Source organism: Marinobacter sp. S6332, from assembly GCF_023016045.1.
In the GTDB taxonomy this organism is placed as follows: domain Bacteria; phylum Pseudomonadota; class Gammaproteobacteria; order Pseudomonadales; family Oleiphilaceae; genus Marinobacter.
Genome location: NZ_JALKAP010000003.1, coordinates 341,034 through 427,307, shown reverse-complemented (window position 1 = coordinate 427,307; position 86,274 = coordinate 341,034). Strand labels below are relative to the sequence as shown.

At 53.4% G+C, this 86,274-nt stretch carries 79 protein-coding genes (1 of these 79 cut by a window edge); 41 read left to right on the top strand and 38 right to left on the bottom strand.

Annotated features, from left to right (window positions below; genetic code table 11):
* Positions 1-16 precede the first annotated feature (16 nt).
* The 6 genes from MWU62_RS06705 to MWU62_RS06680 all read right to left on the bottom strand — a co-directional run bounded on the left by MWU62_RS06705 (position 17) and on the right by MWU62_RS06680 (position 4,232).
* Positions 17-1,645: an IS66 family transposase gene (locus MWU62_RS06705; RefSeq protein ID WP_247113784.1), complete on the bottom strand. Its 1,629-nt coding sequence runs from the start codon at positions 1,643-1,645 to the stop codon at positions 17-19.
* 42 nt (positions 1,646-1,687) lie between these two features.
* Positions 1,688-2,044 carry an IS66 family insertion sequence element accessory protein TnpB gene (gene tnpB / locus MWU62_RS06700; protein WP_247113783.1) on the bottom strand — a complete coding sequence of 119 codons (357 nt, stop codon included), beginning with the start codon at positions 2,042-2,044 and terminating at the stop codon, positions 1,688-1,690.
* On the bottom strand, positions 2,041-2,253 hold the full coding sequence (locus MWU62_RS06695) for a hypothetical protein (protein ID WP_247114117.1): 213 nt from the start codon (positions 2,251-2,253) through the stop codon (positions 2,041-2,043). Before MWU62_RS06695 ends, tnpB begins: the two co-directional genes overlap by 4 nt.
* A 44-nt stretch (positions 2,254-2,297) precedes the next feature.
* Positions 2,298-2,777, bottom strand: coding sequence for a hypothetical protein (locus tag MWU62_RS06690; protein ID WP_247114116.1), 480 nt, complete (start codon positions 2,775-2,777; stop codon positions 2,298-2,300).
* An 85-nt stretch (positions 2,778-2,862) separates the two neighbouring features.
* On the bottom strand, positions 2,863-3,354 hold the full coding sequence (locus MWU62_RS06685) for a hypothetical protein (RefSeq protein WP_247114115.1): 492 nt from the start codon (positions 3,352-3,354) through the stop codon (positions 2,863-2,865).
* 2 nt (positions 3,355-3,356) lie between these two features.
* A complete protein-coding gene (locus tag MWU62_RS06680; RefSeq protein ID WP_247114114.1) occupies positions 3,357-4,232 on the bottom strand; it encodes a M15 family metallopeptidase in 876 nt (291 codons plus the stop codon).
* 414 nt (positions 4,233-4,646) lie between these two features.
* Here MWU62_RS06680 and MWU62_RS06675 point away from each other — a divergent pair, with 414 nt between their 5' ends.
* The 4 genes from MWU62_RS06675 (at position 4,647) to MWU62_RS06660 (ending at position 7,266) form a co-directional block, all read left to right on the top strand.
* On the top strand, positions 4,647-5,147 hold the full coding sequence (locus tag MWU62_RS06675; RefSeq protein ID WP_247114113.1) for a DUF4198 domain-containing protein: 501 nt from the start codon (positions 4,647-4,649) through the stop codon (positions 5,145-5,147).
* A gap of 26 nt (positions 5,148-5,173) precedes the next feature.
* Positions 5,174-6,343: a lipase family protein gene (locus MWU62_RS06670; protein ID WP_247114112.1), complete on the top strand. Its 1,170-nt coding sequence runs from the start codon at positions 5,174-5,176 to the stop codon at positions 6,341-6,343.
* A 55-nt stretch (positions 6,344-6,398) separates the two neighbouring features.
* Positions 6,399-6,857: a DUF6795 domain-containing protein gene (locus MWU62_RS06665; RefSeq protein ID WP_247114111.1), complete on the top strand. Its 459-nt coding sequence runs from the start codon at positions 6,399-6,401 to the stop codon at positions 6,855-6,857.
* Between the two features lie 103 nt (positions 6,858-6,960).
* A complete protein-coding gene (locus MWU62_RS06660; protein ID WP_247114110.1) occupies positions 6,961-7,266 on the top strand; it encodes a hypothetical protein in 306 nt (101 codons plus the stop codon).
* Positions 7,267-7,341: 75 nt separating this feature from the next.
* On the opposite strand, the gene MWU62_RS06655 is transcribed toward MWU62_RS06660, so the two are convergent.
* From MWU62_RS06655 to mutM, 6 genes are all read right to left on the bottom strand, one after another.
* On the bottom strand, positions 7,342-8,877 hold the full coding sequence (locus MWU62_RS06655) for a phosphoenolpyruvate carboxykinase (RefSeq protein ID WP_247114109.1): 1,536 nt from the start codon (positions 8,875-8,877) through the stop codon (positions 7,342-7,344).
* Positions 8,878-9,051: 174 nt separating this feature from the next.
* Positions 9,052-9,906 (bottom strand): Hsp33 family molecular chaperone HslO, encoded by an 855-nt coding sequence (hslO, locus tag MWU62_RS06650; RefSeq protein ID WP_247114108.1) that lies wholly within the window; start codon positions 9,904-9,906, stop codon positions 9,052-9,054.
* Positions 9,907-9,964: 58 nt separating this feature from the next.
* The gene (hslR, locus tag MWU62_RS06645) at positions 9,965-10,372 is read right to left on the bottom strand and encodes a ribosome-associated heat shock protein Hsp15 (protein WP_200362482.1); all 408 of its coding nucleotides are present in this window, start codon (positions 10,370-10,372) and stop codon (positions 9,965-9,967) included.
* A gap of 41 nt (positions 10,373-10,413) precedes the next feature.
* A complete protein-coding gene (gene yrfG / locus MWU62_RS06640) occupies positions 10,414-11,103 on the bottom strand; it encodes a GMP/IMP nucleotidase (protein ID WP_247114107.1) in 690 nt (229 codons plus the stop codon).
* Between the two features lie 67 nt (positions 11,104-11,170).
* Complete coding sequence (locus MWU62_RS06635) at positions 11,171-11,503, bottom strand: hypothetical protein (RefSeq protein ID WP_247114106.1); 333 nt, start codon at positions 11,501-11,503, stop codon at positions 11,171-11,173.
* A 120-nt stretch (positions 11,504-11,623) separates the two neighbouring features.
* Positions 11,624-12,436, bottom strand: a complete 813-nt coding sequence (mutM, locus tag MWU62_RS06630; RefSeq protein ID WP_247114105.1) for a bifunctional DNA-formamidopyrimidine glycosylase/DNA-(apurinic or apyrimidinic site) lyase — start codon at positions 12,434-12,436, stop codon at positions 11,624-11,626.
* 164 nt (positions 12,437-12,600) lie between these two features.
* Between mutM and MWU62_RS06625 the strand changes: the two genes are divergently transcribed.
* Positions 12,601-13,779, top strand: a complete 1,179-nt coding sequence (locus MWU62_RS06625) for a fatty acid desaturase (RefSeq protein ID WP_247114104.1) — start codon at positions 12,601-12,603, stop codon at positions 13,777-13,779.
* Here the strand turns inward: MWU62_RS06625 and rsmD are convergent.
* Entirely contained in the window at positions 13,755-14,402 is a 648-nt protein-coding gene (gene rsmD / locus MWU62_RS06620) for a 16S rRNA (guanine(966)-N(2))-methyltransferase RsmD (RefSeq protein WP_247114103.1), read from the bottom strand. The two genes, MWU62_RS06625 and rsmD, sit on opposite strands and share 25 nt — an antisense overlap.
* A 159-nt stretch (positions 14,403-14,561) precedes the next feature.
* On the opposite strand from rsmD, the gene ftsY reads away from it, so the two are divergent.
* The 8 genes from ftsY to MWU62_RS06580 all read left to right on the top strand — a co-directional run bounded on the left by ftsY (position 14,562) and on the right by MWU62_RS06580 (position 22,758).
* A complete protein-coding gene (ftsY, locus tag MWU62_RS06615) occupies positions 14,562-15,779 on the top strand; it encodes a signal recognition particle-docking protein FtsY (RefSeq protein ID WP_247114102.1) in 1,218 nt (405 codons plus the stop codon).
* A gap of 39 nt (positions 15,780-15,818) precedes the next feature.
* Positions 15,819-16,508, top strand: a complete 690-nt coding sequence (ftsE, locus tag MWU62_RS06610; protein ID WP_247114101.1) for a cell division ATP-binding protein FtsE — start codon at positions 15,819-15,821, stop codon at positions 16,506-16,508.
* Complete coding sequence (gene ftsX, locus MWU62_RS06605) at positions 16,498-17,511, top strand: permease-like cell division protein FtsX (protein ID WP_247114100.1); 1,014 nt, start codon at positions 16,498-16,500, stop codon at positions 17,509-17,511. The genes ftsE and ftsX overlap by 11 nt, the downstream gene beginning before the upstream one ends.
* Before the next feature lie 195 nt (positions 17,512-17,706).
* Complete coding sequence (rpoH, locus tag MWU62_RS06600) at positions 17,707-18,567, top strand: RNA polymerase sigma factor RpoH (protein WP_200362462.1); 861 nt, start codon at positions 17,707-17,709, stop codon at positions 18,565-18,567.
* Between the two features lie 237 nt (positions 18,568-18,804).
* Positions 18,805-19,716 (top strand): NAD(P)-dependent oxidoreductase, encoded by a 912-nt coding sequence (locus MWU62_RS06595; protein ID WP_247114099.1) that lies wholly within the window; start codon positions 18,805-18,807, stop codon positions 19,714-19,716.
* Positions 19,717-19,721: 5 nt separating this feature from the next.
* Positions 19,722-20,495 carry a hydroxypyruvate isomerase gene (hyi, locus tag MWU62_RS06590; protein ID WP_247114098.1) on the top strand — a complete coding sequence of 258 codons (774 nt, stop codon included), beginning with the start codon at positions 19,722-19,724 and terminating at the stop codon, positions 20,493-20,495.
* A 108-nt stretch (positions 20,496-20,603) separates the two neighbouring features.
* Positions 20,604-21,284: a response regulator transcription factor gene (locus MWU62_RS06585; RefSeq protein ID WP_113816488.1), complete on the top strand. Its 681-nt coding sequence runs from the start codon at positions 20,604-20,606 to the stop codon at positions 21,282-21,284.
* Positions 21,271-22,758: a HAMP domain-containing sensor histidine kinase gene (locus MWU62_RS06580; protein WP_247114097.1), complete on the top strand. Its 1,488-nt coding sequence runs from the start codon at positions 21,271-21,273 to the stop codon at positions 22,756-22,758. The genes MWU62_RS06585 and MWU62_RS06580 overlap by 14 nt, the downstream gene beginning before the upstream one ends.
* Here MWU62_RS06580 and MWU62_RS06575 read toward each other — a convergent pair.
* Positions 22,755-23,036: a hypothetical protein gene (locus MWU62_RS06575; RefSeq protein WP_247114096.1), complete on the bottom strand. Its 282-nt coding sequence runs from the start codon at positions 23,034-23,036 to the stop codon at positions 22,755-22,757. The genes MWU62_RS06580 and MWU62_RS06575 overlap by 4 nt on opposite strands.
* A gap of 283 nt (positions 23,037-23,319) precedes the next feature.
* Positions 23,320-23,793 (bottom strand): transcription elongation factor GreB, encoded by a 474-nt coding sequence (greB, locus tag MWU62_RS06570; protein ID WP_216007006.1) that lies wholly within the window; start codon positions 23,791-23,793, stop codon positions 23,320-23,322.
* 189 nt (positions 23,794-23,982) lie between these two features.
* Here greB and MWU62_RS06565 point away from each other — a divergent pair, with 189 nt between their 5' ends.
* Positions 23,983-24,441, top strand: a complete 459-nt coding sequence (locus MWU62_RS06565) for a hypothetical protein (RefSeq protein WP_247114095.1) — start codon at positions 23,983-23,985, stop codon at positions 24,439-24,441.
* Positions 24,442-24,524: 83 nt separating this feature from the next.
* Here the strand turns inward: MWU62_RS06565 and MWU62_RS06560 are convergent, their stop codons facing one another.
* The gene (locus MWU62_RS06560; RefSeq protein WP_247114094.1) at positions 24,525-24,785 is read right to left on the bottom strand and encodes an acyl-CoA-binding protein; all 261 of its coding nucleotides are present in this window, start codon (positions 24,783-24,785) and stop codon (positions 24,525-24,527) included.
* A 277-nt stretch (positions 24,786-25,062) separates the two neighbouring features.
* On the opposite strand from MWU62_RS06560, the gene MWU62_RS06555 reads away from it, so the two are divergent.
* Positions 25,063-25,917, top strand: coding sequence for a DNA ligase (locus tag MWU62_RS06555; RefSeq protein ID WP_247114093.1), 855 nt, complete (start codon positions 25,063-25,065; stop codon positions 25,915-25,917).
* A 30-nt stretch (positions 25,918-25,947) separates the two neighbouring features.
* On the opposite strand, the gene MWU62_RS06550 is transcribed toward MWU62_RS06555, so the two are convergent.
* Positions 25,948-26,730 carry a transporter substrate-binding domain-containing protein gene (locus MWU62_RS06550; protein ID WP_247114092.1) on the bottom strand — a complete coding sequence of 261 codons (783 nt, stop codon included), beginning with the start codon at positions 26,728-26,730 and terminating at the stop codon, positions 25,948-25,950.
* Between the two features lie 271 nt (positions 26,731-27,001).
* Here MWU62_RS06550 and MWU62_RS06545 point away from each other — a divergent pair, with 271 nt between their 5' ends.
* The 4 genes from MWU62_RS06545 (at position 27,002) to MWU62_RS06530 (ending at position 29,646) form a co-directional block, all read left to right on the top strand.
* Positions 27,002-27,325, top strand: coding sequence for a hypothetical protein (locus MWU62_RS06545; RefSeq protein WP_247114091.1), 324 nt, complete (start codon positions 27,002-27,004; stop codon positions 27,323-27,325).
* Positions 27,325-27,825 (top strand): hypothetical protein, encoded by a 501-nt coding sequence (locus MWU62_RS06540; RefSeq protein WP_247114090.1) that lies wholly within the window; start codon positions 27,325-27,327, stop codon positions 27,823-27,825. Before MWU62_RS06545 ends, MWU62_RS06540 begins: the two co-directional genes overlap by 1 nt.
* 288 nt (positions 27,826-28,113) lie before the next feature.
* The gene (locus MWU62_RS06535; protein WP_247114089.1) at positions 28,114-28,692 is read left to right on the top strand and encodes a porin family protein; all 579 of its coding nucleotides are present in this window, start codon (positions 28,114-28,116) and stop codon (positions 28,690-28,692) included.
* Between the two features lie 171 nt (positions 28,693-28,863).
* The gene (locus MWU62_RS06530) at positions 28,864-29,646 is read left to right on the top strand and encodes an ATP-binding protein (RefSeq protein WP_247114088.1); all 783 of its coding nucleotides are present in this window, start codon (positions 28,864-28,866) and stop codon (positions 29,644-29,646) included.
* A 10-nt stretch (positions 29,647-29,656) separates the two neighbouring features.
* Here the strand turns inward: MWU62_RS06530 and MWU62_RS06525 are convergent, their stop codons facing one another.
* Genes MWU62_RS06525 through pdsR form a run of 3 tightly spaced genes read right to left on the bottom strand, consistent with a single transcriptional unit; the run spans position 29,657 to position 33,750 of the window.
* Complete coding sequence (locus MWU62_RS06525; protein WP_247114087.1) at positions 29,657-30,964, bottom strand: DUF3422 domain-containing protein; 1,308 nt, start codon at positions 30,962-30,964, stop codon at positions 29,657-29,659.
* Entirely contained in the window at positions 30,961-33,045 is a 2,085-nt protein-coding gene (locus MWU62_RS06520) for an ATP-binding protein (RefSeq protein WP_247114086.1), read from the bottom strand. The genes MWU62_RS06525 and MWU62_RS06520 overlap by 4 nt, the downstream gene beginning before the upstream one ends.
* Before the next feature lie 3 nt (positions 33,046-33,048).
* A complete protein-coding gene (gene pdsR / locus MWU62_RS06515; RefSeq protein WP_247114085.1) occupies positions 33,049-33,750 on the bottom strand; it encodes a proteobacterial dedicated sortase system response regulator in 702 nt (233 codons plus the stop codon).
* Between the two features lie 457 nt (positions 33,751-34,207).
* Between pdsR and MWU62_RS06510 the strand changes: the two genes are divergently transcribed.
* The 4 genes from MWU62_RS06510 to MWU62_RS06495 are packed head-to-tail and all read left to right on the top strand — an operon-like array spanning position 34,208 to position 38,169.
* Positions 34,208-36,313, top strand: coding sequence for a marine proteobacterial sortase target protein (locus MWU62_RS06510; protein WP_348645628.1), 2,106 nt, complete (start codon positions 34,208-34,210; stop codon positions 36,311-36,313).
* Complete coding sequence (locus MWU62_RS06505) at positions 36,310-36,963, top strand: class GN sortase (RefSeq protein WP_247114084.1); 654 nt, start codon at positions 36,310-36,312, stop codon at positions 36,961-36,963. The genes MWU62_RS06510 and MWU62_RS06505 overlap by 4 nt, the downstream gene beginning before the upstream one ends.
* Before the next feature lie 47 nt (positions 36,964-37,010).
* Positions 37,011-37,709, top strand: a complete 699-nt coding sequence (locus MWU62_RS06500; RefSeq protein WP_247114083.1) for a 1-acylglycerol-3-phosphate O-acyltransferase — start codon at positions 37,011-37,013, stop codon at positions 37,707-37,709.
* Positions 37,710-37,767: 58 nt separating this feature from the next.
* Positions 37,768-38,169 (top strand): MAPEG family protein, encoded by a 402-nt coding sequence (locus MWU62_RS06495; RefSeq protein ID WP_247114082.1) that lies wholly within the window; start codon positions 37,768-37,770, stop codon positions 38,167-38,169.
* 71 nt (positions 38,170-38,240) lie between these two features.
* Here MWU62_RS06495 and MWU62_RS06490 read toward each other — a convergent pair whose 3' ends face one another.
* A complete protein-coding gene (locus tag MWU62_RS06490; RefSeq protein WP_247114081.1) occupies positions 38,241-38,681 on the bottom strand; it encodes an OmpA family protein in 441 nt (146 codons plus the stop codon).
* 199 nt (positions 38,682-38,880) lie between these two features.
* Here MWU62_RS06490 and MWU62_RS06485 point away from each other — a divergent pair, with 199 nt between their 5' ends.
* Positions 38,881-40,329, top strand: a complete 1,449-nt coding sequence (locus tag MWU62_RS06485) for a rhomboid family intramembrane serine protease (protein WP_247114080.1) — start codon at positions 38,881-38,883, stop codon at positions 40,327-40,329.
* 120 nt (positions 40,330-40,449) lie between these two features.
* On the opposite strand, the gene MWU62_RS06480 is transcribed toward MWU62_RS06485, so the two are convergent.
* Positions 40,450-41,904 carry a hypothetical protein gene (locus MWU62_RS06480; protein WP_247114079.1) on the bottom strand — a complete coding sequence of 485 codons (1,455 nt, stop codon included), beginning with the start codon at positions 41,902-41,904 and terminating at the stop codon, positions 40,450-40,452.
* Between the two features lie 147 nt (positions 41,905-42,051).
* Between MWU62_RS06480 and MWU62_RS06475 the strand changes: the two genes are divergently transcribed.
* Positions 42,052-42,630, top strand: a complete 579-nt coding sequence (locus MWU62_RS06475) for an SCO family protein (RefSeq protein WP_247114078.1) — start codon at positions 42,052-42,054, stop codon at positions 42,628-42,630.
* A 71-nt stretch (positions 42,631-42,701) separates the two neighbouring features.
* Positions 42,702-44,225, top strand: a complete 1,524-nt coding sequence (locus tag MWU62_RS06470) for a methyl-accepting chemotaxis protein (RefSeq protein WP_247114077.1) — start codon at positions 42,702-42,704, stop codon at positions 44,223-44,225.
* A gap of 28 nt (positions 44,226-44,253) precedes the next feature.
* Here the strand turns inward: MWU62_RS06470 and MWU62_RS06465 are convergent, their stop codons facing one another.
* Both MWU62_RS06465 and MWU62_RS06460 read right to left on the bottom strand, forming a co-directional pair.
* On the bottom strand, positions 44,254-45,240 hold the full coding sequence (locus MWU62_RS06465; protein ID WP_247114076.1) for a two-component system response regulator: 987 nt from the start codon (positions 45,238-45,240) through the stop codon (positions 44,254-44,256).
* A complete protein-coding gene (locus MWU62_RS06460) occupies positions 45,240-48,152 on the bottom strand; it encodes an MHYT domain-containing protein (RefSeq protein ID WP_247114075.1) in 2,913 nt (970 codons plus the stop codon). Before MWU62_RS06460 ends, MWU62_RS06465 begins: the two co-directional genes overlap by 1 nt.
* Positions 48,153-48,422: 270 nt before the next feature.
* Here MWU62_RS06460 and acnA point away from each other — a divergent pair, with 270 nt between their 5' ends.
* The gene (acnA, locus tag MWU62_RS06455) at positions 48,423-51,191 is read left to right on the top strand and encodes an aconitate hydratase AcnA (RefSeq protein WP_247114074.1); all 2,769 of its coding nucleotides are present in this window, start codon (positions 48,423-48,425) and stop codon (positions 51,189-51,191) included.
* Positions 51,192-51,260: 69 nt separating this feature from the next.
* Here acnA and MWU62_RS06450 read toward each other — a convergent pair whose 3' ends face one another.
* Complete coding sequence (locus MWU62_RS06450) at positions 51,261-53,255, bottom strand: ATP-binding protein (RefSeq protein ID WP_247114073.1); 1,995 nt, start codon at positions 53,253-53,255, stop codon at positions 51,261-51,263.
* Positions 53,252-55,039 (bottom strand): ATP-binding protein, encoded by a 1,788-nt coding sequence (locus MWU62_RS06445; protein ID WP_247114072.1) that lies wholly within the window; start codon positions 55,037-55,039, stop codon positions 53,252-53,254. The genes MWU62_RS06450 and MWU62_RS06445 overlap by 4 nt, the downstream gene beginning before the upstream one ends.
* A 105-nt stretch (positions 55,040-55,144) precedes the next feature.
* On the opposite strand from MWU62_RS06445, the gene MWU62_RS06440 reads away from it, so the two are divergent.
* From MWU62_RS06440 to MWU62_RS06420, 5 genes are read left to right on the top strand one after another with little or no spacing between them, the layout of a single operon-like run.
* A complete protein-coding gene (locus MWU62_RS06440) occupies positions 55,145-56,803 on the top strand; it encodes a diguanylate cyclase (protein ID WP_247114071.1) in 1,659 nt (552 codons plus the stop codon).
* Entirely contained in the window at positions 56,769-57,995 is a 1,227-nt protein-coding gene (locus tag MWU62_RS06435) for an HDOD domain-containing protein (protein WP_247114070.1), read from the top strand. Before MWU62_RS06440 ends, MWU62_RS06435 begins: the two co-directional genes overlap by 35 nt.
* Entirely contained in the window at positions 57,985-58,383 is a 399-nt protein-coding gene (locus tag MWU62_RS06430) for a response regulator (RefSeq protein ID WP_247114069.1), read from the top strand. Before MWU62_RS06435 ends, MWU62_RS06430 begins: the two co-directional genes overlap by 11 nt.
* 40 nt (positions 58,384-58,423) lie before the next feature.
* Positions 58,424-58,780 (top strand): DUF2288 domain-containing protein, encoded by a 357-nt coding sequence (locus MWU62_RS06425; protein ID WP_200362848.1) that lies wholly within the window; start codon positions 58,424-58,426, stop codon positions 58,778-58,780.
* Entirely contained in the window at positions 58,780-59,691 is a 912-nt protein-coding gene (locus MWU62_RS06420) for a LysO family transporter (RefSeq protein ID WP_200362408.1), read from the top strand. The genes MWU62_RS06425 and MWU62_RS06420 overlap by 1 nt, the downstream gene beginning before the upstream one ends.
* Before the next feature lie 19 nt (positions 59,692-59,710).
* Here the strand turns inward: MWU62_RS06420 and MWU62_RS06415 are convergent, their stop codons facing one another.
* Entirely contained in the window at positions 59,711-60,919 is a 1,209-nt protein-coding gene (locus MWU62_RS06415; RefSeq protein WP_247114068.1) for an HD-GYP domain-containing protein, read from the bottom strand.
* Positions 60,916-61,725, bottom strand: a complete 810-nt coding sequence (locus MWU62_RS06410) for a TatD family hydrolase (RefSeq protein WP_200362404.1) — start codon at positions 61,723-61,725, stop codon at positions 60,916-60,918. The genes MWU62_RS06415 and MWU62_RS06410 overlap by 4 nt, the downstream gene beginning before the upstream one ends.
* A 162-nt stretch (positions 61,726-61,887) precedes the next feature.
* Between MWU62_RS06410 and MWU62_RS06405 the strand changes: the two genes are divergently transcribed.
* Together MWU62_RS06405 and MWU62_RS06400 are read left to right on the top strand one after the other, a co-directional pair.
* The gene (locus MWU62_RS06405) at positions 61,888-63,159 is read left to right on the top strand and encodes a D-amino acid dehydrogenase (protein ID WP_247114067.1); all 1,272 of its coding nucleotides are present in this window, start codon (positions 61,888-61,890) and stop codon (positions 63,157-63,159) included.
* On the top strand, positions 63,156-64,403 hold the full coding sequence (locus MWU62_RS06400; RefSeq protein ID WP_247114066.1) for a methyltransferase: 1,248 nt from the start codon (positions 63,156-63,158) through the stop codon (positions 64,401-64,403). Before MWU62_RS06405 ends, MWU62_RS06400 begins: the two co-directional genes overlap by 4 nt.
* Positions 64,404-64,435: 32 nt before the next feature.
* Here the strand turns inward: MWU62_RS06400 and MWU62_RS06395 are convergent, their stop codons facing one another.
* Both MWU62_RS06395 and MWU62_RS06390 read right to left on the bottom strand, forming a co-directional pair.
* Positions 64,436-65,635, bottom strand: coding sequence for an OmpA family protein (locus tag MWU62_RS06395; RefSeq protein WP_247114065.1), 1,200 nt, complete (start codon positions 65,633-65,635; stop codon positions 64,436-64,438).
* Positions 65,636-65,803: 168 nt separating this feature from the next.
* On the bottom strand, positions 65,804-68,131 hold the full coding sequence (locus MWU62_RS06390; protein ID WP_247114134.1) for an ATP-dependent helicase: 2,328 nt from the start codon (positions 68,129-68,131) through the stop codon (positions 65,804-65,806).
* A 192-nt stretch (positions 68,132-68,323) separates the two neighbouring features.
* Here MWU62_RS06390 and MWU62_RS06385 point away from each other — a divergent pair, with 192 nt between their 5' ends.
* The 3 genes from MWU62_RS06385 (at position 68,324) to MWU62_RS06375 (ending at position 71,638) form a co-directional block, all read left to right on the top strand.
* Positions 68,324-68,701, top strand: coding sequence for a DUF2237 domain-containing protein (locus tag MWU62_RS06385; RefSeq protein ID WP_247114064.1), 378 nt, complete (start codon positions 68,324-68,326; stop codon positions 68,699-68,701).
* Entirely contained in the window at positions 68,701-70,860 is a 2,160-nt protein-coding gene (locus MWU62_RS06380) for a GNAT family N-acetyltransferase (RefSeq protein WP_247114063.1), read from the top strand. Before MWU62_RS06385 ends, MWU62_RS06380 begins: the two co-directional genes overlap by 1 nt.
* Positions 70,861-70,930: 70 nt before the next feature.
* Positions 70,931-71,638 (top strand): ankyrin repeat domain-containing protein, encoded by a 708-nt coding sequence (locus MWU62_RS06375; RefSeq protein ID WP_200362394.1) that lies wholly within the window; start codon positions 70,931-70,933, stop codon positions 71,636-71,638.
* Between the two features lie 17 nt (positions 71,639-71,655).
* On the opposite strand, the gene MWU62_RS06370 is transcribed toward MWU62_RS06375, so the two are convergent.
* Positions 71,656-72,762, bottom strand: a complete 1,107-nt coding sequence (locus tag MWU62_RS06370; protein WP_247114062.1) for an enoyl-CoA hydratase/isomerase family protein — start codon at positions 72,760-72,762, stop codon at positions 71,656-71,658.
* A 233-nt stretch (positions 72,763-72,995) separates the two neighbouring features.
* Between MWU62_RS06370 and MWU62_RS06365 the strand changes: the two genes are divergently transcribed.
* Complete coding sequence (locus tag MWU62_RS06365) at positions 72,996-73,334, top strand: c-type cytochrome (RefSeq protein ID WP_247114061.1); 339 nt, start codon at positions 72,996-72,998, stop codon at positions 73,332-73,334.
* 22 nt (positions 73,335-73,356) lie between these two features.
* Here the strand turns inward: MWU62_RS06365 and ppnN are convergent, their stop codons facing one another.
* The gene (ppnN, locus tag MWU62_RS06360) at positions 73,357-74,739 is read right to left on the bottom strand and encodes a nucleotide 5'-monophosphate nucleosidase PpnN (RefSeq protein ID WP_247114060.1); all 1,383 of its coding nucleotides are present in this window, start codon (positions 74,737-74,739) and stop codon (positions 73,357-73,359) included.
* Positions 74,740-74,849: 110 nt separating this feature from the next.
* Between ppnN and thiI the strand changes: the two genes are divergently transcribed.
* Positions 74,850-76,304 (top strand): tRNA uracil 4-sulfurtransferase ThiI, encoded by a 1,455-nt coding sequence (gene thiI / locus MWU62_RS06355; protein ID WP_247114059.1) that lies wholly within the window; start codon positions 74,850-74,852, stop codon positions 76,302-76,304.
* A 5-nt stretch (positions 76,305-76,309) separates the two neighbouring features.
* Here thiI and MWU62_RS06350 read toward each other — a convergent pair whose 3' ends face one another.
* Complete coding sequence (locus MWU62_RS06350) at positions 76,310-77,323, bottom strand: histone deacetylase family protein (protein WP_247114058.1); 1,014 nt, start codon at positions 77,321-77,323, stop codon at positions 76,310-76,312.
* A gap of 247 nt (positions 77,324-77,570) precedes the next feature.
* On the opposite strand from MWU62_RS06350, the gene MWU62_RS06345 reads away from it, so the two are divergent.
* Positions 77,571-79,025, top strand: a complete 1,455-nt coding sequence (locus MWU62_RS06345) for an NAD-dependent succinate-semialdehyde dehydrogenase (RefSeq protein ID WP_247114057.1) — start codon at positions 77,571-77,573, stop codon at positions 79,023-79,025.
* Between the two features lie 66 nt (positions 79,026-79,091).
* Here MWU62_RS06345 and MWU62_RS06340 read toward each other — a convergent pair whose 3' ends face one another.
* The 3 genes from MWU62_RS06340 to MWU62_RS06330 are packed head-to-tail and all read right to left on the bottom strand — an operon-like array spanning position 79,092 to position 82,356.
* Positions 79,092-79,505, bottom strand: coding sequence for a substrate-binding domain-containing protein (locus MWU62_RS06340; protein WP_247114056.1), 414 nt, complete (start codon positions 79,503-79,505; stop codon positions 79,092-79,094).
* An 11-nt stretch (positions 79,506-79,516) separates the two neighbouring features.
* Complete coding sequence (locus tag MWU62_RS06335) at positions 79,517-80,710, bottom strand: hypothetical protein (protein ID WP_247114055.1); 1,194 nt, start codon at positions 80,708-80,710, stop codon at positions 79,517-79,519.
* Between the two features lie 32 nt (positions 80,711-80,742).
* Entirely contained in the window at positions 80,743-82,356 is a 1,614-nt protein-coding gene (locus MWU62_RS06330) for a methyl-accepting chemotaxis protein (RefSeq protein ID WP_247114054.1), read from the bottom strand.
* 218 nt (positions 82,357-82,574) lie between these two features.
* Between MWU62_RS06330 and uvrD the strand changes: the two genes are divergently transcribed.
* Complete coding sequence (gene uvrD / locus MWU62_RS06325) at positions 82,575-84,740, top strand: DNA helicase II (protein WP_247114053.1); 2,166 nt, start codon at positions 82,575-82,577, stop codon at positions 84,738-84,740.
* A 153-nt stretch (positions 84,741-84,893) separates the two neighbouring features.
* Here the strand turns inward: uvrD and MWU62_RS06320 are convergent, their stop codons facing one another.
* Both MWU62_RS06320 and arsB read right to left on the bottom strand, forming a co-directional pair.
* On the bottom strand, positions 84,894-85,691 hold the full coding sequence (locus MWU62_RS06320) for an undecaprenyl-diphosphate phosphatase (protein WP_247114052.1): 798 nt from the start codon (positions 85,689-85,691) through the stop codon (positions 84,894-84,896).
* Positions 85,692-85,835: 144 nt separating this feature from the next.
* On the bottom strand, positions 85,836-86,274 hold the end of the coding sequence (arsB, locus tag MWU62_RS06315) for an ACR3 family arsenite efflux transporter (protein WP_247114051.1). Its footprint extends 626 nt past the window's final position; only the last 439 of its 1,065 coding nucleotides appear in the window; its start codon lies beyond the right edge, outside the window; it ends in the stop codon at positions 85,836-85,838.

Below are 86,274 nucleotides of genomic sequence, written 5' to 3'. Positions count from 1 at the left end.
GTAAGCGCTCCACGAACTACACCGGAATGGTTTCCCCCTGATTCCAAGGCAGTAACCGGTCGAGTTCATCGTCGGTCGTCAATGATGGCAGTTTGGTAAGCACTTCTACCATATAAGTATAGGGCTCAATGCCATTGGCTCGGGCGGTTTCGATCAGGCTGTAGAGTCTGGCGCTGGCATGCGCACCCTTTGGTGTCTGGCTGAAGAGCCAGTTTTTTCGACCAATGACGAACGGGCGTATGGCATTTTCCGCCGGGTTATTATCCAGCGGGATCCGACCATCCGTCAGGAAGACGGTTAGCTTGGGCCACTGTCGGTTCAGGTAGATCAGCGCTTTGCCAATGGCCGTTTTCGGCGGCACTTGATTCAAGGATTTCGTTAGCCAGACTTCCAGTTTTTCGATGAGTGCACGGCTTTGAGTGTCTCGCAAGGCCAGCCTTTCCTCCGCGCTCATCGTTTTGGCCTTTTGCTCTACGGCATACAGGCTGCGGATCAGACTCAAGGCCTGATCGGCACGGCCGACCTTGCCTTTAGGTTGTACTTTCTGGGCCTCCACGAACTTGCGGCGGGCATGCGCCCAGCAACCCACATGGGTCAGCTGATTGATCCGAACCACTTGGGCGTACCCTTCATAACCATCGGTCACCAGAATGCCCTGATAGTTTTCCAGCAGTCGCGTTGGTACCTGACCGGAACGGCTGGCGTCGTAATCGTAGAGCACTACTTGTTGCCCGGGCGGCCCACCTCGTTGTACCCACATGTACGAAGGACTGCTGGCCTTGCGATCCGGTTCGGTATTCACTTGCAGCGTAGTTTCATCCATGTGGATGACTGCACTCGCGTGCAGATGCTGTCGGCACTGTTCAATGAGGGGCTCGATCAATTCACTGGTCTGGATCATCCAGCGAGCCAAGGTATTTCTGGGCAGATCAATGCCCAACCGCTTGAACGCCCGTTCCTGCCGGTAAAGCGGCAAGGCGTCCACGTATTTGGCGATGACAGAATAAGCCAAGAGGTTGGGGCTGGCATTGCTCTTGGGTAAGGGTTGCGACGGCATGGGTGCGGTGACGACACCGTCTTCGCAGGTCTTGCAGGCATACTTGCGTCGAATGTGACGGATCACTTGGATCTTGGCGGGAATGATGTCGAGCTGCTCGCTGATCTCTTCACCGATGCAGACCAATTCGGTTCCGTCGTTATGGCAGTGCTTCTGACCGTCCGTCACGTCGTGGACAATATCCACTCGCGGCAGTTCCGGTGGCAGCGCCAGACGGCCACCGCGAGTGCGGGACTTGGCAGAGTCTGGCTTGGTCGGTGTGTCCGCGATGTCTTCTGGAACGTCGTCACTGTCTGACGCCGGTTCGCTCTCTACCAGCGCTTCGGCTTCGTCGAAGAACAAGTCTTCCTGAGGGATGTTGTACTTCTCGGTGGAAGGCCCAAAGCGGTTTTCAATCAGCAGGCGCAGTTGTTCGAACAGTTCCCGCTTCGCGGCTTCCAGAGATTGAGCCTTGCGTTCCAGAGACTCATTCTCGCGTTCCAGCGACCGGCTTTGTTTTTTTAGGCGAGTAATATCCGCCGCTTGAACACGGAGCTTTTGCTCCAGTTCAGCGATGATTTTCTGTGAGTCGGAAGCGGCGCTTGGCATGAAACTATTGTATCAAAACGCCTACAAATCAGCACCTTGAAATCAACCAGCGGCGTCAAAAAATAAGGGTTTATGAGGCTGCATCTGGGCAATGTCGTAACCGTCCAGAAGCCAGTTCAGTTGTTGGCCTGACAGGGTCATAACATCGTCACCCACTGTGTCGGGCCACTTAAATCGTTCCCGTTCCAGACGCTTATACCAGAGTACAAAGCCATTCCGCTCCCAAGCCAGAATCTTGACCTTGTCGCGTTGGCGATTGCAGAATACGAAGACCGCTTCATCGAAGGGATTCAGTTCCATCGCCTCCTGAACCAGCAGCGATAGCCCGTCGATGGATTTACGCATGTCGACCGGCTCCCGGCATAGGTAAACCGACATCGTCAGTTCTGGACGCATCATGAGACCACCGCCACACTGACAAAGCGATTGGGGCGGTGCATGTCGGGAACAACAATCTTCTGGATCATCAGTCGCTGCCGCCAGACCATCAGATCGGCGAAGCTCAATCCTTGTTCATGAGCATAACGACTCAGTGACTGGCCCAATGAAAACGCGTGGTGCAGGTGCCCCAGCCAAAATGCCTGAGTGGATGTGAGTTGGTGATTCATCGTCAGCCTCCTTATTGAGAGGCTTTGATTCTGGCGAATTCCGGTCAGGTGGTTAAGATGGGGTTCGTGGAGCGCTTACTTTCATACACATCATAAATTTCAGGTGATGTGCCTAAAATGGAAAGGTCTATGTCGAGGACGTAGCGCTCTTCCAAAGAGTCAGGAATGCTGGGGTGCTTAGTTGCCATGATCAGTTTATGGACAAGGTTACGATTCTCTTCAGAGATATTCAGTTTTGCGAGTGTCTCAAAGGCATAGTTCGCGCTTTGTGCTTCATTATCGATTTTGTGGGTGTCGTAGATGACGTCGTGATACCAGATGGCCATCTCGATAGCGTGAAAATTTGTCAGTTGATCTCTGACGCTATCCAAGTGGCGGAGGCACGCGTCAATATGCTGAAAATTATGGTAGGTACGGTGGGGTTCTGCGTAATGCGCGCGTAAACGTTTATAAGCGGTCGCCGCTAGGTCTTTTGGGGCTTCTGGGAACAGTGCTAGCCACCGTTCATAGTGCAGGTCTAACATACCTACTCCCCTCGCTCTGCCAGCTTTTCTGAGGCTGTGAAAATGGAGCTAAACTGCTCCCGCATGGCGTGCAAATCCCGGCGGGTTATGTTTTTGCATCAACTCTGAGTAGTCCATTCTCCTTTTCAAAGTCTACCAGCACCTCATCCGGACTGAACTGATGGAGGTAATCTGGAATGTCCCGTCCTTCAAATCGTCGTTGAACAAAGTCGTACACCTGAGGCTCCAGAATAGGGCCGGGGTAGAGGTAACCTTGAGCTTCATTCTGTTTAATGAAAACGACAGAGTAGTGGGTGAGGGTAAAACCAAACTCGATCGGGAGTTTGGGGGTCGTTGCCTGCGGGTCTAGTACAAAAAAAGCCCAGTGATCACCAGCAGAAGCGGCAAAGTTGTTGAGATAGTACGCGAAGTCGCCATAAGTCTCGTCGGTGTTGTCAGGATTGGGGCTGGTAGTGATGACGATGGCTTTGCCTGCATGCCAGGCCTCCACCAGTGGATGGGTGGCGGTATCGGCCGACGCGCAGGCGGATATCAATAGCGCCAGCCCTAGAGTAATTGATGAACGTAGTAGCTTCATGGTCAATTTAGGTTCTTGAGAGGTATCGGGTGATTATTGGCGATGGTGCGCTGGTTGAAGAAGAACTTGAATTCATAGGCATCGCCATAGGGGTTCAGCCGTTTGTCGAAGTGGGGCGTATCGGGATTGGAAAAATTTCCGCCCCAGCGGTAACCAGCGTTTTTCATATCGTCGATAAAGTTGGTTGCCCCTTCGGTCTGTCGACCGGCGGCAAAAGTGCGGCTGTTGTTCCAGTTGCTGCCATCAACAATGTTGCAGTCGATAGCGTGGCCAATCAAATGTTGAGAGCGGGTTGCCGGGGTTACCACGGCACCGGAAACCGGTACGCCATTTACCCGAAACGCCTGATTTAGCACTAGCTTCACACAGCGTTCACCGGCTTTTTTGTTGGCAGTGCTGAGCAGGTCAGCGGCAGCTGCGGAAAGCACTACGTCGCCCTCACAAACCGACACGTGGCTCAGTACTCGGAAACCAACGCCGACTTCGACGTGGTCCAGTTGTTTGCTGTCTAACCGTATAAGGTCGCCTGTACTGACATAGCCTTGGGCGGTCCATCGGTTAAGCTCACTGGCTGTCTGGGTGTCCAGTCGCCCGCTTAAGGCCTGAGTGACCTTGCAGGTGTCGGTTACTAAAGACTGATTGAATCGCCTGTAGGGATGCGCTGTGAGGCACCACTGGAACATTTTGAGCGCCTGCTCGGTGCCGGGCCCGAATTGACCATCCACAATGGCTAAGGGAATGTCTACCGCTCGCAGAGCCTCCTGCAATGCGGTGACATAGCTTGCAGCGTTCGGGCGCCGATGGCCGCCAAAAATTTGTTTTTTGTCACTGTCACCACTCTTGAGCTCGAACGGGCCGAAACATGAAGACCTTGCCATTGGATATCCTTATCTCTTTTGGTTCAGAAGCAGAGCCCAGCAATGAGCGAGCTGTAGAATTTTTACGGATACCTACACTTTGACTGGCAGGGAAGAGATTGGCGCGTGCGATCCTTCCATGTGATCTGGGCCGGCATCCTGAGGTGGACAATAGGCGGCACTCTTAAGACTGTCAATGACGCCTTCGGTTGCACATGGCTCGTTAATATAAAAATAACGCCTCCAACAATTGACACCCAATACAGCCTACATTAATGTTGATTTTCAAATTAGCCAGGAAGGCGTTACGTTCAGGGATTTAGAACATGTAGTTACTTTCAGCACATCGTTAATTGATTTGAAAGTACCCTGCCTCAAAACACCAATGTTCTTCATCTACTGACTCTGTGCCTTCTGTTCCGGGACGGTGTTGTCTTGTTTAAGCGCTTCTGGATTTTTTCTGTTATTGCATTGGCCGTTTTAATGGCGACTGGGGTTTACGCAGGTATGTTTGGGTTTACGAAAAAAACAACTGTTCATCTTTCTCCACCGGTTGAGGGCGTTGTAACCCTAAATGGGCAGCCTTTGGTGGGAATTGAGGTGTATAGAACTCTTGATTACGACCAAGAGTACAAGGATAAGGCTCTTACCGATGCGGGAGGGCGCTTTGCCTTCCCAGAGAAAAATCTAGAGTCACGAAGACCAAATCAATTGGGAGACGAGACGCGAGTCCGTCAGGTGATTGGTTTGGATTATGAGGGAAAAAACTACCTGCTTTGGTACGCAGTCCCTGGCGGAATCACTCCCCGGGAAGCTCTATCTCAGCGTTTAGCTGGTATGAAATGTGAACTTACAACTCCGGAAAAAGAGCAGGTTTTTGAGAATGTCGAGCGACCGGAGTTTCCCCATAGCGTTTTCAGTATTTGTCGCTGGTAACTTAAAACAAGCAAAGGATTATGCAGATGAAAGCTATATCTCCAAGGATGGCGTCAGAGTTCGCGGAACTTGTTTATCAGATTCGAGCGCCCAATACCGAGGGTAATTATCGCGTTCCAGTGGCGCACCTTTCACTATCGCGCGCTTTCGATCTGGAGCTATCAGGTGGCCCTGTAACCGGTCGCACGGGTGGGGTATTTGGGTTGTTTCGAAAGACATCCGGATTTGCTTTCCTCGCGAACGGAAAACAGAGTTTTGAGGGGCACCATGTGATCGCTGTGCGTGGCACGGCGACTAGTCATGACTGGCTGACCAATGGGAACGTTGGGATATCGACGTCGGTTAATGGTAGCTCTGTTCATGCGGGCTTTAACGCTACGTTTGAGAGTATGAAGCCGGCACTTGACCGCCTGCTAACGCCAGCAATAGCTCAGGGGCCGGTGCGAGGTATTCATTGCGTCGGCCATAGTCTGGGGGGGGCGCTGGCTTCGCTCACTGCGGATTGGGTTAGAAGTCGCTACCGGCAACCGGTAAATCTTTACACCTTTGGCGCGCCCAGAGTTGGAATGATTGGTTATTCTCGATCCGCGTCGGAAGGTGTTCATGCCCTTCATCGTTGTACCCACGGTGCCGACCCTGTTCCGAATGTACCGCTTTGGCCTTTTGTTCATGCGCCAACCAGTGGGGCTGAGTATCGTTTGGACGGTGGCACAGGAATTAGTGTCACCGCGCACGGAATGAGTGAAGACGATGTTCCCGGCTATCGCAATACCGCAAACGTTGAAGACTGGTCTCAGCTACATCGGCGCTCCGAAAGTAACTTGAATCGGCCGGTTCGTCTTGAGTATGAGCGCCGCAATGAAGCATTCTTTTCCAGCCAGTGGGCCGATAAACTGTCGGCAGCCCTAATCACACTGCTTCGAGACTCGGGCTACTACGCTGCCGTGGTGGCGCAAGCTGCAATAAGCCCGACGCTGACTTTTTACGACCTATTGGCAAGAACGTTAGAGCAGATTGCTGCCGCATCCAGTCGTTTTGCGAATCAGGCAAGGGGGCTTTTGGGGCATATGCTGGCCTTTGCTAGGGTTGCCGTTACCACAGTAACCGACCTGACTTTTCGCTTCATTCGTTGGGTTTTTGATCAGACAGCTGGGGCGCTATATCGGGCCGTTCGTCAGGCTATAGAGCGCACTTGATATAAGCTTGCTCAAGTACCTGTGCATTTTGTCTGTCGTTGTATCGAGCGTTTCAATGGCGACAGAGGCCTATGCAGAAATGTTTGGTTTCCTCAAAAAATATGATGTTGAGCTTTTCCCTATAGTCGAAGGCCAGCTTTTTCAGAATGGGGAGCCTCTGGAAGGCGTGGAGATCATAAGAGAAGCGACCTATGACGACGTGGAAACCGAAACGACTGTGACAGGTGTAAGTGGGCACTTTGCTTTTCCCAGATGGAGAGCTCGATCGAATACTCCCGGTAAACCTCTGGTAGAGGCTCGGCTTCGGCAGGTGGTGGCTGCATGGTATCAGGGTGAGTTTTATATTCTGTGGCAGTACACAACAGATCAGATTACGCCGGAACCTATGATTGCTGATCTTCTGGGGCGTCTTGATTGCGATATTGCGAATGAGCAAGCTGACTACTATTTCCCTATTTCAGATAGTCCGGGTTTTGAGCACATCATTGGTAGTATCTGTAAATTGAAACCCTAACCATAAGGATATGTAGGCAGGTACAGGGTCGCTAAGGCTGGCTGAATGGCCACTTTTATCGAGCTGTCCAAACTGCCTTACAAAGGACTTAGGAATAATCGCTATGTCGCTAGATGATTCGTTCTATTTGCGCAATGAGTTGAATCAGCCGGTCGTTTTTACGGCCACGCCGAGGCTTGATGAGTCCGGGGCGCCAGAAAGCGAGGCGTTTTTGCCCCACGCCACCTATGCTAAGGAAGCGTTGCGTGCGATCGTTGATGCGCAGCAGGATCCCTTTGCCAATCTGCTTACGGAGTTGTGGCTTTACGCCTATCAAAAGCCGTGGGCTGTGCCTGATACCGTGGACAAGTTAATTGTGGATATCGCAGACAAAATTGAAGGCAGAGAGCTGTTCGTCTATCTGGATTGATCTGCGTTTTCGTACGGGGACGTCGTAAGGTGCGGGCACAAAAAACTCAATCAGAGTCTTTTGTGCCCGATAGTTTTACTGCAGTTTTGGACCGGCTGCGACAATTGAGTCGGAAACATCAAACTTCTTGAAGTTTTCCACGAACTGGTTGATCAGCTCTTCTGCTTTTTTGTCGTAGGCGTCTTTGCTAGCCCAAGTGTTGCGTGGGTTCAGTAGGGCGGTATCAACACCCGGTACTTGCTTTGGAACGCTCACATTGAGGGTGGGCAAGTGTTCGGTTTCAACGTCATCCAAGTCGCCGTTTTGAATTCCGCTAATAATCGCACGGGTCGTCGGTATGCTGAAGCGTGTGCCTTCGCCGTAGGAACCGCCAGTCCAGCCGGTGTTTACTAGGAAGACCTTACTGCCGTATTCGTCGATGCGCTTCATCAGCAGCTCTGCGTAAACGCCAGCCGGGCGCGGGAAGAATGGAGCGCCGAAACATGTAGAGAAGGTGGATTTGAGCTTGGACGATGACCCCATTTCCGTAGAGCCAACCAAGGCGGTGTAGCCGCTTAGGAAGTGGTAGGCCGCGCCTTCACGGCTCAGGATAGACACTGGGGGCAGAACACCGGTCATGTCGCAAGTCAGGAATACAATGTGCGAGGGCTCACCTGCACGGTTTTCCAGCACGCGTTTTTCGACGTGCTCAAGCGGGTAGGCACAACGGGAGTTTTCGGTTAGTGAAACGTCGTTGTAATCCGGCTCACGGGTTTCCTGGTCAATAGTGACGTTTTCAACAATGGCACCGAAGCGGATAGCGTCCCAGATGATGGGCTCGTTCTTCTTGCTTAGGTCGATGCATTTGGCGTAGCAGCCGCCTTCGATGTTGAACACGGTACCCGGGCCCCAGCCGTGTTCATCATCACCGATCAGGAAACGGTGCGGGTCGGCAGACAGGGTGGTTTTACCGGTGCCGGAGAGGCCGAAGAACAGGCAGGTTTCGCCGTCTTCACCTACGTTGGCAGAACAGTGCATCGGGAGTACGTCTTTTTCCGGAAGCAGAAAGTTCTGCACGGAGAACATGGCTTTTTTCATCTCGCCTGCGTAATGCATGCCGGCTAGAAGCACTTTGCGACGGGCGAAGTTAATGATCACGCAGCCATCGCTGTTGGTGCCGTCACGTTCTGGTACGCATTCAAAGTTGGCAGCGTTCAGAATCTGCCACTCTTGCTTATCAGCCTGGTTGTAGCTTTCCGGGCGAATGAACAGATTGCGACCAAACAAGTTTTGCCAAGCGGTCTCGGTGGTCATCTTCACGGGCAAATAGTGCTCAGGGTCTGAGCCTACGTGCACTAAGGAAACAAAGCTGTCTTTTTCAGCAATGTAGGCCTCTACACGATCCCAAAGAGCATCGAATTTATCCGCATCGAACGGGCGGTTGATCGGCCCCCAGTGGATGCTGTCAGAGGTGCTTGGTTCTTCGACAATATAGCGATCCATAGGGGATCTGCCGGTGCGTTCGCCGGTCTTAACGACTAGTGAACCGTTGGAAGCCAGCTGGCCTTCGTTGCGCGCCAGTGCTTGCTCTACCAGCTGTGCTGTACTCAGATCATTATAAGTGTTGCTCACTTCGACCTCGCCCTCGGGATGTCTTAGTGACTGCTCAGGCCGCCTGCCCAAAATTGACGGAAATCTGAACAATCGGGTCAATTCAGGCGCGCTATTATGCCAGAGGCGCCGGTAAAAAACGACTGCTCCAGAAGCCGCATGATTGCTGGCTTCCGGGCGAATTCGTAACCAAGCTTAGTGTAGCGTGTGGCCAGCGAAAAGGTGATCTATATCGTTTCTATCGAAGCGATAGTGTGCGTGGCAGAACTGGCAATCCATATCGATGGCGCCTTGCTCCTCCAGTATGCTGTAACACTCGTCTTTGCCTATGGCTTCTAGCGCGACGAGGGTTCTGTCTCTGGAGCAGCTGCACTGAAACGCTACCGGCTCGGCGTCGAAAAGCCGAACGGTTTCTTCGTTAAACAAGCGGTGTAGTAGGGTTTCGCTATCTAATTCAAGCAACTCGGCAGCTTCAACAGTGCGCGCAAGGTGATTGACCCGCTCCCAAAGCTCGTTGTCCTCCTCGGTAGCACCGGGTAGACGTTGGAGCATTAAGCCAGCAGCGCCGTTTTCATTGGAAAATAGAAACAGGCTTGTGGGGATTTGCTCCGAGCGCTCAAAATACTCTTCAAGACAACCGGCGAGGGTTTCGCGCTCCCGGGGCACAACACCCTGATAGCGGTTGCCCTGTCTAGGGGTAATAGTAATGGCCATGCGACCATCGCCCAGCAGGTTGTGGAAACTGTCTTCGCTTATGGCCTGCTCATCAAATCGCGCTAGGCCACGGATTTTCCGGTCATGGCTGCATTCGGCCATGAGTGTCCGAAGCGGGCCTTCGCCTTGCGCCTGAATGGATAGGGTGCCCTCGAACTTTAAACTGCTACTCATTACGATGCTGGCTACTAGCGCCTCGCCAAGCAGGCCGCGAACGGACTCGGGGTAGGGCGCCTGATTGGTTATTTCCAGAAAGCTTTCGTTAAGCTGAACCCAGGCTCCGCGCACCTGGCTGTGTTCAAATATAAAACGCTGAAACTGGTCGCGGGATGCCATGGTGGTTCTCCTAAAAACTGGGTGCTTAATTAGATAGGCGACATCAGATCGATGTGGCTCAAATGCTGTTCTGGTCGCGAAATTTTTGAATGTCACGGCGATCTTTCTTGGAAGGCCGACGGGCTGGCGGTAGCTGGGCTGCTTGCATGGTTTTGCGTTGCCACGAGAGATCTTCTCGCTTTTTTACGCTGTCTTCGGTTTCGTGATAGAGCTTCTGGGCTTCTGGCGCACCGCGCCTGCGCTCACTTATATCGTCAACAATCACGACTTTTTCCATAAAGCCGAGGCGCAGGGTGAGTGTGGCGCCAGGCTCAACCAGCCGTCCGGGCTTGCAACGTTGGTTGTTGTAGTGAACTTTGCCGCCTTCAACCGCTTCTTTGGCAAGAGCGCGCGTTTTATAGAATCGCGCAGCCCAAAGCCATTTGTCGAGTCTAACCCGTTGATCGTCCGAAGTGGATGCCGCCATGTCTCCTCACCTGATAGGCGTTTGACAGCATTATAGCGCTCTCAGCCATTAGATGGCAGAGGCCTTTGCCGGTGAATGGAAGGCAGAATTTCGTCAAAGTGATGAACACAGGGTATGTCGGGATGCGTCTCCCGGGCAGCTTGCGTACTATCTGGAGCCAAAATACCCAAGCACTGAGCAATGCCTGCGGCTCGAGCACTTTCTAGAACGGGAAAGCTGTCATCCACCATTAGAGTAGTGGCGGCACGGTATGGCGCCAATTGCTGTAGGTCTTGCCAGAAAGCAGTGTCTTCTTTGGGCTTGCCCAGCTGGTGGCTAGAGACAATGCTGTCTACAAAACTGTCGAGGCCTGTGCGCTGTAGCTTTAGCTCAAGAGGGTCAGGGTGGCAGTTGGTTACAATGACCGATCTCAGCCCGGTTTTTTTGAGTGCTTGAAGGAAGTTCGCTACGTGAGGGCGATAACCAATTCGGTCACCGACTTCGGACTTTAGGCCCGTGATGTCCATAGCGAGCCGCTCACTCCAATAATCGGTGCAATACCAGTTAAGAGTGCCTTTCTCGGCCATGATCATGCTGATAAGCTGGTGCTTTGCTTCTCCGGGATGCAGGTCGTAATGTTCGGCGTAGCGCCGGGGCAGGTGTTCCAGCCAGAAGTGGTTGTCGAAGTGTAGATCAAGCAGTGTGCCGTCCATGTCCAGAAACACGGTTTCGAGAGACGTCCAGTTGATCATAAGTAAAAACAGCCTGAAGAATTTTCGTCAGGCTGCCGCAGATGCCAGCAAGAGGCAAGCCGGAATGTTACTTATCAGACTGCTCGACAGTCTCGGTTTTTTGGCCAGTTGTGGTGCAGCCAAGGCAGCGTACAAAAGTCGCTTTCGCTGGGCCCACTACCAACGTTTCTCCAGCTTCAGCGGCATTGCCACCAAGTAGAGAAAACGGCAGGGATACTAGATAAACGGCGGCACCAACAACGGTAGTGGCCAATAGAACGGGGCGCACAAACACTGCGTCACCGGCCATCGCCAAGGCTGACGGGCTTTCATCGATGGCTCGGGCGTGGCCTACGGATGAAAAAGCTAATAAGCAAGCCGCTAGCGTGGCCATCAAGGTGCGTGAAATGGTGCGGGTCATGGTGTATCTCCTGAGTGTTGATCCTCTGTTAACTATGAATCATATTTGCGCATTTTCAAACGAATATTCGTTGGGAGTTGTGCAGTTTCATGGGGTTTAGGCAGAGAGTTGTCCGGAAAACTACCTCTGGCACCGAGTGCAGTACACCGTTGACCGACCGCTCATGCGGATTTCCTTCAAGGGTGTTTCGCACTCTGGGCAGGGCTCCCCTGTTCGGCCATAAACGAGCAATGATTGAGCAAAGTAGCCCGGCTTGCCATCACTATTCACGAAGTCCCTCAGGGTCGTACCACCCATCAAAATCGCAGCACCGAGAATTTCGCGAATGGCCTCCGCAAGGCGTTGATAGCGATCGAGGCTGATGCGCCCAGCTTTGCGTCGGGGGTGAATGCCAGCTTTGAATAAGGCCTCGTTGGCGTATATGTTGCCTACGCCTACAACCACGTGGCTGTCCATAATGAAGGCTTTCACTGGGGTGTTTTTTGAGCGCGAGAGTTGGAAGAGCATTCGACCGGTAAACTCCGGTGACAACGGCTCTGGGCCGAGGCTGGCAATTAGTGGGTGCGTCGCAGCAGGTTCGGCCCACAACCAACAACCGAATCGGCGTGGATCATTGAAGCGCAGAATAACGCCGGAATTCAGCACAAGGTCGATGTGGTCGTGTTTCTGTGCTGGCGCGTTATCCGTGACGATGCGAAGGCTGCCGGACATGCCCAAGTGGATGATGGCTGTGCCGTGATCCAGATTCAGGAACAGGTATTTCGCGCGCCTGTCCACTGTTCGGATAATCTGGCCTTCCATTTGTTCAGCGATGTTCTCAGGCACGGGCCAGCGTAGGCTGCCATTGCGAACCTTGATTTTGTCGATGGTTTGGCCTTCACAGTGTGGCGCAATGCCGCGCCTTGTGGTTTCCACTTCAGGTAATTCGGGCACGCAGACTGTCTCCGGTCAAATGTGTGAGCCGTAATGTTGCGCAAATGTGAACAGTAACAAATTTGCATTTTAAAGCTGTTGTTCTGGCTAACAGCTGTACGCTAAAGTAATCGTGCCGGTGCCAAAAATTGCAGGCGCCCAAGATTTTGATTTGAGGATAAATTATGTGGTTTAACGGTCTCCTTGACCTATCAGTGATGCAGCTGATTTTAGTTGCTTTGGGTATGACCCATATCACTATCATCAGTGTAACGCTCTATCTGCATCGCCACTCAGCTCACAACTCATTGGATTTGCACCCTGTTCTGAAGCACTTTTTCCGCTTTTGGTTGTGGCTGACCACTGCCCAGAATACCAAAGAATGGACCGCGATCCATCGTAAGCATCACGCCAAGTGCGAAACGGCGGAAGACCCACATAGCCCAGTGGTGCTTGGGATAAAGAAGGTGTTGTTTGAAGGCGCGGAACTCTATGCGTCGGCGGCTACACCCGAGACTCTTGAACGTTACGGCCAGCGTACTCCGGATGACTGGGTCGAGCGCAACATATATAGCCGCCATAAGGTGTTGGGTATTGCGCTGATGGCGGTTATTAACTTAGCGTTGTTTGGTGTGCATGGTATTTGGATTTGGGCTGTGCAAATGGTCTGGATACCCTTCTGGGCAGCCGGCGTGGTGAACGGAGTTGGCCACTGGATGGGCTACCGTAATTTTGAGTGTGCAGACAATGCCCGCAACATTTCTCCGTTAGGCATTTTGATTGGTGGTGAAGAACTGCACAATAACCACCACACCTACCCGAACTCATCCAAGCTCTCGCGTCGTTGGTACGAGGTGGATATCGGCTGGGGCTACATCCGCACTTTCCAGCTGTTTGGTCTAGCCAAGCCCAAAGGATATCGGCCCATTGCGCATTATGTACCGGGTAAGCAGGACGTCGATGTCGAAACCGTTCAGGCCATTGCCAACAACCGGTTTGATATCATGCGCCAATATCGCAAGCGCGTAACAGAGCCGGTTCTGCGCCAGCAAAAGAGCCTGATGGATGACGAGATTCGGCCCCGTTACCGAAAGCTCAAGCAGCTTTTGTCCCGGGAAGTCACCCTCATAAAGCCACGTGAGAAGGAAACGCTGGAGTCGGCTCTGGAAAGCAACGCTGTTTTGCGCCAGATCTACGAGATGAGCAACGACTTACAGGCTCTCTGGCGCCAGCGGGGGCTCAAACCACAGGATAAGCTGCACGCATTGATGGAGTGGTGCAAAGAGGCTGAAGCCAGCGGCATCCGCTATTTGGAAGAGTTTGCCGCCCATTTGCGAGCTTACTCGCTGCGCCCTGCAGCCTGAGAAACTCGATATAAGCAGTAAGTGACCTGTCCTGCGGTTTTTTGCCGGTGCAGCTGCCAGTCGGCGGGTGCAGTTGGCGTGGGCAGGTCGCTCTCATGCTCCACATAGACCCAGCCCCCAGACTTAACCCAGCCCTGAGAATCCAGCAACGGAAACAGTGTTGTTAACCAGCCCTGCCGGAATGGCGGGTCCATAAATACGATATCAAACGGCTGCCGCGCCCGCTGGCTGAGATAAGTGTCTACGTTGGTGCAGGTAACCGTGCCAGCCTCGGAGCCAAGAAGCCGAAGGTTGTTGCGCAGCGCCGTTGCCAAAGCGGGGTTATTGTCAACCAGCGTGGCATGGGCGGCGCCTCTGGAAAGCGCCTCGAAGCCAAGCGCGCCTGAGCCGGAAAACAAATCTAAACAGTCGCTTCCCGCCAAATGAAATGAAAGCCAGTTGAACAGAGTTTCCCGCGTGCGTGCTGGCGTTGGGCGCACCCCTCCCGCGTCAGGGAAGCGGAGTTTACGGCTGCGCCAGTCGCCGCCGATAATGCGCAACTCACCGCTGGTTCCCGAGTTCCGGGCTTCGTTTTTTGAGGGCTTGCTTGAAAGCCGCGGGCCTGAGGGTTTTCTTCGCGCCATATCCTAAGCTCCGGAAGCTGACTGGGTTCTTGCTGGCTGGCGTATCTTAGCGGAAAACCGGTGTTCCATGATAATCCACACGACCCTCACTTCCAGAGGACAGTCTGCTAGAATGTGCGCTTTATTTGTCCCGCCCAATCAGACTGACGGTATGACTTTATGATGGCAGAGTGGATTTCAGTCGGCCTTTTGGCCCTTCTTGTATTCGTATTTGTTCTGGATATCGCCAGCAACCGGCGCCGGGTTCCGCGGCCGAAGCCCGTACCCCAGCGCAAACCGGAGGCTCTGAAAGGTCCCGCACCCACCGCACCGGTTGAGCGCAAAGCTCCGGACGCTACCCCCGAGCCCGTGGCAGAAGAGCCTGCGGATGCGCCAGCCGCCCCTGCGCCGAAGACAGTGGCAGAGCTTGAGCGCGCACCCGAACCAGAAAAGATACCGGAGCCGGAAGCTGCGCCCCAGCTCAGCGTATTCGAGCGCATCAAACAGGGTTTGGGTAAAACCCGGGCGAGCCTCACCGGTGGTATGGCCGATCTTTTTGCCGTTGGTAAGAAGATCGATGAAGACCTACTGGAGGAAATCGAGACCACTCTGCTGATGGCCGATGTGGGCGTGACTGCCACTTCAGAAATTATTGAATCCCTCACTGACAAACTCCAGCGCAATCAATTAAAAGATGGCGAAGCACTACGCAAGGCGTTGCGAGATGAATTGCATGGTTTGCTTAAAGATGTCACCAAGCCGCTGACGATTGATTCGGGAACTAAGCCATACGTCATTTTAATGGTCGGCGTGAACGGCGTTGGCAAGACCACCACAATCGGCAAACTTACGAAAAAGCTCCAAAGCGAAGGCAAATCCGTCATGCTGGCGGCAGGTGATACCTTCCGTGCTGCCGCTGTTGAGCAGCTTCAGGTTTGGGGTGAGCGCAATAATGTTCCCGTTGTGGCTCAACATACCGGCGCTGATAGCGCATCGGTGATTTTTGATGCCATACAGTCAGGCCAGTCCCGGGGCGTGGATGTTGTGATCGCCGATACGGCAGGCCGGTTGCAGAATAAAGACAACCTAATGAGCGAGCTGGAAAAAGTCGTTCGGGTCATGAAAAAGCTAGATGACACTGCGCCTCACGAAGTCATGCTGGTACTGGATGCGGGCACAGGGCAGAACGCACTGAGTCAGGCACAAGTGTTCCAGAAGGCGGTTGGCGTAAGCGGTATCACCTTAACGAAGCTGGACGGTACAGCCAAAGGCGGCATCGTGTTCGCCATTGCCCGCCAGTTGCAGCTTCCTATTCGCTTTATCGGTGTGGGTGAGCAAGTTGATGATCTGCGCAGCTTCGATGCCGAAACCTTTGTGGACGCATTGTTCGCAGAATAGTTTGCCTTGCTACCTGAACTAGTGGAGCAATAGCCCGCCATGATCGAATTTCGTCAGGTTACCAAGCGGTATGACAGTGATCATACCGCATTGCGACAGGTGAATTTTCATCTAGCCCGTGGTGAACTGGCCTTTCTGACAGGGCATTCTGGTGCGGGCAAAAGTACCCTGCTGAAACTGCTTATGGTTATGGAACGTCCCAGTGCCGGGGAAGTGGTGGTGGGTGGCCAGATCTTGAATAGCCTGCCAAGGCGACAGATTCCTTACATTCGTCGCCACATTGGCGTGGTGTTTCAAAACCACCAGCTGCTTTTTGATCGTACCGTATTCAACAACGTCGCCATGCCTTTGGAAGTTATGGGCGCTACTCCGCGTGACGTAGGGCGGCGGGTAAGAGCTGCGCTGGATAAGGTTGGTTTGCTGAGCAAAGAAAAAATGAATCCCTTACAGCTCTCGGGCGGTGAGCAGCAGCGCGTAGGCATCGCCCGGGCTGTGGTGAACAAGCCACCGCTACTGTTGGCGGATGAGCCCACGGGTAATCTGGATCCAAAACTGTCAGCAGACATCATGAACCTATTCGCGCAGTTCAGTCAGGTTGGTGTAACAGTGCTCATAGCCAGTCACGACCTTGCGCTGATCAACGAGATGAACCGGCGCACATTAACTCTGGATCACGGTAATCTGATTGCCGGTGGTAACCCGCTTCAGGGAGGTGCCGGTGGCCGCTGATCCTTCATCCAAACCCCGTAAGGCAGACGCTGAAAGAGGCGCCAAAACGTCTCGATCCCCTTGGCGCGAGCAGGCTGAATCCTATTTTATCCATCACCGCAAAGTAGCTCGTGATAGCGCAGTTCGTATGTGGCGAACGCCGGTGGCGAGCCTGATGACGTGGACTGTTATGGGTGTGGCTTTGGCTTTGCCGGTTGCGCTCCTGTTGCTGTTAGCCAGTCTGCAAGGCGTGAGCGCTGGGTGGGAAAGTAGTGCCCGTGTAACCGCCTACATGAAAATGAGCGCTAGTCTTGAGCAGACTCAAGCCTTAGCCGGTGAGATCGGCGGAGATGGACGCGTAGCCGAGCTGGAATTGATTGATCGCGATCGTGCCTTGGCAGAGTTCCGGGCATCGTCGGGCCTTGATGATGCTTTGGACTATTTAGAAGAGAACCCCCTACCCCACACGTTGCTGGTCACGCCTGAGGAAAGCGCTCGGTCTGCCGACGGTGTTGCAGCTCTGGTAACGTTTATAGAAGGCATGGAGGGGGTTGAACGGGTTCAGGTGGATCTAGGCTGGCTACAGCGCCTCAACGCTATGACAGACCTACTTGCGCGGGCTGTGTGGGCGCTTGCCATATTGCTGGCCGCAGCGGTGGTACTGGTGATTGGCAACACCGTGAGGCTGTCCATAGAAAGCCGTCGTGATGAGATTCTGGTCGCTAAACTGGTAGGTGGCACAGACAGTTTTGTGCGCAGGCCTTTTCTTTACACCGGTGCTTGGTTTGGTCTTGGTGGGGGCGCTGTTGCCTTGATACTGTTGCAGCTGTCCCTGTGGTGGCTGAGTGGCCCGGTTGAACGCCTCGCTGGACTGTACCGTAGTGACTTCTCACTGAACGGCTTGAGCCTTGATGGTGCGTTTGCGTTGATTATTGCCGCAATGCTGCTAGGCTGGCTGGGCGCTTGGGTAGCGGTGAAGCGCCATCTTGATGACATTGAGCCGGGTGAAATTGCCGGTAGTTGATGATCCGGACTGCGGAAAGACCGTATTGAAGTAAAGTCCATTCCGGAGTAGGTTCGTAAGCAGTTAAAGTTAGGGAGAATTCTCCATTTAGTTGATTTGGAACGTTTTACTTGGGGATTCGGGAACTTTTAGGGTTCGTGACGGTCTAATTTCTATTCGTTATATTATGCGACCGTCAGGTTCGGAGGATACAGCATGGGTACGAGCTTACAGCTCATTGAAAAACTTGTTCCGGGCGCAAATCTTGAGGCATATATTCAGGCCGCGAGTCGCATTCCGGTACTCACCGTGGATGAAGAACGGGAGTTGGCCGAGAGACTGCACTACGAAGAAGACGTAGATGCGGCTCGCCAACTGGTGTTGTCCCACTTGCGTTTTGTTATCCATATAGCCCGCAGCTATTCCGGTTATGGATTGGCTCAGGCGGATTTGATTCAGGAAGGTAACGTTGGCTTGATGAAGGCCGTCAAGCGCTTCAATCCGGAATACGGGGTGCGGTTGGTGTCTTTCGCGGTGCACTGGATCAAAGCAGAGATTCACGAGTTCATTCTGCGTAATTGGCGCATTGTGAAAGTGGCGACGACCAAGTCCCAGCGTAAACTGTTTTTCAATTTGCGCAGCCAGAAGAAAAAGCTGGCGTGGTTGAGCCACGATGAACTGCACGCAGTTGCAGACGACTTGGGTGTTGAGCCCAGAGTTGTGCGCGAAATGGAAGGCCGTTTGGCGTCCCACGACACTGCCTTTGATGGCCCGATGGACGATGATGACGACAGCGCCTACAAAGCGCCAGCGTACTATTTGGAAGACCACCGCAGCGACCCTGCCGTTCAGCTTGAAAAAGCGGACTGGTCAGAGGACTCTAACGGTCGCTTAATGCAGGCGTTGGAACTGCTTGATGAGCGCAGTCAGGATATTCTGCGTGAGCGTTGGTTATCCGAGAATAAAGCAACGCTGCATCAGTTGGCAGACAAGTACGGTATTTCAGCCGAGCGTATTCGCCAGCTGGAAAAGAATGCCATGAAGAAGATCCGCACGCAGATGACTGAAGCTGCCTGATAAGGTAGCTCATCCGCAAGTGTTCTGAAAACGCCACCACCGGCCACCGGTTGGTGGCGTTTTTGTTTGTGCCTCTTGTGACTTATAGTTTGGTGCACGAAGTAATTGGGCAGGCCCTTCCAAAACACGCTGTGAATACATCCCTGTACGCTCGGCTCCGCCATCCATGGCTCCGCACGGTTTTGGAAGGGCCTGCCCAATTACTTCTTCCCGATACTTGAAGCCGAGACCTCTAAAATGACTGAAAAACTCCCCCGAATCGCCTTTCTTGGCATCGGCCTCATGGGGGCACCCATGACCCGTAATCTGCTGGATGCAGGTTTTTCCATGAATTTATGGAATCGCACCGCCAGCAAGTGTGAGCCGTTTGCTGCTGAGGCAACTGTCGCGGCCACCCCCGCTGACGCAGTGCGAACCGCCGATGTCATTATCACCATGCTGGAAAACAGTGATGTGGTAGAGCAGGTGATGGTTGCCAGCGGTGCTATAAAAGCCATTAAGCGGGGCGCTCTGGTGATTGATATGAGCTCCATTCAGCCATCGGTGGCTCGTCGGCACGCTGCACTTGCAGCGGAACAGGGGGCAGGTTATGTGGATGCGCCGGTTTCCGGTGGAACTCTGGGGGCAGAGGAAGCACGATTGAGCATTATGGCTGGCGGTTCTGAGGATGATGTTCTCCGGGCGCAGCCGATATTTGAGGTGCTGGGCAAGTGCACGCGGATTGGGCCCGTAGGCGCCGGGCAGCTTGCCAAATTGGCTAACCAGGCGATTGTCGGGATTACCATCGGGGCTGTGTCTGAGGCTCTGTTGTTGGCTGCCAAAGGAGGGGCTGATCCGGCCGCTGTGCGGGAGGCGCTAATGGGTGGTTTTGCTGGCAGCCGGATTCTTGAGTTGCATGGTCAGCGCATGATCGACAGGGATTTTTCGCCCGGCGCGCCAGCGCGCATCCAGTTGAAAGACATGCGGATGATTTTGGATGAAGCCCGCGCTGAAGGATTAACGCTACCCTTGTCACAGCAGGTGCATAATGAATATCTGTCTCTGGTTGCTAATGGCCACAGTGACGCAGACCACAGTGGCCTGCTGTTGGAATTGGAGCATATGAATCGCACCCGCCTTGGTGCTGCTGGCTCGGGATCTAAGGAGTAACTGCCATGCCGCGTTTTGCTGCCAATCTATCGATGCTATTCACCGAAGTGCCGTTTACCGAGCGCTTTGCCAAGGCGGCGGAGGCTGGGTTTACAGGCGTGGAGTTTCTTTTCCCCTATGAGTGGCCCAAGGAACAGCTCAGCAAGGCCTTGGAAGACAATGGTTTGACTCAAGCTCTGTTCAATCTTCCCCCAGGTGATTGGAATGCAGGGGAGCGTGGCATTGCATGCTTGCCGGATAGGGTGGATGAGTTCCGCGCAGGTGTTAGTCAGGCGATTGAGTACTCGCGAGCGCTGGGGTGTAAACGGCTGAACTGTTTGGCTGGATTGAAGCCAGTGGAACTGGATGAAGACACGGCCTGGCAAACGCTGGTGGCGAATGTGGCCTGGGCAGCGGATAAGCTGGAGGGTGAGGGCATTACGTTGTGTGTTGAGGCAATAAACTCGCGGGTCGATATGCCCCGTTTTTTTCTTGATACGTCTGCTAGAGTCATGGCGCTGATTGAGGAAGTGGATGTCGATAACCTGCGCCTGCAATATGACATCTACCACATGCAAATCATGCAGGGCGATCTGGTGCGCTCCATGGAGTGCTTGCTGCCATGGATTGGGCATATCCAGTTTGCCGATAACCCGGGCCGACATGAGCCGGGAACCGGGGAGATTAACTTTTCGAATGTTTTTTCTGCCATCGACAAAATGGATTATGACGGCTGGGTAAGTGCGGAATATCGGCCCTCTGGCACCACGGCAGATAGCTTGCACTGGTTGCCAATCTAAGGCCGCCCGTCGCCATTAGCGACACCCTCTTACAAGATCGTAACTGGCCGGTGTCCCGAGATATTCGTACTCTGTTGTTAATGTAATCCGCTATCAGGAGGGGATCCGGTGAAAGCGCTGGTAATCGAAGACGATCAGGACGTAGCAAATTATCTTGTTAAAGGGCTGAAGGAATCAGACTTCGTAGTCGATCATGCTGCCGACGGCAAAGATGGCATGATGATGGCCGCCAGTGAAGAGTACGACATCATGATTGTCGACCGTATGCTCCCGGGCATGGACGGGCTCTCTATCATCAAGACGGTCCGCGCTACGGGAAATCAGGTGCCGGTACTTATATTGAGTGCCTTGGGCGATGTTGATGATCGCGTTGAGGGCTTGCGGGGCGGCGGTGATGATTACCTGACCAAACCTTTTTCTTTTACAGAACTTCTCGCCCGAATTGAGTCGCTGGTTCGCAGGAATCGCCAGTCTGCGGAAACCGAAACCGTGCTTCGGGTTGCCGATTTGGAAATGGATCTGTTGGCTCGAACCGTAAAACGCTCTGGCCAGAACATTGACGTTCAACCCCGTGAGTTCCGGTTGCTGGAGTACTTGATGCGTAATGCTGGTCAAGTGGTTACCCGAACCATGCTGTTGGAAAAGGTCTGGGATTATCATTTTGATCCCCAGACTAATGTGATCGACGTGCACATCAGCCGTCTACGGGCAAAGATCGACAAGGAATTCGAGACACCCTTACTGCAAACCATCCGTGGTGCAGGATACATGCTTCGTGAAACTGCTTAGCCAGCTCAGGACATCGTCCTTCCAGCTTGCCCTGCTGTACATGGTGGTGTTTGCCACCTCGGTATTTTTGTTACTGGCCTTTATTTACTGGCGTACAGCGGGCTTTATGACCGCTCAGACCGACGAGACCATTGAGGCGGAGATCGCTGGGCTGGCGGAACAGTACAGGGGGCGTGGCGTAAACGGCCTGATCACGATTATTCGTGAGCGGGTTGCTCGCGACCCCAATGCAAAAACGATCTATCTGCTGACTACCGAAGATTTCCTCAAACTGGCAGGTAACTTAGAAACCTGGCCGGAAGGCAGCCCCTCAGAAGGCGGTTGGGTTAACTTCACGCTCAGTTCTGCAGTGGGCTGGACGGGGCCGGAGCGCTTGGCCCGGGCTCGAATCTTCGAAGTTCAGGGTGGATTGAGGTTATTGGTCGGCAGAGATGTCGACGAACTCACCAACCTCAAACGAGTGATTGAAACCGCCATTAACTGGGGAATGGGAATCACCCTAGCTTTGGCGTTGCTCGGCGGTTACCTGATGAGTCGAAACACCATTCGCCGCATCGAGGTCATCAACAATACCTCCCGACGAATTATGAACGGACACCTCTCACTGCGCATACCTACGCGCGGTACAGAGGATGACTTTGATCAGCTTGCAGAAAACCTGAATCAAATGTTGGACAGAATCGTCTACCTGATGGAAGGTATTCGGCATGTGTCTGACAGTATTGCCCACGACCTTCGCACTCCGCTCACCCGCCTGAGAAACCAGCTCGAAAACACCTTGATGTCCGTTGATAACGATGAGGCCCGCGAGCAAGCAGGCCGTGCTGTTGCAGAAGCGGACCAACTACTTGCCACCTTTAATGCTCTTTTGCGTATCGCGCGCTTGGAGACGAAAGGTAATTCTTCTGACATGAAGCGGGTGGCACTGGATGAGTTGGTGTCAGATGCCTGCGAGCTATATGAAGCATTGGCGGAAGACAAAGAGCAAACGTTTGAGCAGTCCCTTGAGCCGGGTGTAATCATTGAAGGCGACCGTGATCTGCTATTTCAGATGATCAGCAACCTGATTGATAATGCCATCAAATATACACCCGAGCAGGGCGCCATTGGCGTGGTTGTGCGGAAGGAGGGGGAGGACGCTGTTTTCGAAGTTAGAGACAGTGGTATCGGTATTCCTGATGATGAGAAAGATCAGGTATTTCAGCGCTTTTACAGGGTTGGTAAGAGTCGCTCGCTTCCCGGCAATGGTTTGGGGCTCAGCTTGGTGAGCGCGGTGGCGGAAATCCACAAAGGGCGGATTGTGCTGAGCGACACTAATGAAGAAGCGCAACCATCAGGCCTTACGGTCGCGGTGTATATGCCTGCCCCCACCCATGTACGTAAACGCATCAGGGCTAAGCAGGCGGGGCAGGAAAGTGACTCTGTCAGTGCTGGTGCCGCTGTGGCACAGAAACCGACCGTATCCGAGTCTTAGTGGCTCGGGCGGAACCGGTTTACCTGTGACATAACCGGAGCGATCAGCGTGTCGGCACGGGTTTCAATTTGCTGGGTAATACGCTCAAACTGTGAGCGGCGAAGGTTTATGCGCACCTGAATGCTGTCCCACTCACCTTCTAGATGCTTCTGTTCTGACATCAAAAAAGCTGCAATGTTGTGCCGGTTAACTTTTCCGGTAATGCCCATCTGGTCAAGACGGAAACCTACGGCGTCTATGCCTTCTAGAGCTATATTCAGGAGCTTCTGTGTGTTCATTATGCTATCTCCAAAGCTGGAAGCGGATATAAGGTTTGTTACCCGAAAGCTATAGGCGTTCCCTAGAGTGTACAACCTAATTCCTGATGCAGAGGCTGACCAAAAGGTAACTCGCCGGCAAGGGCTGGGTAATGCAGGGTGTGGAGAATAGGATGGGTAGTTTGAAGCAAGCATGTATAGCCGCTTGTTTCTCCCTCCAGCACAGCGCTAGCCTTACCCCGTTTTTACGGGGTTTTTTTATGCTTGATGGAAAAGCTTCAATAAGAGTGGTTGGCCAGTTGCACTATTTATCGTAAGCAATGCTGTTGATATACCAAGTGATTGTTCCTGCATCGGTTCTTACCTCAGCCTCGTCGCCCACTTGCTTTTTTAGCAGAGCCCGGGCCATGGGCGAATCAATGGAAATGTAATCATTGCGGTTGAATATCTCATCGTAGCCTACGATTCGGAATTTCAGGGTTTTGCCATCATCGTTTTCGACTTCTACCCAAGCTCCGAAAAAAACCTTCCCTTCTTGCTCCGGATGATGCTCTACCACTTTGAGGTTGTCCAAACAGCGCCTTAAATAACGCACCCGGCGATCAATTTCCCTAAGCCGCTTCTTGTTGTACTGGTAGTCTGCGTTTTCGCTGCGATCACCAAGACTGGCTGCCCAAGTAACCTTTTTGGTGATCTCCGGGCGTTCAAATCGCCAGAGTTCATCAAGCTCTTTTTGCAGGTCATCGTAGCCCTGTCGGGTGATAAGTGGTGTCTTCAAGGCTGCTCCTATTTTTGCAAGAGAGTGTGTACCGGGAACAAAGAGGCTGCAAGCGTGGCGGTCTAATCATTTTTACCAGTGAAAGTTGTCACAAAACGGTCAATCAACTGAGAAATACGGCCGGTTTGGCGATAGACTGATTAAAATTTGACACATTTAAGACAGAGTGTGTCTCGGAGGATGGACGCCATGAACCTGTTACAACGTATTGCTGGATCGCCTGAATCGCTTCGCTCTAGGTGTGTTCCTGCTTTTCTATTGCTCATGGTAGCAGGATTGGCAAGCGCACAGACCAGTTCCGGCGAGAATGAGGTATTTGAAGTTGAGGAGCGCTCCACTCTGGAGACAATTTCTTTTAGCTCAATTGAGGAAGACGCTCTATCAGAAACGGTGATTGAGGGCGCCCTGTCAGCGCCAGCCGAGGGCATTCCGGTACAGCAAGTAGGAAAGGGTGACTTTTATTTAGACCCGCTTGCGTTGCAGCCCGGTGATGGCCGCACAGATCTAGGGCGCTCTGAGATTCCAGTCGAGTTTCGCTTCAGTACACCCAAGTCTATTCCTGGGCAAACGCACAGCGATAATTTTGTGATTCGTCCGCCGAACAACCGTACTTACGATGCGCTCAATTTGAATGTAACCGACCGTTGAGTGCTTCTTCAGGTTAACCGGTACATAGGCAGAGAGGCGATCCCGGCGGTATGTTCCAAGCCGGGATCGAAGTGCAGGTTGGCTTACTTGAGGGACTCGAGTTTGTCGATGTACTTTTGCATCGCTTCTTCTTTTGACATGCCTTTGCACTTTTCCCAGGCGTCATACTTGGCGCGGCCAACAAAGTCCATCATGCCCGGGCGCTTGCCCGATACGTCGCCTTCGGTGCCTTGTTTGTACAGCGCGTAAAACTCCAGCTTCATTTCGTTGGACGGCTTGAAGTCACCTTCCGCAGTCTGAATGTAGTTTACCGCCTCGTCGAAACTGGTTTTCAAATCGCTCATATCAATCTCCTCCTTGGTTTTTGTGATAATGCCTTGAAGCTATACATGTGCTTGCAGGAGTATAGCCATCGCGTTGCTTGCCGTCATTGACCGATTTTCTGACTGCTTTGGCCAGTAGGTCACAAGTGTGTGCGCAGGTACAGATGCCTTGATAAAAGTATGCCAGCGCTCACAGTTTGGTGCTCTATTGGTGAGTTTGCTTGAGAAGTCTGGCTTGTCTGTGTAGGTTTTTAGCCAGATCAATGGACGATAAACGTTAAGGATTAGACGCGTGCAAATGATGTGTACATGGAGGTTCATTCCAGCCTTATTTTTGCTTTTAACCTGTGCTGCGCGTGCCAGTGAGATTGAACCGCAGCCGGTACCTCTCGCCAGCACTTATCAACAGGGGGTTGCCCTAGAGGATTACTGGGTCAGCGAAAAGTTGGATGGAGTGAGAGCTTATTGGAACGGGCATGCGTTTTTATCCCGTAATGGCAATGTTTACAGGGCGCCAGAATGGTTCATTGCTGGCCTTCCTGATATTCCACTGGATGGCGAGCTATGGATGGGGCGGCAACGCTTTTCGGAGCTGTCGGGTGCGGTTCGTAAGCAGGCGCCCATCGACGCCGAATGGCGCCGTATCCGATTTCATGTATTTGATTTGCCGGGCGCCGGGCTATTTCATGAACGCTATGAGCGGTTGCAGGCACTGATAGACAGTGCGGATTCACCCTACCTGAAGCTGGTGCAACAAAAGCCAACTTCCTCGCACTCTGCGTTGATGGCTGATTTGGACAGAGTTATCGCTGAAGGTGGTGAGGGCCTCATGTTAAAGCGGCGGGAAAGCTCTTACGAGGCAGGCCGCTCTGATGACCTGTTGAAGGTGAAAGCCTTTGAAGATGCAGAGGCTGTGGTGGTTGAGCGCATAGCAGGCAAAGGGCGCCTGCGGGGCATGATGGGAGCGCTGAAAGTAGAGCTTCCAAATGGCCGCCGTTTTCGCATCGGAACAGGGTTTAATGATGAGGTCCGCGCGCACCCGCCCGCACCGGGAACGCATATAACCTTCAAGTACTACGGCCTAACAGCAACCGGCCTGCCACGCTTTGCAAGCTTTTTGCGCGTGCGTGACGATGAGCCACCAAAACCTTAGATAGCCACTGGCGAGGCATGAAGCCTCAGATTACTGTCTATAGCTGTTTTCAATTCTGTCCAACTCGCCTGCTTTGCGGGCCTCGTCCAACGCTCGCTGAAAGTCGGCCACAATAGCGGGGTCAGTGCTGTTACTGAAAGCCAGGTACATGGGCGTTTCGCGGAATACCAGCACCGGCTTTAAGCCGGTGATACCATGCTCTTCTTTGGCGACCAGAGGGCCAACCAAGCCGTCTGTTACCCACAAATCCGCTTGTCCCAGCATTAGCCGCCGTGTATTCACGTCGCCTGAGACGGCAGTGAGAACATTGAACCCCTTGTCGATCAGGTAGTCCGACATTACGTCACCCTTGTAGCCAGCAATCTGTAGATCTTTTGCATCGTCCAAAGAGTTCAGACTGATCGCTGAATCCGGAGCGGCAAAGAGTGTCCATTTAATGGATGCTAACGGGCCTGCCCACTGGAACTGGCTTTCACGCTCATCCGTTCTAGCGGTGCAAAAAAGGCCGTGGTTTTCACGCCCCTGAACCCAGCTATAGGCATAGCTCCAGGCTCGCATTTTCATGACATAATCGTAATCTAGCCGGGCGAGGGCGGCTTTAACCATATCGCTACAGATGCCGGTAATATCGTCTTCGTCATGGGCAAACGCCTGACCAGACACAGTATCGTTGTAGGGTGGATACTTCTCGGTAAAGATATATAAACGGTCGGCAGCTATTGTTGATGCCGCGAATCCCGTCAGTATCAACGACAACAAACCAGTTTTTACGCCGTTTAAGATCTTACGAGAGGTTAAAGTCAGCATAGGCATTAGCTTGTCCTTATTTTTTGATTCCGGTGCCCCAGAAGGGCTGCTGTTTACCACGACGTTTTATCATGGCTCGTCCGTAGGCAAATGTCAGTGACAAAACGTAGCAGGTTACCCATTACAGGCGCTCTGCTTTCTGCTGGGTTAGTGTACAGTTACGAAACTAGAACCCTGTGCTACAGTAGTTTTCGAGCGGTCTTGCATGGCAGTAAGTAGGTTAGTCTAGCTTAGACCGTCGTCGAATGAACTCAGGAATCGAATCAGGAGACAGCTCATGGAAAAGCAAACAGCAAAAGATGATTACGCCCGCGTTAAAGAAGATCTCCAGCTACTGCGGGAAGATATGGCATCACTTACCAAGGCTGTTGCAGATGGCCAGAAGGCCAATGCCAGTAACCTGAAAGATGAAATCAGCCGCGAGGCGCAAGCCGTGTTTGATAATCTGCGCAAGCGCGGCGATGCTGCCCTTACTCGCGCTACAGAGGCGGGTTCGCAAACCGTAGAGAGTGTGGAGCACAAAATTGAGGAAAGGCCGTTTCTCAGTATCATCCTCATGTTTTTGGCAGGTGTTATCGTAGGCAAAATGCTCGATCGCTAATGCTTCCCGACTCTGCAACGATCCAAAGCACCCTTCGTAAAGTTGTTGCGGCCATCACCGGTGTGGTGTTGGCCTTGGTGCTGCTTACAGCGCTGCTAGTTACCGGCTTTTATTTTTTGGTCAATGCAGCGGTTCTGGCTTTGGCTCCTTTTGTGGGAAAGCCAGGGGCCATGGCGATTACCGGGTTTGCATGCTTGTGCTTGCTCGCACTGTTCTTCTATCGCATGACTCGTCCTGCCAAATCCCGCAAAGATAGCGAGGGCGGCGCTTCAACCTCTGGCTCAGGATCCCCCATTGAAGTTTTGCGGTCGCTAATAGCGCAAAACCCCCTTGAAGCTGCTGCTTTGGCCTTTGCCGTGGGCGTTGCTGAGCAGGCTGACCCCAGATTGAAAAATTTATTGCTTCAAGGCGGTATGGTTCTGATGCGCCAGGCTCCTACCTCCGCCACCTCCGAATCGCACGGTTCCGCGCCTTCCGCAGACAAGCCCTCAGCCGAATAGCTTTCTCTTGGCCCTACCAGCTCGAATAAACCTTCTGGGAAATCCTTTGTCCTGTGCTTTCGAGTAATTGGAGTGGTTTGGTGGTTTTCGTATAACCATATGATTTATTTTAATTTTTCATTAAGAATTAAGAGAGCATGAAGAGATTTTAGTTTGGATGTAACCCAAAACTGCCATCAGAGCCACTAGGGTAGAGGCACGTATTTCGGGGGCGGTAAGTCGAATGACTCAGCCACCCGAAGAACGCTATTAACGAATAGAACTCTTAACTAGTGAGGATGATGCATTATGAACTCCAAAGCTCGTATTGCCTGTGCCACGATTTTGTCTGCCAGTGTTTTTGCAGCCCCTGTAGCCTTGGCGCAAGGCTCTTCTGATCGTGACGCCTCCGGCCCATACATTAAGGGTAGTTATGGTGGCTATAAATCGCACGGCGGGGATTTCGATGATTCGAATGATCTTTATGGAGCGGGGTTAGGCTACCAGTTCAACGAGTTCTTCGGCCTGGAAGCGAACTATGTGGACTTCGGCAATTTCGGTAAAGACGACACGAAGGCAAGCCTAAAAGGCGGCGCGCTTGTGGTCATCGGTCGACTACCGCTATCAAGTAGTTTTGGTGTCTACGCCAAAGCGGGTGCATTCGCTGCGGCGCTTGACGTGGACGCCTTTGACGAGGACAAGACCTATGACGATGTAAGCCCCGTTGTGGGTGCAGGTGTTGATTTCCGCATTTCAGAGCACCTGACTACCTTTCTGGAATATAACCGCTATAACGTAGACATTGATGAAAATGACTTTAACGGTCAGCTGAATAACGATGGCCCAGATTTCGATACTGCGCAGGTTGGCCTCAAGTTCCAATTCTGATTGGAGTCAGTCTGACCCTCAAAAATGGCGCAGAGGTTTAACCTCTGCGCCGTTTTTGCTTTTAGCCGCTTCGATAGCCTGCCTATAGCTCGTACCGATATACTGACAGCTGGCTTCCCCGGCAGGGAACCGGAAAGCACATCTGTACTCAACGAAACGGAATGAAAGCTTATGTCTGAACAGCATCCTTTTGACTGGTCATCAACTCCGGCTGCGGTGTGGCGCCGCCATCGTTCAGGGCTGCGTGCCGTTCGAAGGCTGGACCCGGTGCAATGGGGCTCGCTTACGGGTATTGATCGCCAGCAACAGGCGCTTGCCCGCAACACAGAACGCTTTCTTGCAGGTGAACCTTCCAATAACGTGCTGCTTTGGGGAGCTAGAGGAACGGGAAAATCATCCCTTATCAAGGCGCTGCTGAATCGCTACCAAGACCAGGGTTTGAGAATTATTGAGGTGGATAAGGACGATCTGGTGAACTTGCCGGAGATTGTGGATGACATCTGTGATCTGCCGTTCCGCTTCGTTATCTTCTGTGACGACTTGTCGTTTGATGTGGGTGAATCCGGTTATAAAGCGCTGAAAAGCGTGCTTGAAGGATCGCTGGAATTACCGCCAGAGAACGTTCGTGTTTATGCTACCTCCAACCGGCGTCATTTGATGCCGGAATTCATGTCCGACAACTTAAAGGGCCATACTCAGGATAGCGAAATTCATCCTGCGGAAGCCATTGAAGAGCAGGTTTCTCTGGCTGATCGCTTCGGTTTGCAGCTGTCCTTTTATGCGTTTTCCCAAGAGGTGTATTTGCAGGCAGTGGATGCGCTTTTCCCGAAGGTTGCTGACAGAGAACATTTGCGCCGTGAAGCCATCCGCTTTGCCACCCAAAAAGGGGTACGAAACGGCCGCACTGCGCAGCAGTTTTACCGACAGTTTGCCGGAGATGAAAATCTGGGCTGATGCCTTGTTGCTACTGCCGTCTTGCCATACGGATAAAGTGATGGTGAACAAACCGAATGGCCAGATACACCAATGCAAGTGTAGCGGGAATGGCAATCCCCAGCGCCAAAGTTTTGTTGAAGATAATCCCTGCTTCGTAAATGGAATCCAAAGCTAGCTTGAGAAGGCCGATCAAGTAATAAGTGATGGCGACAACCGAGAAGCCTTCAACTGTGTGCTGCATCATCAGTTGGATTTTTGAACGTCTGTCCATGGAGCTGAGCAGTTGTTGGTTTTGGCTTTGGATGGCCAACTCCACTCTGGCTCGCATCATGTCAGATGTGCGATCTACTCGGCGGGAAAGGTCTTCCAGCCTAATACTGACGGCTTCACAGGTTTTGACGGCGGGGGTTAGTCGGCGAGTCATGAACTCAGAGATGGTTAGGTGGCCGGACACTTCGTCTTCTCGCAGTTCTTCCAGCCTGGTTATCACAAGCTGATGATAAGCTTTGGTGGCGGAGAACCGAAAGGTAGAGTGGGCACGGAAAGCTTCGATTTTGGCTGCAATATTGGTGAGTTTCGCCAAAATAGTTTGCTCATTCTGAGCTTCATTGTCAGCCAGAGCCTGAGTAATGACGACGAGTTGCTGGTCCATATCATTTAACGCAGGCGTAATGTCGCGGGCTACAGGCAGCGACAACAGAGACATCAAGCGATAGGTTTCGATTTCCATCAACCGTTGAACAAGCCGACCTAACTGGCTATCCGACATACTGTAATTGAGCACCATGAAGCGGCCGAAATTGTCGGAGTGCAGCTGAAACGTTCCTAGTACCCGGGCAGCGCCTTCTTGTGGGCTGCTGCCTATCAGTCGCATACCCTCAAAATGCCGACGCATGAACGCAGGTTCGTTGCGGGCATGCTCTGTGGATGGGCTAACGTCAATATGGAAGGCCGCAACTACAGTGCCGTCGAGCTGTTCGAGCCAGCCGCGGGGCAGCGCGCTGACCCCCGTTTCCTCAAAGGGCTCGGCATCGGACGGAGCCAGATTAGTAAAGGTGTAAGCGGTAAATTCCAGATGGACCTCGCGGCGAATGCGCAGCTTATCAAAGGTTTGCTCATAGCAAGTTACCTCCTCCTCCGGCCAGGGTTGCCCCAGCATTCGATGTAGGCTTTGTAGATGTTTAAACTGGCTTTTGCGCTGCTCTGATGTGGTCAAAACTGCGATGTGACTTACCCTTGCCTGCGGTGGCAATACCTGAAACGGGCGCGAATGCAGCTCCTGATACAGGTCAGGGCGCAGGGGGTGGAAATCCAGTGCTACGGGTTTAGCGGTCACGGGTCAGTCCTTGGTTTATCCGGAAGCTTGGGGATGATAACGCGGAAGCAGGCTCCGTCAATGCCATTTAAGCGCTGGCTTTGAGCGTCAACTCGGCCACCAAGGAAGTCGGCAATCAAGCGCACAATCAACAGTCCTTGGCCAAGGTGCCCTTCGGTTTTGCCTTCTCGTTGCGATACAAACGCTTCAAAAATATTCACGCCCGAGTTGGTGGGCAAGCTTGAACCTTCGTTAAACACTTCGATCTGGCAGTGTTCCGGGTATTGGTCCAGACGTATTTCAATTCTGCCGTTTTCGGGTGTGAAGTCGCGCGCGTTATCGACCAGTTTGTCTAGCATTTGTACGAGCAGTTCCGGGGCACCTACAAAGCTGATGCCTGACTCCGGTCCTGTGTAGATAATTTGATGATCTGGATCCAAGGCCTTATAGGCAGCGCTTGCCTGATTGATCACCTCTGCCAGATCGAAGTCTTCTTTGTCGGCGTGATCAAAACTCTGCTCCAAACGGGCTGCTTCGCTCATGCCGTTGAGGATTCGCCGCAAGCGCTCGGTAGCTGTAGTGGCACGCCCGATGTATTGCGAGCGTTCGCCTTCAGTTTCGGCATGAGATAGGTTTTCCAGAGATGAGCGTACTACGGCCACCGGGGTTTTGAGTTCGTGGGAGAGGCGCTTTGAAAAGCTCTCCAGATAGCGATTGTAGCCGTGCAGCCGGTCGGCCATCTGGGCGAAATGGTTCTGCAGCTGGCCCAGCTCATCCTTTGCCCCGGAGCCCGGCAGTGTGCCGATAATCCGGCCATCCTGATCAATGGTGGCACTGACCGCACGCTGTAAACGGGCAATGCGCCAAGACAGCCAACTGGCGTAGCCCAACAAAACCAATGTCAGGCCGATAATAATCAAGGTGCTTCGAGCGATAACTGAGCCCAGCGTAGAGCCGGATAGCGTTAGTAGCTGATCAAGAGACTGTTCGACGATCAGTGTTCTGCCTCCGAATACAGGCTTGGTGGTCATCAACCAAATGCTGTCGTCTTCATGCCGTACAAGCCCTTTTTTGGGGAGGGCGTTTATATCTAGGCGGTTGCTGTTAGCGGTAAGCGTTGCAGGCGCGGGTTGATACATCTGCACCAGTGCTCGCAGGGTGTTGAGGCTTATGTGCTCAACAATTTGCAAGGGGCTGAGTGCTTCAAACTCTGGCGGCGCCTGTCGGGCAGGCGTTGACTGTTGTGCGATGACCCAGCCTGCGGGCTCGATCAGCCGGGTAACTTGGCCTCTGCTCATTCCTGAGGTCAGTTGGCGCTCCAGTTCGGGTTGGCGTTCCACAAGAGCGGGTAGCGGGTTTATTGATGTGGATGTTTGCGCCGAAGTCGGGCTGTCCTGCCACTGGATAGCAAAGCCTAGGCGGCTGTCTGGTGGTGGTTTGGGCAGTTCCAGTTCAAGCTGCCAGCCGTTACCCACGCTGTGCCAATATCCGCTTACACGGTAGTCGGGCTTGTTTTCGCTGTCTCCGTTCGCCGCATCAATGGCGGTTGCGTAGACCTTGCCGGGCGCGGGGGTGCGTATGAGCCACTCTGCGGTTTGGGCATCGGGGTTCAGTTTAGCGTTTGCGGGCTCTAGCCAGAGCTTTAACCGATCGTGAGGCTGCTCGGGCGCGCCGGGGTTGAAGAATATGGGCTGGCGGTTGTTGATGCGTACTAACAGATACAAGTGGCGTTGGTCGGTCGCAGCTTGCCAGCGCATGGTGGGCTTGCCGATGGTTTCTGTGGGGTGATCTGGCGTTGTAGCAGATTGCCAGGGTTGGAATTGTTCACTTTCGTCGTAGCCTGGCCAGTCATCGCTGTAGCCGTCCAAGTTTATGGGGCTTTGGAGGCTTTCTACGTAGATGGCGGGCGCATGAGGCGCTGCGACCGGGAGCCCAAGGCTTAGATCACCGGCGGTTTGTGCAAGCCGATCTGCCTGATCCTGTAGTTGTTGTAGCGCCTGTTGCCGTAGGGCTTGATCCAACTCCAGCACAAACTGGAGGCCAGCCCATGGTATGAGCAGCATCAGTAGGCTGGCGATAAAAAGCTGGCGTTTGAGAGTCACGAATCAAAGCTCACGGGCATTCCAGCGGTATCCCATGCCGTAGGCGGTTTGGATACCGTCAAAGCTGCTATCGATCTGCAGGAATTTGCTGCGGATGCGTTTGATGTGGGAGGTGACGGTGTTGTCGTCCAAATGCGTGCTGGCGGCTTCCATGAGTTGGTCACGGTTGCGCACATGGCCGGGGTGTTGTGCCAATGAGTGCAGCATCCAGAATTCTGTAACAGTGAGGTCTATGGCGTTTTCATCCCAGGCTACGGTCATGCGATCAACGTTTAGGCTCAGGCGGCCACGGTTTACCACTTCGTCTGGCTTTTGCAGAGCGTCCGCCCAGGCGTCTGCCCGGCGTAGTAGTGCAGTTACTCTTGCCAGCAGGTGTTCCATGCTCATGTCTTTGGTGACGTAGTCGTCAGCGCCCAGTCGCAGGCCGTGTACTGAGTCTATGTCGCTGTCGCGAGCGGTCAGGAAGATGATGGGTAGGGTTGCGGATAGTGAGCGTAGGTCTTGGCATAGGGTGAAGCCGCCTTCGGGTTCGTCGCCTAGGCCGACGTCGATTATGGCGAGGTCGGGGAGGCTTTGGCGTAGTACTTGCCAGGCGGATGATCGGTCGCTGTAGGTGGTTACGCGGTAGCCGCGGCGTTCGAAGGCGGCGCGGTAGTTGTCGCGGATGGCGGGTTCGTCTTCTATTAGGACGAGGTGTTTTTTCATGGTTTTGGCTGTTTGTCTGTGGGCGTTGGGGTCTATTTAAACACGGGGGGCGTTTAGAGCAAGGTTAGCTTGCGGTGTTGTCATAATTCATCATTTTTTGTTCGTGGAATGTTGGATTCTGCCATGGGGGTGCCTTTTTGGGTTGGTGAAATGGCTGTGTCTGATTTAGTCATGTAGCCAAAGGATTATTGCCATGATGTTTTCTTCTCTGTCATCCAAAAATAGTTTGTTTCCATACCGTCTGAGCCCGCCCTTCCAAGCGGGTGACGAGCCCCCCGAAACACGCTGTAGATACCTCCCTGTACGCTCGGCTCCGCCTCTCGCTCCTTCATGCTCCTGCGTCGCAGCTAGAGTCCTGGGCAGGCCATCCTTGGCCAGCCCGAGAAGAGCTGGTCGCTCTTCTCCCATGGCTCCGCACGGTTTCGGGGGGCTCGTCACCCGCTCGGAAGGGCTCAGAGTGGGCCGGAAGCAGCGAGTGGTGCGCTTTATGGAAGGCGTGAGCTTATGGATGGCTATGTTGCTGGTTTTGTTTGTGCAGCCTTTGTATGCAGAGGCCAATACCGGTAATGAGGATTCCGCAGGTGTGCTGCATTTTGTTGACGGTAAAGGCCAATGGCAGGAACCGGCGTTGGTGCTGGGGAGCGATTTTGATGTTCGGGTTAGTGGTCTGATTGCAGACAGCAAGCTGGTGCGGACGTTTAAAAACACGAGCGATGATTGGCGTGAAGGAGTGTTTGTGTTTCCTCTGCCGGAGAAGGCCAGTGTTTACGGGCTGACCATGAAGATTGGTGAGCGCACGATTGTGGGGGAGGTTCAGCCTCGCGCGGAGGCGAAGAAGACTTATGAAACGGCTCGGGATGCCGGGCGGCATGCGGCGACGGTTGAGCAGCAACGGCCGAATGTGTTTACCACGCGGGTGGCGAATATTCCGCCGGGGGCTGAGGTGAGTGTGGAGCTGAGTTATCAGCAGCTGGTGAGTTATCAGGATGGGGTGTTTGAGTTGAGTGTGCCCACGACTCTGACTCCCCGATATATGCCGGGTGAGCCTTTGGCGGTGGCGCCGCAGCAGTGGCAGGGTGGTTGGGCCCTGCCTACGACCGAGGTGTTGGATGCTGATGCGATCAGTCCGTTTACGGTGGATGTGGACGATGTTGCCGCGGATAGTCACAGGGCGTCGGTTCGGTTCACTATTGATGCCGGGCTTGCGTTGGCGAATGTGTCTAGCCCCAGCCACCCGGTGGTTGCTCAGCAGGATGGTCAGGTGTTTACGGTTGAGCCTCAGGTAGGTGAGATTGTAATGAATCGGGATTTTGTGTTGCGTTGGCAGGCGTTTGCAGGTCAGGAGCCGGGGGCGGCTGTTTTTCATCAGCGCTGGGACGGTGAGGACTATTTGTTGGCTATGGTTGTGCCGGGTCGGGCGGGTAAAACCCGGTTGCCCCGTGAGCTTACGTTTGTGATTGATACTTCCGGTTCTATGGCCGGAGAGTCGATTCGGCAGGCTCGGGAAGCTTTGCACCTTGGTTTGGACACATTGGCACCCGGTGATCGCTTTAATGTGATTCAGTTTAATTCTCAGCCACATGCTCTGTTTATGCAGCCGGAAATGGCAACGGCGAATAATCTGGCTCGGGCGCGGCAGTATGTGAGTGGGCTAAGTGCCGACGGTGGCACGGAGATGGCGTCAGCGTTGACTATGGCCCTGCAGAGTCAGCGTGCGGTTGGGCGGATGGTAGCTGTTTCATCAGAATCAGATTTGGCCCCGAAAGTGCGCCAAGTTGTGTTTATGACGGATGGTGCGGTTGGGAATGAGTCGGCGTTGTTCGATCAAATTCGCCGCCAATTGGGTGACCAACGGCTGTTTACTGTGGCCATAGGATCAGCGCCTAACATGCACTTTATGCGTGAGGCGGCGCGGTGGGGGCGTGGTAGCTACACGTCAGTGCAGGATCCCACGGATATAAGTGGCCCGCTGGCTAAGTTGTTTGCGGCTATGGAGGCGCCAGTGCTGACAGATATTAAGGTGAGTTGGCAGGGGCAGTCTGCATCGGCACTGGAAGACAGTTTTCCACGTAGGTCAGGAGATTTGTTTCAGGGTGAACCCTTGTTGCAGGTGGTGCGGGGTGTGTCGCCTGCGGGTGAATTGAGTGTTTCAGGTCGGTTACCGGGTGGCGGTGTATGGCAACAGCGTTTGGATTTGCAGCAGGCGGCTCCGGGTTCAGGGCTGAACCGCTATTGGGCGCGGGAGAAGATAGACAGCCTTCTGGACGAAGCGCGGGTTCAGGCGCAAGAGCCGCAGAAGTCCAAGATTACCGAGTTGGCAGTTGAGCACAACCTTATGTCGCCTTATACAAGCTTTGTCGCTGTTGATAAAACGCCAGCCAGAGCTCCCGAGAGCGCTCTATTAAAAGACAATCTGCCAACACTCCTGCCAGAGGGGAGCCAGTCTGGGATGGTCCGCTACCCGCAAACAGCAACCTTTGCTCCCTTGTTGATTGCTTTGGGGTTGCTTGGTTTGATGTTTTCGGCCGCTATTACGCTGCTTCAACGGAGAGCATACCCATGAACCGTTCGCTACTATTGTTGATCACGAGTTCTTCCATGCTGTTGCTGTTCGGATTATGGGTTCCTGTAAAAGCAGTGGTGGCTCAGGAGTTGCTGGAAATTGCCTGGGCTGAGAGTCAGGCCCGACAAACCGAATCCCGGCCTTGGCCTTGGGCCGATACCTGGCCGGTGGCGAAGCTGTCTATGCCGGAGCTTGGCAGTTCGATGATTGTATTGGCGGGCGTTCACGGTGAGAGCTTGGCCTTTGGGCCGGGGCAGATGATGGGTGGCGGTGGCCAGCAGGAAGCGGTTGTTATTGCCGGGCACCGAGACACCCATTTCCGGCCCCTGAAACAGCTAGAGCTCGGCAATGAACTGCGGCTTCAAAGCCGCGACGGACTCTGGAAAGAGTATCGGGTGCAAACCACAAGAGTTGTAGATAGTCGTACAGAGCTCATCGACACTCATAAACTGCCTGCAGGTACTCTTTTGCTGGTTACCTGTTATCCCTTCGACAGCATGGATGCCGGTGGCCCGCTGCGCTACGTGGTGGAGGCCCGCGCAGAGGGTGCCGCCCGTGTAGTCGATGTAGAAAGTTTAGAAAGTGATCACAATCAGGTTCTTTATAGTCAGGCCATATTGGACGAAATTGACACTGTTGCAGGCCTATAAACTTGGCGTACACTTGTGCGCCAAAATCCTGATGCAGAGTTTGTCGTATGGGCTTTATTAGAAGTGTTTTGGCTTGGTTGAGTGTTCCCGTGCTTTGCATACTCGCCTTGCCGTTCTTTATTGCCAGGCCGTTCAACCCGGATAATAACCGACTATTGGCCATTGCATTGGCACGCACCGGCCGCGTAATACTCGGTATGGAGCGGCCAGTGGAAGGTGTGGAAAACATGCCTCAGGATCGGCCTGTCGTGGCAATTTGCAATCACCAATACAACGATGATCTTTTTGTGGTGGGAGATCTGGTAGCGCCTCGCACCGTAACTGTGGGCAAGTCCTCACTGGTATGGGTTCCGTTTTTTGGCTGGGCATTCTGGCTCGGCGGCAATGTGATATTGAACCGTGCCCGCTCCCGCAAAGCCGTTGCAGTCATGCAAGCCACCAGCGAGGCGATCACCCGCGAGAATAAAAGCCTGTGGGTTTTTGTAGAAGGCACGCGAAGCAGGGGCCGTGGTCTACAGAAATTCAAAAAAGGCGCCTTCTACGCAGCGGTGACCGCAGGGGCGCCAATTGTTATGGTGTGCACAGCCGAGTACCGGAATAAAACAATGGGGTGGCTGGCCCGGCGTGAGCCGGTTACTATGCGGATTCTGCCCCCGATAGAAACCGTAGGCCTTACCACTGAAGACGTTCCTGCTCTGGTCGCACGTTGCCACAAAGAAATGGCGGAGGTTATTGCCAGCCTCTAACATTATTATCGGGTTGCGGCGTACGGGCTGTTTTCAACCAACCTAGGAAGAACTGAATATGATCGTACCTGTTACGGGAGTGTTTGCCGCTGTACTCGGTATATTGCTGTTGGTGCTTTCAGGCCACGTGGTTAGGTTTCGCCTGAAGTATAAAAAAGGCATGGGTGTTACTGATAACCCTGATTTTCAAGCCGCCGTTCGTGCCCACGGCAATCTTGTGGAGTACGCCCCCATCGGACTTATTATGTTGGGGATCGCAGAGTTGAACGGTGTGGCAAGTGGTCTTATTTACTGGACTGGTATGACTCTGGCAGTTGGCCGCCTTCTGCATGCTTGGGGCATGATCAATGGCCATGGAGAGGAACACATAGCGCGGGCAATTGGCATTGTAATGACGTGGCTTGCCATTCTGGCAGCAGCAATTTTGTTGTTGTGGAATGTTTGGCAGGTAAACGGCTGATTGTCTGAGTTAAATCTCTGGGGCCATGTACTTTGGCCCCCGACTCTTGGCTTGTTTAGTTCTTGGCTCGTTTAGAGAGCTTTCGCCATATCGCTGGTTAAATATTCTATCTCTACCCGGCGATTGGCGGCCCGGTCATCCGGAGTTGTGAAGGGTCGGCTTGAGCCCCAACTGGCAACGAGAATGCGCGATTCAGGCACCCCTTCCTGAACCAGAAACCTGACGACAGCGTTAGTTCGTTGTCGGGATAAAAAACGGTTGTAGTCCTCTGCGCCAAAATTATCAGAATGACCATGAATGCGAACGCTTACAGACGGATGCTGCTTCAGGTAGTCCGCATGCTGACGCATGATTGCCGTGTCTGAGCTTTCCAAAGCGTGCTTGTTAAAGCCGTAATGGAACCTCATGCGGTGTGGGCGCTGTGTGTCAGTAAAAAGATCCGCTGTATTAAAACTTGAGGCCACGGCTGCTTTAGCCATTAACTCCGGGTTGTCCAATACGAGTACAGTCATCTGCAGTGTCCTTGTTCCAGGTCTCTGGTTTTTCTTGTTATTCCCGCTCACTATTACCCAGAGTGGGAATAACGGTAATTGGCGGATGGTCTAGTGTACCTAGACCGTTTCGCTGAAAATCATTAAAGCGCGAAAATAAGACACTGGTATGATAGAAAACAGTTTTTCACGGACAGATTATGATGAATTGTGACCGCCCATGCTGATTATTCCTGCTGAGAATGCCATTAACTGGAAGCGCCCGCCCTGGGTGACCCTTGGGTTGATGTTCGCGTGTTTGTTGGTTTTCCTGTTTTATCAAGGAGGAGACAGTCGCAAACTTGAACAAGCAGTAGATGTTTATGTGGATGCTGGGCTGCCGCAACTGGAAGAGCCAGCTTATGAGGACTATCTGCAACGAAAAATCCGCTTTGAGGGCGAGGATGAGCGTGCTCTTGAGTTACGGCAGTTTCAGCAACTGAGAGAGGAAGGAGATGACTTCTGGCTTTCTGTCAGCCTGCTTATGGACCGTGAGTTCTACCAGTATTTGCTGCAAAATCGCGACATAATATGGGCGCCTGCAGAGCGTATGCACTGGTTGGAACAGCGCAGCATCATTGAAGAAACCTACATCCAACGCCTAAGTGCCAACCAGCTAGGGCTTGTCCCCGCAAAACTGTCGCTTTACACCCTGATTACCTACCAGTTCCTGCACGGCGGCTGGGGACATATTATCGGTAACTTGCTCTTCCTATTCCTGCTCGGTTTTACGGTAGAAAAAGCCCTTGGCCCGGGCCGGTTCTTGCTGGCTTATCTTGCCTGCGGTGCTTTGTCTGGCGTTGTTTTTACGGCCTTTTCGCTAGGAAGTTTTATTCCCTTGGTGGGGGCTTCCGGCTCTATTTCCGGCCTGATGGGAATGTATGTAGCCATCTATGGTCTGCAGAAAATCCGCTTCTTCTACTTCCTTGGCGTGTACTTTAATTATTTCCGTGCCCCTGCACTGGCCATCTTGCCCGTGTGGCTGGGTAAAGAAATCTACGACTACTGGTTTGCGGGCGCCACGGGCGTTGCCTACATGGCCCACGCTGGCGGTTTGCTAGCGGGCGCCGGACTGGTTTGGCTGCTAGGCAAAAGCTGGCTGCAGGTACGGGAAGAGTTTTTCGAGCCGGAAGAAAGTGAGCAAGACGAACGCTTTACCACCGGCTATGCCCAAGCTATGGCTAGCCTCGGGCGCATGGATTTTGATCTGGCCCGGCGCCAGTTTGAGGCATTGCGTGAGAACTACTCCGACCGGCCAATATTGCTGGAGCATCTGTATAACCTCGCCAAACTGCGCCCGGACTTACCTGAGTACCAGTCCCGCACCCGTGAATTAATGAACGATGCCCAGAGCCGTAGACAGCCAGAGCAGATGGTTGCCGTGTGGCAGGAATACCTGAGGAAAGGCGAGGAACACCACCCGCTTGCTGCGGAGGATCACAATAGAGTGTTGTTTGCCAGCCTAAAGCAGCACGACATGAAGGCGGCAGAAAAGGCTTTCGAGCGTTTGCGTGGAGCTGATGATCCGTTATTGACGTCAGAAGCCTGTCGTTTACTTGTAGAAGAGTTCGAGAAATTGCAGATGGCTCCGAAGGCCCAGCACTACCGTCAGCTGCTTCATGCAAGCTGATGGTTTACGGCAATCTGGGTGTGGTGCATTTCCAAAACACGCTGTGAATACCTCCCTGTACGCTCGGCTCCGCCATCCATGGCTCCGCACGGTTTTGGAAATGCACCACACCCAGATTGCCTAATCAGGCATTGCGAATGAAGCCCTGGGCCCCTTAAGCAATTCCCGCTTCTCAGCCTGCGCCAAAAACACCGGAACCTGTTCATGCAGTGGGTGGCTCTCACAGCGCTTCTGAATAAACGTTAAAAATGCCGTCGCCTTCTCCCACTGGTTCAGCCCGTTAGCAAGACTTTGCGCAACAAGCAGATAAGCCGGGGCCAGCTCATCGCTGTCTGGGAAGCGCTTATGGAAGTCCTGCAACAGCCGTATGGCGGGCTTATATTGACCCCGTTGATACAAGCAGCGGGCACAGCGCACGGCCAGCTCCGGGTCATCCAGTTTAAAGCCCGGCTCTGCCTGCTCCAGCATGACCAACACCGAGGTTATTCCGTCGCCGTCATTGCGGTCTGCCAGCCACCCCAGAATTCTGGGATGGTATTGATAAAGCTCCGTTGTATCATTTTTGGCTTTCAACAACTGGTACAACTGACCAATACGCACAGGGTCGTTGCGGTTACGTTTTAAGGCTTCCTTCAACATGCCCTGAACCCGATCATAGTTGCCGTCCTTTAGGTTCATATCAATATCCGCATCAAAGCGTGCACCGCGATCCCGTTGGTGCATATCCTCACCAGAGGGTTCATCATGAAGATCCGAAGCGAAGCCTAACTCTTCCTGATACTGGAATAGCAGGTAACCAAGCATATTGAACAGAATCAGAGTGAAGGTACTGTTCAAAAAGCCCGACAGAGGCTGTGAAAACCAAAACGGAAAGTGGTTGTATGCAAAGTCTTGAGCCACGCCTGAGGCGAGAGTCAGCAGAATAAGGTAACCGTACAAGAGGAAATAGGGGGTGCCAATGCGGGAGATGAGTACTGCTAAATTCATCGGGTTCACCGCAGCGCCCACAGAGCGCTCCATGGCCAACACCATAATGCTGGCGGGAAGCGCGAGAACCACGAAAGCCAGTGCCAGCAGCATTAGCAATGGGCCACCCACCATAGCGGCTGCGCCAACCAAACCGCCCATTACAATGAATACCAGCAATTGGAGAATAACAATGTTAAACCCGCTACCGGTGAAGGCCACTGAAACAGAGGGTGGCGCTAAATGGCCTTCCGCTGTGTGATTGATGACCGCATAGGTGTACTTGAACAGCGCCAATGCCAGCACCAACCAAATCACAATTCCAATTAGATTGGCAGGGGCCAAAAGCGGAACTAATGTGCAGATAGCAATAACAATCAGTGGGTCTGTGTGAAACGGATAGCGAAAAAACGATCCAATCCGGTTCCAGAAAGGTACAACTTCCGTCGCTGCACCCAAATACCGCATGGCTTTGCTGCATGAAGGGCAAAGCCCTCGTCGCTGCCGGGTGTCGGCATCGGGCATGCAGCGGGTGCAGTAATGCACTTGGCATTCGCCGCAGTGCCATTTGGCAGGGTCGCCGGGGTGGTAGTGACAATCGTGTTTCATATTTTGTGGCGATCCTGCTTCAGTATAAATAGGCTTTATGATCGCAAAAATGATGCTTAAAGAATATGCCGAAATGGCCGTAAATCCTTATGAAGCCCGCAGTCGTTGTATAAGGCTCATCTAAACTCCCATGGCGAAACTCACATTATGAAACCTGCCTCCGCCATTCTTATACTGACAGCCCTCGTGTTGGCCGCCGTTTTGCCGTTTTTTCAGGGGTTATCGAGTGAATGGGGCGGAACGTCTGGCTATTACGGCTATAAAACTGATGTGCCTGTTCCTCCGTTGCCCGGTGCGAGTGTGCCCGAGAAAGGGTTGAATGTGGTGTTTTTTGGTTATCGGAGTTGCGGCACTGTCTGCCCGCTGCAACTAATTAACCTAAAAGCTCTACACGATCAGTGGCTCGATCGACCCGTAAACTTTGTGTTTGTGACTCTGGACCCTGAAAACGACAGTCAGCGGGAGTTGAACCGGGTGATGGTGGCACTGGGCAAGAATTTTAGGGCGGTACGGCCAACTGATTTCCGGCAAGCTCAGGCGCTGGCTGATCGATATGGTGATTTTGCTACCAACGAAGGCGCAGTAACCGGAGAGATCAACCACGGGGCTAGACTCTACGTTGTAACAGAAGGCAACCGTAGACAGCTTTTATATGCCTCGCCCGAGTTGGATTTACCGCGGGTTAACGACGATCTTGCGCGGCTTATTGGCGTGGACCGAAGTTAAGCCGTAAATAGGGGTTTCGAACGAATTTTGAGCAAGCCAGCCTAACGCGGGTTTGGATGAGAGGTATACGTATGAATGCAACAAATGACATCCAAGGCCTGCAACAGCAAGACCTATTGCGAGTAGACCGTCACATGCTTTGGCTCTTACTGGCCCATGTGCCGGTAGTTGGCTTACTTGTGCCTTGGGGTTATGGAACCTACAGCTTTGCGCTCACAGCATCGTTGGCAATTGGAGCTCTGACCATCGCCGGTTACAGTTTTTTGCGTGGAACCCGTGCATGCGGCGTGCTTTTCTCTATGTGCCTGATGCTGTTCTCGGCCACCATGATTCAGGCCCAGTTAGGACGCATTGAAATGCATTTTCATATTTTTGCTGCTTTGGCGCTCACGATTGCCTACCGCGATTGGTTACCAGTGCTTGCTGCAGCTGGGTTGATCGCAGTGCACCATTTTGCATTGACGGCGCTACAGCTGTCAGAGGCTAGTGTTGGTGGTGTGCCAGTGATGCTATTCAACTATGGTTGTAGTTGGTCGATTACAGCAGTGCATGCCGTTTTTGTGGTGTTTGAGGCTGGTGTGTTGTCTTTTTTTGCAGTCAAGATGTTGGCTGAGCAAAGGCGTTCGTGGGAAATGATTGCACTGGTTAGTGCTTTTGACGATGAGCATGACCTGCGTGGCCGGCTTGCAAACGCAAATGGCGATCTTGCCGCTACTTCTTTTAATATGATGATGACGAAGTTTGCCGTGTTGATTGAATCTGTTCGGACGCTCTCCGGCCAGTTGCATGGCCGCGCTTCAGATCTCACGGCAGCCAGTGATTCAACTAACCGTATCATGGATGCACAGCAGGCTCAGACTGATCAGGCTGCCGCTGCTACTAACGAAATGACGGCAACCATTCAGGATGTGGCACGCAACGCTCAGTCTGCAGCTGAATCGGCGACCCACTCAGCGGGTGCATCTGCCGAGGGCACGCGCCACATTCAAAGCGCGATTGCCATGACGGAAGCCACGAATACAGCTCTGGTAGACTCTTCTCGAATGGTTACCGAGCTGGTAGAAAAGGTTCAGTCGATCGGTACGTTCATCGCTTCAATCAATGATATTTCAGACCAAACTAATTTGCTTGCCCTGAATGCTGCCATTGAGGCAGCGCGTGCGGGTGAGCATGGGCGTGGTTTCGCAGTCGTGGCTGATGAAGTGCGGAATTTGTCACGCCGCACTCAGGATTTCACCACCGAAATCCGTGCGACGATGGATGGGTTAGCGCATGTTTCTGAAGCCACTTTGGCAGCCATTGAGATGGGACAGACACGATCAAAAGAAACTCTGGGAGCAATGACTGAGACGGGCAGGGCGATTGCTGATATTGAAGCCGCGATTGCCGAAGTGAATGGCATGAATTTGCAAATAGCCTCGGCGACTGAGCAGCAGGCGGTCGCCTCGGGGCAAATTAACCAGAGCGTTCAAAAAGTTGCTGAACAGAGTCAGGATGTTGTGCAAGAAGCTGCAAAGTCTCAAACTATAGCTGCCGAAATTGGGCGCATGATTGCAGAAGTGGATACATTGATTGCTGACTACAAAACACGCTAGCCTCCGAACCCAGCGTGTTTTTGACTAATCAGGTATCCTGCCAGCGTTCACGAACTTCCAGAATGGCCGGTAGGCATTGGAAAAATGCCTCGACCAAATCTGGGTCAAATTGCTTCCCGGCCTGTTCACGAATTAGCCCGGTCGCTTTGTCTATCGGCCAGGCGCTTTTATAGGGACGCTCACTTGTCAGTGCATCGAACACGTCTGCGAGTGCGACAATTCTTGCAGATACGGGAATATCTGCCCCTTTGAGGCCTTTCGGATAGCCGCTGCCATCCCATTTTTCGTGGTGATTTAATGCAACTTCCCGGGCCATGTCGAGCAGGTTGGAACCGTCATCTCCAATAATCTCTGCTCCAATTTCAGGGTGTGTCTGCATCACGGCCCATTCGTCCGGGTCCAGCTTTCCGGGTTTTTGTAAAATAGCGTCGGGGATGCCGATCTTGCCAACATCATGCATGGGGGCAGCATTTAGTAAGGTCTCTGCCCAGTTTTCTCCAAAACCTGCTGCCAGCGCGATCAGTTTGGAGAAGTGGCTCATGCGGATAACGTGCAGCCCCGTCTCGTTATCTTTGTATTCGGCGGCTCGGCCCAGGCGTTGCACTACGGACAGGCGGGTTTTTACCAGCTCGTCCATGCGCACAAGCGATAGGTGGGTTTTGACCCGGGCACGAACAATGGCGGCATTCACGGGCTTGGCAATGTAATCCACAGCACCAAGAGCAAAGCCACGGGTTTCATCCTCGGAACCCGAGAGAGCAGTGACGAAGATAACCGGAATGTTGCTGGTTCGGTCTTCTGCCTTTAGCGTTTCACAGACGCTGTAACCGGTCATGCCCGGCATCATAACGTCGAGTAAAACCAAGTCTGGCCGTTCGCTCCTTGCCAGCTCAAGCGCGCGTTCACCGTCTTTTGCGAACAGTAAACGATACTGGTCAGACAATATGTTTCGAAGCACCTGGAGGTTTGCTGGCTCATCGTCAACCAAGAGAAGCGTTTTCATATCAGTCGGCATCAGCAAGGCTCCAGAGTTTTACGGAAGTTGATCAGTATGTCTGCGGCTTTTTCTGGCTCGAAGTCCTCCAGCAGCATCTCCATTGCTTCAACGCAATCAACTGGCAGTCCCGGCTTGAGCTTCTCTATGTCTTTATCCGGCATCTCGCCTTGACTCAAACGCTCAATTACGTGGTTCAGCAGCCCCGTATCCAGCGGCGTAGCGACAGTTTCCGGGGCACTCTCGAGCAGGTCGGGCTGTTGTCGGAGCCAGTCGTCGGCTGCATCAAAGTGGCGTTGTATGCTGTCCCATAAAGAGTCGGGCGCTGGTGCGCCGGTTTTCAACAGAGACTCCAGCTCTGCCAATGCGTTAGCGAGGTGTTTGAAGCCTAGATTGCCTGCAAGGCCCCGAAGCCTGTGTGCGGCAGCAGCTTGGTGATCGGTTTGCTGTCTTAGAGTCACGGGTTCGCTGTCCGGGTCATTCAGAAACCGGGCGGCCGCGCTACGGTGTTTCGCAGCGCTCGGCCAAAGCTGATTTAGAGTACTTTGATCAATGACCCCATTGGTGGCCTGAGCCGCGATTTTCTTTGGCTTGGCACTATCAACAGTACTCTCAATAGTACTATTAATGCCTAGCACCCTTGCCATTTCGTGGGTCAGGTGCGCCAGATCTATAGGCTTGGCGGCAAAACCGTCCATACCAGCTTGCAGGGCCTCGTGACGATCAGCTTCCAACACGCTGGCGGTGAGTGCAATCACCGGAGTATAACCCCGTTGCTCGGCCGCTTCGTATTGACGGATGGCGCGCGTGGCTTCGTGGCCATTCATTTCGGGCATTTGCACGTCCATCAAAACCAAGTCGAAGGTATCTTCGCGATAGAGCTCCAGTGCCTGTTGGCCGTTGTTGGCTGTCACCACCTGATGCTTTCGCTGGACCAAGAGTGTGGTCAGCAGTTCAAGGTTTTGTGATACGTCATCGGCAACCAGAATCCGCAATGGCGGTAGAGCAACTTCTTGCTCGGAGTGCTGTTCGTCGTCTACCGGTGCACCTATCTCAAGCGCTAAAGTTACCCGGAAAACAGAGCCCTTTCCGGGTGTGCTGGTTACGGTAATCTGCCCGCCCATTTGCTCCGCCAGTTGTCTGGCTATGGTGGTTCCAAGGCCGGTGCCACCAAAACGGCGGGTCATACTGGAGTCTGCCTGAGTAAAGGGTTCGAAGATTTTATCAAGGCGGTCCGCAGGGATGCCGACGCCGGTATCTTCAACCAAAATCACTACTTTCTCTGCTTCTGTGTAGTGAATTCTTAGGGTGACACCACCGGTTTGCGTGAATTTTACGGCGTTGCTTAACAGGTTCAAGATCACCTGCTGAATGCGCAAGGGGTCACCTTTGAAAAAATCCCCGGCCTGATAATCAAAGTTCAGATAAAGGCCTTTGCGGCCAGCGCTGAGTGATTGGGTTGCTATGATTTGTTCACAAAGTTGTCTGAGATTGAAATCCCGGATTTCAAACTCGATGTGACCGCCATCGAGCTTTGCTGAGTCCAGAATGTCGTTCAGCAGGCTCAGAAGTGATCTGGCAGAGGTTTTCACAACGCACAAGTGCCGTGCCTGAGCCTCTTGTAGAGGCGTGTCCAATACCAAGTCCGTGAAGCCGATGATGGCATTCATGGGCGTGCGTATTTCATGGCTCATGTTGGCCAAGAAGGCACTTTTAGCCGCAGCTGCTTGTTCCGCTTCCTCTTTGGCTTGCCGCAGCTCGGTTTCCATTTTGTGGCGTTCGGAGATGTCCGTTAAGAAGCCAACAAAGGTACTGATGCCGCCCAGCTTGGATTCGCCTATCGCAAGCAGAACGGGAACCTGATGGCCATCCTTATGGAGAGCCCACACCTCGCGGTTGGAGCCAATGATCTTGCGTTCTCCGGTACGCAGGTAGTTCTTCAGATAACTGTCATGGGCATCACGGTGGGGGTTGGGCATCAGCATGTTCACATTTTTTCCGATAACCTCTGCTGACTTGTAACCCAGAATCCTTTCGGCGGATTCGCTGAATGATAAAATGATGCCGCGGTCGGAAATCTTCACTATGCCATCCACAGCAGCGTCTAAAATAGCTTTGATTTCACTCGCTGTTTCTTGGCTTCGCCTCATTAGCGCCCAGTAACGGGCTAAGGCATTCACACTAGCGGCTAATAAACTGAGGCTAACGGTGATGAAGGCAATCGTAAGGGCAAGTGCAGTGTGGCGGTTACTGCCGGGAAGAAACCCTGGGTCGGGTTCGCCGATGAAACGAGCCGCCTCCATGGCGGTATAGTGCATACCGGCGATGGCCAACCCCATCACGATTCCGGCAAAAAGGCGGCGTTTGTATCCGCGCATGTTGGTTCTATGCCGCAGGCCGAAACTGATCCACAACGCCAAAGTGCCCAGCAGAACCGCAACAGCAATAGACAACACAAATAGAAATGGGTCGTACCTTAGAGCTGGCCCGATTTCCATCGCTGCCATACCCAGATAATGCATGGTTCCGATGCCTGCCCCAACAATCACGCCACCGCCCAGCAAGCGTGAGCGGGTTAGATCATGGCCAGAAAGCAAACTTAGGGCTACCCAAGACGCAAGCAGGCTGGGTGCCGCTGAAATTGCGGTAATCCAAGGGTGGTAGTGAACCATCGCGGGCATTTCGAAGGCCAGCATACCAATAAAGTGCATCGACCAGATGCCAAACCCTAGAGCCGCTGAGCCGCTGACTAAATGCAGGCGCTGTAGATGAGCCGTTGTACTGCGTCGCGCTGCTGCTGCAAGAGTGAGGGCCAGATACGATGCACCGATAGCAATAACTAGTGATAGAGCAACCAGAGCGGTGTCGTATTGGCCCGTCACCAACTTGTCGGCTGTGGGGTTGAGTACAAAAAAATGATCAAGCGCCAGCAATGCAGATTACCTGTTGAAAAATATAGTCAGCAAAAGTTTACCTTAACCCTAGGTGATGGGCTCGCAAATCATATTTCGTTTAAATTTTGTACGCTGGCAATGATTGCCTGAATACCGAACATTCACCAAAGTGAGGTTGAACTATAATTATTCGATGCAATAGTAGTAGTTGACTTCACATTCCCTGACTTTTGCGCCAGCCTGCTTGTCTGAGGTCGCAGCGCCAGCTGTAAAAGTGCTCGGATCATGACGAAGAACGGAGGCACAATTATGTCTAATAACAGCCTTGGCAAAGACAGCCTAAATACCCTCACCAGCCTGAGTGCTGGTGGAAAAACCTTTCATTATTACAGCCTGCCCAAAGCGGCCGAATCCCTTGGCGACATTAACCGTTTGCCATTTTCCCTGAAAGTCCTTTTGGAAAACCTGCTGCGCAACGAAGACGGCGTAACCGTGGATCAAAGCCACGTAGACGCCATGGTGCAGTGGCTGAAAGACAAACGCTCAGACACCGAGATTCAATTCCGCCCGGCCCGGGTGCTAATGCAAGACTTTACCGGTGTGCCCGGCGTCGTTGATTTGGCCGCCATGCGCGAGGCGGTTAAAAAGGCTGGCGGAGACCCTGCCCTGATCAACCCTCTGTCGCCTGTGGATTTGGTTATCGACCACTCGGTAATGGTTGACAGGTTCGGTAGCTCATCATCCTTTAACGATAACGTTGCCATTGAAATGCAGCGCAATGAGGAACGCTACGAGTTCCTGCGTTGGGGCCAGCAAGCCTTTGATAACTTCCGCGTGGTTCCGCCGGGAACGGGGATTTGTCATCAGGTAAACCTTGAGTATCTCGGCAAAACCGTGTGGCAAAAAGAGCAGGGCGACAAAACCATCGCCTACCCCGATACGCTGGTGGGTACAGACTCCCACACCACCATGATTAACGGCCTCGGTATTCTTGGCTGGGGTGTTGGTGGTATTGAAGCAGAAGCAGCCATGCTCGGCCAGCCCGTATCCATGCTGATACCAGAAGTGGTTGGTTTCAAAATGACGGGCAAGTTGCGCGAAGGCATCACGGCTACAGACTTGGTACTGACCGTTGTTGAGATGCTGCGCAAGAAAGGCGTGGTGGGCAAGTTCGTAGAATTCTACGGCGACGGCTTGAAAGATATGCCGATAGCGGATCGTGCCACCATTGCCAATATGGCGCCGGAATACGGCGCAACCTGCGGCTTTTTCCCAGTGGATGACCAAACCCTCACATACCTGCGCCTGACCGGTCGCGACGACGAGCAGATCGAGCTTGTGGAAGCTTACGCCAAAGCTCAGGGCTTGTGGCGCGAGCCAGGGCATGAGCCGGCTTACACGGCCACACTTGAGCTTGATATGGGAGATGTTGAGGCCAGCATGGCTGGGCCGAAGCGGCCTCAAGACCGGGTTGCCCTGAAGAACATGAAAGCGGCTTTTGAGTTGTTGATGGAAACCGCCGAGGGTGGCCCGGACGCACCTGAAAAGCGTGAAATGGAACTCAAATCGGAAGGCGGACAAACCGCCGTGGGCGTCGATAAAAGCTACCGTCACCCCTGTAGCCGCGAGCTGACTCTGGACGGGCAGGATACGCGTCTGGATCCTGGTGCAGTGGTGATTGCAGCCATCACCTCCTGTACCAATACATCCAACCCGAGCGTAATGATGGCTGCGGGTCTAGTGGCGCGCAAAGCTGTGGAGAAAGGGCTGAAAACCAAGCCTTGGGTGAAAACCTCTCTGGCGCCCGGCTCCAAAGTAGTGACCGAATATCTTGAAGCTGGCGGCTTTCAAGAGGACCTGAACAAGCTGGGCTTTGATCTGGTCGGTTACGGCTGTACCACCTGTATCGGTAACTCCGGCCCACTGCCGGATGAGGTTGAGAAAGCCATTACCGATGGAGATATAACGGTTGCATCGGTGTTGTCGGGTAACCGTAACTTTGAAGGCCGCATACATCCGCTGGTGAAAACCAACTGGTTGGCGTCGCCACCCTTGGTTGTAGCCTATGCATTAGCCGGTAACGTGCGCCTGAATCTGGCAGAAGAGCCGCTCGGTGAAGACCGGGACGGTAATCCGGTGTACCTGAAAGACCTGTGGCCAAGCCAGCAGGAAGTCGCTGAGGCTGTCGAAAAAGTCAAAACGGATATGTTCCGCACTGAATATGCTGCGGTGTTTGATGGCGATGCCACATGGCAGGCCTTGGAAGTGCCACAAACCAAAGTGTACACATGGTCTGAGGACTCCACTTACATCCAGCACCCGCCCTTCTTCGAAGGCATGGGGCCGGAGCCTGACCCGGTTGAGGATATTGTCGACGCGAATATTCTGGCTTTGCTAGGGGATTCGGTAACTACCGACCATATTTCTCCAGCCGGTTCCTTCAGTGCCGACAGTCCTGCAGGTAAATATTTGCAGGAGCGAGGGGTCGAGCCGAAAAACTTCAACTCCTATGGTTCCCGTCGCGGTAACCACGAGGTGATGATGCGCGGCACCTTTGCCAACGTGCGTATCCGCAACGAAATGCTGGATGGCGTTGAAGGTGGTTTCACCAAATTTGTACCCACCGGGGAGCAAATGCCGGTTTATGACGCCGCCATGAAGTATCAGGAACAGGGAACACCGCTTGTGGTGATTGCCGGTAAGGAATACGGAACCGGCTCAAGCCGCGACTGGGCTGCCAAGGGCACACGCTTGCTGGGCGTTCGTGCGGTGGTGGCGGAGTCTTATGAAAGGATTCACCGCTCTAACCTGATTGGTATGGGTGTAATGCCGCTGCAGTTCCCGGAAGGTGCAGACCGCAAGAGTCTGAAACTCACCGGTGAGGAGACCATCAGTATCAATGGATTGTCCGGTGATATAACGCCGGGCCAAACCTTGACCATGACGGTAACCTATAAGGATGGTTCCACTGCAACTTGCGATTTGAAATCGCGGATCGATACAGCCAACGAGGCGGTGTACTTCCACCACGGTGGCATCCTGCACTATGTGGTGCGTGAAATGCTCAAGTCTGCCTAAGCCGACGGCTTATTTGTTATAGATGAAGAGCTGGGCCGGCAGTCCCTTAAACGGGGGCTGCCGGTTTTTTTATGGATTGGTGTCGGCGATCGGAAGGCGCACCCAGAAACTGGCGCCTTGCTCTGGCATAGACTCAAAGCCGACTTCGCCTCCCATCACAGTAATGAGCTCGCGGGTTATGGCGAGGCCAAGCCCCGTCCCGCCTTGGCTGCGGGTGTCGGAACTGTCTGCCTGGGCAAAGCGCTGAAAAATCTGGTCCCGAAAGGCATCCGGAACGCCCTTGCCGCTGTCGTGCACGGTAATTGTAATTGTTGGCTTTCCTTCCGATATCTGCAGTTCAGCCGATACGTCGACGCGGCCTCGGTCGGGTGAGAATTTTATTGCGTTGGATATCAAATTATTGAACGCCTGCGATAGGCGCTGGCCGTCTACTACTATGTTGGTTTCTGGTATTTCCTGCGCAAGATGAATGGTGATCCCACGTTGTGCGCCATAAGGCTGGTTTGCATTGACCGCTTGCTCCAGCAGAGGCTGTAAGGGCTGGTGTTGCATATTGATGTTCAGCTTGCCTGCCACGAGCTTTTCAATGTCCAGAAGGTCGTCGATCAGCGTTGCCAATTGACGGGCATTGCGTTCGGCAATGGTTAACATACCCCGTGCTTTTGGCGAAAGTGCCCCGGTTGCACCACCTGCCACCAACCCGATAGCGCCAGTAATAGAAGTGAGTGGTGTACGCAGCTCGTGGCTAACGGTAGACACAAATTGGTTTTTCAGACGCTCGACTTTCTTGCGCTCGGAAATATCTTCCGCCAGTACCCAAAGCAGCTTCCGCCCTGAGGAATCATGTATCAGCATACTGTGCACGATTGCAGGGTAGGCGTTACCGTTGCAGTCGATAATTTCTTGCTCGATGGGGCCGAAATAGCCCTTTTGCTCTAATTGCCCTAGAGCTTCGGCACGTAATGAGTCCTTCATAGGTTTAAGCAGTTGGCGATAGCCCAGTTTCATGAACTCGTCTTTGCGATAGCCTGTTGAGTTCAGCAGAGCGGCATTTACATCGATGATTCCAGCCGTACGGTAATCCGCAAGAACGATACCCGAGGGTGCCAGCTCGAACAGGCGCCGTAATTGTTGCTCACTTTCCTGAAGAGCCAGCAGGGCGCGCTTTCTTTCGTGAATGTCTTCCAGATAGCCGTGCCAGAGAATACTGCCGTCTGGCAGTTTCTGTGGCGTTGAGTGGCCTTCAATCCAGCGTATGTTGCCATCTGGCCGACGTATTCGGAATTGGATAGACCAAGTGCTTAGCTGTCGGGATGACTCCTCGATGGTCGCGATCACAGTTGGGGCGTCTTCGGGGTCAATTATCGCAAACAGAGAGGCAGCATCTGTTTGGGCTTGAGTCGGAGTGACGCCGAAAGAACGCTCTATCCCCTTGCTGCTATAGGGAAAGCACATGCTGCCATCGGGATAACGGCGGAATTGGTACAGGCCGCCCGGTACCATATCCGCAAGCTGTTTGAGCATAACCAGAGATTCGCTCTGTTTCTCCAGCTCCTGATCCCGATAGTGAATGGCTAGTGCCCGGGCGCTGATCTGCTCCTCAGCACAGTCGGCGAGGTCGCGCAGGCATTGGCGGTCTTCTTCGCTGAGGGTGCGTGGCTTACGGTCGATAACACAGAGTGTGCCAAGGGCATAGCCATCTGCACTGTGCAAAGGCGTACCTACATAAAACCGGATATTCGGGCCGCCGGTGACCAGCGGGTTATCACGGAAGCGTTCGTCTTTTTGCGCATCCTCAACCACCAGCGCTTGGTTGTCGAAAAGGGCGTGGCCGCAAAAGGAGACGCTTCTAGGGGTTTCACTGACATCCAGTCCTATACAGGATTTGAACCATTGCCGGTCCCGGTCAACCAGAGAAATCACTGCGATGGGTGCGTCCAGAAGTCTAGCTGCCATGCGGGTGAGTCGGTCAAAGCGTGCTTCTGGCGGCGTGTCGAGAATTCGCAATTGATCCAGTGCCGCTTGCCGCTTACTTTCATCGGCCGGGAATTCGGGAGCTATCATGATGAGGTTCCCTCCGATGACGTTGTTTTGCTCAGGGGTAATTCAACCCAAAAATGCGCGCCATTTTTATTGTAATATCCAACGCTGCCGTTCAGCAGTTTGGCAAGCTGGCGACTGATTGCTAGGCCCAGCCCTGTGCCGCTAGTGGCGCGGGTAGTGCCTGTTTCTGCTTGAGCAAAGCGATTAAAAATCATCTTCTGAAAACCTCCTGGAACACCCTTACCCTGATCGCTGACAGTGATGCGGAGGGTGTTTTGACCGGTTTTTTCGGCACTGAGCGTCACCAGGCCATCTTTTGGCGAAAACTTGATGGCGTTGCTGACAAAATTATCAAGAATTTGCCGCAACCTGTGGCCATCGGTATGCAGAGAAATAGCAGGTATGTTGGGAGCAGCCAGCTTTACACCGAACTCTCGTGCCATTGCTTCATTGTCACCAACGGTTTCGGCGAGCAATGTCTGCAGATCTTCATCTTCAAAGCTTACGCGCAGTTTGCCGCTGGAAAGTTTGCTGAAATCGAGCATGTCGCCGATGAGTCTTTGCAGGCGTTCACCATTACGTAGGGCTAGCACCGTTAACTCCTTGGCGCGATCAGGTAGTTCGCCTGCAGTACCAGACTGTAGCAGGCGCAAGGCCCCATTCATTGAGGTTAAAGGAGTGCGTAATTCATGGCTGACATTGGAAACAAAGTTGTCTTTGAGTCGGTTGGTGGCGTCCCGTTCATCCATTAATTGGTTAAATGCCTCGGCTAAGTCACGCACCTCTGGAGCACCCTCTTGTAGTAGGCGCCGGGAAGACTCCGGTTTCTTGATCATTGAGCGTATGCGTCGAGTCATTTGGGAGAGAGAGGCGGTCGTAGAGCGAAGAGCAAGATAAGTTACCAGCAAGATGCACAAAGTTAGGCTGACGCTGAGCGCCACAAAGCGGTTGAACGCCTGTTGGGCAGGCGCAGTTGCCAGAGATTTTGGTACAGCACGTATAAAAAGCCAGCCTAAACGCTGTAAGTGACTGGTTGCATAGATCAGTGTCTCCCCCGAGCTGATCTCAACCTCTCCAAAACTGACGCCCGAAAGGGCGGCATCAATCAGTAAATTCTCTCCGGGGTCGGGTAGGTTCTCGATTGCTTTGCCGTTGGGGGACCCCTCTATAAACAAGAAGTTAGACGAGTCGACTACCAGAGAGATGGCGTCTTGGCTGGTGCTATTTCGAATGCTGTCAGGTATCAGAAGCGACTGATGCATCTTCATGGTGCCGGTAACGAAGCCCAGAAGTTCTCCGTTATCACTCTCGATAGGTGCAATAAATACCATCAGGGGTATGCCTGTTGCGCGGCCTATCAAGGGGCGGCTGATCACGGGGCGGCGGGTTGTCATGGCTTCCCGCCAGTGGGGCCGGTCTGCGTAATTGGTGCCTACCCTGTCCGGAACAAACGTGTTTTCCGCAATGAGCGTGGCGTTAGCGTTTGAAACGGTAAGGCTATGGGGGAATAGCTCACTCAGCTTTTGCTGCTTTTTGAGCAGGCTCGTGAGTTGCGCTTCAGGTAGCAACTGATCATCTTGGCTTAGAATGCTTGCGAACTGAGCCAGAGCATTGGTTCGGAGCTCCAGATCCTGACTGACTAAGCTTGAAATGTGGGCGGTTTCGTTTGCCTGTTGTGCGGACAAATTGGTTGCAAAGTCTTCCAGCAATGCGGTGTAAGCCACGTAGATAGCAGAACCAACGGTAGCGAAGCAACCAAGCATAACAATGATGGCAAGGCGGGTACCTAGAGATAAGTGGGTCAAAACGCGCTCCTGTCTGGCAATTTTCTCCAAAACTTGCTTTGATTGAACAGTAATCGAACCAGAATTCACAGCGTTTGCGCGCGATATTTAATAACAAGAGCCTTTATGCCTAAAAGCCTCTCTTCCGATGTGCGGAAAAAACTGGAGACCCTTCGCAACCGTTTCCGGGATAAAACGATCGGTGATATTCAAGGGCTGGTTGCTAATATCCAAAACGCGTCACAGCGCTCCGAGGCTGTTAACGAGCTGGTTGCCGCCTATCAATTATTACATCGGCTTGCCGGATCAGCGGGCACTTTGGGCTTTACCCAGCTTGGCGAACAGGCCCGCAAGCTTGAGATTGCAATAAAGCCCTTAGCCGAGCAGGTAACCGAAGGAGTAGACAGCGAACGCATTCGGCTTCAGTTGCAACAGCTGTTGGATGGCGGCTATGAACGTGACATTTCAAGCCTCGGTAGCCTTTTGGGTGCAGCCGAACCGGTATCCGCCCAGTGGCATAAGCCTAAACCAGCGGAGGCCGATCGCCAGTCGGTTGTATTGATCCTAGAGCCGGATCAGTTGCTTAAAGATCAGATTACGCAGGGTTTGGCGTTGTATGGATACCAAATACGCAGTCTGAGTAGTGGGGAACAGTGGCCGGACAGCATGGACGATGTTGATCTGGTGATGATCAGAGATACATTGTTACAAGATGAGGGTGCAGCCTGGCTGTCTAAGCTTCGAAGCCTTCCAGTGATTTGTTTTAGTGGCGCCCATGACTTTACTACGCGCTACCGGCTGGCTTCTTTGGGTATTGATGCTTGTGTGGATGAGCCCCACGACATTCCTGCGCTCGCAGACCGGGTAGAGCAGCTTCTGGCAGAAGGGCTGGCAACGCTCACCGGGCGAGTGATGATTGTGGACGATGATATAGAACTGCTGGAACACTATCGGTTGGTTCTTACCAGTGGCGGCTTGCAGGTTCGGGCGCTGGATGACCCATCCCGCTTATTGTCGGAACTGGCGGATTTTCGGCCGGATATTCTGTTGATGGATGTGCAGATGGGCCAGTACTATGGCCCAGTGTTGGCTCGTATGCTGCGGTTTCAAGCTGAATGGCTGAGCCTGCCTATTATTTTCTTTTCGTCTGAAGAAGACCGCGACCTGCAACTGGATGTACTTGCGCGGGGCGGTGATGACTTTGTGACCAAACCCGTCTCAGATCAGTTTTTGGTTCGCACTGCGAGAATACGCTGTTATCGTGCCCGGCAGCTCGATAAGCTGGTATCTCTCGACAGCCTCACCGGCCTATTAAAGCACGCCCTAGCCAAAACCGAACTCAACCGCGAGCACGCACGCTGCGCCCGCTACGGTCATAATTCGGTGGTTGCGATGCTGGACTTGGATCACTTTAAGCAGGTCAATGACTCCTACGGTCATGGCACTGGTGACGTGGTGATTAAGGCTTTGTCCAACCTGTTGCGCCACCGGCTACGTAGCACCGACATTATCGGCCGCTACGGAGGCGAGGAGTTTGTGCTTGTGATGCCGGAGTGCACCATGGACGAAGCCGTAGACATACTCGAAGCACTTTGCCAGGATTTCGCCCGGCTGGTGTTCAATGCCGGAAGCACGGAGTTTTCGGTAACTTTCAGTGCCGGTGTTGCTACCCTCAACGCTTATGAATCCGGTGAGCAGGCTATTGAAGCCGCCGACAAAGCTTTGTATCAACGCAAGCGCGCCGGGCGTAATGGCGTTACTCTGGCCGCTGGTGACCTATCTTGATGATTATTTGCAAATTCAGAGCGTCATTATGGATGTTTTGATTCTCGAAGATGATGAATTGGTTGGCGATCTACTCGAGACCGTTGTGGCGGGCGCCTATCCCGGTGCGTCTATTAAGCTATGTACCCTGATACAATCGGCAATAAGCAGTTGGCAGAAAAAGCCGGCGGACCTAGTGATTGCTGACTGGAACCTGCCGGATGGCTCAGGGCTTGAGTTGATTCGCGCAGTGCGGAACACGAGCCGTGATGTCCCAGTGCTTATGATCAGTGGCCGCGCAGACCGTGACTCCATTTTGGCCGCGGCCCATCTGGGTATTAGCGGTTACGTCAGCAAGCCATTTCAAGTGGACGTTCTACATCAACGGCTGACAGCTCTGGTGCCCAGCTCAATCGATCTTGGCGATACGTCAAGTAATACGCTGGAAGACAAAATGGAGGCGGCCTGCAATTCTGCGATCCAACTACCAGGACAGATCGACACCGGTGAAATTCTTGCACTCATAGAAAAGCGAGATGAGTTGGATGCCATAGCCTTGGCGGAACACTGGAAAAAAGAGCCATCCCTAAGTGCAAAAATGCTGGATGTGGCGAACAGCGCGTCTTTTCGCCGTTCCGGCACACCGGTAAAAACGCTCAGGGAAGCCATCAGTGTGATTGGCGTTGCTATGGCCCTTAATCAAGCTTTGGCCCTTTCTCTGGATATTTCGGGAAAGCTCGCTTGTTCACGCTTGTCGGAGCGTGCACGCCAAGAGCAGGAGCAGGCGTTGCAGGTGGCGGAGTCTGCCCGGGCTTTGGCTCAACGAATTGGCGATAAACCAGCGATCTACTACACTGCTGGCCTGTTGAGCAGGGCTGGTGAGTTGGCTGCGCTGAAAGTTTTACAGAACCATTCTGATGAATCCGGTGATCCTCCCGAAATAGAACAGATTGACTCTGCACTTGCCTATTGGGCGGAAAAGCTTGGAAACCGAATCAAAGTGCAGTGGCGCTTACCGCTTGATCTTCGAGAGCTTATTGGTGCCGTATATTTTGTTAGCAGAAGCAATGTTAGCCAGTCTAAGTTGGTTATGCGCACTGCGGCGCTACTAGCAGCCGAACAGGCAGATAGCCCCGAGTGCCGCATACTGTTGCGACGGCTAGGTATTGAAAACCGAGAAGACAGCCAAGAGGGCAGTCGAAATGGCACCTGAAAGCTTAAAGCGTATTTTGATGGTTGAAGACGAGCCGGATATCCGAACGGTTGCGGAACTGGCTTTGGAGGCCATTGGCGGATTTGAGCTTACGGCATGTGAGTCGGGGCAACAGGCGTTGGAAAAAATAGAAGAATGCAGGCCTCAGTTGATTGTGCTGGATGTCATGATGCCCTGCATGGATGGCCCGGCTACTTTGCAGGCGATTCGTGCCTTGCCGGACTACGCCAAAGTGCCAGCAGTGTTCATGACTGCAAAAGTCCAGAGTAATGAAGTTCAGAGCTACCTCGCATTGGGTGCGGCCGGTGTTATCCCAAAACCCTTTGACCCACTCACACTGGCTGATCAGATCAGGGAGATCTGGAACGAGGCTCATGCAATCGGTTAAGCTTCTGCCGTTTTTACTGTCACCGTCGCAAAAGGCTGTTATGTCGTCCTCTCGCAATAACGATGAAACCAAAGCTAAGCTTAATCTGGAAACTTCCCGCATACGCTGGCACGAGTTACAAACTTATTATGCCCGAGGCCAGGTTGTACGCGTCGGCAAAGCTCTGGATTTGTTAGATGTAGCCTCCGAGCTTACTGCAGATAACCGTGCACTGTTTGAGCAGTGGCTTGCTGCAGGTGATGTGGGCGATGTGCCTCCCGACATGGCGCGAGCTTGGTACGACCGTGATGCCGAACTCTGGGCTGTGGTTGTGGCGCCTTGGGTGCTGGTACAGGACCGCACAGAAGCCTCTCTGCCCTCTGGGTCTTCCAAGCCTTCCGGCTCGTCGGTGCATTAGTGTTTACCGACGCTTTATTGATTCTTGCCCCACTTTTTTTAGGCTTCGCTTTGGCGCTGAAAAACCGGCGGCTTATGACTGGAATCCACTACACGGTCGAAGCGCTGGTGTACTTTATTCTGGCATTGCTGGGGTTAGGCTTGGGCCAGATGGAAGGCTTGTCTAGCCAACTTGGCACCATGGCCAGCCAAATGTCCGTTCTGGTGGTTGTTCTGTTCGTAGCGAATATGGCCGGACTGTGGTTATTTCATCGATGGCAGCCCATGGTGCCCGAACATCGGGATGGGTCTGCGGGAAATACCGGCTATGTGCGGCTTTTCATGGCGGCCCTGAAGCCTCTGCTTGCGGTGTTTGTGGGGCTGATTTTAGGTTATTTCTTGCTGCCAGCACTGCCGCAGGCGGAGCAACTGGCTACCTGGTCGCTTATGTTGCTGTTGTTCCTGATTGGTCTGCAATTGCGCAATGCCGGGCTTTCGTTGCGAAAACTGTTGATGAACACACAGGGCTTGGGGATCGCATTCATGCTTGTGCTCAGCTCTTTGCTGGGTGGCGTGCTGCTGATTCCGGTGTTGGGCTTGCCGTGGAACGAGGTGCTGGCCCTAGCTTCGGGGTTTGGCTGGTATTCTCTCTCGGGCATTGTGATCGGGGAAGCCCTTGGGCCTGCCTGGGGCGGTGTGGCTTTTCTGAACGATGTACTGCGCGAGATCATTGCCCTTGCCATCATTCCCTTGCTGATAGGCAGTCGGCCAGCTATGGCTATTGGTTATGGCGGGGCTACATCCATGGATTTTACCTTGCCGGTGATTCGCAGCAGTGGAGGCCTGAGCTGTGTGCCAGTGGCCATTGCATCGGGCTTTTTGCTGTCGTTTTTATCGCCGGTTCTAATGGGTGTTTTCTTATCGCTAAGTTAAGTCGACAGAACAGCCGAGGTCAGCTAAGAAACTTGCGCACATCAATTTGGTAATCGTCAGGATCAACCGAGCGTAGAATACGATCCTGATTACCCGATTTCGAGAGGTCAATGGTTGTCACTGTAATCGGCATTCGAAATTTCGTGTGGTACATCACCCGCACCACAGGGAGGCGCTGATCTTCCTCGTTGATCTCAACCACAACACCGAGCCGCCCGCTATCCAGCAAAACAAGAGACCCGACCGGGTACAAACCAATGCAGCGGATGAACTGTTTCACCAGCGCTGCGTCCAGATGACTTCCACTCCATTCCAAAAGTTTTTTCAGGCCTTGAGTCGGTGTCATGCCCTTGTGGTATACGCGGTCCGCAGTAATTGCATCATACACGTCTGTAATGGCTACCATGCGCCCATATACCGAGATCTCTTCGCCCTTTAGGCCTTCCGGGTAACCGGAACCGTCCATTCGTTCGTGATGCTGCGCTGCAGTGATCACAGTAAGCTCACCTATGCCTTCTGTTGCAGAGAGAATGTCCCGGGAGTGCCGGGCGTGGAGCTTCATTACTTCAAACTCTTCCGGCGAAAGGCGGCCGGGTTTGTGCAACACTTCATCGGGCGTTAGGATTTTGCCAAGGTCGTGGAGCAGGGCGCCAACAACCGTTTGATGCATCACATCTGCGGGAAGTTGGCGATATTGCCCGAAAAGCGTCATCAGCACGCTCAGGTTTACCGAGTGTTCGAGCAAGTAATTGTCTTTTTCACGTATCCGGCCCAGACACCCCAGCGCATTGGCGTTACGGGATACCGAGCTCTGCAACTCATCCGCAAGTTTGTGAATGGGCGCCACATCAACAGGTGCGCCCATTTTTGCGCTGCTCATGAAGCTGCTAACCAACTCCTGTGCCTGCGAATGAACGCCCATCGCAATAATCATCTCTTCTGAAAGAGACACCTTCGGTGCAACCCCTGGCGTCTGTTCGCCAGCTTTTTGCAGGGCTGCGTCATTACGCGCATCTACTTCTGCCGCAGTTTCTGAATCCTGACTGTCGATTCCCTTTTGCACGTCAATGTAAACAAACTGCACCCCCATCTTGCGGATTTTTTCGATGGTTTCATCCCGTTTGATTACGCCGCGCCTGCGTTGCGTGTTGTGGGGAATCCAGTCGTTGTTCAGGTCGGAAATGTACATGCCGACCTTCAACGCGGAGACGGGGATGCGTTTGATCATGGCGCTGGGAAAAACGTTCTCAGGCTGTTGTGGTAGGTTTGGGTAATCACATCGTTCAGCGGTAAGTCCTTTACCTCTGCAATTTTTTCAGCGACAAACGGTAGGTAAAAGGGCGCGTTCTCCTTGCCACGATAGGGTACCGGCGTGAGGAAAGGCGCGTCGGTCTCCAGAAGGATTTGACTGATGGGGGCCATACGAACGATATCTCGCACATTTTCTGCCTTATTGAAGGTCGTAATACCATTAAAGCCCAGATTCCAACCCTGATCCAATGCATATTGGGCAAGACCGGGGCCGGATGTAAAGCTGTGGATTACCCCTCGGCGCTTAAGAGACTGTTCAAATTCCTTCAGTATAGCGATGGTTTCTTCGTCTGCCTCCCGACTGTGGATAACGACCGGGCGGTCACTGTCGCAGGCAATTTGAAGCTGGCGCCGAAAGACGTCTCGCTGGGTGGCGCGATCGGCTTTGTCATAAAAATAGTCCAGCCCAATCTCGCCAACGGCAACAATCTTTTCGTCTCGTGCGTGGGCGCGGATCTCTGCCTCTACGGCATCGTTATAGGTTTCTGCCTCATGGGGGTGGATTCCCTGAGTACCATACAACCATGGTGCCTTTGTGCTGAGCTCTCTAACTTTTGCTAAATTATCCGGTGCCACGGCAATGGTAATTACCCGTTCGATATTCACCTGCCGTGTCTGCGCCAGAGTTTCCTCTAGCGGGCGCTCCTTGAGATAGTCCAGATGGCAGTGGGTTTCGATAATCGGGTGATCGAATACGGGAATCTCGCGACGTTTTTTACTCATGAACAGGTGCTAGGCTCCGGTACAGGCAGTCGGTTTGACTGCTACTCTTAGGCGTGAAACATAAGAGTCTACCAGTTGTCTGTTTATTGGCCTACGTTCATCCATAAGGGGTTTCCTTAATGAATGTCGCTGTTCCGGTTTGATTCAGGGTGGGAGGTGCAGATGCACGTTGTCGTAATTGGTGGTGGCGTTGTGGGTGTAACCACAGCCTGGGAATTGAGCCGTCGTGGTCATCAGGTGACGGTGCTTGAACGTCTTAGCATGGCAGGAAGTGAAACCAGCAAGGGCAATGCAGCGCAACGCTCATACGGCGTGGTTTACCCGTGGGCTGATCCGAGCATGGTGTTTAAGGCGCTGCCCTGGCTTGTTAAGCAGGATGGCCCGTTAAAGCTGCGCATGCCGCCATCTCTTGCAGCTGTGCAGTTCATGTTTTCGACTCTAAGGTACGCCTGGTCGCCCGGCCTATTCGGCTTTAATAAACGCGCTATGCTTCGCCTTGGTATTCACAGCCGTGAGCGTTTTCTGAAGTTGGAAGAAGAACTTGATCTAGGGTTTGATGGTGGCCACCGTGGTCTCTTGCATCTTGCCAGCACGCCTGAAGAGTTAGAAGTGTATCGCGGCACCCATCGACTGCTCAACGAAATGGGCATTGCTTCCCGGTTGCTGACACCGAAGCAGGTTTACGAGGCCGAGCCCGGGATGTCAGAAAAGGGGCCACTCTACGGTGCTTTAAGCTATGACACCGATGGCACCGGCGACTGCCACTTATTTTCGCTGGCATTGGCTAAAGCCTGCGAAGAAAAGGGCGTGAATTTTCGCTACAACGTTCAGGTGAAGCGGCTGGTAGCCAATAGCCAAGCGGTTGAATCGGTGGTTTTGCAAAACGAGAACGGCCAACAAGAAACCCTTGAGGCAGACGCCTTTGTGATCAGCGCAGGTTGTTGGTCTGATGAGTTGGTTCGGCCTTTGGGTCTCAAGCTGCCCATCTATCCCATTAAGGGCTATAGCATTACTGTACCTCTGAAAAACCCGGATAACGCGCCGGTTTCCACCATTCATGATGACAACTACAAGGTTGTTTCCACGCGATTGGGCGACCGCTTGCGCTCAACCGGCTTTGTGGAGCTGGCGGATTTTAACCGCGACATTCCAGAAGCGCGTATAGCCACTATTCGCAAATCTGTAGAGTCCCGTTACCCCGGTTGTGCAGATCTGGATGCCGCGGAAACATGGACCGGATTTCGGCCAATGACTCCCGATGGACCTGCCATCATCGGTCGCGGCCCCCGAGAAAACTTGTATCTGAACACCGGCCACGGGACCTTTGGCTGGACCTTTGCGGCGGGCAGTGCAGATGTCATTGCGCAGGTGTTAGATGGTGAAGAGCCTGCTGTATGTTTGGATGCCTTCCGACCGGGGCGCTATCGGGAGTGAGTGTTTCCTCGGCCACCGGTTCGCTTTACTCGCGGTGGAAGGCGCTCAATAAGTGGCTTGTGCGGCATCAGATAATCTGGCAGCCAGCTCCGTTTATTGAGCCGGTGCCGGGGTGGATTCACAGCCATCTTGATCTCGCGCAACTATTGATGGGACTTAGCGATGCTGAATGTGCTGAGTTAGATGGTGAGCCAGCAAAGCTGGCAAGTATGGCGGCCCAATACCTGCCAGAACTGGCGTTGTACGCCAACTTAGTTGATGTGCCGGAATTAGCCCCTAAACCCGCTGATGTTTTAGAAGCGACGCTGCCTGAAATCCGAGCAAGGGATATGCCGGGACGCAAGCGTGAGCAGGCGGGTGCTTTTACAGCTGCCTTGAAGCCGCTGCAGCAACCGATTTTGGATTGGTGCTGTGGCAAGGGGCATTTGTCTCGAACTCTCGCCGCACAGAGTCAAAGTCTAGTTAAGGGTTATGAATGGAATTCGAAGCTGGTAGCCGATGGCAACCGGCTAGTTGCCCATTTTGGAGACTCGGTTCAGATCCATTGTCAGGATGTTATGGTGCCCCATGTGCCACTGCCAGATGGTACTCATGTAGCAGCTCTGCACGCATGTGGGGATCTTCATCGGCAGTTGTTGATACAAGGAGCCGCTGCAGAGGTGCCGCGGTTAAGCCTATCGCCTTGCTGCTATCACAAGACTGCTGATGGTCTGTACAAGCCGCTATCAGAGCGCGCAACTAAGCACGAGGGAAGGCTTGTGCTCAGTCGTGATGCTATGCGCTTAGCCGTGAGGGAAACGGTAACAGCGCCAACCGGCGTTAGAGAGCAAACAACTACATTGAACCAGTGGCGGTTGGGATTTGATGGTCTCCAGCGCTCGCTGCGCGGGGTGGATGAATATCTGCCCGTGCCGTCCTACTCACCACAGCTAATGCATCAGGGATTCGCGGCTTTTTGCCATTGGGCTGCCAGTAAAAAGCAGCTTGTTTTGCCAGCACACACAGATTTTGATACTTGGCTTGCCCATGGCGTGCAGCGCCATAAAGATGTTCGCCGTTACGAGCTTATCCGGCATGTATTCCGTCGGCCTATGGAGTTGTGGCTGGTTCTGGATTACGCGGTCTTTCTAGAAGAACAGGGGTACGGTGTGCGGTTCGGCCGCTTCTGTGCTCGATCTCTGACGCCCCGAAACCTGTTGCTGGATGCTGTCAAAAAGAAAGGCGCCCGAGAGCGCCTTTCTTAACTTCACTTGCTTGTCTTCAAACCCATGCCTGATTAACGGCGAATCTGAATGCGCGCTTCAACCCGACGGTTTTCAGCACGGCCAGCAGCGGTAGCGTTAGATGCAACCGGCTCAGTTTCTCCATAGCCTTTAGCGCTCACCTTGGCAGGATCAACCCCCAGTGGCCCGGTCAAACGGCCAGCAACGGCTTCCGCACGGCGCTGTGACAGGAGTTGGTTGTAGCTTGCCTTGCCGGTGTTATCGGCGTGGCCAGCGATTTCTACGATGGTTTCAGGGTTCTTTTTCAGCGCATCTGCAACGCGGCGGATTTCCGCATCATAAGCATTGCCGATGACCGAGCTGTTGAGTGGGAACTGAACCTCAATGGTAAAGGTCTCGATGGTTTCGGTTACGCCTTCGCAGCCGGTTTCGTCCACGTCTGCGCCAGCGGTTGTGTTGGGGCATAGATCCTGACTGTCTACGACACCGTCGTTATCGCTATCAAGTTCGCAGCCACGGCTGTTTACTTTGGCCCCGCGTGGGGTATCAGGACAGGCATCACGAACATCGGCTACGCCATCGCGATCTGCATCCGGCTCACAGCCCGTGGCGTCAACCATTGCTCCAGCCGGGGTGCCGGGGCACTGATCGCGGGAATCGGGTACGCCGTCTCCATCAGTATCTGGCGGTGTTGGCGTGCCGACGGTGCGGTGAAACGCAAAGCTAATGCCAAGCGATACCTGAGTATCGAAGGTGCTTTCGTCGATGCCGTGGAACTCACGCAGGTCGCCACGTAGAGCAACGGAATCTGAGACGTTATAACGGAAGCCAGTACCTACGTTAACGCGGGTTTCGTCATGGTCAGTGCCGGTTGTGCGATAGCTAATGGAGTCGTTTACGCCAAAGTCAGCATGCCCTGCACCTGCAGAAATGTATGGGTTCCATGCTTTATCTTGTCCGGCAAAGTAGTAGATACCGTCGATACGAAGCTCTTCAAACTCTGATGAGCCATCCACATACTTGCGATCTGCATCAGCGCGGGAGTACAGAGCTTCAACTGCCCAGTTTGGCCGGAACCGGTACTCTAGGCCCACACCAAATGTACCCGTCTCACTCAAGTCGCGATCATCATCAAAAAGCTGGAAGGCGGCAAATGGATTGATGTAAATGGTTTCCTTGCGCTCGGCCGCTAAGGCCGGAGCGGCAAGAGTAGTGGCGATGGCGGCCATCGCAATCGGGCGCATGATGTTCATGCAGAACCTCCAGTTAAACGTTTATTTAGGCTGCGGAGTGACTTAAACGATCAGAATGCACAGTCGGCCTTCAATCTAAGCGAAAGAGTGACAAAAAACAAAGATAGAGTGCTTACGGTTACATTAGGAAATGTACGTGTAGATTGATAAGGGAGGGCAGCAGTGCGCCTATGAAAGCGGAACACTAAAATAGAGGTGTGCGCTTTTTTTGCTGAAATTCATTTTTTCGCCACTGGCAAAATGCACTTCGAAGGAGCTCCCATCTTCCGAAACCACGGTGCCAGCACCAAAAATGGAGTGGGTAAGGCGCGGTTGGTGCCACAACGGCGATGTACTTGTAGCACTGGCTTGGACCTCGCCTTCAAGGGTGATGCCCTCCTGCGCGGCGTAACGTGAGCTGACTGGCGTTAGGGGCGCTTGCAGCTGCAGTACAGGGCTGGACTCTGGTTTCCGCTCATCGAGCCAGCGTCCGAACTCGTCAGCCAGCTCGAAACAGAACTCATCCACGAACCGGCTCTGGCCTTGATCGCCATCTAGGTGCGGCTGGGTGCTCACTGGCCGGGAGATCAAGTGCAGTGTTTGCCGCGTTCGAGTCATGGCAACGTACAATAGCCGTCGCTCGCTTTCCAGAGTGATACGGGCATTATCTTGAGGCCGGGGGCTGTGTGGCAGGTACTTCTCTTGTAATCCGGGGATGATCACCCTTTGCCATTCCAGCCCCTTGGTGCGGTGAATGGTGGAGAGCAAAACACCTCCGCCCGCCTGTTTTTCATTGGCTTGTTGGCGTAGCGCTTTGAGGTGTGCGATAGCTCCCGTAGCGTCCACATCGAGGCCTTTGAGATAGTCACGGAAGCCGTGAATGGTATCTATGCGTTCCTCCGCACTTTCATGGGTGAGTGCGAGACTGCGAACGCCTTCGTACAAATCCGTATGCTCTGCATACACCGTGATCAGCCCGGCAACGGGGCCGGAATAGCCGCGCAGCTTGTCTAGCACTTCACCCAGCTTACGCAGTTTACGTGCTGCCATGGGCGCTAATGCATCGTAATCCAGCGCCAGCAATCGTTCGTGCCAGCCATTGGCAAACCCTGCTAGAAATTGCGCTAACTGCTCCAGCTCCGGTTCTTTTAGGCCCACATGGGGAAAGCGCAAAAGCTGGCGGGCCAGCTCTAGCCGGTCGTCCTCGGGCAGTTTCTCAAGCGTTCCGGAAACAACCTTTAATAATGCTGTGATGGCCTGCACTTCGCGGCTGAACAGCGCCCCTTTACCAGCATCAATGCGATAGGGGACCTGACGGGCTAGCAGTTTTAGTTCTATGGGAACGCTCTGGCTCCAAACCCGGAACAGGATTGCGGTTTTCGCCAAGGTATCGGCTGCATCCTGCCCCAGAATCTGTACCACCGCATCGGCGTCGTTCTCGGCTCGGTGCAGATTGATTTCTGTGGCGGGAGTGGATGGGTGGGAGTGGCACAGGACATCTTTGCGGCCGGTATTATGGCAAATCAGATGATTGGCAAGCAGCGCTACTCGATGACCATAGCGGAAGGTGAAGCTTAGAGTCTGCTCCAGAGGACTCTCAAACTCGTCGCTAAAGCGTTTGAGAATAAATTCGGGCTTGGCGCCCCGAAATTCATAGATGGTTTGGTCCGGGTCCCCCACCACCGTTACCCGGGCGCGATCGCCCGCTACATAGCGCAGCAGCAAATGCTGAATCTCGTTGGTGTCTTGGTATTCGTCCACTAAAATCAAATCCATCTTATTGCCCACCAGCCGTTGCAGGGGTGGGTTCTGATGAATCGCCATCACCGGCTCGTAGAGCATATCGGCAAAGCTGATACGGGTTTGTGCTTTGCGCCATTGCTCAAAGCTGTGGAACAGGTCAATCAGGTATCGGTGTTTATCGGAGTAGCCCAGATCTTCAAATACTATCTCGGCCGGTGACAGGGTGGTTTTCACCATGTCGATAAATCCGGTTGCTGTCTCTACAAAATCTTTCTTGTTGCGCCTTATCTCGTCCGCCAAATCCTCCGGCGCCAGCCGCCGTGTTAATAGCCAAGCTTGAAAACTGATTTCCTGCTCGGTCAGGATTTTTTCAGAGAAGCCCGTTAGGTAGCCTTCACGTACAAAGCGCTTGTATAGCCGAAGCCCCATGGCATGGTAGGTTCGGATCTCCGGCAGCGCCAAGCCGCTTTGGTAACACACTTCTTGCAGCTTGCGCTCAAAATCTATGCGGGCGCTGCGGTTGAACATAAGCACCAAAATACGCGCAGGATCGTGCCCTTGCTGTAGCAAATGGCGAATGCGCCAGGCAAGGGTGGAGGTTTTACCGCTACCTGCCACTGCGGTGATGACCGAGTGCTCGTAGCCAGCGGTAATAATCTCCCGTTGTTCATCGGTGAGAAAGTCAGGCAGATCTAAGATAGAGGATTCAGGGGTGTTGGTTGGCATAGGTGCTATTGTACTTGCCAACTGGTAGCGCGGGTACCTGTGCCGCATAATTGCTGGCAACATGTGGGTTTACCACTCTCTACCCATTGTTCTAGTTGGGTGCGAAGAAGCAGAGCGGGGCCCTTTCCAAAATACGCTGTGAATACTTCCCTGTACGCTCGGCTCCGCCATCCATGGCTCCGCACGATTTTGGAAAGGGCCCCGCTCTGCTTCTTACCTCGACAGTTATAGGAGACGAATATGCAAATAGAAGACTCAATTAACGTACTCGGTGAAAAGCTGGAAACCTGTAGCACTGATCCGGAAACCGGATTTTATCGCGATGGCTGCTGCAATACTGGGCCAGATGATCATGGTTCTCACACCGTATGCGTTGTCATGACTGATGAGTTTCTAGAATTTTCCAAAGCTCGCGGTAACGATTTGAGTACACCCGTGCCCGCCTTCGGATTCCCGGGATTAAAAGCTGGAGACGGCTGGTGCCTGTGTGCGGCTCGTTGGCATGAGGCTTTTGCGGCGGGTAAGGCCCCAAGAGTGCGGTTGCGTGCGACCCATCAGGGGGCGTTGGACCACTGTGCTTTGGGTGATTTGAAGTCCCACGGAATTGACCTTAGCTAATGAACCTCGAAACTCTGGCCCCCTTGCTGGATACGGCAGCTTGGCGCGCGCTGCAACTTGATCTTGCAGCAGCCGGACAGCGGCGCCTGGTTTTTATGGAAGGTGCCCGTGAGCTTTCTAGGCAGTGGCTGCAAGCCCTGTTGCCAGCATTAGAGCTGGAGGGCGGACTCTGGGTTGGAGAGGCAGATGAAGCCCCTGATAGCCGCCTTGCCAGCATCAAGGCTGTACAGGCACGGCAGTGGCTGGGTCAGGAAACCTCGGTCATTGTATGGGATGGCTGGCGGGGGAACCCGCCGGATGCGTTTGCAGCGCTTTCGGGCACGTTGATAGCAGGTGGGCTGCTGTTTTGGTTAATGCCATCGCTGGAGGAATGGGGGGATTTTGCAGACCCGGATTATTCCAGAACCGGCTTGGATCACGATCAGCTTCACCCTTTTGCCGAGCGCATGGCGCGCACTCTCGCGCTAGATCCTTCGGTGATACGGGTGCAGCTCGGCTTGCCAGAGGCAGTAACTCTTCCCGCGCTGCCTGCGCCAGCTTCGGAATTCCGAGTTACTACAACGCCGGATCAGCAAGCGTTGGTTCACAAGTTGGTGGCTTTTGGGCTGGGGCGTCGGCGTCGGCCAATGGTGGTTACCGCAGATCGTGGGCGCGGTAAATCTGCGGCCCTTGGTATGGCAGCGGCGCAACTGCTGCAGCAAGGACGTAGGCAGGTGTTGGTGACTGCGCCCGCGCGGGATCATGTGAATGCGCTGTTCGCCCACGCGCTGGCAAGCCTTGGTACCGATGTTATAAGGGCTGAGGATAACCGGATAGAAACTGTGTCTGGCGCTCAGATATGCTTTTTGCCAGTTCGGGATTTGTTAAAGCACAGGCCGGAGGCTGAAGTGGTGCTGGTGGATGAGGCGGCGGCTATTCCAGTCTCCTTGTTAAAGCGGGTTCTTTTGGGTTGGCCGCGGGTCGCTTTTGCATCTACGGTTCATGGCTATGAAGGCGCTGGCCGTGGGTTTGCTATTCGCTTTCGCCGGATTCTCGATGAGAAAACTCCCCAGTGGCAGGCACACACGCTGTCCAAACCAGTGCGCTGGGCCGAAGGCGATCCGCTGGAGGCGCTGATATCGGAGCTGTTTCTGCTTGGTGCCGATCATGACTCAGCGGTCGGTTTATCGGACGCGGTGGCTGGCAAAGTGGTGATTGACCCCTGGCATCCTGCTCTGGCCTCGGAGGCTGAGTTGACCAGTGCATTTGGTTTGCTGGTAGACGCCCACTATCGAACCACGCCCGCAGATCTTAGGCAATGGCTGGACGATCCCGCCGCTAGAAGCTGGCGCGCTCTTGTGAATGGCAAGACGGTGGGTGTGCTTTGGGGGGCAGTGGAGGGTGGTTTGAGTGAGGAGCTGGCAGAGCAAGTGGCCAGTGGCAAACGGCGCATTCGTGGCCACCTTCTGCCTCAGTCTTTGGCCAACCACAGCGGATTTCCGGAAGCGGCTAGCTTGCGAGGTTTGCGGATTGTTCGTGTTGCGGTTTCAGCTCAGGCAAGGCGCCTTGGGATTGGTAATCGTCTGGCTGCTGCAGCGGCTGAGTGGGCAAAGCTGGAGGGCTTGGATTTTACCGGCACCAGCTTTGGCGGCAGTGCCGACTTGTTCGTCTTCTGGGCATCTTGTGGATTGGAGTTTGTACGCATCGGATTACAGCAGGAGGTGACCAGTGGTGAGTACCCCTTGCAGATGATGAGTGCCCACAGTGATAAGGCCTCGGTCCTCGTTCAGCAATTGCGGGCTCGGCTGGCGCGGCACTGGCTTACGCTGGTGCCATTGAATTGGAAGGATTTGGAGCCAAAGCTGCTGGCCGAATTAGCTGCTGAGCTGCCTTCATGTTACCGGCCTGATGCTGCAGATACTCAGGATATGAAGAACTTTGGTGATGGCCACAGAGGCTTCCGATTAATGGTGCCAGTGTTGCGTGAGTTGAGCATGGCTTCGGGGTTTATGAAGTGGCTTGGCGCGCATGAAAGTGCGGCTATTTGGTGTCGGGCTGTCTTGCAAGGCTGGTCTTGGTCGGACATACAGAATGTAAGCCTATGTTCGGGACAGCGGGACGGGGAAGATCAGTTGCGTGCTTTAGTCCGTGAACTTATGCAGAGCGGGCCAAAGGTGTGACGTGCTCGATTTAATTATTGTGCCCACCTGCTCAGAATAGATGATACCCAACTGACTGAGACTTCTTGATATGGCCAAGGGAACCGGCTTCTCCCATTTTTCGATCTTGTTATCCACCCTACTGCTCGCCGCTAGCGTTACGTTGGTTAGTGGGTGTGCTTCCAAAGAAGCGCCTGCCAACTTGCATCCGCAGGTCGACAGTACCTCGGGCTCGGATCTTTATCGTGCGGCGGCTCAAGGTGATGTTGATGCTGTTAGCAAACTGACGGAATCAGGTGCGCCCCTGAATACCCTTACGGGTAATGGCACACCGTTAATGGCTGCTGTACGAGCGAAGGCGGATCGGGTTGTATGGTATTTGCTCAGTCAGGGGGCAAGCCCGGACCTTGCAGAGAGCGATCAGGTTACCCCGCTGATGGTGGCTTCGGAGCAGGGAGATCGTCGGCTCGCGCGCCTGTTGTTGCATGCGGGCGCCAAAGTGAATGCCACCGATCTTCAAGGCTATACACCGGTTATGCGGGCGGCGGAGAAAGGTCAGTTGTCGGTGGTGAAGATTTTGCTGGCGGCCGGAGCCAACGTCAATGTCAGTCAAAACGGCGAATCACTGCTCATGAAGGTAGTTTCTACCGGCGACCTGCTAACCGCAGAAATGCTTTTGGCAGCCGGTGCTGATGTAAACTACCGCGCTGAGAGTGGTGCCACGGCGCTTGATGTTGCCCGCACCCGCAATCACCAAGACTTGGAGATGCTATTGGTGCAGGCTGGGGCTGAGCTTTAATGCGCTTGAGTGGGCCCCTACTTCCCAAGCTGCATGGGGTCTGTTTCGTCGTCCCACACGGGTAAGAAGTGGGCGTCGACAACTGACGGGGGCACTTCTTTGATGCCCTCATAAGACCACTGCGGGTTCTGGTCGCGGTCTATCAGTCTGGCTCTAATGCCCTCTGTCAGATCGGGTCTGCGCAAGCATTCCCACACCATGGCCAATTCCATCCGGAATACGTCTTTCAGTGTCATCTGCTGGGCTTTTTTAAGCTGATGCCAGATAAGCCACGCTGATACCGGGCAGCCCCCTTTCAGTGTTTTCATGCAGGCCTGCCACCATTCGGAGTCGACACGGGCAGTTAGCAGTTGGTCGATAATCTCAGGTAGGCTGGTGCCAGCGCACAATCGTGCAATATCCCGTTCGTGTAATTCCAAATGGCTGGCGGGCAGAGCCGAGTAATCCGGGGTTTCAAATTTGCTCAATAAGTGGGACAGGCGGCTGTCATCGCTGGCTACACGGCCACTCCAAGTCTCTTCCTGTAAGCTTTGAAGTAGACATTGATGATCACTGTTTGGTAGGGCTATATCCGCTAGTCCGACACGCAGTGCGTCAGTCACGTTCATGCGTGCGCCGGTGAGACCCATAAACAAACCAAGACGCCCCGGCAGGCGATTCAGGAACCAGCTAGCACCAACGTCTGGAAACAGTCCTATGGACATCTCTGGCATGGCCAGAGTGGCGTCTGGTGTAAGCAATCGATAGCGACACGCGGAAAACAGGCCTAGGCCACCGCCCATAATAATACCGTGTCCAATACCCACAACCGGCTTGGGAAACCTGTGCAGGGTATAATCCAGCTCATACTCGTGCCGGAAAACACTGAAAGCGGCTTCTGGCTTTTCTGCACCCGTTAATGATCGGTACAAAAGCTGAATATCCCCGCCAGCGCAGAAACTTTTTGCTCCGGTGCCGCGTATTACTATGATACAAATACGATCATCGTCAGCCCAGCGCTCTAGGCTGCTCCGGATAGTGACGATCATATCTTCGGTGAGAGCATTCAGCGTGGATGGTTTATTCAGTGTCAATAAGCCGACATGGCCTTCGCGGCAGGGAAGTTCTTGAACCTCTACAGACATTAATAGTGTCTCCGGACGATAAAATAGTCTCTGCTACAATCTATGTTCGTATAGTCCCTTTAACCGGCAGAAAGTTAAAGATTGCTAACCTAGAGGCAATTGCATTGATCTATGGCATTTGCGCTCTGGTATGGCTGTGATATAAGTTTCAGCCAGTTATTCACGGGCTCAAGACGCTTGGTTTTAGAGCACCGGTTTGCAAAACTTAAAACGATGATGAGAGGTTAATCATAATGAAACTTAAACACTATGTTGTTGCAGGTCTTTTTGCACTAGGCGCGTCAGTTCCTGCCGTATCTTCTGCCGCCGGTGATGTTGCAGCTGGTAAGGCAAAGGCAGCGGTTTGCGCGGCTTGCCACGGCCAAAATGGCATCGCACAGATTCCGATGTATGCCAATTTGGCGGGCCAGCACGAACAGTATCTGGTTTCTGCACTAAAAGCCTACAAAAACAAGCAGCGCAACGGTGGTCAGGCGGTCATCATGCAGGGGCAGGCTGCAGCGCTGAGTGATGAAGATATTGCCAATTTGGCAGCTTACTACTCCAGCTTGCCAGCTGACGGCGGTAAGTAAGAGTTTTTGACAGTGCAGCAGCCTAGGCTGCTGCACTGACTATACGGTAACTCGGGCGATACGCGGATGCGCCCGGTAATTTCATGCGATTCTGGGCCACAAACTGCTCCAGCATTGCTTCCAGAGGCTTAATGAGGGTTGGGTCACCCGCAATTTCAAACGGTCCCTTTTCCTGAATTTTTCGAATGCCACCTTCTTTTACGTTTCCAGCGACAATGCCACTGAATGCCTTTCTTAGATTTGCGGCAATCAGATGCACCGGCTGGTCACGGTGTAACTCCAAAGCAAGCATGCTCTCGTGGTCCGGCTCGAACGGCTGCTGGAACACAGGGTCGATTTTTAACATCCAGTTAAAATAGTAAGCATCCTGCATGGCACGGCGGAAGGTTTCGACATCGTGCATTCCCTTTTTCATGGCCTGCGCTACCCGCACTGGATCGTCGATGATGATTTCATACTTGCTAGCGGCATCATCCCCCAGCGCGTTACGGATGAACTTATCGATCATCTCGAAATATTCGGCATTCTCTGGCCGCCCGGTAAATACCACCGGGAAGGGCAGGTCTGCGTTATCCGGGTGCAACAGTATTCCCAGCAGGTAAAGGATTTCCTCTGCGGTACCTACGCCACCGGGGAAAACCACGACACCATGGCCACAGCGCACGAAGGCTTCCAAGCGCTTTTCGATATCCGGCATTATTACCAGTTCGTTAACAATGGGGTTTGGCGCTTCCGCACCAATAATGCCCGGCTCGGTAATGCCGATGTAGCGGCCGTTTTTAATCCGTTGTTTGGCATGGGCGATGGTGGCACCTTTCATAGGACCCTTCATGGCACCCGGGCCGCAACCGGTGCAAATGCTCAACTCTCGCAGGCCAAGCTGGTGCCCAACTTCTTTGCTGTACTGGTATTCCTCGTGACTGATTGAGTGCCCGCCCCAGCAAACAATCAAATCAGGCTGTCGGCCCGGCTGCAGCACTCTAGCGTTGCGCAGAATGTGGAACACCATGTTGGTCAGGTCTTCCGGCTCTTTGCTCTTCAGAGCCTTGGCAAACTGGGGTGTCGAGTGACTGTAAACAATATCGCGTAATACAGAGAACAAATGTTCACGGATAGCCCGGAGCATCTCGTCGTCTACAAACGCATGTGCAGGTGCGTTGATCAGCTCCAGTTTCAGGCCTCTGGGCTGGGGGATCAGGCGTATATCAAAGTCTTTATGGGCTTCCATCAAGTCCTGGCAGTCATCGGTCACGACACCCGTATTCAGAACCGCCAAAGCACACTGCCTGAATAGTCGGTATAGGCCACCTTCGCTTCGGTCTTTTAGCAGATTAACTTCGTGATTGGACAGTATTTCCAGGCTGCCCTCAGGGGATACAAGGGCATTGATGGTGGGTGCGGTCATGAATGGAAAAGCTCCTGAGTGTTGCGGTAATACCCGATTTTGAGGCATAGAGCCAAAACGTTACACTATGCGCCTTTGTGATCATACACCATCCGACAAAATGCCCATTTATGAAACTGTTACTCCGTCCCGCCCCAGAAGTCGCCATCAAAAGCAAGCCGGTTCGCCGCCGCCAAATGCGCCATCTGCGCCAGAACGTCCGTAAACTTCTGGCCCGGCTGGATCACGACATTGTGGTAGACGGCAGTTGGGACAGGGTAGATGTGGAAGTACCCGAGGGTCGGAGTTTGGATGGCGTCGTTGTGGATGAGCTTTTGCGTATTCCCGGCATTTCCACCATTCAGGAAATAGCGGCGTTCCCGTTTGTTAGCCTGGAGGATATGGCAGAGAAAGCGGTAGAGGCATTCGCGGGACGCCTTGACGGTAAATCCTTTGCAGTTCGTGCACGGCGCCACGGTGAACATGATTTCTGCTCAGTGGACCTTCAGCGCGCAGTCGGCAGCGCCCTGATGCAATCGGCTTCTGGCGCCAGCGTTGATTTGCGCACTCCTCAAGTGGAAGTGCGTATCGAAGTGCGTGATGACCAGTTCCACATTGCCCATCGCAGGCATCGTGGCTTAGGCGGTTACCCGCTGGGTAGTGTAGAGAATGTTATGACTCTGGTATCGGGAGGCTACGATTCGTCTGTCGCGGCCTATCTGATGTTACGCAGAGGCTTGCGCAGCCATTTCCTTTTTTTCAATCTGGGTGGTGTGGCGCACGAAGTGGGTGTGCGCCAGGTGGTTCACTATGTGTGGAGTCGCTACGGCGCCTCCCATGGCGCCAAGTTTATCTCCGTGCCTTTTGAGGGCGTGGTGGAAGAAATCATGCGTTCCGTTGGCCACAGGCATTGGGGCGTGGTGCTCAAGCGGCAAATGCTAAAGGCCGCCAGCGAAATAGCGCAAAATAACAACGCTGTTGGTTTGGTAACCGGTGATGCGGTGGCTCAGGTTTCAAGTCAAACCCTGACCAACTTGAATGTAGTTGATCGTGCCAGCGACGAGGTGGTTTTGCGGCCACTAATCGCCATGGACAAAGAATCCATTATCAAGATTGCCAGGGAAATCGGCACTGAATCCTATGCCCGAAGCATGCCCGAGTACTGCGGCGTTATCTCCCAGAAGCCCGCAACGCGCGCCCGTCTGCATCGGGTAGAGGCTGATGAGGCTGAGATGGACCCGCGGATTCTGGCTGAGGCTGTTGAAGCCCGTGAGGAAACACCCGTTGAGGGCTTGTTGGAAAGTACCACTACGCCGGAAGAAGTTGATCTGGTGAAAACGCCAGCGGTAACGGATGTGATTATTGACGTACGCCATCCGGCGGAGGGCGAACTGTCGCCGCTAGTGCTTACCGGCAATGAAGTGCTTAAAATTCCATTTTACGAATTGAGCCGAAAGGTTGCAGAGCTTCCTTCCAACCGCCAGTACCTGCTGTACTGTGATCGCGGCACCATGAGCCAGATGCACGCGGTAAACCTTAAGTCAGACGGGCACGCAAACGTAAAAGTTTACGCCCCCGCCTCTTGACGGTGTCAGCCAGCCAGGCCCCTGAAGAACTGCTGCACGTTCTCGCTAAGGGTGTCTAAATCGTAGCCGCCTTCCTGCACGACGAGAGTTGGCAGGCCAAGCTGTCGCATATGGGTGCTAAGTCGGCAGAAGCCTTCTGACGATACCGAGACCTTGGCCTGAGGGTCATCCTTGTAGATGTCAAAGCCCAAGGTCAGTATGAGAGCGTCTGGCTGAAATAAATTGATGGCCGCTATGGCCTCCTCAAGCTTTCTGAAAAAATCATCCTCGGATGAGCCGTGGGGCATTGGCAGGTTGATGTTGTAGCCGTAGCCCTCGCCTTCGCCGCGCTCATTCTCGAAACCCGACACCACCGGGTAGAAGTTGGTGGGGTCGCCGTGAATGGATATGTAGAGCACATCGCTGCGATCGTAGAAAATTTCTTGAATGCCCTGACCATGGTGCATGTCAGTATCCAGGATCACCAAACGCGGAAACCGGGGTTTCATGTGCTCGGCCGCAATGGCAGCGTTGTTAAGGTAGCAAAAGCCACCTGCCGAGTCTTTGCGGGCATGGTGCCCAGGTGGGCGACATACGGCGTAGGCTGTACGGTCGCCTGCCATGAGAGCATCCGCGGCACCCAGAGCGGTTTGCGCAGACCAGTAAGCGGCCTCCCATGTGTGCTCGCCTATAGGGCTGCTGCCGTCGGCCTGATAGCGTGCAGCCTCTGCCAGAATACCTGACAAGTGGTTCGGGGAGCGAACGAAGATATTGGACATGACTTCTTCACCCCAGTCGTCCATCTCTTTCCAGCGTCGGTGAGCCGATTCGAGAAAACGCAAATACCCTAGATCGTGCACCTTGGAAATTGGCCTGCCGCCTTGATCTGAAGGCTGCAATACCGGTATGCCCATTTCCTTCAAGCCTTCCAGCATTTGGCTGGTGCGGTCCGGCACCTCCTGAGGCTGACGCATTTGGCCCCGCGTGAAGTATGACTGGGGAGAGTGCTTATCTTGCGCGGGATGGAAAAACGCTTTCATTATCCGACCTCCTGAGTTTCCGGTACTGCTTCGGTACGGTTTCTGTGTTTCTTATGCACTTTCTCATGCATTACGAATACAGACACTTTTGATATAGGCATTGGGAGTATAGGCACAGATGGAGAATGGTCAAAAGCCGAGACATCGACTTTACAGGTAGTGATTCAGCATCCACTATGGAAGACAGATTCAACCAACGCAACTGTGCACCTTTGTGGGTGTCGTTATTGACTGAATAGGAGCCGAAATGATCGAGTCACCACTGCTGGGAAAGATGACTGGCTACATCGGCGGTCGCTGGACGGATAATGAGCACGGCAATACCTTTGATGTTTACAATCCGGCAACGGGTGAGGTGATTGCGAAAGTCGCTTCCATGTCTGAAGGTGAGGTGAAGGCAGCGATTAATGCAGGAAAATCCGCATTACAGCTGACCACACCCTACTCCATCGAAACTCGCAGAAAATGGCTGGAAGATATCCGTGATGCTCTCAGGGCAAACAAAGAGGAAGTAGGCAGAATACTATGCTTGGAACACGGCAAGCCGCTGAACGAAGCTCAGGGTGAAGTGGATTACGCTGCTGGTTTTTTCGATTATTGCTCTAAGCATATTCAAGCACTAGACGCCCATACGCTGCCGGAAAAGCCGAAAGACTGCACCTGGACAGTGCACTATCGCCCCATTGGTGTCACCGGGCTTATCACGCCGTGGAATTTCCCCATCGGCATGATCGCGAAAAAGCTTTCAGCCGCTTTGGCAGCGGGTTGTCCGTCTGTAATTAAGCCCGCCAGTGAAACGCCCTTGACCATGATTGCGTTGTTCAAACTGATAGATCAACACGTGAGCCTGCCAGATGGCATGGTGAATCTGGTGATGGGCAAGGCCAGCGTGATTGGTAAGGTGCTATGTGAAAGCCCCGATGTGCCCATGCTGAGCTTTACCGGTTCTACAGAAGTCGGCCGCAAGCTGGTGGTGGATACCGCCGAGCAGATTAAAAAGCTGGCTTTGGAGCTGGGCGGTAACGCACCGTATATCGTGTTTGAGGATGCGGATCTGGACGCTGCTGCAGATAACCTGATTGCTAACAAATTCCGGGGCGGTGGCCAAACCTGTGTGTGTGCAAACCGGATTTTTGTTCATGAGAAGGTCATAGACTCCTTCGGTGAAAAGCTCGCTGAGCGGGTGAACAAAATGACGGTTGGGGATGGTATTGCAGGTGATGTTGATCTTGGCCCGCTCATTAACAAAGCCGGTTTCGACAAGGTGAAACGCCATTTGGAAGATGCCCTAAGTAAAGGTGCATCACTAGTTGCGGGCAAGCAGCCGGGCGACTTGGGCGAGGGGCACTTGTTCTTCCCGCCAACGGTTGTATCAGGCGTAACGCCGGATATGTGCTGCTCTCGGGAAGAAACCTTTGGGCCACTGGTGCCTATGGCCAGCTTCGGTAGCGAGGAAGAGGTCATCGAAGCGGGGAACGATACTGAGTTTGGTCTGGCCTCCTATGTGTTCACTGCCGATGCAGAACGTGCCCAGCGTGTCGCTGCGGGCTTGCGGTTCGGCCATGTGGGATGGAATACCGGCACCGGACCAACGCCCGAAGCGCCTTTTGGTGGCATGAAAGCGTCTGGTACGGGGCGTGAAGGCGGGCTTGAAGGGTTATTTGAGTTTGTTGAAGCCCAGACCATACCAAGAGGCTTCTGATCTGAAGACTACAACTTAAACAAAGAAGGCGAGCCATGGCTCGCCTTCTTTGTTTCTGGCTACTGGTTAAGGCTTAAGAATAACCTTTACCGAGCTGTCTACGTCGGCTTCATCGATATAGCCAATACTGCCAGGTGTCGATGCAACCTGAGCTTTCATCGCAGCCGGGCTGGCGGCTTCTGCGGGTGGCTGGCCGCGGCCAGTGAACACCTGCTTAGACCAGAAAGCCTTGAGCTGGGCATCGTTCCGCCCTGTGATCTTGTCGTGAAACTGAGCACGCACCGGGCTGCCTTCGGGTAGCTCGAACGGTGTGGCTTTTTGCCCGTCTGGAAGCGCTTTGCTGCGATTCAGGTACAGGTCGCGCACAAGGTTGTCGGTGAGGTTATCCGGGCCTGCGGGGTTACCAATAATCACAACATCAGCCAATGCAAGGGGGCTGACCAGCAAGCTGGCCGCAAAAATCAGGCTTAGCTTTTTCATGGAGGCCTCCGTTAAAACGCCGAGTCGAGTTTAAGGGTGTAGACGTTGGTGCTTTCAGTATCGTTTGAGAGCATATATGTGGTGTTCAGATTGCCATAACCCTTATCAAGCCCGCGAACGTGCGTTACGTCTGCCTTGATCGCGACCCCAGGGGTGATATCCCAACGGGTGCCGATACTGTAATCCGTGCGCTGATAGTTCAGGATTGACTCAGGGACCGCGCCTGGAATAAACGCACCAGCGCGCTCGTCATCATCCATGCTTTCTGTCCAGCCTGCGGCGATGTACGGCGTCCAGCTGCCAAAACGGTGGCCAATAGACAGGTAAGCGGAATCGGTATCGGCGAACTTGCCATCTACTTCGGCGCGGGTGACTTCCGAGATAATCTGCCAGCTGCCGTCGTCGTAGCTTGCGCCGATGCCGTAGAAACTGCCTCGGTCACGATTCGCCAATTGGCTATCAACTGTAATACCTGGCGGAACCAGTGCTTTCAGGCGAGTTGCATCAACTGTAACTTCGGAGGTCGCTGCCACGGCACGTACTGTCCAGACATAGTCAGTCCATGTCAGGTTAACACCACCAATGTTACGTAGTTGCACATCACCGGAGTTGCCGTCTTCGTCGGTGAAGCCGGTGAAGCCGGTTACTGTGAGCGATGAGTCATCGAAATTGAAGTTATACGTAGCGTCGGCGCCAACATAACTGGTAATCGCAATGGGGCCGTAAACGCTTTGAGGTGGGCGTGCCCAGGGCTGAGCGTAGCCAACTTCAAGGGAGTCGGAGTACATGAAGAACGGGATGCGCATTTTACCCGCTCGCAACTGCAAGTTATTGGTAGGACGGTGGCTTAGGTACGCCCACTCTACCTGTGGCTCCCAGTCATCAGCACCACGGCCGACCAGTTGAAGAACCGCTTGGCTCTTTTCAGTTACATCAAACGTGCCTTGCAGTGCCAGCAAGCTAAGGTCAGCCACGTTTGTTTTTTCAGTGATGCCCGCGTAACCAGCATCGTTGCTCGCCCGTGCTACGCCCGTGCTGAAGAAACCGTTGAAACGTACGCGATCATTTTTGGCAGCGTTCAACTGCTGTTGCATGGAATTGAGTTGCTGCTGCATGTTGGCTAATGTGTCTTCGGTGCTTTGGGCAGAAGCGGAGCTCGCCGCAATGGCTAAGGCCAGTGGCGCGAGATGTAGCAATCTTTTCATAGGTTTTCTATCCGTACGCTTTCGTGGTTGATTTACACGCGGAACTGGCTGGCAACAGTCTGAAGACCATTGCTGACGCTCTGGATATCGCGACTGACGTTATCCAGCTCATCGGTGCTTTCCATGACTGCCTCGGCGTTCCGGTGCATATCCGTCATGTATGTGGTTACTTCATTAAATGTAGTGCTTTGTTCGTAAGTCGCGGCAGCAATCTGTTCGTTCAACTCACTGATCTGCTGCACGTTCTGCAGAATTCGGGAAAGTATTTCGCCGGATTCGGTAGTCGCTTCAACACCTTCATGAGCCTTGCTTACGCTGGATTTCATGGAGGTAACTGCTGAGGAAGAAAGCTTGGAAAGCTCTGAAATGACACCCTGAATTTCTTCGGTTGCTTTGTGTGTGCGCACGGCGAGCCCCCGTACTTCATCGGCGACCACTGCGAAGCCGCGACCATGCTCACCCGCACGGGCTGCTTCAATGGCAGCATTCAAGGCCAACAGGTTGGTTTGCTCTGCGACGGTTTGAATGGTATCGAGTAAGCCGCCGACCCGCGCGGAGAACTCATCAAACTGGTTCACCAAACCTGCCGTATTCTCAATTTCGTTTACCAGCTCGCGGATGGTTGCGACGTTATTCTGGACCTTCTCCTGCCCCGACTGGGCAAAGCGTGCCGCATCTTGAGTCTGGTCGGATGCACTGGAGGCAAACCCGGCGACTTCTTCAACACTCTTCACCAGTTCATCGACCGAGTTACGTGTAGATGAGATGGCTTGCGCTTGGCTGCTAATGCGTTCGAGGTTGGCCCGGCTAGCGTCAGTTAAATGCCCGCTGGCGGTATTGAGACCCTTCACATCATCGCTGATGGTGGCAAAGGAGTTATGCAGCTTGGCAACGAACAGGTTGAATTGGTTAACCAACTCACGGAGCTCATCCCGACCTTCGTAATTTAAGCGCTGGGTTAGGTCGCCTTCGCCAGAGGCCATATTTTTAAGCGAGTCAATAATTTGAGTAAGACTGGAAGATATGGAACGCCCGATCACCAAGCTGATTGCGATCAGTACGATCACCGTAACTACGAGAATAGTCAGAGCCAACGTTTGTGCCTGACTTGAGGCTTCAACGGTTTCAGAAATAGCATCTTGAAATTGGCCGCGATTGGTTTCCAGCATTGTGTTCAGCCCGGCTTGCAGCTGCTCCAGACGCTCGGCGTTGCGCGCAGCATCATCGCCGATACGGCTAAAGTCGGCAGTCCCATCAATAATCGTGGTCGCTATGCGGGTGGCATTGCTGTAATAGCTGTCCAGATCCCGGCTTAGCTTCCGGGCGGTGTCAGTCTGGTTGGGGTTCAACTCTGCGATTTTGTTCAGGTTGGTTGTGATGGTGTCGCGATAAGCTTGGGTTGATTTCAGCTGTTGGTCGTCCCCCGTGGTTACTGAGCCACTGATTTGCTGCTCCATCAACTTTAGCTGACCTTCATTAATTGTGGTCAGTTCCAATGTTGGGTAAAGGCGATCTTTTACTTCACTCAGGCGTTCAGAGTTGGAGCGCTCGGTCATAAAGGCAAAGCCCTGACTGATCAGAAAAGCGAGAATGGCAATGCTGACAAGTAGACCAAGCTTTTGAGAAATTTTAAGTGCTGACAACATAGTCTCTTCCTGATGGGACAACCCAAGTGCGCCGGGCAAGCATATAGGTTGCTATTGTTAGACGAAATGCTGATTGTGTTTCGTACTGTTATTTTGTGTTGTCGGCCAATGTGGGCGGAACTTGATAGTGAAATGTACGCATCAGCGCAGGTTTGGCGCCGAGTTGTTATAATCCGCAGCCTGAACTCCTAATTCACCGGACTACAGCGATCTCCCCCATGGATGTCTCTCACATTATCGATTCCCTGAATAATGCCCAGCGTGAGGCAGTCACAGCACAGAACGACCATTTGTTAGTGCTGGCCGGTGCCGGGAGTGGAAAAACTCGGGTGCTGGTGCATAGGATTGCGTGGTTGATGCAGGTGGATCGGGTTCCACCGACGGGCATTTTGGCGGTCACCTTCACCAACAAAGCCGCCAAAGAAATGCGTTACCGCATCGAAGAGATGATGAACATCCCGTCTCGGGGCCTTTGGTTTGGCACCTTCCACGGTATTGCCCACCGCCTGCTTCGGGCACATTCGAAGGATGCCGGGCTGCCAGAGAACTTTCAGGTGCTGGATAGCGACGATCAACTGCGCATGGTTAAGCGAGTAATGCGTGAAGCGCAGATTGACGAGAGCACGTTCCCGCCCAAACAGGCCCAGTGGTTTATCAGCAGTCAGAAAGACGAGGGCTTGCGGGCCGACCATATTCAGGAAAATCCGGGGGACCATTTTACCTCCACCATGTTGAAGGTGTATCGCCGCTATGAAGAACTGTGCCAACAAAGCGGGCTGGTAGATTTTGGCGAGCTGCTTTTGCGCTCCCACGAACTTTGGCTGCATCGGCCGGAACTACTGGCCCACTACCAACAGCGTTTCCAGCATATTCTCGTTGACGAGTTCCAAGATACCAACACCATCCAGTACGCATGGCTGCAGGTTTTGGCGGGCAACCGTGTTCCCTTAACAGTGGTAGGTGATGACGACCAGTCCATCTACGGTTGGCGCGGCGCCAAAATCGAGAATATCCAGCAGTACCAGCGAGACTTTCCCAATGCTCGGTTGGTTCGGCTAGAACAAAACTACCGCTCCACACAGTTGATTCTGAAAGCTGCTAACTCGGTCATTGCTAATAATCAAGGCCGGTTAGGCAAGGAGCTCTGGACCGATGGCGTAGAAGGCGAGCCCATCAGCTTGTATGCCGCGTTCAATGAACAGGACGAAGCCAATTACATTGCCGACAGCATCTCCAGCTGGGTAAGTGAGGGTAATTTGCGCAGCGAATCCGCTATCCTTTACCGCTCCAACGCCCAGTCCCGTGTGCTGGAAGAATCCTTGATGCGCCAAGGCATCCCGTACCGCGTGTATGGCGGCCTTCGCTTCTATGATCGTCAGGAAATCCGCAACGCTTTGGCCTATTTGCGTCTGGTACATTATCGCCGAGACGACGCCGCGTTCGAGCGGGTGGTGAACGTGCCAACCCGAGGTATCGGCGCTAAAAGCCTGGCGGAACTGCGTGAATACGCAACCAACCAAAGCGTATCGCTATGGGAATCCGCAGAGCGCCTGCTGGAGGCTGAACAGGTTAAAGGTCGGGCGAAAACTGGCTTACAAAAATTTATTGGTGTTATTGAAGAGCTGTCCGTTATGGCCGAGGAAGCATCGCTTCACGGCCTGATGAAACAGACCATTGAAGCCAGCGGGCTGAAGGACTACCACGCCAGCGAGAAGGGCGAAAAGGGCCAGGCTCGGGTTGAGAACCTAGAGGAGCTGGTCAACGCCTTAGCCGATTTTGAGGTGGAAGAGGGTGTAGATCCGCTCTCGGAATTCATTGCTCAGGCAGCACTGGATGCTGGTGAGTCTCAGGCGGGTGATCACGAAGATAGCGTGCAGTTGATGACCCTGCATTCCGCCAAGGGCTTGGAGTTCCCACTGGTATTTCTTGCCGGGGTTGAAGAAGGGCTATTTCCCCACAGCATGTCTCTGGAAGAGCCGGGGCGTATGGAGGAGGAGCGGCGACTGGCCTATGTGGGTATCACCCGAGCCATGAAAAAACTGGTGATTACTTACGCCGAATCCCGTCGTCTTTATGGGCAAGAAAAGTTCAATGCACTTTCCCGTTTTGTGCGGGAAATTCCCGGTGATTGCCTGCAAGAAGTGCGGTTACGTAACACGGTGACCCGCCCGGCTATGATGGATCGTCCCAATGAAGGAATGTTCAGTCAGGATTCTGCCAAGGAATCCGGATTCAGCCTAGGGCAGCGTGTTCGGCATCCCAAGTTCGGAGAAGGGGTTGTGATGAACGCTGAAGGCAGTGGTCACCACACTAGGGTGCAGGTGAATTTCGACGAAGGTGCCAAGTGGTTGGTGCTGGCCTATGCGCCTCTGGAGGCCTGCTAACTATTACCGGGGAGTGCGAGCAGGGGGAAGGCTTTTCAAAACTGTGCGGAGCCATGGATGGCGGAGCCCAAGCGCCACATGGATGTGCCGCAAGGAGCGTGTTTTGAAAAGCCTTCCCCCTGCTTGTGCTTCTTGTACTGAGCCAGATAGCCGCTACATAAGAACTGCGTAAATAACCCCTGCCAAAATAACCCTGTAGACAACATAAGGCCACATGCCCACTTTGTTGAGCCATTTCAGGAAGAAATGGATGGCGGTGATGGCAATAATGAAGGATGTAACACCACCTACCAGAAACGCACTCCAATCTACCGCTATATCCGCAGTCGCAACTTCCAGCAGCTTAACCGCAGAGGCCAGCGCGGTAATCGGAATGGCCAACAGGAAGGAGAAGCGGGAGGCGGTTTCCCGGCTCATGCCCAGAAACAGGCCTGCAGTGATGGTAATACCGGATCTGGAGGTGCCGGGAACAAGTGCGATGGCCTGAGCAATACCTACCAGTAGTGCATCTTTCCAATTGAGGCTGTCCAGAGAGCGTTGGCGTTTGGGCATCCAATCTGCAACGCCGAGCAACAGGCCGAAGAACAGTGTAGTCGCGAAGATGATTTCCACGGCGCGCAGTTCGTTATCGATAATGTCCAGTAATGCGAGACCTGCGAGGCCTGCCGGTATGGTGCCTATTACCAAATAAAGGGCCAAGGCGCCTTGGCCAACGACGCGGCGACGGCTGATGGAAATAAGGCCGTCCCGGGCGATGCTGAATACATCGGCGCGGAAGTAGAGCACCACGGCCAACAGGGTGCCTACATGCACCGCAAGATCGAAAGCTACACCTTGATCCACCCAGTCGAAAAATGCGGGCACAAGAATAAGGTGCGCAGAGCTGGAAATGGGCAGGAATTCGGTCAGTCCCTGAAGGAGGCCAAGGAACAAAGCCTGAAGAAAATCCATTCTGAGGGTTCCGTTCGGGTCAGAGGTGCAAAGTTCGTGGGAAAGAAAAGGTGGTCGGGATATTAGCAGGGTGCTAGTTCACTGAACAGATCTCAAGCCCCGGATGTAATGCGCTTAGATCGCGCCCGGGGCAGCCCAGAGCCGTCAGGTTGGAAATTTGTTGCGGGTGTTATTGGCAATTCTTACGAGAACCAGCATCAAAGGCACCTCCACCAGCACCCCAACGACTGTCGCCAATGCCGCTCCGGATTGCAGGCCAAACAGGGCAATGGCTGCGGCTACTGCCAGTTCAAAGAAATTACTGGCACCGATCATGGCGCCGGGTGCGGCGATGCAGTGGCGAACATTCCATAGTCTGGCCCAGCCGTAGGCGATGAAGAAAATCAGCACCGTCTGGATGATCAGTGGTACGGCAATCAGCGCAATGTGCAGCGGGTTTTCCAGAATGACCTCGCCCTGAAAGGCGAACAGCAACACCAGAGTGACAATCAGCGCCGCTGGCGTAATAGGCCGCAGCCGCTTCATGAATACCTCGTCGTACCACTGTTCGCCTCGGCGCGCAATTAATGTGCGACGGGTGAGA

Bases quoted from the DNA above. Each gene is read 5' to 3' on its own strand.
- MWU62_RS06705 (WP_247113784.1), bottom strand. From the start codon at position 1,645: ATGCCAAGCGCCGCTTCCGACTCACAGAAAATCATCGCTGAACTGGAG.
- tnpB (WP_247113783.1), bottom strand. From the start codon at position 2,044: ATGATGCGTCCAGAACTGACGATGTCGGTTTACCTATGCCGGGAGCCG.
- MWU62_RS06695 (WP_247114117.1), bottom strand. From the start codon at position 2,253: ATGAATCACCAACTCACATCCACTCAGGCATTTTGGCTGGGGCACCTG.
- MWU62_RS06690 (WP_247114116.1), bottom strand. From the start codon at position 2,777: ATGTTAGACCTGCACTATGAACGGTGGCTAGCACTGTTCCCAGAAGCC.
- MWU62_RS06685 (WP_247114115.1), bottom strand. From the start codon at position 3,354: ATGAAGCTACTACGTTCATCAATTACTCTAGGGCTGGCGCTATTGATA.
- MWU62_RS06680 (WP_247114114.1), bottom strand. From the start codon at position 4,232: ATGGCAAGGTCTTCATGTTTCGGCCCGTTCGAGCTCAAGAGTGGTGAC.
- MWU62_RS06670 (WP_247114112.1), top strand. From the start codon at position 5,174: ATGAAAGCTATATCTCCAAGGATGGCGTCAGAGTTCGCGGAACTTGTT.
- MWU62_RS06665 (WP_247114111.1), top strand. From the start codon at position 6,399: ATGGCGACAGAGGCCTATGCAGAAATGTTTGGTTTCCTCAAAAAATAT.
- MWU62_RS06660 (WP_247114110.1), top strand. From the start codon at position 6,961: ATGTCGCTAGATGATTCGTTCTATTTGCGCAATGAGTTGAATCAGCCG.
- hslO (WP_247114108.1), bottom strand. From the start codon at position 9,906: ATGGCATCCCGCGACCAGTTTCAGCGTTTTATATTTGAACACAGCCAG.
- hslR (WP_200362482.1), bottom strand. From the start codon at position 10,372: ATGGCGGCATCCACTTCGGACGATCAACGGGTTAGACTCGACAAATGG.
- yrfG (WP_247114107.1), bottom strand. From the start codon at position 11,103: ATGATCAACTGGACGTCTCTCGAAACCGTGTTTCTGGACATGGACGGC.
- MWU62_RS06635 (WP_247114106.1), bottom strand. From the start codon at position 11,503: ATGACCCGCACCATTTCACGCACCTTGATGGCCACGCTAGCGGCTTGC.
- MWU62_RS06625 (WP_247114104.1), top strand. From the start codon at position 12,601: ATGTGGTTTAACGGTCTCCTTGACCTATCAGTGATGCAGCTGATTTTA.
- rsmD (WP_247114103.1), bottom strand. From the start codon at position 14,402: ATGGCGCGAAGAAAACCCTCAGGCCCGCGGCTTTCAAGCAAGCCCTCA.
- ftsY (WP_247114102.1), top strand. From the start codon at position 14,562: ATGATGGCAGAGTGGATTTCAGTCGGCCTTTTGGCCCTTCTTGTATTC.
- ftsE (WP_247114101.1), top strand. From the start codon at position 15,819: ATGATCGAATTTCGTCAGGTTACCAAGCGGTATGACAGTGATCATACC.
- rpoH (WP_200362462.1), top strand. From the start codon at position 17,707: ATGGGTACGAGCTTACAGCTCATTGAAAAACTTGTTCCGGGCGCAAAT.
- MWU62_RS06595 (WP_247114099.1), top strand. From the start codon at position 18,805: ATGACTGAAAAACTCCCCCGAATCGCCTTTCTTGGCATCGGCCTCATG.
- hyi (WP_247114098.1), top strand. From the start codon at position 19,722: ATGCCGCGTTTTGCTGCCAATCTATCGATGCTATTCACCGAAGTGCCG.
- MWU62_RS06575 (WP_247114096.1), bottom strand. From the start codon at position 23,036: ATGAACACACAGAAGCTCCTGAATATAGCTCTAGAAGGCATAGACGCC.
- MWU62_RS06565 (WP_247114095.1), top strand. From the start codon at position 23,983: ATGAACCTGTTACAACGTATTGCTGGATCGCCTGAATCGCTTCGCTCT.
- MWU62_RS06560 (WP_247114094.1), bottom strand. From the start codon at position 24,785: ATGAGCGATTTGAAAACCAGTTTCGACGAGGCGGTAAACTACATTCAG.
- MWU62_RS06555 (WP_247114093.1), top strand. From the start codon at position 25,063: ATGATGTGTACATGGAGGTTCATTCCAGCCTTATTTTTGCTTTTAACC.
- MWU62_RS06550 (WP_247114092.1), bottom strand. From the start codon at position 26,730: ATGCCTATGCTGACTTTAACCTCTCGTAAGATCTTAAACGGCGTAAAA.
- MWU62_RS06545 (WP_247114091.1), top strand. From the start codon at position 27,002: ATGGAAAAGCAAACAGCAAAAGATGATTACGCCCGCGTTAAAGAAGAT.
- MWU62_RS06540 (WP_247114090.1), top strand. From the start codon at position 27,325: ATGCTTCCCGACTCTGCAACGATCCAAAGCACCCTTCGTAAAGTTGTT.
- MWU62_RS06535 (WP_247114089.1), top strand. From the start codon at position 28,114: ATGAACTCCAAAGCTCGTATTGCCTGTGCCACGATTTTGTCTGCCAGT.
- MWU62_RS06530 (WP_247114088.1), top strand. From the start codon at position 28,864: ATGTCTGAACAGCATCCTTTTGACTGGTCATCAACTCCGGCTGCGGTG.
- pdsR (WP_247114085.1), bottom strand. From the start codon at position 33,750: ATGAAAAAACACCTCGTCCTAATAGAAGACGAACCCGCCATCCGCGAC.
- MWU62_RS06505 (WP_247114084.1), top strand. From the start codon at position 36,310: ATGAACCGTTCGCTACTATTGTTGATCACGAGTTCTTCCATGCTGTTG.
- MWU62_RS06500 (WP_247114083.1), top strand. From the start codon at position 37,011: ATGGGCTTTATTAGAAGTGTTTTGGCTTGGTTGAGTGTTCCCGTGCTT.
- MWU62_RS06495 (WP_247114082.1), top strand. From the start codon at position 37,768: ATGATCGTACCTGTTACGGGAGTGTTTGCCGCTGTACTCGGTATATTG.
- MWU62_RS06490 (WP_247114081.1), bottom strand. From the start codon at position 38,681: ATGACTGTACTCGTATTGGACAACCCGGAGTTAATGGCTAAAGCAGCC.
- MWU62_RS06485 (WP_247114080.1), top strand. From the start codon at position 38,881: ATGCTGATTATTCCTGCTGAGAATGCCATTAACTGGAAGCGCCCGCCC.
- MWU62_RS06480 (WP_247114079.1), bottom strand. From the start codon at position 41,904: ATGAAACACGATTGTCACTACCACCCCGGCGACCCTGCCAAATGGCAC.
- MWU62_RS06475 (WP_247114078.1), top strand. From the start codon at position 42,052: ATGAAACCTGCCTCCGCCATTCTTATACTGACAGCCCTCGTGTTGGCC.
- MWU62_RS06470 (WP_247114077.1), top strand. From the start codon at position 42,702: ATGAATGCAACAAATGACATCCAAGGCCTGCAACAGCAAGACCTATTG.
- MWU62_RS06465 (WP_247114076.1), bottom strand. From the start codon at position 45,240: ATGCCGACTGATATGAAAACGCTTCTCTTGGTTGACGATGAGCCAGCA.
- acnA (WP_247114074.1), top strand. From the start codon at position 48,423: ATGTCTAATAACAGCCTTGGCAAAGACAGCCTAAATACCCTCACCAGC.
- MWU62_RS06450 (WP_247114073.1), bottom strand. From the start codon at position 53,255: ATGATAGCTCCCGAATTCCCGGCCGATGAAAGTAAGCGGCAAGCGGCA.
- MWU62_RS06440 (WP_247114071.1), top strand. From the start codon at position 55,145: ATGCCTAAAAGCCTCTCTTCCGATGTGCGGAAAAAACTGGAGACCCTT.
- MWU62_RS06435 (WP_247114070.1), top strand. From the start codon at position 56,769: ATGGCGTTACTCTGGCCGCTGGTGACCTATCTTGATGATTATTTGCAA.
- MWU62_RS06430 (WP_247114069.1), top strand. From the start codon at position 57,985: ATGGCACCTGAAAGCTTAAAGCGTATTTTGATGGTTGAAGACGAGCCG.
- MWU62_RS06425 (WP_200362848.1), top strand. From the start codon at position 58,424: ATGTCGTCCTCTCGCAATAACGATGAAACCAAAGCTAAGCTTAATCTG.
- MWU62_RS06415 (WP_247114068.1), bottom strand. From the start codon at position 60,919: ATGATCAAACGCATCCCCGTCTCCGCGTTGAAGGTCGGCATGTACATT.
- MWU62_RS06410 (WP_200362404.1), bottom strand. From the start codon at position 61,725: ATGAGTAAAAAACGTCGCGAGATTCCCGTATTCGATCACCCGATTATC.
- MWU62_RS06405 (WP_247114067.1), top strand. From the start codon at position 61,888: ATGCACGTTGTCGTAATTGGTGGTGGCGTTGTGGGTGTAACCACAGCC.
- MWU62_RS06395 (WP_247114065.1), bottom strand. From the start codon at position 65,635: ATGAACATCATGCGCCCGATTGCGATGGCCGCCATCGCCACTACTCTT.
- MWU62_RS06390 (WP_247114134.1), bottom strand. From the start codon at position 68,131: ATGCGGCACAGGTACCCGCGCTACCAGTTGGCAAGTACAATAGCACCT.
- MWU62_RS06385 (WP_247114064.1), top strand. From the start codon at position 68,324: ATGCAAATAGAAGACTCAATTAACGTACTCGGTGAAAAGCTGGAAACC.
- MWU62_RS06380 (WP_247114063.1), top strand. From the start codon at position 68,701: ATGAACCTCGAAACTCTGGCCCCCTTGCTGGATACGGCAGCTTGGCGC.
- MWU62_RS06375 (WP_200362394.1), top strand. From the start codon at position 70,931: ATGGCCAAGGGAACCGGCTTCTCCCATTTTTCGATCTTGTTATCCACC.
- MWU62_RS06370 (WP_247114062.1), bottom strand. From the start codon at position 72,762: ATGTCTGTAGAGGTTCAAGAACTTCCCTGCCGCGAAGGCCATGTCGGC.
- MWU62_RS06365 (WP_247114061.1), top strand. From the start codon at position 72,996: ATGAAACTTAAACACTATGTTGTTGCAGGTCTTTTTGCACTAGGCGCG.
- ppnN (WP_247114060.1), bottom strand. From the start codon at position 74,739: ATGACCGCACCCACCATCAATGCCCTTGTATCCCCTGAGGGCAGCCTG.
- thiI (WP_247114059.1), top strand. From the start codon at position 74,850: ATGAAACTGTTACTCCGTCCCGCCCCAGAAGTCGCCATCAAAAGCAAG.
- MWU62_RS06350 (WP_247114058.1), bottom strand. From the start codon at position 77,323: ATGAAAGCGTTTTTCCATCCCGCGCAAGATAAGCACTCTCCCCAGTCA.
- MWU62_RS06345 (WP_247114057.1), top strand. From the start codon at position 77,571: ATGATCGAGTCACCACTGCTGGGAAAGATGACTGGCTACATCGGCGGT.
- MWU62_RS06340 (WP_247114056.1), bottom strand. From the start codon at position 79,505: ATGAAAAAGCTAAGCCTGATTTTTGCGGCCAGCTTGCTGGTCAGCCCC.
- MWU62_RS06335 (WP_247114055.1), bottom strand. From the start codon at position 80,710: ATGAAAAGATTGCTACATCTCGCGCCACTGGCCTTAGCCATTGCGGCG.
- MWU62_RS06330 (WP_247114054.1), bottom strand. From the start codon at position 82,356: ATGTTGTCAGCACTTAAAATTTCTCAAAAGCTTGGTCTACTTGTCAGC.
- uvrD (WP_247114053.1), top strand. From the start codon at position 82,575: ATGGATGTCTCTCACATTATCGATTCCCTGAATAATGCCCAGCGTGAG.
- MWU62_RS06320 (WP_247114052.1), bottom strand. From the start codon at position 85,691: ATGGATTTTCTTCAGGCTTTGTTCCTTGGCCTCCTTCAGGGACTGACC.